This window comes from Rhodanobacter aciditrophus (assembly GCF_050026795.1).
GTDB lineage: Bacteria > Pseudomonadota > Gammaproteobacteria > Xanthomonadales > Rhodanobacteraceae > Rhodanobacter_A.
The window spans coordinates 335,364-419,745 of the sequence record NZ_JALBWP010000009.1; the positions used below are offsets into that span (position 1 = coordinate 335,364).

Annotated in this window: 74 protein-coding genes (1 of these 74 running past the window's edge); 30 read left to right on the forward strand and 44 right to left on the reverse strand. The window is 68.3% G+C overall.

Going from position 1 to position 84,382, the window contains the following annotated elements; genetic code table 11:
• The 4 genes from mobF to ACQGNW_RS04665 all read right to left on the reverse strand — a co-directional run.
• Window positions 1-942, reverse strand: the start of a protein-coding gene (gene mobF / locus ACQGNW_RS04650; protein ID WP_426661947.1) for a MobF family relaxase. Its footprint begins 2,079 nt before the window's first position; 942 of the gene's 3,021 nt are visible here — the first part of the coding sequence; the start codon lies at window positions 940-942; its stop codon lies beyond the left edge, outside the window.
• On the reverse strand, window positions 939-1,346 hold the full coding sequence (locus ACQGNW_RS04655) for a hypothetical protein (RefSeq protein ID WP_426661948.1): 408 nt from the start codon (window positions 1,344-1,346) through the stop codon (window positions 939-941). Before ACQGNW_RS04655 ends, mobF begins: the two co-directional genes overlap by 4 nt.
• Before the next feature lie 381 nt (window positions 1,347-1,727).
• Entirely contained in the window at window positions 1,728-2,051 is a 324-nt protein-coding gene (locus ACQGNW_RS04660; RefSeq protein WP_426661949.1) for a type II toxin-antitoxin system MqsA family antitoxin, read from the reverse strand.
• A 372-nt stretch (window positions 2,052-2,423) separates the two neighbouring features.
• The gene (locus tag ACQGNW_RS04665) at window positions 2,424-2,657 is read right to left on the reverse strand and encodes a hypothetical protein (RefSeq protein ID WP_426661950.1); all 234 of its coding nucleotides are present in this window, start codon (window positions 2,655-2,657) and stop codon (window positions 2,424-2,426) included.
• A gap of 969 nt (window positions 2,658-3,626) precedes the next feature.
• Here ACQGNW_RS04665 and ACQGNW_RS04670 point away from each other — a divergent pair.
• The 5 genes from ACQGNW_RS04670 (at window position 3,627) to ACQGNW_RS04690 (ending at window position 6,921) form a co-directional block, all read left to right on the forward strand.
• A complete protein-coding gene (locus tag ACQGNW_RS04670) occupies window positions 3,627-4,274 on the forward strand; it encodes a hypothetical protein (RefSeq protein ID WP_426661951.1) in 648 nt (215 codons plus the stop codon).
• Window positions 4,271-5,152 (forward strand): hypothetical protein, encoded by an 882-nt coding sequence (locus ACQGNW_RS04675; RefSeq protein ID WP_426661952.1) that lies wholly within the window; start codon window positions 4,271-4,273, stop codon window positions 5,150-5,152. Before ACQGNW_RS04670 ends, ACQGNW_RS04675 begins: the two co-directional genes overlap by 4 nt.
• A gap of 653 nt (window positions 5,153-5,805) precedes the next feature.
• Window positions 5,806-6,048, forward strand: a complete 243-nt coding sequence (locus ACQGNW_RS04680; protein WP_426661953.1) for a hypothetical protein — start codon at window positions 5,806-5,808, stop codon at window positions 6,046-6,048.
• Between the two features lie 151 nt (window positions 6,049-6,199).
• Entirely contained in the window at window positions 6,200-6,733 is a 534-nt protein-coding gene (locus ACQGNW_RS04685; protein WP_426661954.1) for a hypothetical protein, read from the forward strand.
• A gap of 2 nt (window positions 6,734-6,735) precedes the next feature.
• Window positions 6,736-6,921 (forward strand): hypothetical protein, encoded by a 186-nt coding sequence (locus tag ACQGNW_RS04690; protein WP_426661955.1) that lies wholly within the window; start codon window positions 6,736-6,738, stop codon window positions 6,919-6,921.
• Between the two features lie 71 nt (window positions 6,922-6,992).
• On the opposite strand, the gene ACQGNW_RS04695 is transcribed toward ACQGNW_RS04690, so the two are convergent.
• The 4 genes from ACQGNW_RS04695 to ACQGNW_RS04710 all read right to left on the reverse strand — a co-directional run bounded on the left by ACQGNW_RS04695 (window position 6,993) and on the right by ACQGNW_RS04710 (window position 9,006).
• On the reverse strand, window positions 6,993-7,358 hold the full coding sequence (locus ACQGNW_RS04695) for a hypothetical protein (RefSeq protein WP_426661956.1): 366 nt from the start codon (window positions 7,356-7,358) through the stop codon (window positions 6,993-6,995).
• A 79-nt stretch (window positions 7,359-7,437) separates the two neighbouring features.
• A complete protein-coding gene (locus ACQGNW_RS04700; protein WP_426661957.1) occupies window positions 7,438-7,713 on the reverse strand; it encodes a hypothetical protein in 276 nt (91 codons plus the stop codon).
• Window positions 7,714-7,785: 72 nt separating this feature from the next.
• The gene (locus ACQGNW_RS04705; protein ID WP_426661958.1) at window positions 7,786-8,139 is read right to left on the reverse strand and encodes a hypothetical protein; all 354 of its coding nucleotides are present in this window, start codon (window positions 8,137-8,139) and stop codon (window positions 7,786-7,788) included.
• A 552-nt stretch (window positions 8,140-8,691) separates the two neighbouring features.
• Entirely contained in the window at window positions 8,692-9,006 is a 315-nt protein-coding gene (locus ACQGNW_RS04710) for a hypothetical protein (RefSeq protein ID WP_426661959.1), read from the reverse strand.
• 86 nt (window positions 9,007-9,092) lie between these two features.
• Here ACQGNW_RS04710 and ACQGNW_RS04715 point away from each other — a divergent pair, with 86 nt between their 5' ends.
• The 3 genes from ACQGNW_RS04715 (at window position 9,093) to ACQGNW_RS04725 (ending at window position 13,341) form a co-directional block, all read left to right on the forward strand.
• Window positions 9,093-9,392 (forward strand): hypothetical protein, encoded by a 300-nt coding sequence (locus ACQGNW_RS04715; RefSeq protein WP_426661960.1) that lies wholly within the window; start codon window positions 9,093-9,095, stop codon window positions 9,390-9,392.
• A gap of 159 nt (window positions 9,393-9,551) precedes the next feature.
• A complete protein-coding gene (locus ACQGNW_RS04720) occupies window positions 9,552-10,418 on the forward strand; it encodes a site-specific integrase (RefSeq protein ID WP_426661961.1) in 867 nt (288 codons plus the stop codon).
• A gap of 280 nt (window positions 10,419-10,698) precedes the next feature.
• Window positions 10,699-13,341 (forward strand): N-6 DNA methylase, encoded by a 2,643-nt coding sequence (locus ACQGNW_RS04725; RefSeq protein ID WP_426661962.1) that lies wholly within the window; start codon window positions 10,699-10,701, stop codon window positions 13,339-13,341.
• Between the two features lie 323 nt (window positions 13,342-13,664).
• Here the strand turns inward: ACQGNW_RS04725 and rsmB are convergent, their stop codons facing one another.
• From rsmB to def, 3 genes are all read right to left on the reverse strand, one after another.
• Entirely contained in the window at window positions 13,665-14,969 is a 1,305-nt protein-coding gene (gene rsmB / locus ACQGNW_RS04730) for a 16S rRNA (cytosine(967)-C(5))-methyltransferase RsmB (RefSeq protein WP_426661963.1), read from the reverse strand.
• 756 nt (window positions 14,970-15,725) lie between these two features.
• Window positions 15,726-16,682, reverse strand: a complete 957-nt coding sequence (gene fmt / locus ACQGNW_RS04735; protein WP_426661964.1) for a methionyl-tRNA formyltransferase — start codon at window positions 16,680-16,682, stop codon at window positions 15,726-15,728.
• Window positions 16,679-17,188, reverse strand: a complete 510-nt coding sequence (def, locus tag ACQGNW_RS04740) for a peptide deformylase (RefSeq protein WP_426661965.1) — start codon at window positions 17,186-17,188, stop codon at window positions 16,679-16,681. Before def ends, fmt begins: the two co-directional genes overlap by 4 nt.
• A gap of 143 nt (window positions 17,189-17,331) precedes the next feature.
• Between def and ACQGNW_RS04745 the strand changes: the two genes are divergently transcribed.
• The 6 genes from ACQGNW_RS04745 (at window position 17,332) to purD (ending at window position 25,908) form a co-directional block, all read left to right on the forward strand.
• Window positions 17,332-18,456 carry a LysM peptidoglycan-binding domain-containing protein gene (locus ACQGNW_RS04745; RefSeq protein ID WP_426661966.1) on the forward strand — a complete coding sequence of 375 codons (1,125 nt, stop codon included), beginning with the start codon at window positions 17,332-17,334 and terminating at the stop codon, window positions 18,454-18,456.
• A gap of 140 nt (window positions 18,457-18,596) precedes the next feature.
• A complete protein-coding gene (gene dprA, locus ACQGNW_RS04750) occupies window positions 18,597-19,727 on the forward strand; it encodes a DNA-processing protein DprA (RefSeq protein WP_426661967.1) in 1,131 nt (376 codons plus the stop codon).
• A 136-nt stretch (window positions 19,728-19,863) separates the two neighbouring features.
• Entirely contained in the window at window positions 19,864-22,335 is a 2,472-nt protein-coding gene (locus ACQGNW_RS04755; protein ID WP_426661968.1) for a DNA topoisomerase I, read from the forward strand.
• Complete coding sequence (tsaC, locus tag ACQGNW_RS04760) at window positions 22,335-22,907, forward strand: L-threonylcarbamoyladenylate synthase type 1 TsaC (RefSeq protein WP_426661969.1); 573 nt, start codon at window positions 22,335-22,337, stop codon at window positions 22,905-22,907. Before ACQGNW_RS04755 ends, tsaC begins: the two co-directional genes overlap by 1 nt.
• Window positions 22,908-23,048: 141 nt before the next feature.
• Window positions 23,049-24,413, forward strand: coding sequence for an AMP-binding protein (locus ACQGNW_RS04765; protein WP_426661970.1), 1,365 nt, complete (start codon window positions 23,049-23,051; stop codon window positions 24,411-24,413).
• Between the two features lie 214 nt (window positions 24,414-24,627).
• The gene (gene purD, locus ACQGNW_RS04770; RefSeq protein WP_426661971.1) at window positions 24,628-25,908 is read left to right on the forward strand and encodes a phosphoribosylamine--glycine ligase; all 1,281 of its coding nucleotides are present in this window, start codon (window positions 24,628-24,630) and stop codon (window positions 25,906-25,908) included.
• 452 nt (window positions 25,909-26,360) lie between these two features.
• On the opposite strand, the gene pgm is transcribed toward purD, so the two are convergent.
• The 12 genes from pgm to ACQGNW_RS04830 all read right to left on the reverse strand — a co-directional run bounded on the left by pgm (window position 26,361) and on the right by ACQGNW_RS04830 (window position 36,296).
• Complete coding sequence (pgm, locus tag ACQGNW_RS04775; RefSeq protein WP_426661972.1) at window positions 26,361-28,007, reverse strand: phosphoglucomutase (alpha-D-glucose-1,6-bisphosphate-dependent); 1,647 nt, start codon at window positions 28,005-28,007, stop codon at window positions 26,361-26,363.
• Complete coding sequence (gene pgi / locus ACQGNW_RS04780) at window positions 28,004-29,671, reverse strand: glucose-6-phosphate isomerase (protein ID WP_426661973.1); 1,668 nt, start codon at window positions 29,669-29,671, stop codon at window positions 28,004-28,006. Before pgi ends, pgm begins: the two co-directional genes overlap by 4 nt.
• Window positions 29,668-30,771 carry a transaldolase gene (gene tal, locus ACQGNW_RS04785; protein WP_426661974.1) on the reverse strand — a complete coding sequence of 368 codons (1,104 nt, stop codon included), beginning with the start codon at window positions 30,769-30,771 and terminating at the stop codon, window positions 29,668-29,670. Before tal ends, pgi begins: the two co-directional genes overlap by 4 nt.
• Before the next feature lie 35 nt (window positions 30,772-30,806).
• Complete coding sequence (locus tag ACQGNW_RS04790) at window positions 30,807-31,514, reverse strand: HAD family hydrolase (protein WP_426661975.1); 708 nt, start codon at window positions 31,512-31,514, stop codon at window positions 30,807-30,809.
• On the reverse strand, window positions 31,508-32,911 hold the full coding sequence (gene zwf, locus ACQGNW_RS04795; RefSeq protein WP_426661976.1) for a glucose-6-phosphate dehydrogenase: 1,404 nt from the start codon (window positions 32,909-32,911) through the stop codon (window positions 31,508-31,510). The genes ACQGNW_RS04790 and zwf overlap by 7 nt, the downstream gene beginning before the upstream one ends.
• A 157-nt stretch (window positions 32,912-33,068) precedes the next feature.
• A complete protein-coding gene (locus tag ACQGNW_RS04800; RefSeq protein WP_426661977.1) occupies window positions 33,069-33,302 on the reverse strand; it encodes a hypothetical protein in 234 nt (77 codons plus the stop codon).
• A 144-nt stretch (window positions 33,303-33,446) separates the two neighbouring features.
• A complete protein-coding gene (locus ACQGNW_RS04805; protein WP_426661978.1) occupies window positions 33,447-33,791 on the reverse strand; it encodes a TfoX/Sxy family protein in 345 nt (114 codons plus the stop codon).
• 34 nt (window positions 33,792-33,825) lie between these two features.
• Entirely contained in the window at window positions 33,826-34,254 is a 429-nt protein-coding gene (locus tag ACQGNW_RS04810; RefSeq protein WP_426661979.1) for a hypothetical protein, read from the reverse strand.
• A gap of 108 nt (window positions 34,255-34,362) precedes the next feature.
• Entirely contained in the window at window positions 34,363-34,827 is a 465-nt protein-coding gene (locus tag ACQGNW_RS04815; RefSeq protein ID WP_426661980.1) for a cupin domain-containing protein, read from the reverse strand.
• Between the two features lie 40 nt (window positions 34,828-34,867).
• Window positions 34,868-35,278 carry a GFA family protein gene (locus ACQGNW_RS04820; protein WP_426661981.1) on the reverse strand — a complete coding sequence of 137 codons (411 nt, stop codon included), beginning with the start codon at window positions 35,276-35,278 and terminating at the stop codon, window positions 34,868-34,870.
• A gap of 73 nt (window positions 35,279-35,351) precedes the next feature.
• Window positions 35,352-35,579 carry a hypothetical protein gene (locus ACQGNW_RS04825; RefSeq protein ID WP_426661982.1) on the reverse strand — a complete coding sequence of 76 codons (228 nt, stop codon included), beginning with the start codon at window positions 35,577-35,579 and terminating at the stop codon, window positions 35,352-35,354.
• 324 nt (window positions 35,580-35,903) lie between these two features.
• Window positions 35,904-36,296 carry a GFA family protein gene (locus ACQGNW_RS04830; protein WP_426661983.1) on the reverse strand — a complete coding sequence of 131 codons (393 nt, stop codon included), beginning with the start codon at window positions 36,294-36,296 and terminating at the stop codon, window positions 35,904-35,906.
• Between the two features lie 396 nt (window positions 36,297-36,692).
• On the opposite strand from ACQGNW_RS04830, the gene ACQGNW_RS04835 reads away from it, so the two are divergent.
• Window positions 36,693-37,037 carry a 5-carboxymethyl-2-hydroxymuconate Delta-isomerase gene (locus ACQGNW_RS04835; protein WP_426661984.1) on the forward strand — a complete coding sequence of 115 codons (345 nt, stop codon included), beginning with the start codon at window positions 36,693-36,695 and terminating at the stop codon, window positions 37,035-37,037.
• 434 nt (window positions 37,038-37,471) lie between these two features.
• Here the strand turns inward: ACQGNW_RS04835 and ACQGNW_RS04840 are convergent, their stop codons facing one another.
• The 3 genes from ACQGNW_RS04840 to ACQGNW_RS04850 form a co-directional block, all read right to left on the reverse strand.
• Entirely contained in the window at window positions 37,472-37,873 is a 402-nt protein-coding gene (locus ACQGNW_RS04840; RefSeq protein WP_426661985.1) for a DUF2251 domain-containing protein, read from the reverse strand.
• Between the two features lie 68 nt (window positions 37,874-37,941).
• Window positions 37,942-38,589: a hypothetical protein gene (locus ACQGNW_RS04845; RefSeq protein WP_426661986.1), complete on the reverse strand. Its 648-nt coding sequence runs from the start codon at window positions 38,587-38,589 to the stop codon at window positions 37,942-37,944.
• Between the two features lie 960 nt (window positions 38,590-39,549).
• The gene (locus ACQGNW_RS04850) at window positions 39,550-40,041 is read right to left on the reverse strand and encodes a hypothetical protein (protein ID WP_426661987.1); all 492 of its coding nucleotides are present in this window, start codon (window positions 40,039-40,041) and stop codon (window positions 39,550-39,552) included.
• Between the two features lie 938 nt (window positions 40,042-40,979).
• Between ACQGNW_RS04850 and ACQGNW_RS04855 the strand changes: the two genes are divergently transcribed.
• Entirely contained in the window at window positions 40,980-41,993 is a 1,014-nt protein-coding gene (locus tag ACQGNW_RS04855) for an integron integrase (RefSeq protein ID WP_426661988.1), read from the forward strand.
• Window positions 41,994-42,006: 13 nt separating this feature from the next.
• Here the strand turns inward: ACQGNW_RS04855 and ACQGNW_RS04860 are convergent, their stop codons facing one another.
• Window positions 42,007-50,604, reverse strand: coding sequence for a glycoside hydrolase family 94 protein (locus ACQGNW_RS04860; protein ID WP_426661989.1), 8,598 nt, complete (start codon window positions 50,602-50,604; stop codon window positions 42,007-42,009).
• 155 nt (window positions 50,605-50,759) lie between these two features.
• Between ACQGNW_RS04860 and ACQGNW_RS04865 the strand changes: the two genes are divergently transcribed.
• Window positions 50,760-51,209 (forward strand): GNAT family N-acetyltransferase, encoded by a 450-nt coding sequence (locus tag ACQGNW_RS04865; protein ID WP_426661990.1) that lies wholly within the window; start codon window positions 50,760-50,762, stop codon window positions 51,207-51,209.
• Here ACQGNW_RS04865 and ACQGNW_RS04870 read toward each other — a convergent pair whose 3' ends face one another.
• Together ACQGNW_RS04870 and ACQGNW_RS04875 are read right to left on the reverse strand one after the other, a co-directional pair.
• The gene (locus ACQGNW_RS04870; protein ID WP_426661991.1) at window positions 51,210-53,693 is read right to left on the reverse strand and encodes a sensor domain-containing protein; all 2,484 of its coding nucleotides are present in this window, start codon (window positions 53,691-53,693) and stop codon (window positions 51,210-51,212) included. It abuts the gene before it with no gap.
• Window positions 53,694-53,822: 129 nt separating this feature from the next.
• Complete coding sequence (locus ACQGNW_RS04875) at window positions 53,823-54,956, reverse strand: hypothetical protein (protein ID WP_426661992.1); 1,134 nt, start codon at window positions 54,954-54,956, stop codon at window positions 53,823-53,825.
• Window positions 54,957-55,236: 280 nt separating this feature from the next.
• Here ACQGNW_RS04875 and ACQGNW_RS04880 point away from each other — a divergent pair, with 280 nt between their 5' ends.
• Window positions 55,237-56,520, forward strand: a complete 1,284-nt coding sequence (locus ACQGNW_RS04880) for an acetyl-CoA C-acetyltransferase (protein ID WP_426661993.1) — start codon at window positions 55,237-55,239, stop codon at window positions 56,518-56,520.
• A gap of 52 nt (window positions 56,521-56,572) precedes the next feature.
• Entirely contained in the window at window positions 56,573-57,121 is a 549-nt protein-coding gene (locus ACQGNW_RS04885) for an energy transducer TonB family protein (RefSeq protein WP_426661994.1), read from the forward strand.
• 38 nt (window positions 57,122-57,159) lie between these two features.
• On the opposite strand, the gene ACQGNW_RS04890 is transcribed toward ACQGNW_RS04885, so the two are convergent.
• From ACQGNW_RS04890 to ACQGNW_RS04905, 4 genes are all read right to left on the reverse strand, one after another.
• Window positions 57,160-59,049, reverse strand: a complete 1,890-nt coding sequence (locus ACQGNW_RS04890; protein ID WP_426661995.1) for a phospholipase D-like domain-containing protein — start codon at window positions 59,047-59,049, stop codon at window positions 57,160-57,162.
• A gap of 98 nt (window positions 59,050-59,147) precedes the next feature.
• On the reverse strand, window positions 59,148-59,621 hold the full coding sequence (locus ACQGNW_RS04895; RefSeq protein ID WP_426661996.1) for a SixA phosphatase family protein: 474 nt from the start codon (window positions 59,619-59,621) through the stop codon (window positions 59,148-59,150).
• A 31-nt stretch (window positions 59,622-59,652) separates the two neighbouring features.
• The gene (locus tag ACQGNW_RS04900) at window positions 59,653-60,288 is read right to left on the reverse strand and encodes a nucleotide-binding protein (RefSeq protein ID WP_426661997.1); all 636 of its coding nucleotides are present in this window, start codon (window positions 60,286-60,288) and stop codon (window positions 59,653-59,655) included.
• A 50-nt stretch (window positions 60,289-60,338) separates the two neighbouring features.
• Entirely contained in the window at window positions 60,339-61,388 is a 1,050-nt protein-coding gene (locus tag ACQGNW_RS04905; protein ID WP_426661998.1) for a hypothetical protein, read from the reverse strand.
• A 174-nt stretch (window positions 61,389-61,562) separates the two neighbouring features.
• Here ACQGNW_RS04905 and ACQGNW_RS04910 point away from each other — a divergent pair, with 174 nt between their 5' ends.
• Window positions 61,563-61,757: an antitermination protein NusB gene (locus ACQGNW_RS04910; RefSeq protein ID WP_426661999.1), complete on the forward strand. Its 195-nt coding sequence runs from the start codon at window positions 61,563-61,565 to the stop codon at window positions 61,755-61,757.
• A 104-nt stretch (window positions 61,758-61,861) separates the two neighbouring features.
• Here ACQGNW_RS04910 and speE read toward each other — a convergent pair whose 3' ends face one another.
• Complete coding sequence (gene speE, locus ACQGNW_RS04915; protein ID WP_426662000.1) at window positions 61,862-62,716, reverse strand: polyamine aminopropyltransferase; 855 nt, start codon at window positions 62,714-62,716, stop codon at window positions 61,862-61,864.
• A gap of 221 nt (window positions 62,717-62,937) precedes the next feature.
• Here speE and speA point away from each other — a divergent pair, with 221 nt between their 5' ends.
• From speA to ACQGNW_RS04930, 3 genes are all read left to right on the forward strand, one after another.
• A complete protein-coding gene (gene speA, locus ACQGNW_RS04920) occupies window positions 62,938-64,824 on the forward strand; it encodes an arginine decarboxylase (protein WP_426662001.1) in 1,887 nt (628 codons plus the stop codon).
• A 121-nt stretch (window positions 64,825-64,945) separates the two neighbouring features.
• Complete coding sequence (locus ACQGNW_RS04925) at window positions 64,946-65,731, forward strand: 3-hydroxybutyrate dehydrogenase (protein WP_426662002.1); 786 nt, start codon at window positions 64,946-64,948, stop codon at window positions 65,729-65,731.
• Between the two features lie 4 nt (window positions 65,732-65,735).
• Window positions 65,736-66,908, forward strand: a complete 1,173-nt coding sequence (locus ACQGNW_RS04930) for a DUF3734 domain-containing protein (protein ID WP_426662003.1) — start codon at window positions 65,736-65,738, stop codon at window positions 66,906-66,908.
• A gap of 21 nt (window positions 66,909-66,929) precedes the next feature.
• Here ACQGNW_RS04930 and ACQGNW_RS04935 read toward each other — a convergent pair whose 3' ends face one another.
• The 5 genes from ACQGNW_RS04935 to radC all read right to left on the reverse strand — a co-directional run bounded on the left by ACQGNW_RS04935 (window position 66,930) and on the right by radC (window position 71,334).
• Complete coding sequence (locus tag ACQGNW_RS04935) at window positions 66,930-67,682, reverse strand: SDR family NAD(P)-dependent oxidoreductase (protein ID WP_426662004.1); 753 nt, start codon at window positions 67,680-67,682, stop codon at window positions 66,930-66,932.
• Window positions 67,683-67,707: 25 nt separating this feature from the next.
• Window positions 67,708-68,415 (reverse strand): SPOR domain-containing protein, encoded by a 708-nt coding sequence (locus tag ACQGNW_RS04940; RefSeq protein WP_426662005.1) that lies wholly within the window; start codon window positions 68,413-68,415, stop codon window positions 67,708-67,710.
• Window positions 68,415-70,103 (reverse strand): arginine--tRNA ligase, encoded by a 1,689-nt coding sequence (argS, locus tag ACQGNW_RS04945; protein WP_426662006.1) that lies wholly within the window; start codon window positions 70,101-70,103, stop codon window positions 68,415-68,417. Before argS ends, ACQGNW_RS04940 begins: the two co-directional genes overlap by 1 nt.
• Window positions 70,104-70,269: 166 nt before the next feature.
• Window positions 70,270-70,425 (reverse strand): hypothetical protein, encoded by a 156-nt coding sequence (locus ACQGNW_RS04950; RefSeq protein ID WP_426662007.1) that lies wholly within the window; start codon window positions 70,423-70,425, stop codon window positions 70,270-70,272.
• A gap of 237 nt (window positions 70,426-70,662) precedes the next feature.
• Window positions 70,663-71,334 carry a RadC family protein gene (gene radC, locus ACQGNW_RS04955; RefSeq protein ID WP_426662008.1) on the reverse strand — a complete coding sequence of 224 codons (672 nt, stop codon included), beginning with the start codon at window positions 71,332-71,334 and terminating at the stop codon, window positions 70,663-70,665.
• Between the two features lie 96 nt (window positions 71,335-71,430).
• Between radC and coaBC the strand changes: the two genes are divergently transcribed.
• Genes coaBC through ACQGNW_RS04970 form a run of 3 tightly spaced genes read left to right on the forward strand, consistent with a single transcriptional unit; the run spans window position 71,431 to window position 75,507 of the window.
• On the forward strand, window positions 71,431-72,636 hold the full coding sequence (gene coaBC, locus ACQGNW_RS04960; RefSeq protein ID WP_426662009.1) for a bifunctional phosphopantothenoylcysteine decarboxylase/phosphopantothenate--cysteine ligase CoaBC: 1,206 nt from the start codon (window positions 71,431-71,433) through the stop codon (window positions 72,634-72,636).
• An 8-nt stretch (window positions 72,637-72,644) separates the two neighbouring features.
• Window positions 72,645-73,100 (forward strand): dUTP diphosphatase, encoded by a 456-nt coding sequence (gene dut / locus ACQGNW_RS04965; RefSeq protein WP_426662029.1) that lies wholly within the window; start codon window positions 72,645-72,647, stop codon window positions 73,098-73,100.
• Window positions 73,101-73,155: 55 nt separating this feature from the next.
• Window positions 73,156-75,507, forward strand: a complete 2,352-nt coding sequence (locus ACQGNW_RS04970; RefSeq protein ID WP_426662010.1) for a phosphomannomutase/phosphoglucomutase — start codon at window positions 73,156-73,158, stop codon at window positions 75,505-75,507.
• A 171-nt stretch (window positions 75,508-75,678) separates the two neighbouring features.
• Here the strand turns inward: ACQGNW_RS04970 and ACQGNW_RS04975 are convergent, their stop codons facing one another.
• From ACQGNW_RS04975 to ACQGNW_RS04985, 3 genes are all read right to left on the reverse strand, one after another.
• A complete protein-coding gene (locus ACQGNW_RS04975; protein ID WP_426662011.1) occupies window positions 75,679-76,329 on the reverse strand; it encodes a DUF4124 domain-containing protein in 651 nt (216 codons plus the stop codon).
• 87 nt (window positions 76,330-76,416) lie between these two features.
• Window positions 76,417-77,064 (reverse strand): orotate phosphoribosyltransferase, encoded by a 648-nt coding sequence (gene pyrE / locus ACQGNW_RS04980; RefSeq protein ID WP_426662012.1) that lies wholly within the window; start codon window positions 77,062-77,064, stop codon window positions 76,417-76,419.
• An 11-nt stretch (window positions 77,065-77,075) separates the two neighbouring features.
• A complete protein-coding gene (locus ACQGNW_RS04985) occupies window positions 77,076-77,570 on the reverse strand; it encodes a GNAT family N-acetyltransferase (protein WP_426662013.1) in 495 nt (164 codons plus the stop codon).
• A 37-nt stretch (window positions 77,571-77,607) separates the two neighbouring features.
• On the opposite strand from ACQGNW_RS04985, the gene ACQGNW_RS04990 reads away from it, so the two are divergent.
• The 3 genes from ACQGNW_RS04990 (at window position 77,608) to ACQGNW_RS05000 (ending at window position 80,037) form a co-directional block, all read left to right on the forward strand.
• Window positions 77,608-78,375 carry an exodeoxyribonuclease III gene (locus tag ACQGNW_RS04990; protein ID WP_426662014.1) on the forward strand — a complete coding sequence of 256 codons (768 nt, stop codon included), beginning with the start codon at window positions 77,608-77,610 and terminating at the stop codon, window positions 78,373-78,375.
• Window positions 78,365-79,618: an AmpG family muropeptide MFS transporter gene (locus tag ACQGNW_RS04995; RefSeq protein ID WP_426662015.1), complete on the forward strand. Its 1,254-nt coding sequence runs from the start codon at window positions 78,365-78,367 to the stop codon at window positions 79,616-79,618. The genes ACQGNW_RS04990 and ACQGNW_RS04995 overlap by 11 nt, the downstream gene beginning before the upstream one ends.
• Window positions 79,619-79,737: 119 nt before the next feature.
• The gene (locus tag ACQGNW_RS05000) at window positions 79,738-80,037 is read left to right on the forward strand and encodes a hypothetical protein (protein WP_426662016.1); all 300 of its coding nucleotides are present in this window, start codon (window positions 79,738-79,740) and stop codon (window positions 80,035-80,037) included.
• 6 nt (window positions 80,038-80,043) lie between these two features.
• Here ACQGNW_RS05000 and ACQGNW_RS05005 read toward each other — a convergent pair whose 3' ends face one another.
• Together ACQGNW_RS05005 and ACQGNW_RS05010 are read right to left on the reverse strand one after the other, a co-directional pair.
• Window positions 80,044-81,162, reverse strand: a complete 1,119-nt coding sequence (locus ACQGNW_RS05005) for an anhydro-N-acetylmuramic acid kinase (protein WP_426662017.1) — start codon at window positions 81,160-81,162, stop codon at window positions 80,044-80,046.
• 13 nt (window positions 81,163-81,175) lie between these two features.
• Window positions 81,176-82,618 (reverse strand): OapA family protein, encoded by a 1,443-nt coding sequence (locus ACQGNW_RS05010; protein WP_426662018.1) that lies wholly within the window; start codon window positions 82,616-82,618, stop codon window positions 81,176-81,178.
• A 182-nt stretch (window positions 82,619-82,800) separates the two neighbouring features.
• On the opposite strand from ACQGNW_RS05010, the gene tyrS reads away from it, so the two are divergent.
• Window positions 82,801-84,012: a tyrosine--tRNA ligase gene (tyrS, locus tag ACQGNW_RS05015; RefSeq protein ID WP_426662019.1), complete on the forward strand. Its 1,212-nt coding sequence runs from the start codon at window positions 82,801-82,803 to the stop codon at window positions 84,010-84,012.
• Window positions 84,013-84,382 lie beyond the last annotated feature (370 nt).

Genomic DNA, 84,382 nt, shown 5'->3' on the forward strand with positions numbered 1-84,382 from the left:
CACTGCCACGACCGCAGCCGCAGCCTTGGTGGGATCGCGCACGGGCGGCAGGGGAAGTGGTCGCTGGGTGGGTTCGTAGCCGATGGCCCGCGCCTGCTTGAGCCACTGTGCCCGAAGCTCGGTGTGGTCGGCCGGTTCTTTGTCGCGGCGGGTTTGTAACGCGGCCTCTTGCTTCTGCGCCGCCGTTGCGGTTTCGCGCGTCAAGCCGTGGGCGATGAGCCACGCGTCGGTTTGCGCCCGCCGCGAGGAAAACTGGTCACGGATGGCTTGTGGGACACTGCCAAGTTCCATTTCTGGGTGTCCCTTGTCGTTGATTCGCCATTCGACGGCATACCCGAGCTGTCGTGCTTCAGCAGCCAACTCGCCGGCATAGATCGCGCCGGCCTCCGCCTGCGCGCGGTACAGCTCGCGGCTGTCCAGGGCTCGCCATTCGCCAGTGAGTGGGTCGCGGGTGGTGTTAGAGATGACTACGTGTGTATGCAACTGTGGCTCTTGCTCGCGGCTGGTCGAGTGGCGGAAGGTCGCCGCCACCATGCCGGCGCCGTGGCGCCACTCGTACCCCTCGCCGCCTGCACCGCGCTGGCGTGTCACGATGGCATGCTTCTCAATCCACTCTAGTGCCCGCGCGACAGCGCGCTCGTGCGCCGCAATCAAACGCTCATTGCCACCCATCAGAGCGGCCACGCTGACGGATTTAGGCGCACTGAACGTCACGTCCCAGCCAGGGGTGTGCCGGCCCGCCTTGCCCCCGCCGTTGGCCAGAACGTCCGCAAAAACCCGTGCCTGGCGCTGGCTGGTCATCGGGCCAGCCAAGTTGAGTTCGGCTGCGCCGTGCCCATAGAAGGCGGCGGGAGCGCCTCCGCCTTCGAGGTAGTAGTCGTCTTTCTCGCTGTAATAGCTCAGCGCTGCGCCGGCGTTGGCGATCTTTTTCAGCGTAATCATGGCGCCACCGTGGCGCCGTTCGAGGGCACGCCACTCGTGGTCGATTTACCGCGGACGTGCTCAAGGAAGGACGAAAGTTGCGCCTTGGTTGGGCGCTCTTCGAGCGCCGTGGCCAGGTTCGCAATATTGGACGACAGCGCGGCGAGGTCAGTAGCCAGCCGGTCGCCCAGTTGGCCGATAGCTGCACTGATGGCGACCTCGACCACGCTCTGTAGCTGCCGCTCGATCTGGATGGCCAACGCATCGACATCACGCTGCTGGCGTACCAGGTTGAGGAAATATGCTGCTGGGGAGGTGGCACCAGCCGACTTTGTGGCCTGCTGGATCTCGGCCACCTCGCGCGCGGCGAGCCGCAGGTGCAAACGTCCGCGCGGGGACTTGGTTCGGGTCGTGGATGGGCTCATGTCGGCTCCAAATCCGTGCTGGAAAGGGCACGGTTCGGAACCTATGCAGCGGCCTTGCGCAGTTTTCTGGCTGGCGCCTGTTTCGCTCTAGCGAGTGGCGTCACTTGCAATCCGTGCGGAAACGTGGCGCCACGTTCTGTGGACAGGCGTTGTCTAGAAGGCTTGTTGCAACAAGATGTGCTGGCGTCGCTTGTGGCGCCAGATCGTCCGCGTGATGCACCGGAGTCCGGGCAAAGTGCCACCGGTGATGGCGCCACGGTAAACCGCCTCGCGGTGCGGGTTTGCGGGCTTTTGCTTCGGCTTTTGGTGCCGCAGGCGTGCATGGTGTGTGAGCTTCAAGGGGCGGAGCCACTTGGAGCGCATGAGGGCGCTTGCGCCCGGTCAAACTGGGTGCCCACCAAAGGTGGGCGATTGTGCCCAGCCAACGATGGGTCGGTGATCAGAGGTCACGGCGCGGCGGACATTCGTGACGTGGGTAAACGGATCGACTGCGCCCTGTCGGTGATGGGAACCGCGACCGGTGGGAGCCAGGGGGGGAAATCGCTGTTTCGTACGATCCAGTGACAGGCCGACATGTCGATCCATCATCGACATGCTGACGCGCGTTGACTCGGTCGCATCGAGGATCACTTCCCCGCAGCTCGGGCAGAAGTCACCGGTGACGTCAGGGATGTGGGTGGATTCGCCCTTGTAGGTATAGGGCATGTCGCGAGTGTCGCGTACGAGTTCTGCGCCTGCACGATGGACATTTCGTGTTCAAAGCTCCTCAAAGAAATCGATTATTCCGGCGCCAAATTGGCGCCGTCATAATGAGGGCTGCTTATAGTACATAGTATGTAGTACATACCACATACTATATGCCATGCAGTATGTACTACATGGTCTGGCACATAGTGCGGAGTTGACGTGGTGCTCTTTGGTTGCCGCCTCGCGCAATGCGCAGGTCAACTTTCGTTACACATCAACAGGAATTGAATGTGCTCAATCCTTCGATACCGCTCATCTCTTGTTGAATGAGTGTCATCATCGAATTGTCTTGAAAATATCCATATTCGTTGAATGCGTGCTAAAAAAACTTCACGGAAGATTGAAAATATCTGCGAATTTTTGTTGCATTTGAGACGCTGAAAAATATAATGAAGACATGCTTGCGTCGCGCAACGAAATCAGAATGGCCGCACTTGCAGCTTCGGGTGCGGCATCCGTGCGCGTGAGGGTTGGCGGCGGCGTTTGCGTTCCACGGCCCGGGAAATTGGCGCCATCGGCGTCGCGTGCTTGGCGACGGTGATTTGCGCCAAGTTTTTGCCGCACGTCGCCGATCTGGTCGGTGCGGTTGCACTAGCGGTGGTTGGGTTTTGTTGGGTGCCCCCAGTGACTCGACTCCACGCCCTCGCCGCGATGGGCCAATGGCTATGCGCTCTACTGGGCCTAGACGCGCCGTCGATGGCCCGCGCTCGTCGCTCGCAGACACCGAGCGCGCGCGCGCGTAGCGCGCACGAGGCTTGTGCCGCTTTTGCACTCGCCTTGGCCGACGACTTGGCGCGGCGCCTCGCCGCGCAGCGGCTTGCAACTCTCGGGGCCATTGCCGCCACCGCCCAACCTCGCCTCGCCACCTCGCTGGTGGCCGGTTTCGCTGCGACCAGCGCAGCGTAAACCAGTAGATCTCTAGATCCCTATCTCTGGCCGCTGCGCGTTGAGCGCGGCGGCTTTTTTGCGCGCTGGCGTTCCGCGCGGCGGTTTTGCCTAGCGAGGCCAAAACCATGCAATCCACTTCAGCGCCCTCAGAGCGTCGTCTGGTCACCCCGGCGCAAGCTCTGTACTCACCTGAATTCCTTGCACTACCACTGCCCGCCAAGCCCGACCAGGCTGCCGGGCTTTTGATCGCCCGCCATCGCTTTCCGCTGCCCACTGTGCTGGTTATGGGGCGTCGGATGGTGCTGGTTTCCGACATTCATGCCTTCGTGGACGCGCTTCGGCCACAACCGCCCACGGTTCATGTGCAGCCTTGTCGCAGGCGTGGACGTCCAACCAATGCTGAGGCGGCTACTCGTAGAGCTGCTGCGCTTGTAGGGGAGGTAGGCCAGAAGCCACGCCGGCTACCACGCCGGCTAGACAGTGGGTGGCCCGACGGTGTGGTAGGGGAGGACATCCACCGCTTCATTGACTCGCTGAGTTCGGTTGAACCTATGCCGGATCATGAGCCACGCCGACAACGTGGGCGGATGAGCAAGGCAGAAATAGAGGCACGACAGGCTGCTGCACGCGCTGGGGAGGTGGGTCATGACTGACCACAGCTACCCCATTGCCGTCCAGCGTGCGTTGGATGAGCTGCTGCCTGCGGCGCGGGCTGCCGCGCTGGCTCAGTTGCCATTTGCCCGTGGGTTGGATGACCAGCTCACGGTGGTAGCCGACGCTTGGCTGCGTTGCGCGGCGGGCAGCGACGCCACCGGTGCGACGAGATGGATCGCCAGTGGACGCCAGCGCGAGGCGCTGGACAACCGCCGTGCGGGTCGCGCGATGGAATTCACAGATGACAGTCTGCCTTTTGGCCTGGGCGAGCCGACGTTGGCCGAGCAAGATCCGATGGCCGCCCTGCTCGCGATGGAGGCGGCGGAGGTGTACCAAGGCGAATTGCGTGCAGTTGGAATTGCCGTGGATGCTGCACCAGCGACTATCGAGCTGCTGCCGAGCTTACCGGTGGAAGAGACTGCGCGGCGGTGCCGCCGAAGCCTGCGCGCTGTGCAGTCGCACATGCGTTGGTTGCTAGTGTGTGAATTGGCAGGGCAGCTCACATTGCCCCGCGTGCCGCGCGCCATGGAAGTTTTCCGTGCTCGTGGGCTGGGGGTATATGTTGGCAAACTTGAACCGCCTAGCTTGGCGGCCATCTATGAGCCGTTCCACATTCGCATGCTAGGGGACGTGGCATGACGACACTGTATGTCCGCGCCCGTTCCGGCGTACATGTTCTCATGACACCCTCAGCTACGGTTCGCGACGCCCGTTTGAGCTACCGCGCGGCGGGAGTGTTATCACGCATGTTGGACAATGCGGAGGGGTTTGGGATGACTGCGGAGGATCTGGCCGCAGAGCGGCCAGAGAAAGAGGGGCGCGATGCAATCCGCACTGCGCTGCGTGAACTTCGCGCAGCGGGGTACATCCAGCAGCGCGCCAAGATGGGGGCAGGTGGTCGCTTTTCCGGGAAGGTGACGCTGGTCTATGACACCCCCCAACGCCTCGATGACGACGGAAGGCCTGAAAATCCGCCCGCTGGATTTCCGCCCGCTGGAAAGCCGTCATACAAAAGCAGTAAGGGCACAAACGAAGTAAAAACATCAAAAGCAGCAGCATCGCGCGCGCGCGACCCTGCTAGTGCTGCTGCTGGCGAATCGCAGCAGCAGCAAAAGTCGAGTCCGACGAGCAAGGTTCGGCACGTGCGACCCAGCGGCATCGTCTGCTGGGTAGACCTCGCTCGGGGTCTGGACGACCTCCCAGAAGCGGAAATAATCGAAGCCAATGCCACGCCCGCCGAGATACAGGATGCAGTGACCGAAGTGGAGGCAACCGGCAAGAGTCCAGTACCTGGCTTGGTCTGGGCGTCGATATTGCGGCGGCGCGCCGCGCTGGAAATAGCGGCGCGCGTCAAGGCCCGCGAGGCAGTGGGGCCGCTGGCTGAAGCCAAGCGGCGGCAAGCAGAGAGGGAGCGGCGCGAGGCAGACCCAGCGGCGCGTCAGGCTGGCCTTGATGCTGCTCGCAAGGCAGCCGCGGAGCTGGGCTTTAGGGCGCCGGCTGCGGGTCTGGAAGCGTAAGGCGTCCGCAGCCCACAGCCGGTGATCTCCATGTCGCAAGAAGAAGACACAGACGCATGCCCCATGTGCGGTGGTGAAGGGGGCTGGCCCCATCCATTGAGACCAGGCGGCCGGGAAACCTGCAAACCATGCCGTGGAACAGGCAGGTGCCCGCCACCTAGCGACGACACGGCTAAGGGTTCGCCCTCGGGGTCAACCCTTCACTAAAAGGCTGCTCAGTGGCGGCACATGAGTGAGTTTGACCGCGCATGCGAGCTACGGATCAGATCGAAAACCATGGTCGCGATGAGCAGCATGCCAAGCAGGGCAGCTGCCATTGCAGCAGCCCTCGGTAGGCACGATGTGGGAAGAAGGCCGACAGCCCACAAGATCAACAGTCCGGTAGCGACCATCGGCACGATGAATGTGCATAGCTCTTTGGACTTGCTCATAAGTGCCTCACACGATGAAGGTGAGGAGTATTCTAATCCCACTTTGTGAGTGTAATACGTTGAAATGTGTGCATTTTGTTGTGCGTCTTTCTTGGCCGATTTCGGCGCATCCGATTTAGACAGAAAAACTTTGCAGGGATGATAATAAGAGTTATCAACCCTCATGGGTCTCTGGTCTGCCGGGTGTTCCGGATCGGAACACCCGGTAGGAGAAGCCTTCACATGTCAAACACCTACGACGATTCAATCAGGATCACCGCGCGTGCGCGTGAAGCACTGGTCGAGCTAGGGCGCTACTTCGGCGGCTCCGAAGAAAGGGCTTTTGAGGTGGCTATCAACCGTCTGCATGTTCAGCTCATCCCCCGGGAGGAAGGGGAGCTGACGGATGTGGACTTTTGCCAGTCGCTGCCTGATAAGCCAGAAGGCCTTGTGGAGTCGGTGCATAGACTTCCTGGCTGCAACTGACTGGATTTCAGTGAGCGGTGTGAGGTGTTCCGGGCCGGAACACCTCGTTGGCCTATCGATGGATGCTTGAGCTAAACCGGGTGTTCCAGCCCGGAACATCCGGCAAATACCAGCCGGCATGCACCAAAAAGCTTGGAGGGGTTAAATCATCATGATGCGGCGAGCATCCGTTATTTTGTTTTGTTTTACTTTGGTTTTCGGGGTCTTGGTGCCGACTGGAATTTTGATCTGGCAGTCATTCGCACCAACTGTTGCCATTTCGTCTAGTGACATTGGTGAATTTGTTTCAGCAAATTCAACCCCTGGTGGCCTGTTTTCACAGAATTTCTCAAGTGTCCAGTCGACGTCTGGTACCGTCACCATTGAAGGCGCGATATCGGTTGCCAAAGGGCAAAAGTTGGTATTAAGAACGATTAACAAGCAAGGCGTGCAGCTCTGTGTAGGAGACGACCTGGGTTCATGCGTTCAACTTGCCAGCCCATGGTTTGGCCCAATGAAGCCCGCACCTCAGAGTGGAGATGCCTACGATTTTCAGCGTTATGGCTTAACGACGCCGAATGTTCAATCTTGGCTCAAGACAGGGTTTTTAGTTTTGTTCGCTCTCTCTTTGCTCTTAGTGGAATCTATTGTTTTTCCTGCTAGCAAGTTGAGTAAAAAGAAGAGGTCGAAGAGACGGAGGTATTGACGATGAGTAAAAACCTGCAAGCCGCTTTGCAAGGTGCCTTGGCTGGGATCATGGAAACTCCCCGCGGGTTCTTCGCGCCCGGCATTGTCTTTTTCAGATGGGCGATGGGAGTCACGGATTCTGTTCTTGGTGAAGCCGCGGCGCAACCCGAAAGTAAAGAGCCACCGACAGAAGCCGATGGCTTCTAAACTGGAAGGTGTCCCGGCCCGGAACACCCTTGGTGAAGATACGCGCCCCGGTCGTCGGCCTGCGCCTGACTCTATGCGTCGGCTTCTGCCTGACACTCGCCGGATAGGGCCAGACTCGCGGGGCAACGATAAGTTTGCGCGCAAACTGCGCAGACGGTGGAAGCGTGCGACGCGTCTACGTGTAGGTGCTGGACGACGGCAATGCCTGGGTCGCCGAGATGGATCTCACGCCACCCCAGTCGCTCGGCCTGGTACAGGCGGAATTGCATGATCGACTCCACGACGTGCCGCAATTCGGGATGCTTGCGGGCTTCCTCGGCGGTGATGGTCAGAGAGCCATAGTCGGTGTCGATGGTAAAGCCGTTCGCCATCGCAGGGATGTGACGATTCAACGCATAGCTGGCGGCGAAAGCAGCATCTTGTGCAACGGTGTTCATGGTGAACCCCTTCTGTTGTGGTGTGCACATGTATGCAGCGACGTTGCGCAGGTTTTGCATTGGCGGCCTTTGGGATGGGTCAAGGCGCCGATTGACCCGGGATGCATGTCGTATTCGTGCCATCCGTCTTGAGCCAGGCGCACGACTTAGATGCCGGCGCGTAGGTGGCTTCCGATTGCGGGTGACTAAACTCGTGGATCACGGCGCGCTGCTCTTCTTGGTGCTGCATAACCACGTGTAACAGGTGGTTGCCACCGACGAATAACACGGCAACCAACAACGCCAGACACAGCTCGCGTGCGTAGTAGTGGACGAAATCGAAGGCGCCGGAAAAGAAATCGATGATGGTGTTCATGGAAAGCTCCTGTGAGGTGGGCAGCGCTATGCAACGGGCTTGCGCAGTTCGCGCAAGCCACGAGGGAGCTGATCAGCCGTAGGCCGTCCAATGGTCGACGGGCCAGACACGCAGGCCATCGACCACGGCCAGTGGTTCGATCTTGCTGGCACGCTGGAAGCTCGACAGGCGCACGGTGTTGCTCGAACCATCAACCTTGCAGCGCATTGGCTCGCCCGTGAACTTGCCTGGCACCGGCGTGCAGTCGCCCACCATCGAGCCGGTAGCCTGTCGGTGTGCGGCGATGGGGCGCAGCGTGACTTGCGTGCGACCGTGGCACGCGGTGACCTCGTAGTAGTCCACGTTGATGGTGCCGGTGAATTGCGTGCGGCGTGCCTGGTCGCGCTGCTCAGTCGTCATGCTGGCGGGATGCATCGTGGTGGTCATGGCTGTGCCTCTTGGTCGTGAGTGCCGGAGCGTCTGCGGCCGGATGGCCGCGGATGCTTCGGTACGGAGACCGAAGCGGCTGGAGCGGGCGGCGATGTCAAGGAGGGCGAGCGAAGCGAGCAACGGAGGCTGGCGCGGCGCCGTTGGAGGCGAGCGACGCGCAGCGGCGGGAGGCGCCTACGGCGAGGGAGCAGCGTGCAAGCCGTAGGCGCGGCAGGCTGCCCCAGATGGAGGGCGCAATGGCGCGGGAGCGAAGCGACACGGGCGCCCGACTGACACGGGCCGTAGTGGCCCTTGACGGCGACGAACGTGGAAGCCAAGGGGAACCGCCCGGCGTAGCCGGGTGGGGAGTAGGCCGCACTGGCGGCCGAATCCCCGCAGGCCCGCACACGGGCGCCGTTACCGGCGAGCGTCGCGTAGCGGCGGGAGGCGGTGTATCGGCGCAGGAGCACTGCGCGGAGCGCGGTGCCCTGTCTGCGGTATCACGAACCGGTGATTCGGATAGGTGCGCACCTGGTGCGGCACTAGGTGCAGAGGTGAAACAGTGGCCTGTTAGCGACGATGATCGGCTTCGATCAATGCGGATACGCGGCGCTCGATGTCCATCCGGTTGTGCTCTGGAGCGATTGCTGCACCATTGGGCAACACCACTAAGGGGCGCTGGCTGTCGAACATATTTGCAGGGGGGAGCGTCCCGATGGTCGCACCTCGGGTTTGGAGTTCAGTTCCCAACCTCTCAAACTCGGCGAACACCGTATCGTGCAGGTGCTCACGGTTGGGTACGGCGAACGCTTTGACAACATCGCGCAAGAGATAGAACTCCACAGCAAGCCGCCTGATTTCTTGCGTCTCTTCCGAGGTGGTCATGTGCCGTAATCCGTGAACCTTCGAGCAGATTGACATGGTGCTCATCACGGTGGGGTTCAAGAGCTGGAAGGGCGGGATTTGGCGGGGTGGATGTTTTCAACATCTGCAAAGAGGTGGTGCGGTTGTCCGTGCTGCGCACACAGGCGAAACTTGTCCCGTCGAACCTAATCCGGTGGGTGCGTATGAAGAAGTCAGAAACGGAGTTGATCGATAAAGAGGCCGACAAGCTGGCGGCGTCTGGAAAGTACGCCAACGCGCTCGGCGTTGAGCAGGCGCTCACGCGGGCGGGCCGCAAAAATGTCCGGTCGGCGCTGGGGGACTTTCGGCGGCGGGAGTTGGACGAAATCTGTCGGCAGGCACAAGAGCAGAACAAGGGCGAGGCGTAAGGAGTTTCCGCTTCAATCACAAGGCGTCCCGTCCGGTCGGAGGCGGGTCGATGCCGAGGATGTCGTCGCAACTCACCGTTGCGCCGCCGATCTCGCGGCTGTCGTCCTTGTGGTGCCAGCAGTACGCCCGCCCCGAAAGGCGCTGTGCGAGAGAAGTCGGTGATCGGCCTGTGGCGTCAGACACCGTTGTCCAAGCGCGCCATGGCCACTATCCGCAGCGGCGACATCGCGCAGCAGCGCGACACATGGTTGTCCGCTGGGCTGGCGCCCGCGACCGTGCTGCGCCGTTTGGCACGGCTTTCTCACCTGTTCAACACGGCACGCAAGGAATGGGGCATGGAAAGCCTCTCAAACCCGGTCGAGCTGGTGCGCAAGCCCGCACCCAACAATGCGCGTACACGCCGTGTTGTTGCGCTTCCGTCTGCAGCCAAGGGGCGCAGCAAAGGCCGCATGGAGGACGAGCTTGCGCGCATCGTCACGGCAAGCGGTTCGCGAGTGCTGCCGGCGATCATTACGCTGGCCGTTGAGACGGCGATGCGACGCGGCGAAATCGCCGCGCTGCACTGGGAGAACATCGACCTCGGGCGCCGCGTGGTGCACCTCCCAGAGACGAAAAACGGCAATGCGCGCGATGTGGCATTGTCTACGGTGGCGGTGGACGTGCTGGCGGGATTGTTGCCTGCGAGTGCTCGCACTGCCGGCCGGAGCGATTCGCCGACTGTGCCACCCACGCTGCGTGGCCCTGTCTTCGCGATGCATCCCGACGGTATTACGCAGGCCTTTGAGCGGGCGCTGCAGCGCGCCCGCGCCGTGTACCTGGAAGAATGCGCGGAGCACGACCGGACTCCGGATCCGGCGTTCCTGCGAGATCTCCGATTCCATGATCTGAGCCACGAGGCGACCAGCCGCCTTGCCTCGCGGTTCCAGCTCCACGAGCTGGTAAAGATAACGGGGCACAGGGATACACGGATGCTGCTCCGCTACTACCACCCGGATGCAGCCGTCCTTGCCAAACGACTGCGCTGATTCGCGTCGGTGGTCAGGAAAAGATTGCACCGCGGCCGCTCTGGGGCCTCTAATTCCCCGGGGCTGCCGCGGCGCTTGCCCACGATGGTCACCGCAAGAGCTAGTCGAAGTGAGCGAAGGACTGAACTGGTCGGCTCTGATTGATTCGGCCGAATTACGCGTATTACGGGCAGCCGCCGGTGAACCTCTGCTTGTGGGTGCTACACTCATCCCAGAGCCCTTCTGGTAGCTACTGTCTGCGCACGGAAAGGCGACGCATAGCATTACCGGATCCCAAATCGTGAGCGAAGAACTTCTCCAGACCACTCCGCAGTCGATTGGCAAGTACGAGTATTTCAAGCTCGGTGCCACGACGCTTGGGCAGTTGGTCGCCCATGGAAAAATCAAGAAGACGGCTGCCGTCGCTAAACTCTTGGCCAAGAAGCCGGACGGAATCCTGACTCATCTCGGACGAGTCATTGCGGTCATTGAATACAAGCAGCCTTCAACGCTGAGGACTGCTGACCAAATCCGCAAGGCTATTGAGCAAGAAATTGATGTTGCGAAAGCGCTGTGCAACGTGCTTATTGTGACAGATGGTTCGAAGACCATTTGGGTTAACGCGCAGCGTGCCGAACGCATCCAAGACCGGTCAGGCAATGAATTGGCAGCCGTGTTCCATCCGCAGAACATCGGAAACGTCAATCAGCTTGAATTTATTCTTGATCAAATCCGTTCTTCGATCGACAAAAAGAACAGCAAGCTGGCCAGCACGACTGTAATTGACCCTACGCCTCTCGCCAGTCGGCTATGGCAGACCATTTGGGTGGCTACTGGGAAATCGCCTGTAAAGTGTCTTTACAACGTCGTTGAGCTTTTCATCTTCAAGTTCTTGAGTGACCTGAAGGTTCTGGACGCTGACTATGCCTTTGCGAAGGTCTATGAGCGCTCAAAGGTGAGTGAGGAAAAGGCGCTCGAGTTCTACGCTCGTAACACACGGCGCGAGATATTGAAGCTGTTTCCGAAATCAAAGACCGACGAGACCACCATCATCAATGGCACTATCTTTGTCACCGAGACCGGCGCTCCAAATCTGACGCAGGCGAAACTGTTTGCGCGTTCTCTAGAGCATCTAAATCGTTACGGCGACGAGTTCGGGAGCCTTACGAAAATCGATAAGCAGTTCAAGACAAAGCTGTATGAGAGCTTCTTGAACCAAGAAGTTGAAGCGATGGGGCAATACTTCACCCCGCGTGCCATCGTGCAATCTGTGCTTAGAATGGGCGCGTTCGACGACCCTGGCTACTCGTTCGCTGGCAAGCGATTTTGCGACCCATTTTGCGGCGTGGGTGGCTTTCCGCTGGAACTCCTCAACATCAATGAGGGGATGCAAAATGCCCTCAAGCCCAAGGAATCCGGCAAAATAGAGCCAAACTTTACCTTGCATGGATTTGACAAGGGTTTTGAGCGTGACGATGAGCGCACGATCATCCTGGCCAAAGCCAATATGCTCATCTATATCGCAGAGATTCTCTTTGCGCATCCACAATGCACGCAATCATTCGCCGATTTGTTCAATTCAACGTTTCGTCTGTTCAAGGATAACCTCGGGACGTTCGGGCACATCATCAAGGATGAGAGTGAGAAGTATGATGTGATTCTGAGCAATCCGCCTTATGTGACCAGTGGTTCAAGCATCATCAAGGAAGAGTTGCAGAGTAAAGCCGAGACCAAGGAGGCATACAAGATTAACGCCCTTGGCTTGGAAGGCCTTTCAATGGAATGGATTGTTAATTCGCTCAAAGCGGGCGGCAGGGCCTTTGTGGTCATACCGGACGGTATTCTTGGTCGAGCCAAAGGTGACAAGTTGCGCGAGTTCATGCTCGAGCGTTGTTTCCTGGATGGGATTGTTGCGCTTCCGCCACGCACGTTCTTCTCGAACGCTGAGTTAACCTATATCTTGGCTCTGACGCGGAAGCCCGAGCCCGTGGATGGCCATTGGATAAGGCAAACCGCACCCGTGTTCACCTATTTGGTCACGAACATCGGCGAACGACTGACCAGCGTTAGGCGAGAAGCAATTGATGAGAACGACCTCCCCGAAATGGAGAAGTTGTTCAAGGTATTCATGGGCTCCAAGACCTCGTCCAAGGCGATGCTGGAGCGAGAAAGCCCTCGGTGCAAAATCCAGCCTTTCGATAAATTTAAGAAACCCAATCACTGGGTGGTTGACCGCTGGTGGAACAAGGAGGAACGGGTCAAACTTGGCCTTGCCGAGGAAATGAAGGCGGTCTCTGCAGAAGAAATCACCAAGGACATGCTTGACCTTCAAGTAAAATTGCGTGCCGTCAAGGCGCTCTACGACAAAAATACGCAGGTCGGTGCATCCAAAGAGGTTCTTCTCGGCGATGCCGCGCTGTTTGACATGTCGATTGGGGAGCGCGTTCTTCGTAAGGATTTGTCGCAGGATGCTCAGGATGAGAGCCTTGTTCCTGTCTTCAGTTCGAACGTGTCGCAGCCGTTCGGTTACGTCGTGCATAAAAGTTTCGACAGCTACAGCGAGCCGACCATTATCTGGGGAATCGACGGAAACTTTGATTTTGCCTTGAAGCTTGAGGGTTATAAATTTTCTATCACGGACCATTGTGGCGCGTTGCGTCTTAAGAGCAGAAATATATCTGCGGAATTCCTTCTCTATGCGCTGCGGCATCAGGCGGTGATCGAGTCTTTCGACCGCTCTTTCCGCGCTTCGCTAACGAACATGAAGAAATTCGCGGTGAAAATTCCTGTTCGCGAGGATGGGAGTTTTGACCTGACGGCGCAGAAGAAGATGGCAAAGCAGTTTGCGGCGGTCGATAAAGCGCTTCTGGAACTATTGGAAGCAAAGCGGGAGTTCGACCAGAAGTTCAAACGCTTCACCGCACCCATGGCTTTCCTCGCGTAGAAGATAGGTTTGGAAGCGTCATTGCTAAGTGCGTAAGCGTGGTCGTAGCGCGGTCGGTGGCTTGCTGGAGGCGAAATGAATCATTTGGTGCCGCACCATTGCTTCACTATGTGCACGATGCACAGTTGCACCGTCGTCTGCGGGAACACCGCCTCGATCGCGGAGATGGCGGGCCGTGCCAAAACGGGGACGCAGCCGCAGATATATCGCGGATAACTGCCGGACATATTGGAGATATATCCGTGCCAAAACAGGGACGCTTTGCCGCAAAAACCTCTGTTTTTGCGGCTTGGCGAAATTTATAACTTATTGATTTTTAAGCTCTAAGATGTGCCGCCCTTGACGAGCACCGCATAGTACATGCCGTCGAGATCGCCATCGCCGGGCAGGATCTGCCAGCCGACGGCGGCGGGCTGCCCCGCGGGCAGGGTGAACGACACGGCCCGAGCGTCGGCGTGCGCGGCGAGGAACGGCGCCACCACGGCCTCGTTCTCCGCGCGCAGCAGCGAGCAGGTGATGTAGACCAGGCGTCCGCCCGTCGCCAGCAACGGCCACAGCGCGGCGAGGATGCGCCGTTGCTGCGCCGCCAGCGCGGGGATGTCGTCCGCGAGCCGGTGCAGGCGCACGTCGGGGCGGCGGCGCAGCACGCCAGTGGCGGAGCAGGGTGCGTCGACCAGGATACGGTCGAACGGTTGGCCGTCCCACCACGCGGAGGGATTACCGGCATCGCCCACGGTCACCCCGGCGTGGAGGTGCAGGCGGGCGAGGTTTTCGCGGATGCGTTCGGCGCGCTTCGGCTCGAATTCCAGCGCGGTCAGTGCGACGTCGGCGCGTTCCAGCAGGTGGCAGGCCTTGCCGCCGGGTGCGGCGCAGGCATCCAGCACGCGCTGGCCGTCACGCACGTCGGCGAGGTCGGCGGCGGCCTGCGCCGCGCCGTCCTGTACCGCGAACAGGCCGTCGACGAAGCCGGGCAGGCGGGTCACGTCGGTGCTGTGCGGCAGCACGATGGCGTCGGCCAGCCAGTCGTGCGGTTCGGCCGTCTGGCCGTCCAGGCGCAGGCGCCCGATCAAGGCATCGCGGTCGGTGCGGCGGCGGTTCGCGCGCAGCATCAACGGCGGCTCGCGGTTGTCCGCCGCCATCACCGCCTCGGCCTGTGCGGGCCAGTCGTGCGCGATGGCCTCGGCCAGCCAGCGCGGATGGGCGTGACGCGTCTCCGGCTTCGCATCGAGCGCGGCGAGGTGCATGGCGCGCTCGCGTTGCCACCGGCGCAGCACCGCGTTGACGAGGCCCGCGAGCTGCGGCCGCTTCAGCGCGCGCACCGCCTCCACCGTGGCCGCCACCGCCGCGTAGTCGGCCAGCTCCAGCACCTCCAGCTGTACCAGCCCCAGTACCAGCAGTGCGTGTACGGCCGGTTCCTTCCTGCGCAGCGGGCGGTCCAGCAGGCGATCCAGCGCGGCGTCGTAGCGCGGCCACCAGCGCGCGCCGTCGCTGACCAGCGCCATCAGCAGGGCGCGGTCGCGGGCGTCGGGAATCTTCGGCGCATGACGCTCCATCGCCTCGCGCAGCGAGGTGCCGTGCAGGGCGACGTCGGCGAGGGCGCGGGCGGCTGCGGCGCGGGTGTCGGTCATGGGGCGGGTTTAACACTCTCCCCTGCATGCAGGGGAGGGTTGCGTGGGGTTGGCTTTGTGGCTTGTCGCCGGCCACGGAGCGGTTTCGAGCGCCTGTCGGCGCCCGAGTTACTTTTCTCTGGGTGGCCAGAGAAAAGTAACCAAAAGAGAGGCCACCCCGATGGCGTGCCCTCCGGGCGTCCTGCCCTGCGGGTGCGCGGGTGGGCTACGGGGTTTTTCGACGGCACTTCCTGTGCCGGCCATCCTGCGGACTTTCCTTCGCCCACCCGCCGCGCCATAGGGGCCCCGGGTAGAGCAGCGCGCTCCCGGCGCACAGAAGCAACAGCCAGAGCAAAGCGAAGCGCTGCAAGCTCGCCGTGCTTTGGCTTCTGGCGCGCACGATGCGCGCCTGCTCTTGTGGGCCCCCTGGGCGGTGGTAAGGCGGGGACGACAAGGCCGCGCAGCGGGCGAGGCCACGGATGGCCTCGCCTTTTCGCGCGGGCAGGATGCCCGCTCGAAAAGCCCGGCCCCGTCTCACGCACTTGCCAGGCAGGGCGCCCGGCAAGCGCCGCCCCGGGGCGTTTCCTCTTGGTTACTTCTCCTTGACTCCGGGCATCCTGCCCTCCGCCCTTGCGGGCCGGCTTCGCCGTTCGCACGCGCTCCTGCGCGTGCGTGGATAAGCAAAGGAGAAGTAACTCGGGCGCCCAAAGGGCGCTCGAAACTGCTCTGTCGATACGATGAAAGAAAGAACAGGTCGGGTTCACCGCAAGCATGGCCTCAACCCAGCGGGGAGAGCGCAGAGGCCTGCCGCAACTCCGGACGCGCATTGAGGTAATCGACGGCGCTGATGCGCCGCCCGCCCGCGCGCTGCAGCGCGGTGATGCGCAGCGCGCCGTTGCCGCAGGCGACGTCGATGCCTTCGCGGCCGGTGCCGAGCACGCTGCCCGGCGTTGCGGCATGGGCGAGGTCGAGTGCGCGGGCGGCCCAGATGCGCAGCGGTTCGCCGGCGATTTCGGCGTCGCTGCCGGGCCAGGGGTCGAAGGCGCGCACCTGGCGTTCCAGTTCGATGGCGGGACGGCTGAAGTCGAGGCGGGCTTCGGCCTTGTCCAGCTTGTGCGCATAGGTGACGCCCTCGGCGGCCTGCGCCGTGGCGGCCAGCGTTTCGCCGGCCAGCACGCGTGCGAGGCCTTCGGCCAAGGCCTCGGCGCCGAGCGTGGCGAGGCGGTCGTGCAGTGAGCCGCCGGTGTCTTCGCGGCCGATCGGCGTGCGCTTCTCCAAGAGCACCGGGCCGGTGTCGAGGCCGGCCTCCATCTGCATCAGGTCGATGCCGGTCTCGGCGTCGCCGGCAAGGATCGCGCGCTGGATCGGCGCGGCGCCGCGCCAGCGCGGCAGCAGGCTGGCATGCACGTTCCAGCACCCCAGCCGCGGGATCGCCAGCACCTTGCGCGGCAGGATCAGGCCGTAGGCCACCACCACCATCAGGTCGGGGCGGTACGCGGCGAGCGTGGCCTGCGCCTCGGCGGTCCTGAGCGTTTCCGGTTGCTCGACCACGAGGCCGGCGGCCAGTGCGGCCTGCTTCACCGGGCTGGGCGCGAGCTTGCGGCCGCGGCCGGCGGGGCGGTCGGGCTGGGTGTAGACGGCCACCACGTCGGCACCGGTGGCGCGGCAGGCTTCGAGGCAGGGGACGGCGAACTCCGGGGTGCCGGCGAAGACCAGCTTCAGCGGTGCGCTCAAGCGCTGGCCGCCTGCTTGCGCTGCTTCTCCAGGCGCTTGAGCAGCAGCGAACGCTTCAGCGGCGAGAGATGGTCCACGAACACCTTGCCGGCGAGGTGGTCCATCTCGTGCTGCACGGCCACGGCCAGCGGGCCCTCGGCCTCGTAGACGAACTCCTGGCCGTCCACGTCACGGGCCTTCACCTTCACCTTCAGCGCGCGGGTCACGTCGGCGTAGACGCCCGGGAAGGACAGGCAGCCCTCCTGGTATACCTGGGCGCCTTCCTTCTCCACGATCTCCGCATTGATCAGCACCAGCGGCTGGTTGCGCTCATCGCTCATGTCGATCACCAGCACCTGCTGGTGCACGTTGACCTGGGTGGCGGCCAGGCCCACACCGTTGGCGGCGTACATGGTCTCGAACATGTCGGCCACGAACTGCTTCAGCCGGGCGTCGAACACGGTGACCGGCGCGGCCCTGGTGCGCAGCCGGGGATCGGGGAATTCAAGGATGGCGAGTGTGGACATGCGCACATTGTAGTACGCCACCCGCGCCGGGGCCGATCGGGCCGCCTCGCGCGGCGGCCGCGGAATCTGCGAACCGTTCCCGATTGCGCCGCTTAATGCTTCGGTTACACTCGCCTCCACTGCGGGGAGGGGGATTCCCACCAATGCTCAAGAAAGCCTTCACAGTGCTGGCCGGCACCATGGTCGCCGCGGCGGTGTGTGCCGCCGGCGCCGCGCAGCTGCGCAGCAGCCACCCCGATTCCTACACCGTGCGCCGCGGCGACACGCTGTGGGGGATCTCGGCGAAATTCCTGGTCAAGCCCTGGCTGTGGCCGGAGATCTGGCAGGCCAACCCGCAGGTGCGCAACCCGCACCTGATCTACCCGGGCGATGTGCTCAACCTCTCCTTCATCAACGGTCCGGTGCTGAAGCTGGAGCCGGCCGTGCATCGCGAGGGCGAGGCGGTGCCGGCGATCCCGCTGGATGCGCTGAAGACCTTCCTGAAGGACCTGCGCGTGATGGATTCCAGCGTGGTCAGCAAGGCCCCCTACGTGGTGGGCCTGGAAGAGAACCAGTTGCGCGGCACGGTGGGCCAGAACATCTACGTGCGCGGCCTCGACAGCCAGCCCGGCCAGCGCTGGGCGATCGTGCGGCCCGAGCACGTGTTCCGCGGTTTCGACGACGGTTCCGGCGGCACCGCGCTGTTCGGCGACGAGCTCTACGCGAACGCGGCGATGGTGAAGTCGCCGTGGGAAGAGGACTTCAACAACGGCTCCGGCCACTATCGCCGCGGCCACGACATGGGCGTCGAGGTGAAGGTGATCGGCACCGCCGAGGTGCTGCGCACGGGCGACCCGGCCACCCTGCTGCTGCTCGATTCCACCCAGGAAGTGCGCAGCGGCGACCGCCTGATGCCGGTGGACGACAACCCGTACGACCCGTACTTCTACCCGCATGCGCCGAAGAGCCTGCCCAAGGACGGCCGCGTGATCGCGTTCACCGACGCGATGGACGCGGTGGGGCCGCACCAGGTGGTGGCGCTGTCGGTGGGCTCGAAGGACGGCGTGGACAACGGCACCACCTTCGCGATCTGGCAGCCTGGCGAGAACATCCACGACGACGTGGCCAGCAACAGCTGGGACCGCAGCGTGGGCAAGCGGGTGACGCTGCCGGAGGAGTACATCGGCCACGTGATGGTGTTCCGCAGCTTCGACCACGTCAGCTACGGCCTGGTGATGGACGGCCTGCGCCCGGTGAAGAAGGGCGACCGGCTGCGCCTGCCCGAATAAGCCTGGTGCAGGTTTCTCCCGACACGACGGCGCGGCTCACCCCGCGCCGTTTTCGTGGCGGGCACCCTGCCGGCGTGCAAAACGGCCGTCCTGCCGTTTTGTCGCTGCCGGCGACTGCGTACACTGCCGGCATGGATGACATGCACGACACGGACGAACTGCGCGCCTGGCTCATCGCCATGCGCACGCCGGGGCTGGGCCAGGGCGGGCTGCGCGAGGCGCTGGCCGCGGCTGGCGGCCGGATCGACGCCGTGCTGGCACGGCTGTACCGGCAGGCCGCCACGCTGGGCGAGGGCGCCGCCGCGTGGCTGGACGCCCCCGACGAAGCGCGCCTTGCCGCCGACCTCGCGTGGCTGGCCGAGCCAGGCCATCGCCTGCTGCGCTGCACCGAGGCAGACTTCCCGCCGCTGCTGGAGGCGATCCCGCAGCCGCCGGCCGCGCTGTTCGTGGCGGGCGACTCCGGCCTGCTGCTGCATCCGCAGGTGGCGATCGTGGGCGCCCGTGGTGCCAGTCCTGCGGGGCTGGGGCATGCGCGCAGCTTCGCCCGCGCGCTGGCGCTGGCCGGCTACACCGTCACCAGCGGCATGGCCGACGGCATCGACGGCGCCGCCCACGAAGCGGCGCTGGAAGTCGGCGCCGCCACCATCGCGGTGGTCGGCACCGGGCCGGACCGGGTCTATCCGCGCAAGCACCACGCGCTGGCGCAGCGCATCGCCGCACAGGGCGCGCTGGTCAGCGAGTTCCCGCCCGGCACCGCGGCGCGCCCCGACCATTTCCCGCGCCGCAACCGCATCATCTCCGGCCTGGCGCTGGGCACCGTGGTGGTGGAGGCCGATCTCAGATCCGGTTCGCTGATTACGGCACGGCTGGCCGCCGAGCAGGGCCGCGAGGTGTTCGCGCTGCCTGGCTCCATCGCCAATCCGCTGGCGCGCGGTTGCCACCGGCTGATCCGCGACGGCGCGCGGCTGGTGGAGGAACCGGTCGAAGTGGCCGAGGCGCTGGCCCCGGCGGCGCGTGCCCTGGGCGTGGAACTGGCCGAACGGCTGGCCCGGCCCGACGCCCCGGCGCCGACCCGCGGCGGCGGCTGGCGCGACGACCCCGACTACCGACGCCTGCTCGACGCGCTGGGCCACGACCCGGCCACGCTGGACGAGCTGGCGCAACGCAGCGGGCTGGCCACCGCGGCGCTGTCCTCGATGCTGCTGATGCTGGAGCTGGAAGGCGGGGTGGCCGGTCTGCCCGGCAACCGCTACCAGCGTTTGCCGGGGTAGCCCGGCAGGCCGAAACCCGCGCTGCAGCGCGCTTTCACGCCGCCCGGCTTGACAGCCGTCGCGGCGTCTGGCCTCACTAGATATATAGGCATGTCGCAGTGCGGCATGGTGTGCCACACCCACCTGCAAGAGATTCATGGCCAAGAACCTGCTCATCGTCGAGTCGCCCGCCAAGGCCAAGACGATCAACAAATACCTCGGCAAGGACTTCCAGGTCCTCGCTTCCTACGGCCATGTGCGCGACCTCAAGCCCAAGGAGGGCGCGGTCGACCCGGACCACGGCTTCGCGATGAAGTACGAGGTGATCGAGCGCAACGAGAAGCACGTCGACGCGATCGCCAAGGCGGCCAGGGCGGCCGATGACATCTACCTCGCCACCGACTTGGACCGCGAAGGCGAGGCGATCAGCTGGCATATCAGCGAGATCCTCAAGGACCGCGGCCTCACCAAGGGCAAGCAACTGCACCGCGTGGTGTTCTCCGAGATCACGCCGAAGGCGATCAAGGCCGCAGTGGCCGCGCCGCGCCAGCTCTCGCACGACCTGGTGGACGCCCAGCAGGCGCGTCGCGCGCTGGACTACCTGGTGGGCTTCAACCTCTCGCCGGTGCTGTGGCGCAAGGTGCAGCGTGGCCTGTCCGCCGGCCGCGTGCAGAGCCCGGCGCTGCGCATGATCGTGGAGCGCGAGGAGGAGATCGAGGCGTTCAAGGCGCGCGAGTACTGGACGGTGGAGGCGCAGCTGCGCCACGCCGACGGCGAGTTCGGCGCCAAGCTCACCAAGCTCAACGGCAAGAAGTTCGAGCAGTTCGACCTCACCAACGAGCACGACGCGATGGCCGCGCGCGCCGCGCTGAAGGAAGCCGCACACGGCCGCCTCACGGTGAGCGAGGTGGGCAGCAAGGAGCGCAAGCGCCGTCCCGCGCCGCCGTTCACCACCTCCACCCTGCAGCAGGAGGCCGCGCGCAAGCTCGGCTTCACCACCAGTCGCACGATGAAGGTGGCGCAGGGCCTGTACGAGGGCGTCAGCCTCGGCAGCGAAGGCAACGTCGGCCTGATCACCTACATGCGTACCGACTCGGTGGCGCTGGCCGACGACGCGCTGGCCGAGCTGCGCGCGCTGATCGCGCGCGACTACGGCCACAAGGCGCTGCCCGACGGCCCGCAGTTCTACAAGGCCAAGAGCAAGAACGCGCAGGAGGCGCACGAGGCGATCCGTCCCACCTCCGCCATGCGCACCCCACGCGAGGTGGCCGCCTTCCTCAATGACGAGCAGCGCAAGCTGTACGAGCTGATCTGGAAGCGCACCGTGGCCTGCCAGATGATCCACGCCACGCTGAACACCGTGTCGGTGGATTTCGAGCTGCCGCACGCCGCCGGCGGTCCCGCCGCGTTCCGCGCCACCGGCACCACCGTGGTCGATCCCGGCTTCCTCGCCGTGTACGAGGAAGGCCGCGACCAGAAGAACTCGGACGACGACGACGAGGGCCGCCGCCTGCCGCGGCTGGAGAAGGGCGAGCAGGTGCCGCTGCACGACATCGCCGCCGACCAGCACTTCACCGAACCGCCGCCGCGCTATTCGGAAGCCTCGCTGGTGAAGGCGCTGGAGGAGTACGGCATCGGCCGCCCGTCCACCTATGCCAGCATCATCCAGGTGCTGCTCAATCGCGAGTACGTGCTGCTCGACAACCGCCGCTTCAAGCCCACCGACATCGGCCGCGCGGTGGGCAAGTTCCTCACCCAGCACTTCAGCCGCTACGTGGATTACGACTTCACCGCCAGGCTGGAGGACGAACTCGACGCGGTCAGCCGCGGCGAGGAAGCCTGGGTGCCGCTGATGGAGCGCTTCTGGCAGCCGTTCAAGCAGCAGGTGGAGGAGAAGACCGAATCGGTGGACCGCAGCGAGGCCACCGGCGCGCGCGAGCTGGGCACCGACCCCAAGAGCGGCAAGCCGGTGTTCGTGCGGCTGGGGCGCTTCGGGCCGTACGCGGCGATCGGCGACAAGGACTCGGACGAGAAGCTGCAGTTCGCCTCGCTGCGCCCCGGCCAGAGCATGCACACCATCACGCTCGCCGAGGCGCTGGAGCTGTTCAAGCTGCCGCGCAAGCTGGGCCAGGCGCCGAACGGCGACGAGGTCAGCGTGGGCGTCGGCCGCTTCGGCCCGTTCGTGAAGCAGGGCTCGACCTACGCCTCGCTCAAGCCCGAGGACGACCCCTACACCATCGAGCTGCCGCGCGCGCTGCAGCTGGTCGAGGAAAAGCTCACCCTGCTCGCCAACCGCGTGATCGCGGATTTCGGCAACGGCGTGCAGGTGCTCAACGGCCGCTACGGTCCCTACATCACCGACGGCGAGAAGAACGCGCGCATCCCCAAGGACACCGAGCCGAAGGACCTCACCGAGGCGCAGTGCCTGGAGCTGCTGGCGGCCGCGCCGGCGAAGAAGGGCGGTCGCTTCGGCCGCAAGACCGCCACCGCGAAGAAGGCGGCGGAGAAGACCCCGCCCGCGAAGAAGGCTGCCGCGAAGAAGGCGCCGGCCAAGAAGGCCGCGGGCAAGAAGACGGCCGCGAAGAAGACCGCGACGAAAAAGGCCGCGGCGAAGAAGACCCCGGCCTGATGTCGCAGACCTACACCCTCGACCGGCTGGACGCCGCCGCCGCGCTGCTGCGTGCGGGCGGCGTGCTGGCCTATCCCACCGAGGCGGTGTACGGCCTCGGCTGCGATCCGCATGACCGCGCCGCGTTCGAGAGGATCTTCGTGCTGAAGCAGCGCCCGGCCACCCAGGGCGTGCTGCTGATCGGCGCCGATTTCGCCCAGGTCGAGCGCTACATCGACCTCGCCAGGGTGCCCGACGCGGTGCTGGACCAGGTGCGCGCCAGCTGGCCCGGCCCGCACACCTGGATTTTCCCGCGCAGCGCCGCCGTGCCTGCCTGGGTGGCCGGCGCGCACGCAGGCATCGCGCTGCGCGTCACCGCCCACGCGCCGGCCGCCGCGCTGTGCCGCGCGTTCGGCGGCGCGCTGGTCTCCACCAGCGCGAACCCGCACGGCGCGCCGCCGGCGAAGAGCGCGCAGACCGTGCGCGACTACTTCGGCGACGCGCTGGACGGCGTGCTCGACGCCCCGCTGGGCACGCAGGATCGCCCCACCACCATACGCGACGCGCTCTCCGGCGCTATCATCCGGGCCTGACTCGACGGTGAACCGCGGCTGCCACGGCCGTGCGCGGTTCAGCGGCGCGAGCAAGGGAACCCCCTAGCATCCGACGGCGCCCCGCACGGGCGGGGCGCGGCGCGGCCGCTCGCGGCCGCCAACCTGGGAGAGCAGCAACACTTGGCCATCGTCCACGACAGCCTGGAGCGTGAATCGGCGCAAGCCATGCTGCCCCTGCTGGGCGCGCGCGATCCGCAGCGCACGGTGGCCTGGCGGCACGGCACGGCGGTGAGCGCGGCGCAGTTCCTCGCCCATGTCGAACAGGTCGCCGCGCTGCTGCCCGAAGCGCCCGCCGCGGTGAACCTGTGCGAGGACCGCTACGCCTTCCTGGTCGCGTTCTGCGCCATCGCGCGCCGCGGCCAGGCCAACCTGCTGCCGCCCTCGCGCGCGCCGCAGGCGGTGGAAGAGGTGATGGCCGCGCATCCGGGCAGTTACGCGCTGGGCGAGCTGGCGCTGGCGCCCGCGCCGCACGGTTACCGCAAGCTGCCCGCGCTGGAGACCGCCCCCGACGTCGGGTCGCTGGCGGTACCGGCGATCCCCGCCGAACAGGTGGTGGCGATCGGCTACACCTCCGGCTCCACCGGCACGCCGCGCGCCAACGCCAAGAGCTGGCGCAACCTCACCGCCAGCAGCGCCGGCACGCGGGAGATGCTCGCCAGCGTGGCCGGCGAAGGTTTCCACGTGGTCGCCACCGTACCGCCGCAGCACATCTACGGCATCGAGATGAGCGTGCTGCTGCCGCTGCTGGGCGAGGTGGGCGTGCATGCGGGCCGGCCGTTCTTCCCCGCCGACGTGGCCGCCGCACTGGCCGAGGTGCCCGCGCCGCGCGTGCTGGTGACCACGCCGGTGCACCTGCGTGCGCTGGTCGCTGCCGGCGCGCCGCTGCCGCCGCTGGCGGCGATGCTCTCGGCCACCGCGCCGCTGCCGGCCGAGCTGGCGCAGGCCGCCGAGCAGGCCTTCGGCGCGCCGCTGCTGGAAGTGTTCGGTTCCACCGAGACCTGCGCCTTCGCCGGTCGCCGCGTCACCACGGGCGCGGACTGGACGCTGTACGACGGCGTGCGCCTGCACCCGCAGCCCGACGGCACCCTGGTCGAGGCGCCTCAGCTCGACGCCCCGGTGGTGCTGGCCGACATCGTGAGCTTGCACGACGCCGGCCGCCGCTTCTGCCTCTGCGGCCGCAACACCGACCTGCTGGAAATCGCCGGCAAGCGCGCCTCGCTGGGCGACCTCACGCGACGCCTGCTGGCCATCCCGGGCGTGCAGGACGGCATCGTGTTCCAGCTCGACGAAGCCGACGCCGCCGGCGTGCGCCGCATCGCCGCGCTGGCGGTGGCGCCCGCGCTGGACGAGGCGGGCATCCTCGATGCGCTGCGCCGCGCGGTCGATCCGGTATTCCTGCCCCGCCGGCTGCGCCTGGTGGATGCGCTGCCGCGCAACGAGACGGGCAAGCTGCCGCGCGGGGCGCTGCTGACCCTGCTGGGCTGAACCCTCCGCGGCCTTGCGCGTGGCGACAGGGCGGTTTCGTGCGCCCGCCGATGCCCGGGTTCCTTTCTCTTTGCGGGAAAGAATGACCCGCGAGCCGGCAGTCGCCGGACACCGCTCCCGAAGCGACGACATCGTTGCCCGGATGGGCGGGGTGCGGCGCCCGCTACAATAGCCGGCCACCCCCATCCTGCAGCGCCCCCTCGGAGTCATCGGCATGAAAGTCCTGGTCATCGGCAACGGCGGGCGCGAGCACGCGCTGGCGTGGAAGCTCAAGCAGTCGGCGCGGGTGGACGAGGTGATCGTGGCGCCAGGCAACGCCGGCACCGCGCGCGAGCGCGGCGTGCGCAACGCGGACGTGGCGGTGACCGACCTCGACGGCCTGCTGGCGCTGGCGCAGCGCGAGAAGGTGGAGCTCACCGTGGTCGGCCCCGAGGTGCCGCTGGTGGCCGGCGTGGTGGACAAGTTCCGCAACGCAGGGCTGCGCATCTTCGGGCCGCGCGCGATCGCCGCGCAGCTGGAAGGCTCCAAGGCCTTCGCCAAGGATTTCCTCCTGCGCCACAACATCCCCACCGCGCGCTACGCGGTGTTCACCGAGCTCAACCGCGCGCTGGCTTACGTGCGCGAACACGGCGCGCCGATCGTGATCAAGGCCGACGGTCTCGCCGCCGGCAAGGGCGTGGTGGTGGCGCTCACCCTGGCCGACGCCGAGCTGGCGCTGCACGACATGCTGGGCGCGCACGCGTTCGGCGACGCCTCCGCGCGCGTGGTGATCGAGGAGTTCCTCGCCGGCGAGGAAGCCAGCTACATCGTGATGAGCGACGGCCAGCATGCGCTGCCGATGGCGTCGAGCCAGGACCACAAGCGCCGCGACGAGGGCGACCTCGGCCCCAACACCGGTGGCATGGGCGCCTACTCGCCGGCGCCGGTGGTCACGCCCGAGGTGGAGCAGCGCATCCTCAGGGAAGTGATCGAGCCCACCCTGCACGGCATGGCCGCCGAGGGTGCGCCGTTCATCGGCTTCCTGTACGCGGGCCTGATGATCGACAAGTCGGGCGCGCCGAAGGTGATCGAGTTCAACGTGCGCTTCGGCGACCCGGAGACGCAGCCGATCATGCTGCGCCTGAAGTCCGACCTGGTGGAGCTGATCGAGGCCGCGCTGGACGGCGAGCTGCACCACACCCGCGTGCAGTGGGACGCGCGCCCGTCGCTGGGCGTGGTGATGGCCGCGGCCGGCTACCCTGGCAAGGTGCGCAGCGGCGACGTGATCGAAGGGCTGGATGCGGAGTTCGGCAGCGAGGCCAAGGTGTTCCACGCCGGCACCAAGCTGGACGCGCAAGGCCGCGCCGTCACCGCCGGCGGCCGCGTGCTCACCGTCTGCGCGCTGGGCCGCGACATCGCCGCCGCGCGCGCGCATGCCTACGACGCGGTGGCGAAGATCCATTTCGACGGCGCGTTCTGCCGGCGCGACATCGCACACCGGGCGTTGCACCGCTGACTGCTGCTCTGCCTTCCCTGCGTGCAGGGGGCGGCCCCTCCCACAGGTTTCAGAGGGGTTGCGGTCGCTGCTCGCAACGGTAGTTCTCCCTCCCCCCGTTGGAGAAAGGGTTGGGGCGAGGGGCGGGTGCTCGCGATGACCTTCGGTTTCGCGCCTTGGCTCGCCTGCAGCAAGGAACAGAGCGGTTTCGGCCACCTGCCGGTGGCCGAGCCTCCTTTCCTCGCCGGCCCAAGGCAAGGTGGCTCAAGGAAATGGCCGGCTTCAGTCCACCGCCACTGCAAGCCAGCGGTGTCGAGGATCCTGGAACCACTTCCACCTGCGCGATCGGCGGCACGGCCGCGCAGCGCCGCAACTGGAAACCGAGCCGGCAGCTTCTGCGCGCAGGGAGGGATTGCATCCCACGGTGCGGCTGCGCCGCGTCCCTCCCCCGCAAGCGAGGGAAGGGGCGGTTCTTACCCCAGCGCCGCGTCCACCACCGATTGCGCCTCTGCCAGCAGGCTCGTGAGGTGCGCCTCGTCCTTGAAGCTCTCCGCGTAGATCTTGTAGATCGCCTCGGTGCCGGAGGGGCGCGCGGCAAACCAGCCGCTTTCGCTGACCACCTTGATGCCGCCGATCGGGGCGCCGTTGCCCGGGGCCTTGTCGATCACCTGCACGATCTTCTCGCCGGCGAGCGAGTCGGTCTTCAGCTGGTCGGGCGAGAGCTTCGCCAGCTTCGCCTTCTGCGCGGGCGTGGCGGCGGCCTCGACGCGGTTGGCGTAGGGCCGGCCCAGCTCGCGGGCGAGCGCGTCGAACAGCTCGCCCGGGTCCCTGCCCATGCGCGCGGTCATTTCGGCGGCGAGCAGGGCTGGCACCAGGCCATCCTTGTCGGTGACCCATACCGAGCCGTCGTGGCGCAGCAGCGAGGCGCCGGCGCTCTCCTCGCAGCCGAAGCCGAGCTGGCCGTCGAACAGGCCCTCGGCGAACCACTTGAAGCCCACCGGCACCTCGTACAGCGTGCGGCCGAGGCGCCTGACCACGCGATCGATCAGCGCGGTGGTGACCACGGTCTTGCCCACCGCCACCTTGTCGCTCCAGCGCGGGCGGTGGCGGAACAGGTAATCCACCAGCACCGACAGGTAGTGGTTCGGTTCCATCAGACCGGCCGAGCGCGATACCACGCCGTGGCGGTCGTGGTCGGTGTCGCAGGCGAACGCCACGTCGTACTGGTCCTTCAGCCCGATCAGCCGCTGCATCGCGTACTTCGAGGAAGGGTCCATGCGGATCTTGCCGTCCCAGTCCACCGTCATGAAGGCGAACTGCGGATCGACCTCGCGGCTCACCACGCTGAGGTCAAGCTTGTAGCGCTCGGCGATCGGCGCCCAGTAGTGCACGCCCGCGCCGCCCAGCGGGTCCACGCCCATGCGCACGCCCGCGCCGCGGATCGCGTCGAAGTCGACGATGTTGGCGAGGTCGGCGACATAGCCCGAAAGGTAGTCGTGCTCGTGCGTGGTGGTGGCCCGGCGTGCCTGCGCGAACGGCACCCGCTGTACCTCCTTCAGTCCGGCTTCGAGGATCGCGTTGGCGCGGTTCTCCACCCACTTGGTGATGTCGGTGTCGGCGGGGCCGCCGTTGGTCGGGTTGTACTTGAAGCCGCCGTTGTCGGGCGGGTTGTGCGAGGGCGTGATGACGATGCCGTCGGCCAGGCCCGTCCTGCGGCCCCTGTTGTGGACCAGGATCGCGTGCGACACCGCGGGCGTGGGCGTGAACTCGCCGCCGGCGGAGATCATCGTCGCCACGCCGTTCGCGGCCAGCACCTCCAGTGCGCTCTCGAACGCGGGCTGCGACAGCGCGTGGGTGTCGGCGCCGACGAACAGCGGGCCGTCGATGCCTTTCGAACTGCGGTAGTCGCAGATCGCCTGGCTGATCGCGAGGATGTGGTGCTCGTTGAAGCTGCCGTCGAACGAGCAGCCGCGATGGCCCGAGGTGCCGAAGGCCACGCGCTGCGCGGGCACGGACGGATCGGGCTTCACCGCCGCGTAGGCGGCGAGCAGCTTGCCGATATCGACGAGGATGGACTTCGGCGCCGGCTTGCCGGCGAGCGGGCTGATCCGCTGGCTCATGCGCTGGCACCCGTGGGCTTGCCGTCGCGCAGCGTGCGGTAGCGCCGGATCAAGGCGTTGGTCGAGCTGTCGTGCGCGAGCTTCGGCTCGGTGGGCGCGACGAGCTCGGCGATGGCGGTCTTCGCCAGCTGCTTGCCCAGCTCCACGCCCCACTGGTCGAAGGAGTCGATGCCCCAGATCGTGCCCTGCACGAACACGCTGTGCTCGTACAGCGCCACCAGGCTGCCGAGTGCAAAAGGGGTAAGGCGTTCGGCGAGGATGGTGGTGCTGGGCCGGTTGCCCTCGAACGTGCGGTGCGGCACCAGCGCTTCCGGCGTGCCTTCGGCGCGCACTTCCTCGGCGGTCTTGCCGAACGCCAGCGCCTCGCCCTGCGCGATCAGGTTCGCGATCAAGAGGTCGTGCTGGTCGCCCCCGCCCTGGGCCGGTACCGGATTCAGCGTCTGGCCGAAGCCGATGAAGTCGCACGGCACCAGGCGCGTGCCCTGGTGGATCAGCTGGTAGAAGGAATGCTGGCCGTTGGTGCCCGGTTCGCCCCAGTAGATCGGGCCGGTGGCGTAGTCCACGTGGGCGCCGCCCAGCGTGACGTGCTTGCCGTTCGACTCCATCGTGAGCTGCTGCAGGTAGGCCGGGAAGCGCTTGAGGTACTGCTCATAGGGCAGCACCGCCACCGTGGCGGCATCGAGGAAGTTGGCGTTCCACAGGCCGATCAGGCCCATCAGCACCGGCAGGTTCGATTCGAACGGCGCGCTGCGGAAATGCTCGTCCATGGCGTGGAAGCCGGCGAGCATGGCGCGGAAGTGGTCCGGGCCGATCGCGATCATGGTGGACAGGCCGATCGCCGAATCCATCGAATAGCGGCCGCCCACCCAGTCCCAGAAGCCGAACATCTGCTTCGTGTCGATGCCGAACTTCTCGACTTCCGCGGCCGCGGTGGACACCGCCACGAAATGCTTCGCCACCGCCTGCTCGTCGCCCAGCGCCTCGACGCACCAGGCCCGCGCCGCGTGCGCGTTGCTGAGCGTCTCCAGCGTGGTGAAGGTCTTGGAGCAGACGATGAACAGCGTTTCGGCGGCGTCGAGATCCTGCACCGCCTCCGCGAAGTCGCTGCCGTCCACGTTGGAGACGAAGCGGAACGTCATGTCGCGGCGGCTGTAGCCGCGCAGCGCCTCGTACGCCATCACCGGGCCGAGGTCGGAGCCGCCGATGCCGATCGAGACCACGTTGCGCACAGGCTTGCCGCTGTGGCCCTTCCAGGCGCCGCTGCGCACGGCGCCCGCGAACGCGGCCATGCGGTCGAGCACTTCGTGCACCTCGGACACCACGTCCTGGCCGTCCACCTGGATCTTCTCGCCGCGCGGCGCGCGCAGCGCCACGTGCAGCACGGCGCGGTTCTCGGTGGCGTTGATGCGCTCGCCGCGGAACATCGCCGCGATGCGCCCCCCGAGGTCGCGCGCCGCGGCCAGCGCGCGCAGCAGGCGCAGCGTGTCGTCGGTGACGCGCTGCTTGGAGTAGTCGAAGTACAGGCCCGCCGCCTCGGCCACCAGGCGCTCGCCGCGCGTCGGATCGGCGGCGAACAGCTCGCGCAGGTGGCGCGTTTCCAGCTGGTTGCAGTGCTGCTGCAGGGCCTGCCACTCGGGCAGCAGGGTGAGGTCGGCGAGGCTCATCGGGCGATCGGCTCCCCGGCCTTGGCCGCCAGCGCGGCCTGCTTGTCGGCAATGCGCTGCAGCAGCTGCTTCCACGACTTCACGAACGCCTCGGCACCGTCCTGCTGCAGCTTCAGCGCCAGCGCGTCGAGGTCCACGCCGGCCTTGGCGATGGTTGCCAGTACCGTGTCGGCGTCGCCGCCGTCCGCCGGCAGCACCGCGCCGGGCTTGCCGTGGTCGGCGACGGCGTGCAGGGTCTTCTCCGGGACGGTGTCCACGGTGTCGGGCGCGGCCAGCGCATCGACGTAGAGCGTGTCGGGGGCGTTCGGGTCCTTGGTGCCGGTGCTCGCCCACAAGAGGCGCTGCGGGCGTGCGCCGGCGGCGGCCAGCGTCAGCCAGCGTGGCGAGGCCAGCAGCTGGCGGTAGGCGCGGTAGGTCTGCTTGCCCACCGCGATGCCCAGCTTGTTGTGCAGTTCCGTGGGCAGCTGCGCGTTGGCGGCCACATCCCAGCGGCTGATGAACAGCGAGGCCACCGAGGCCACCTGCGGGTCCTTGCCCGCGGCCACGCGGCGCTCGATGCCGCGCAGGTACGCTCCCGCCGCGGCCAGGTACTGCTCGCAGGAGAACAGCAGCGTGACGTTGATCGGGATGCCGCGGAAGATCGCCTCCTCGATCGCGGGAATGCCCTCGGGCGTGCCGGGGATCTTCACGTACAGGTTCGGTCGCTGCGCCTGCGCGTGGATCGCCTCGGCGGCGGCGATGGTGCCGGCGGTGTCGGCGGCCAGCAGCGGCGAGACCTCCATCGACACCCAGCCGTCCACCTGGTGGGTGGCGTCGAACACCGGCTTGAACAGGTCGGCGGCGCGGCGCAGGTCTTCCAGCGCCAGCTCCATGAACAGTTCCTCGCCCTTCAGCCCGGCCAGCGACTTGGCGTGGATGCCGGCGTCGTAGGCGTCGCCGCCGCCGATCGCGGCGTCGAAGATGCTGGGGTTGGAGGTGAGGCCGGTGACCGAGTCCTCGGCGATGTAGCGCGCCAGCGTGCCGTCGTCGAGCAGGGTGCGGGTGATGTTGTCCAGCCACAGGCTTTGGCCGAGTTCGTGCAACTGCTGGGTGGCTTTCATGCGGGCTCCGGGGAAGGTTCGTCGGGGGGATTCGGTCAGGCCGTGGCGGCGTTCGCCGCGTCCGGCAGGAAGTCTTCAAGCTTACGCTGTTGCAGCGCGCGGATGTGCGGGATCGCGAGGTCCGGCGCGGGCTCGATGCGCTGCTCCGCCGCGGTCGCGGCGTAATGGCCCTGGCGCACCCACACGGTGGTGAGGCGCGCGCCCAGCTGGCGCTTCATCGCGGCCAGCAGGTCGGGCTTGTCGTCCACCATCACGTAGTGGGCGGCGGGATAGCGCGCCTGCATGGCGTCCAGCATGTGCTGCTTGTGCAGGTAGACCAGCACGTCGCCCTGCAGCGCCTGCCACAGGCCGGCGCGACGGATCTTGCGCGGCTGGAACACCACGTCGCCGTCGGAGAGGATCACCGGCCGGCCCAGCGTGCGCAGATGGGCGACGGTTTCCAGCGCCTCGGGAAACAGCCGCAGCTCGAACGGGTAGTCCAGCACGAAGCCCGACATCGCGAGCAGCGCGGGGTGGTTGTCCAGTCCGCGGCGGAAGCGCTGCAGCGCGTCGAGGTAGTCGGCGTAGCCCCGCTCGTCGCGCAGCTCGGCGTAGATCGCCCAGTAGCGGTCGCGCTCGGCGGCGCCGAAGTTGCGCTCCAGCTCGGCGCCTAGGTCGGCGGCGAAGCGGTCGTTGTCGAGCAGGGTATCGTCCACGTCCAGCAGGAACACCAGCGGCTCGGGGGCGACGGTGTCGATCAGCATGGCTGCGTGGCCTCCGGCTGCGGGTCGTGCCAGCCTTCGTCACCGGCCAGCGCGGCCGCCTCGGGCGGACCCCAGCTGCCGGGCTCGTACAGGTGCACCGCGTCCTTGTGGTCGAGTACGTGGTCCACCACGCGCCACGCCGCCTCCATGCAGGCGTCGCTGGTGAACAGCGAATTGTCGCCGCGCAGCGCGTCGCCCAGCAGGCGTTCGTAGGGCGACATCTCCACGCCGCTGTGGTGATGGACGATCAGCTCCACCGGCTCGCCCTGCATCGCCTCGCCGGCACGCTTCACCCGCATGCCCTCGGCGAGCACCACCTGCGGGCTGAGCCGGAAGCGGAAGTAGTTCGATTGCGGCGCGCCGATCGCGTCGAACACCGACAGCGGCGGCGCCTTCATGTCCACCATCACCTGGGTGGTGGTGAGCGGCAGCTTCTTGCCGGCACGGATCAGGAACGGCACGCCCGACCAGCGCCAGGTGTCGATGGCCAGGCGCAGCGCCACGAACGTCTCCACGTCGGAATCCGCGGCCACGCCGGATACCTCGCGGTAGCCCCTGAACTGGCCGCGCACCACGTCCGCCGGCGCCAGCGGGCGCATCGCGCGGAACAGCCGCAGCTTCTCGGCGTTGAGCGCGGCGGGGTCGCTGCCGATCGGCGCGTCCATCGCCAGCAGCGAGGTCACCTGCAGCAGGTGGTTCTGCAGCACGTCGCGGATCGCGCCCACGCCCTCGTAGAAGCTGCCGCGGCCATCGACGCCGAACTGCTCGGCCATGGTGATCTGCACGCGGTCGACGTAGCGGTTGTTCCACACCGGCTCCAGCACGCTGTTCGCGAAGCGGAAGTACAGCAGGTTCTGCACCGCCTCCTTGCCGAGGTAGTGGTCGATGCGGAAGACCGACGACTCGGGGAACACCGCATGCAGCGTGCGGTTCAGCGCCTGCGCCGAGGCGAGGTCGCGGCCGAACGGTTTCTCCACCACCACGCGCGCGCCGTCCGCGCAGCCGGCCGCCTTGAGGCCGTTCACCACCGTGCCGAACAGCGAGGGCGGGATCGCGAGGTAGTGCAGCGGCGCCTGCGCGCCGCCCAGCGCCTGTCTCAGCTGCGCGAAGGTGGCGGCGTCGTTGTAGTCGCCGTCCACGTACTGCAGCAGCGCGGACAGCTTCGCGAAGGCTCCCTCGTCCACGCCCTTGCCGGCCTTCTGCGCCGCCTCCGCCACGCTGTCGCGCGCGCGCTGGCGCAGTTGCTCCAGCGACCAGCCGGCATGCGCCACGCCGATCACTGGCATGTCCAGCCCGTCGCGCGCCACCATCGCCAGCAGGGCGGGGAAGATCTGCTTGTAGGCCAGGTCGCCGGTGGCGCCGAAAAACACCAGGGCGTCGGAAGCGGGGGTCGTCATGAGCCGGGGTCTGCTCCGTGTCGGATGGATGCGTCGCAGGCGACGCGCGGTGGAGGCGCTGCGCCCGCACGATGTTGCGGACGCGTGTCGATGCACCGCCCAGCTTGCCGGGCCGGGGGTGAAGCTCGCGCATAATCCATGCTACGGGAACATGCCGCTAGGCACCGAGCAGGAAGGAGCCGGCGAGCACCGCGATCGCCAGCAGCAACAGCACGGACAGCCGGCGCAGCCAGCGCCAGTAGGCGGCCGGCTCGCGCGAGCGCAGGACGCGGCCCTGGTTCGTCGGCATCGCGCCGGAGAGCAGCGCGTAGGCAAGCAGCGTCGCCAGCACGAGCACCGCCGCGGCGAGCGGCCAGTCGTGCCGCAGGTGGAGAAGAAAGCGGGTTGGCACCGGATCACTCCTTGCGTGCATGGGCGCGACGGCGTTGAACGGCGTGCCCGGAACCGGGCCCGGCGGCATCGTGCGAGGTGTCCGCCCACACCGGGCGGAGTGCGCCGGAGCGTCCGTCCGTACGAAGGATCGGCCGCACAACGATCACCGGCCGCGACGGCGCGGCGCGGCCGCCTTGCGGGGCCGGGGAACCGGCATGAGCTCGGCCGTCGCCAGCACGAGCCGGCGGATCGTGTCCGAGTCGTCCAGCAGTTCGTCGGCGACCGGATAATCCCTGGCGCCGGGATAGGGCGGACGCTGCGGCAGCCCGGGCGCGAGGCTGGCCGCCGCGTCGGACGGCTTGACGAACAGGCTGTTGTCGCAGGCGAAGGCGACCACCTTGCCGTCGACGTACAGCGCGTACTCGCCGAACATCTTCTTGTGGGTGAGCCGCTCGCCCAGCGCGACCTGTTCCGCCACGTAATCGATGAAGTCCTGGTCGGTAGCCATGGGTTCGCCCGCCATCCGGTGTCCAGCGGCATTCTCACTGCGCGCGGCGCCACCGCCAAGCGGCCAGCGCGACCGCGCCGGCCATGAGCGGCGGCGCCAGTGCGACCTCCAGCGCGCCGAGCTGCCACGTCCAGTTCGCGAGCCAGCTGTCGTTGGACGCGAACGGATGCGGGCGCTGCAGCGCATACGGCAGCGCGGCAGACAGCGCGGACGCGAGCAGCAGGGGGCGGGCGAGCCTGGCCGCGGCGAACCGCGACGCAAGCGCGGACGGCAGCGCCGCCAGCGCGGCGGCGGCGACGAGCGACAGGTGTTCGATCCCCAATGCGCCATGCTCCGCGGCGAGGCCCCAGCACGGCAGCGGGTTGAACGGGCTGGACGACCACCCGAGGACCGTCAGCAGGAGCGGATAGCCCGCCGCGCAGGCGAGGGCGGCCGTGGTCGACGCCGACTTGCCGCTGCGCATCGCGTCTGGCATCGGCCACCGCGTGCGGGCGTTTCCGCCCGCCGCCTGCACGGCGCTGGCGTGCGCGATGCGCGGGGGCGTGCCGGTGTCCGGCCCGCCGCCACCGCGCTACGCATACGGACTCGTCGCCGGCTCGCCCGCGCCGTTTGTCCAGATGTCGTCCGGCAGCGAACGGTCGCGGTGGCAGATGCGGTCGTGGTCCGGGTAGGTGATCCGGTCGACCGCTGCCCGTGTGCCGACGACCAGGCAGCGCGTCACGCCGCGGCTGCGGTTTTCCAGGCAATGGCCGACCGGCTCGCCGGCGCGAAACGTCGCGGCGTCTCCCGGTCGCAACAGCGTCTGCGTGTCGCCTTCGAGCAGGGTGATCTCGCCTTCCAGGACGTAGACCATCTCGTCCTCGGCGCTGTGCCAGTGCTTGATCGACGAGCGCGAGCCCGGCTGCAGGATCTCGATGAAGGCGCCGAACTGCGTAAGGCCGCCCGCCTCGCTTATCCAGAGCGTGCGGTCCGGCTCGCCCGTGCCGTCGACCGGGCCCTGCTCGGCGAAGAAACGGTCGGGAGTCATTGCGGTCATGGTGCTGCCTCGCGGAATGTCATGGTCATCGCTGCCGGCCTCATGGTGTGTGTTCGACCTCGTCCGGCATGCGGACCCAGGAGTGCATGCGTTCCTCGTACACCGAGACGGTGGGGGCGGGGAACGCCGGGTCCGCGAAGGCGCCGACGGGTATCGCGATGGTGTCGGCGCTGTCGCCGGTGTAGTACACGGTGGCGCCGCATGCCGGACAAAAACCGAACGTGGTCCGGCCGCCCTCGTCGCCGACCCGGACGTACTCCGCGCGGTTGCCGACGATGGCGACCGCCGCGCGCGGAAAGCGCGCCTGCATCCCGAAGACGCTGCCCGTGCGGCGCTGGCACGCCAGACAATGGCAGACGCTTGTGCGCACGGGCTCGCCGGACACGCGCGCCCGCAGCTGGCCGCAGCTGCAGGAAGCCAGGCGTGGAGCGGGGGAATCCGCGGCACTCATGTCGGCGGCACCTGACGCCTGGGCCGGTCGGCGGCGAGGCCGCCCGTGTTGAACGAAGCCTCGTGCGGAACCATCAGCGCGCACCGCCGCTGGTTTTCGATGCCACCCAGTTGAGCACCATGAGCGCCGGCGCCACGAACGGAAAGATGCCGTACAGCGTATCGCTCACCGAGTGCGAATGGCGATCCACGGCAAGGAACACGTTCACGCAAAAGGCGGCGGCGAGGAGAACCAGGCCGTTGCCCTGCCACGAAACGGGACGGTACACCCAGCCCCAGGAAGCAAACCAGCGACGTTGCATGTTTCCTCCGGACACTGCGGGGTGGTGGTCAGCGGCATGGCATCTGGATGCAGCGGCGCGCATCCGGCTCCTTCGGCCCGCGGCGCCGGGCAGGTTCGCGACCGAACCCGTCACCCGAGGGGCTACGTCTTTCCGGCGCAGGTCGACCGAGCCGGGCCGACGACTCTTCCAGCCTGCGAGGCCGCTGCGAACGATGGCCTCGCGATCCGCGGGCGCCACGCGCCCACCCCGAGGCCGACTACGCGACCGCAACCAGTTCACCCGCCCGGCTGCAACCGCCACGACACCTCGGGCCGGTCGTACGAGGTGTCCACACATGAATGGTCAGGCCGCACCCGCAGCCCGCGCCTGCATGAGCTGCTGGGCAGCGGCCTCCCAGTTTTGTCCGTCAAACGGGTGAATCTTGAGACTGGACAGGTCGATGTCCTCGACGCACCGCAGATTCACGACCCATCTGGCCGGTGCGATTCGAGGGTGGCTGAAGGGGCTGACACCGCAACTTCGGCAGAAGTAGTGCTTGGCCGTCATGGTGCCGAACTGGTACAGGCCGAGATCGGCCTCACCGGACAGGATGCGGAAGTGCGCATCGTCGGTTCCGTGCCAGAGCGCGCCTTTCATGCGGCAGATGGAACAATTGCACTCGATGGCAGCGCTCACGTCGCCGTCAAACTCGAAGGTGACACGTCCACAGTGACACGAACCTTTGTGCTTTTGCATGGCAAGCGTCCTCACGTGCGGCTTGACGCTGGAGGCAAGCGACGCGCGTCAGCGCGTCCGCCTGGACGAAGGGTTCTACCACGTTTCCGGTGCACTCATCGGAACGGACGAAGCCACCGGGACGCCGTGCCCTCGGCCACCCGCACGCAGGCCTCGGGGCCCGGCGTGCACGGCGAGGCTTGATCAGCCGAGCCTCTCGCTGCACCGGTAAGCCATTCGAAAGTGTCGCCCTCGAATTACTCGCTTTTTCTCGCACGCCGGGAAGCCTAGGATCGGCAGGCAAGGGGCTTCATTGCCAGGGTCGCCACGGACGGAAGCCTCCCCATGCCGGCCGGGCACGCGTCAATCGTGCCGCGTGAAGCGACCTCCCTCCCCAGCTCAGGATGACGAGAAGCCATGCCGCACTTCGTGGTCGATTGCTCGCAGGGGATACTGCGCCAGCGCAGCGAGGAAGAGATCCTCCTGCGCCTGCACCGCGCCGTGAACGCCACGGGGCTGTTCAAGGAGCCCGACATCAAGGTACGGGTGCACCCGTTCGGGGTCTACGCCGTCGGCGGTGGAAAGGACGACTTCATCCACGTGTTCTCGCACATCATGGGAGGGCGAACCGTCGAACAGCGGGCCGATCTCTCCAGGCGGATCGTCAGCGAGCTGGCGGACATGTTTCCTGGCGTTGGCCGGATCGCCGCGAACGTCGCGGAGTTCGAGAAGGCGACATACTGCAACCGGGACATGTTGTAGGCCCAAATCGCCCTCGCCGATGCCTGCCTGCAGGTGGCCTGCCGTGCTCGTCTGGGCATCGCGGTCCTGCGGCAGCAGGGTCGACTACGGCGATCCAGCCACGAGAAGTCTCAAGGCATGCCGGCGTTCACCCCACGCAGGAAGCCGATGACCCGCTCTCCGGTAAGCCGCTTCTTCACGTCCAATCTCCCTCGGTTGGGAATTGACCTCCAAACCAACGTGCTACTCAAAAGTTGGGGCGTCAGGTCGGCAGCATCGGCCCCACAAGACCGTTTACGGAAATGCAGTCTGGCGTCCGTTGAAACCGCATCGCATTGACAGCTTCACGCGCAATCGGAAGACAACACGATAACCGGCAATGGCCCGAAAGCCCGGGGCAAAAGCATCATGCGCCCGGGGTTGATCGGAAGTCTCTTACGGAGTGGTTAGGACTCTCACGCGAATAGCTTAGATGCGGAATCGTCCCAGTCATGGCCCTGCCAGCCGCTACTCGCAGACGGCGGTGGGAAGCCCGTGCGGCAGTACCCGCGCTTGGCGGAGAAATCAAAGATGGCGTGGGCGTAGTCATTGATGAGCAGCACTGCCTTTTGGTTGTCGGAAGACCAGCCGAGCTCAACAATGGATGGAAGATGCTTGTCGGTGACGTTTGCAACGTTGTAGATATGCATGGCGTCTTGGATGGGGTGGCCAGATTGAGACCGATCAAGCGCATAAAAGTAGCCTGTGTCTCCGTCGTCTTCGAAGACAACTACAAAGGGGCCATCTAGGGCGGCGCCCTCAACAAACTGATCTGTGCCGACGGTGATCTCTTGCTTCGCTACGACGTTAACCGGCATGAGAGTCCTAACGCTTGAGTTGAGCGGCGGCGTAGCCGTCCGCCTCGAACGAGTGGTTAGGGCGCAGGCTACTCAAGGGTGGAGCCAACATCAACGACCACATTGGATACTATCACTTTATTCATGTAAGTCGATCCGTAGATTCGAAATGTCTTGGGGAATGGACCGACTTTGTTCTCTCCGACAACCGCCTCAAAACAGGATGGTAGCTTTAAACTCGACTTTGGACAGTCTATGGCCCTGGTTGAGGCAACTTTATCCAACTTTAGCCATTTGAGATCACCGCGACTTTTTGAACAAAGCCCAGTGCAGCTATAGCCGAAGCTCTGCTTGGCAAATGGTCCGTTGCCTGAGATGGCATCGACATACCAAGCAATTTCTAGTGCCGACTGCGAATCTGGGGCAGGAAAGTACTTCCTCGTCGAGGTTACAGAGGCGCATATTTTTCCTGACTCGTCGTAGCTCCATTTCCCCGGGGGCCGATAGATATCACCCGCCACCCCATATCGCCTTTGAGCCGATACGGTTTCAACGTCGCCTTTCTCGTCAAACCCGATGGTGACCCAATCTGCACCACACATGCCAAATTGCGAGCCAGTCACCGTTGCGTGGCTGTAGAAACGAACTGGCTCCAAAATTCCTTCAAAGCGTGGACGATCAACATCTATCATCGCTGAGCCAGACTCGCCGAGAAGTTTTTGAGCAAGCTGCCGCATGGGCATAGTTCGCGCCTGCTCTGCGGTTGTTCTAGCCGCGGAAATTGACGGCAGGAATACAAAAACAGCGAGGAACAAGAATCTCGAACTAGCCATCACCTTTCACCTGCTCCCTAACGCCGGAGTTAAGCGGCGCGCGTTACGCGCGTCCGCTTGAATGAGTGGTTAGGCGCGCCCACTGCGACGCCTGCCAATACGCACGATGCGATAGAGCTTGAGCAGGCTAGCCTCGAGCACGAGAACCATTGTGAAGGCTGCAAGGAGGCACGCCAACCACAGCGTGCCCATAAGAAGCTGGTACGACCACGTTTGGGCATACAAGTCTCCGTAAGGTGGGCCAGCAAGGAATGCAGCCGTGCGTAGGTAGCACCACGGCAGAAACCAGGCGAGCAAAGCACCTAGCTGCAGCACGCATGCCTTTTTGAACCATCCTTTGCCAGGAAACATACCTTGCGCCTAACGCTCAAGCTAAGAGGCCTGCGCGGCCGAAGTGTGTGATCGCGCGAGCAGCTTACACCGCGCAGGTCCGCTTGAGTGCATAGTTAGGCGCTTGTGGCCGCGAACTTTGAAGCAAGCAAAACGGGAACGTTGTAACCCCAGGTTGGAATTGTGAGCGAATCCGCGCGCAATGGAAGGTTGCCAAATTGCAACGAAGCTTTGCCGAGCACGCTGCCACCTGAACAAGTGATGGCCTTGATATGTGCGAACCCAAGGGAATAGATGCCGAGCCCGGATAGTTGAGGAGCAAGTGGCGGCTTATCGCCATGCCATGCGACTACGCCTGCAATGAAGGACCTTGATTGCACTTTGCCGCGCCGAATGCATTGGCCGACGACGCAACCTGCGCCAAATGTCCCGTCGGGTAACGATATTGACCAAAAATGGCCGCGCTCTAAGAAGCTCGTTGACCTCGGAACGAATGGTGCTTCCGGCTTTGGTGGCATAAGCCTAACGCTTGAGTTAAGCGGCGGCGGAGCCGTCCGCCTTGAACGAATGGTTAGGGCGCCGTGCGACGAGCCAAAAAGCGGTAGCAGAAGCCGCACCGCAAGCACCGAAGAACGCTACCGATTCTAGGTATTGCAGCCATCCCGCAAAAGTAGGTGTGCCGTTGACCAGGGTGGCGATGCCATCAAAGCTTGCGGACGCACCCTTGGGATACTGAAGCGGCCAAGTAAATATGGCAATTGGAGCCGCACCCAAGACGAAACCACTAGCGATAGTGGACCACCAGCGAACTGCGTTGCGCCAACGAAGCAAAAGGTAGGCCGGGATGCCTAGCGCTAGTACGAAGGCAGCCGAGATTAGCGCGCAAAGAATCAAGAAGTGTCCGGTGCGGATCCAAATGTATGGATCGTCCGGTTTGAATATTGCGAATTGCCCCCATAGATACCAACCGGCCATGAGACCGACGGGCACTAAGATCGCAGTGAGGAATGCGACGGTAAGCTTCATGAGCCCTAACGCTGGAGTTAAGCGGCGCGCGTCAGCGTGTCCGCCTTGAACAAGTTGTTAGGCAGCATCGGCGCATCGCGCGAGCTTGCCGGCTTTGTGTGACCAAAAGACTATGGAGAGAATTGCCGCGGTAGAGGCGAGTAACACGGCTAATTTTACCAAGTGAGATGTGCCGAGGGAGTCGCGAAAAAGAAGAGCCGCAATGGCGACACCTAAACCCACAATGGCCGGCCAATATTTGAGGGTGGGCAGCGCGCTTACAGCAGCACAATTCGGACAGCTAACCTCGCCGCGAGGATGTGCAGGAGTCGCGCGCAACTGGTGGTCGGGAATGTGGGAGCGACAACTCGGGCAGATGAGTTTCATGTTTGGTGCCTAACGCTGGAGTTAAGCGGCGGCGAAGCCGTCCGCCTTGAACGAACTGTTAGCTGCATACAAGTTTGATATATGGCAACGTAAGTATGCGTAGAACACCAGTCAGAAGATATAGCGCCAGGAGAAAGAGCGCCGTTGCAAATGCGACAAGAAGAAATGGTGGATGTGGATGATATGGGATAACGAAGTTACATGCGACGCCCAGCATAGATATGGCTACCAGGACAGTGACACATTCCCATGTTCGCGGAGCAAATACCTCATCCCCACAACGAAAGCAACGAGTTGACCACCTTGGAATTTTATACATTCTTGGGAGTACGCATAGACTCAGAAAGGAGATTGGAATCTTTGCCTTGCAGAACGGGCAGGCTTTCAATGTGACGGCCTCTTTCACAGCTAACTACATTTCTGCCCCACATCGGGGGCGGTAACAGGATCGTGGCGGGCTGCCTCGGCACTGTCAATCGGCGAATCCCTACGCTGCATCAATCACTTGCCTGCTGGTTTGGTGCCGCGGCCGGACGCAGCCTCGCGGTGTTATCCGGCATCCCGGGGGCGGTATGCGTTATCAGGGACAAAGTGGTGTGGTAATCGGACAGAAGGGGCCCGCGACGTCAGCGCCGCCGCGTCTGCTGGATCAGGTGCGGGCCTGCTGCCGGGTGCGGCATTACAGCCAGCGTACCGAGCGGGCCTACGTGGGCTGGATCCGGCGTTACATCCTGGCCAACGGCAAGCGGCATCCGCGCGACATGGGCGGTATCGAGGTGACGGCGTTCCTCACCGCGCTGGCCACCGAGGGGGAGGTGGCGGCCAGCACGCAGAATCAGGCGCTGGCGGCGTTGTTGTTCCTGTATCGCGTGGTGCTGGAGGTGGAATTGCCATGGCTGGACGACGTGGTGCGCGCCAAGCGCCCGCGCCGGGTGCCGGTGGTATTGGCACCCGACGAGGTGCGCCAGTTGCTGTGCATGCTGCAAGGCACGCATTGGCTGATGGGCGCCTTGCTGTACGGCACCGGCATGCGGCTGATGGAATGCCTGCGATTGCGCGCGAAGGACGTGGATTTCGTGCGCAACGAGATCGTGGTGCGCGACGGCAAGGGCGGCAAGGATCGCCATGTGCCGCTGCCGCAGACGCTGCGCGAGGCCTTGCAGCGGCAGCTGGAGCATGCCCGCCTGCTGCACGGGCGCGACCTGGCCGCGGGCCATGGCGAGGCGCGCTTGCCGCATGCGCTTGCCTGCAAGTATCCGCAGGCGGGGCGCGAATGGGGCTGGCAGTTCGTGTTTCCTTCGGCCGCGTTGTCGCGCGATCCGCTGGACGGCACCTTGCGCAGGCACCATCTGGACGAGGCCGGCCTGCAGCGCGCGATCAAGCGGGCGCGGCACGCGGCGGGCATCGTGAAACCGGCCACCTGCCACACCTTGCGCCACAGTTTTGCCACGCATCTCCTGGAGGCAGGGCATGACTTGCGGACCATCCAGGAACTGTTGGGCCACAAGGACGTGGCGACCACGCAGATTTACACGCACGTGCTCAACCGCGGCAGGCACGGCGTACTGAGTCCGCTGGATCGTTGAGCGTCCGCAATGGTTACCCCAACCGCGGACGCTCGACCTCGGCCCGATGCTCCACGCCGTCGTCATGCAGCGGAATGCCGCCGTCCGCCTGCGGCACACCGTCCAGCCGCACGCTGCCTTCCATGCCGGCATCGCATTGCCGCACATGGATGCGGTAGAGCGTGCCGCGATGGCGGTAGTCCAGTTCGAAGCCGTCCCATTCCGGCGGCAGCAGCGGCGCGAGGCGCAGCGTGCCCGCTTCGAGGCGCAGGCCGAGCAGCGATTCGACCAGCAGCCGGTACAGCCAGCCGGCGGAGCCGGTGTACCAGCTCCAGCCGCCGCGGCCGGTGTGCGGCGGCACCGCGTAGATATCGGCGCAGACCACGTAGGGTTCCACCTTGTAGGTCTCGATCGCGGCGGCATCCTCGCCGCGGCGGGTGGGCGCGATCATGCGCGCCAGTTCCCAGGCGCGCGCGGCGTCGCCCAGCCTGGCGAAGGCCATCGCCGCCCAGACCGCGGCGTGGGTGTACTGGCCGCCGTTCTCGCGCACGCCGGGCAGGTAGCCCTTGATGTAGCCGGGGTCGAGCGCCGACTTGTCGAACGGTGGGTCGAGCAGTTGCACCAGGCCGGCCTCGCGGCGCACCAGGTGCCGGTCCAGCGCCTCCATCGCCTGGCGCTGGCGTGCGGGTTCGCCGGCGCCGCTCAGCACCGACCAGCTCTGCGCGATGGAGTCGATGCGGCACTCCGCGTTGGCGGCGGAGCCCAGCGGCGTGCCGTCGTCGAACCAGGCGCGGCGGTACCAGGCGCCGTCCCAGGCGTGGCGTTCCAGCGCCGCGCGCAGCGTGGCGATTTCGCTGCTGCAGCGCTCGGCGAAATCGGCGTCGCCGCGCAGCGCGGCGACTTCGGCGAAGTCCGCCAGCACCGCGCATTCGAACCAGCCCAGCCACACGCTTTCGCCGATGCCGCGCTCGCCCACGCGGTTCATGCCGTCGTTCCAGTCGCCGCTGCCGATCAGCGGCAGGCCGCGCGGGCCGCGCTGGGCGAGGCCGTGCTCGATCGCGCGCACGCAGTGCCGGTACAGCGGCTCGGCCAGCGGCGAGTGCTGCGGCAGGTCGTACCAGGACTCCTCGTCGGCGTGCAGCGCGCGGCCCTCGATGTAGCCGACGGTTTCGTCGAGCACCGCGTGGTCGCCGGTGGCCAGCGCGTAGCGCGCGGCGGCCAGCGGCAGCCAGAGGAAATCGTCGGAGCAGCGCGTGCGCACGCCGCGGTCCTGCGGCGGATGCCACCAGTGCTGCACGTCGCCCTCGGGGAACTGGTGCGCGGCGCACAGCAGCAGCTGGGCGCGTGCCAGTTCCGGCGCGGCGTGCAGCAGCGCCATCGAATCCTGCAGCTGGTCGCGGAAGCCGAACGCGCCGCCGCTCTGGTAGTAGCCGCTGCGCGCCCACAGCCGGCAGGCCAGCGCCTGGTAGGGCAGCCAGCCGTTGGCGAGCACGTCGAGCATGGGCTCGGGCGTGCGCACCTGCACCGCGCCGAGGATGCGTTCCCATTGCGCGTGCACCCGTTCCAGCGCCTCCAGCGCCGCCGCGCTGCCGCGGAAGCGTTGCGCCAGCGCGGCGGCGTCCGCGGCGTCGTGACCGGCGCCGAGGCGCACCGCGAGCGTGCGCTCCTCGCCGTCGCCCAGCGCCAGCCTGCCCTGCAGCGCGCCGCAGGGGTCCAGCCCCGCGCCCAGCCGGCCGGAGAGCTGCGCGCGGCCCAGCGCAGCAGGCGCGGCGAGGCTGCCGTTGCGGCCGATGAACTCGCCGCGGTCGCCGCTGCAGCTGCGCTCGGCGGCGTCCATGTCGAGGAACGCCGCCCGGCCGGGGAACTCGGCGTTGTACGCGTTGCGCGCGAGCAGCGCGCCGCTGCGCGGTTCCGGCTCGGTAACCACGTGCATCGCGCACTTCTCGCGCAGGTCGCCGAGCAGCCATTCCACGCAGGCGGTGAGCGACAGCCGGCGCGCGCGGCCGGAGTCGTTGCGCAGCCTGAGCAGGAAGAACTTCACCGGCGCGTCCACCGCCACGTACACGGTGAGCTCCGAGCGGATGCCGTCCTCCGCGTGCTCGAACACGCTGTAGCCGAAGCCGTGGCGCGTGACGTAGCGGCCGCTGCCGCGGCACGGCAGCGGGGTGGGCGACCAGTAGCGGCCGCTGTCCTCGTCGCGCAGGTACAGCGCCTCGCCGCCGCCGTCGCCCACCGGGTCGTTGTGCCAGGGCGTGAGGCGGAACTCGTGCGCGTTCTCGCTCCAGGTGCAGGCGCTGCCGCTCTCGGAGATGACCGTGCCGAAGCGCGGGTTTGCCAGCACGTTCGCCCACGGCGCGGGCGTGGGCTGGCCGGGGTCGAGCACGATGAGGTACTCGCGGCCGTCCGCGGCGAAACGGCCCGGGGGCGCCGGCGGCGCGGCGGCCGCGGGTGGCGTGGCCGGTGCGCCGCGCCGCACCCACTCCGGCACCGGCGGCGGCAGCGTGGGTTCCACCCGGCGGCGCTGCACCTGCTCGGCGAGGTTGCCGCGGTGGTCGGCCAGCACGATGCGCGCGGCGGCCAGCATCACCAGCCGGTCTTCGCCGGACAGCGGCTGCGCGGCGCGCACGACGATGCCGCCGGGGCGGTCGAGCAGGGCCGCCTCGCTGCCCGAGGAGATCAGGCCCAGGATCGCGTCGTGCAGCTCCTGGCGGTAGCCGGCGCGGTCCTCGTTCCAGATCACCAGGTCCACCGCCAGCCCCTTCAGCCGCCAGTACGCGTGCGCCTGCAGCAGCTGGCGCACCAGCTCGATGCGCGCGATGTCGGCGATGCCGAGCAGCACGATCGGCAGGTCGCCGGACACGCCCTGGCCCCACAGCCCGGGCTGGCCGCGGCGGTTCGCCGCCAGCGTGCCGCTGTCCGCGCGCAGCGCGGCGTTGGGGTAGAGCAGCGCGGTGGCCATGTGCTCGTACAGCTGCGCCTCGGCGAGGCTGGCGTTGAGCTGGCGCAGCAGCACCTGGCTGTGCGTCCAGGCCAGGTCGAACACGCGGTCGGCAAGGTGGCGGTCGCGGTACTTGCCGATCAGCCGCAGGCAGGCCTCGCGGCTGTCGGCGAGGCCGGTGACCACGTCCAGCGTGGCCGACTGCTCGGGCTCCAGCGCGATGCGCACGCGGATCGCGACGACCGGGTCGAGCACCGCGCCGGCGCTGCCGGAGAGCGCCTCCTGCTCCATCGCCAGCGGTCGCGCCGGTTCGCGGCCGCGGCCGAGGAAGCGCGCGCGGTCGGTCTCGTAGGAGATCGCCGCCACGTCGGCGCCGTGCACCGCCAGCAGGTGGCACAGCCACGGCACCGCCTCGGCGGTGGCGCGCGGCCGGCGGCTGCACACGATGGCCTGCAGCTCGGGCAGCAGTTCGGTCTGCACGAACAGCTTGCCGAATGCGGGGTGCAGCGCGTCGGCCACGGGCGGCGCCAGCACCACCTCGGCGTAGGTGGTCAGCTCGATCGTGCGGCGCGTGCGGCCACGGTTGGTGAGGCGGGTGCGGCGCAGCTCGATGTCGTCCTCGGGCGACACCACGATCTCGGTGTGCGCGTCGAAGTCGCGCTCGCGCACGCGGAACTCGGCACGGGCGTCGGAGAAGATCGCCTCGTACAGCTCGGTCTTGCGGCACACCGGCTGGTGCGCCACCGACCAGTACGCGCCGCTGGCCACGTCGCGCAGGTAGCCGAACATGCCCCAGTGGTCGCGGACGGCGTCCTCGCGCCAGCGCGTCACCGCCAGCTCGCGGCAGCGGCTGTAGCCGCCGCCCGCGCCGGACACCATCACGTGGTAGCGGCCGTTGGACAGCAGCTGCACCGGCGGACGCGGGCGGTCGGGGTCGATGAACACGCGCAGCCGCGCCTCGGTGGTGCGCTGGCCCTCGGCCAGCTCGGGGAAGCCGGTGGCGTGCAGGTATTCCGCCGCGGTGCGCGGCACGCGCTCCTGCAGCAGCAGGCTGGTGGCGCGGAACTGCGGGTCGGCCAGGAAGCGGCGCTGCATCGGCTGGCCGAGCAGCGCGTGGTCCAGCGCCAGCAGGCCCATGCCTTGGTGGTGCGCCATGAACGAGCGCACCACCACGCTGTCCGCGCCGCGCGGCAACCGCGCCGGCGTGCAGTCCAGCGCCTCGTACAGGCCGTAGCGGCCGGCCAGGCCGCGCGCGGCGAGCTGCTGCAGGTTCCGCGCGGCGGCGGCGGGCGCCACCATCGCCGCCAGCATGCTGGCGTAGGGCGCGATCACCACGTCGTCGCCCAGCCCGCGCTTCAGCCCCAGCCCCGGCACACCGAACGCGCGGTACTGGTAGTTGAGGTGGGCGTCGAACGCGTTGTAGCCGGACTCGGACACGCCCCACGGCAGGTCGAGCCGGCGGCCGTAGTCGATCTGCCGCGCCACCGCGGCGCGGCAGCTCTGGTCGAGCAGGCTGCCCTCGTAGCCGGGCATCACCAGCGCGGGCATCAGGTACTCGAACATCGAGCCGGTCCACGACAGCAGCACCGGCTCGCCGTCGCTGGTGGCGAGCAGGCGGCCCAGCGCGAACCAGTTGTCCTGCGGCAGCTGGCCCTGCGCGATCGCCACGAAGCTGGCCAGTCGCGCCTCGGAAGCGAGCAGGTCGTAGTAGCCGCCGTCGAGCCGGCGTTCGTCCACGTTGTAGCCGATCGCCAGCAGGTCGCGCGCGCCGTCGTACAGGAAGCGCCAGTCCATCTGCGCCAGCGCGGCGGCCTGCTGCGCCAGCTGCTCGATGTACGCGATGCGCTCGCGCGCCTGCTCGCGGCGCTGCTCGGCGCGAGCCGTGCCCGGCCAGCACAGCGGCTCGATGCGGGCGAGCTGGCGCAGGCTGGGGATGCCGCGGAAGCCGCCGTCGTCGTCCGCCGGCGGGTCGAGGTGGAACGCCTGCGTCTCGTCGCGCAGCTCGCGGCACTGCGCCTGCAGCCGGGCGAGCCAGAACGCGGCCTCGTCGTCCCCGGGCGGCGCCAGCGCCAGCGCGTGGCCGAGCTGGCGTTCGAGCACGGCCAGCGCGGCGCCGGTGGTGGCGGGCGGCGCGGCCAGCGCGGCGTCCAGCTCGCGCAGCGGCGCGGCGGCGACGTCGCCCTGCGGCCACGCCGCCTGCAGCACGCGCCAGCCGTCGCGCAGGCCGCGCAGCGCGGCGTCGCGGAACACCGGCTCGTTGACCAGTTCGAGCAGGCCGGGGCGCAGGGTGAGCAGGTGGCCGGCGAGGTTGCCGCTGTCCACCGCCGACACGTACAGCGGCGGCAGCGGCTGCAGGCTGCGCGTGTCGTACCAGTTGTACCAGTGGCCGCGGTGGCGCGGCAGCGACTGCAGCGTGTCCAGCGTGCGCGCACTGCGCTCCAGCAGGCGTCCGGTGCCCAGCCAGCCGAAATCGTGCGCGGCGAGGTTCGCCAGCAGCGCCAGCCCGATGTTGGTGGGTGAGGTGCGATCGGCGACCGCCGCCACCGGCTGCTCCTGCACGTTGTCCGGCGGCAGCCAGTGGTGCCCGGCGTCCGCCTCGGCCTCGAAGAACGCCCAGGTCCTGCGCGCGAGCTGGCGCAGGAACTGCCGCTGCGCGGCGTTCGGCGCGGCGGTGCGCGCGCGTCGCGGCAGGCCGATCCACCAGGCGAGCGAGGGCGCGGCCAGCCACAGCAGCAGCAGCGGCGCGGCGGCCGGCAGGGCGGCGGGCCGTTCCGCGAGCAGCAGCGCGCCCAGCGCCACCGCGAGGTACGGCGCGATCCACAGCAGCCGCCACAGCGCTCCCGGCGTGTGGCGGCTGGCGCGCGCCACTTCCGCGGAGCTGCGCCACTGCAGCAGGTGGCGACGGCTCACCGCCATGCGCCACAGCGTGCGCAGGACCGCGTCCAGGCTGTACAGCGCCTCGTGCGGCAGCCAAGCGAGATGCAGCGCGATGCGGCCGAGGTGCTGGCCGGCGGCGACGGACGCCGCGCGCAGGTGCTGGTCGAGCTGCACGTCGCGCGGCTTCTGCACCAGTTCCAGCAGCGCCGACAGCAGCGGCGGCACCAGCACCATCGCCAGCACCGCCAGCGTCCACGACAGCACCGGCGCCAGCGCCAGCCAGCCCAGCGCGAGCAGCGCCAGCAGCGCGGCGGGCACCAGGCTGCGGCGCAGGTTGTCGAGGATCTTCCAGCGCGACAGGGCGCTGAGCGCGTTGCGCCGCCAGCGTCCGTTCGCGGCAGGCGCCCACGGCAGCAGCCAGGGCAGCAGTTGCCAGTCGCCGCGGATCCAGCGGTGCCGACGCTGCACGTCGTCCTGGTAGCGTGCGGGATGCTCCTCGTACAGCTGCACGTCGCTGAGCAGGGCGGAGCGCGCGTGGCAGCCCTCGATCAGGTCGTGGCTGAGGATGCGGCTGTCGGGGAAGCGCTCGTCCAGCGCGGCCTCGAACGCGTCGATGTCGTAGATGCCCTTGCCGATGAACGAGCCTTCGCCGAACACGTCCTGGTACACGTCCGAGACCATGCGCGTGTACGGGTCGATGCCGGCGTCGCTGCCGAACAGCCGCGCGTAGCGCGAACGCGCGGTGCTGGGCAGGCTGATCCCCACGCGCGGCTGCAGGATGCCGTGGCCGCGGGTGACGCAGCCCTTGCGCGGGTCGTAGTGCGGGCGGTTGAGCGGGTGGTCCAGCGTGCCCACGAACTGCGCGGCGGCGTCGCGCGGCAGCTGGGTGTCGGTGTCCAGCGTGATCACGTAGCGCACCGGCGGCAGCGCGGCGAGGTCGCCGACGACCAGCCGGAAGCGCCCCGCACCCTGGCCGCGCAGGATCGCGTTGAGGTCGGCAAGCTTGCCGCGCTTGCGTTCGCGGCCCATCCAGCGGCGCTCGCCCGCGTTCCAGCGGCGCGGCCGGTGCAGCAGGAAGAAACGGTCGTCGCCGGCCTCGGCGTGGCGCTCATTGAGCGCCTCGATGCGCAGCCGCGCCAGTCGCAGCAGCGCGTCGTCGCCGGGCAGGGTCTCCGTGTCGGCGTCGGCGAAATCGGTGAGCAGGGCGAAGTGCAGGCGCTCGTCGCGGTTGCCGAGGAAGCGCACCTCGAGCGCCTCGACCAGCGCCTCCACGTCGTGCGCGTCGCCGATCAGGCAGGGAATCGCCACCAGCGTGCGCGCCTCGGCGGGAATGCCGTCGGCGTAGTCCATCCGCGGCAGGCGCTTCGGACGCAGGCTCAGCGTGGCCAGCCAGTTGAGCAGGCTCAGCGCCAGCTGGCTGGCCACCAGCACGGCGGGCAGGGCGACCACGAGCAGTGCCCACAGCGGAAAGCCGTCGTGCGCCACCGCGACCAGCAGCGGCTGCACGAACGCTGCCGTGAGTACGGCCAGCAATCCCAGGTAGATCGGCAGCGGCGCGCGGTCGAACTGCCGGCGCAGCCGTTCGCCGAGCGGCGCGCGCACGCCCAGCGCCCGTTCCAGCGCGGGCCGGCCCGCGGCGATCAGCCAGTGGCCGGCATGGCGCTGCAGCGCCGGCGCGTCGTCGTCGACGGCGCGGCGGCACAGCGCGATCGCGGCTGCCGCCACCGCGCGTTCGTCCAGCCGGTGCCGGCGCGCCAGCTGTTCCACCGCGTGGCGGTAGTCGTCGCGGGTGGCGAAGTCCATCGCCGCGTAGACGCCCGCGGGATCCTGCCGCAGCGTGCGCTCGACCAGGCTGGTGTGCTCGACGAAGGCGCGCCAGTCGATCGCCGACAGCGCGCGCAGGCTGCCGATGCTGTTGCCGATCGACACCTGGTTCGCCGCCTGCTGCTGCGCCTCCAGCTGCACCAGGTGCTCCACGCTGAGGCCGGACTGCGCGAGGCGCTGCTCGATCCAGCCCAGCGGCAGCGCCAGCGCCGGGCCCTGGCCCTGCAGCCGGCGCGACAGCTCGGCCACGAATGGCCCGCTCATCGGCGGCCTGGCGCGCGCCATGTCGGCCACCACCAGCACCACGTCGGCGGGGTCGCGCTCGGCGGCGGCGGTGAGGCGGTCGGCCCAGCCCGCGGCCGTGCCGCGGTCGCGCCAGTCGGCGATCACCCTCGCGGCGACGCGGCGCAGGTTCTCGATCAGCGCCAGCCGCAGCATGATCGGGATCGCCCACAGCTCGCCCAGCTGCAGCGGCGCCACCGTCTGGTAGGCGTTGACGAAGCGGCGCAGGCCCGCGATGTCGACGCGGCCGTCGCCGTGCGCGATCACCTCCTGCGCGATGTCGTACACGCGCGGCAGCCCGGCCGACGGCCCGTGCGCGAGGCGCGGCAGTTCGCGGCTGTAGCCCTTGGGCAGGTGGCGGCGGGCGAGGCGCACCTGTTCCTCGACCAGGTAGAAGTTGTCCAGCAGCCATTCGCCCGCGGGCGTGACGCCGCGGCCCTGGCGCGTGGCGGGGGTTAGCCGCTCGCAGGCGTGGATCAGCACCGCCTCGTTGTCGGCCAGCCGCGCCAGCAGCAGGTCGGCGTGGCGGCGCGGGCTGAGCCGGTGCTGCGCGGCCAGCGTGCGGCCGTGGCGCTCCATCTGCTCGGTGCTGAGCAGCTCCGCGCGCAGCGCCGGCTCCGGCTCGCGCCGCGCACGCCGCGCGGCGCGCCAGCGGCGGAACGCGCGCAGGCGGCGCAGCCGCAGCAGGTCGGGAAGTTTGCCGATGTTCAAGGCCGGTTTTCCTGCAGCTCGGTGCGATGGGGCCGTCGCGGCCGGATCGCCGGGATCGCATCGACGCGCGTCGATGCCCGATCGACCTTACCCGGCCGGACGTGAAGGCGGCGCGCGCTACGATGGGCGCCCCACTCCTGCCGGAAGCACCGAACATGACGCTGTCGATCCGTCCCGCCACCGGGGCCGACGTCCCCGCGCTGTGCGCCTGGAACCTGGCGATGGCGCGTGAGACTGAAGGCCTGGAGCTCGACCCGGCGACGCTGGAGCGCGGCGTGCGCGGCGTGTTCGAGCAGCCGCAGCGCGGCCTCTATCTCGTTGCCGAACGCGAGGGCGCGGCGGTGGGCGGGCTGCTGGTCACCTACGAGTGGAGCGACTGGCGCAACGGCGACTACTGGTGGATCCAGAGCGTGTACGTGGTGCCGGAAGCGCGCCGCGGCGGCGTGTTCCGCGCGCTCTACGACGAGGTGGCGCGGCGTGCCCGCGCCGCGCACGCGGCGAGCCTGCGGCTGTACGTGGAGGCGGACAACCGGCGCGCGCAGCAGACCTACGCCGGGCTGGGCATGCGTCCCAGCCACTACGCGATGTACGAGCAGGTGCTCTGATCAGGCCGCCGGCGCGCCCAGCCGCTGTTCGAGTTCCGCCGCGGGCATCGCTGCGCCGTAGTGGAAGCCCTGCAGCAGGGTGCAGCCGGCATCGCGCAGGAAGTCGGCCTGCGCGGCGGTCTCCACGCCCTCGGCGATCACCGTCTTGCCGAGGCTGCGCGCCATCGCGACGATCGCGCGGGTGATCGCCGCGGTGTCGGCGTCGGTGACCACGTCGTGCACGAAGCTGCGGTCGATCTTCAGCGTGTCGACCGGGAAGTGCTTGAGGTAGGACAGGCTGCAGTAGCCGGTGCCGAAGTCGTCCAGCGACAGCCGCACGCCGCGCTGGCGGATGCGCTGCAGCAACCGGGTGGTGGCGTCGCCGCCGGCCATCATCGTGCGTTCGGTGAGCTCCAGCTCAAGCTCGCCGTGGCCGACGCCGTGGGCACCCATCAGCGCATCGAGCCGGGCGAAGAAATGCTCGTGGCGGAACTGCAGTGGCGACACGTTCACCGAGATCGGTATCGCCTGCCGGCGCTGCCGCCACCGCCGCGACTGCATGCAGGCCTGGCGCAGCACCCACTCGCCGAGCTCGGCGATCAGGCCGCTGTCCTCGGCCACCGGGATGAACTGGTCCGGCACGAACACGTCGTGGCCGTCGACCTGCCAGCGCAGCAGCGCCTCGACGCCGACGACGCGGCCGCTGTGCGCGTCCACCATCGGCTGGTAGTGCAGCGCCAGCGCCTCGTGCGCCAGCGCGTCGCGCAGCGACTGCTCGATGTTGCGCAGCGTGGCGGCGCGCTCGCTCATCGCGGCGGTGTAGCGGCGCCAGCCGCCGCGGCCGGCCACCTTCGCCTCGTACATCGCGGTGCCCGCGTGGCGCAGCAGCGCGTCGGCGCCGCTCGCGTCGTCGGGGAACACGCTGATGCCGATGCTGGCGCCCACCTGCAGCGACGGCGCGCCGGGCAGCGCGATGCGCGCGCACCGGCGCAGCAGCCGCTCGGCCAGCACGGTGGCTTCGCAGGGTTCGTCCAGGCGCGGCAGCAGCAGCACGAACTCGTCGCCGTTGTAGCGGTACAGCGTGTCGTCCTCGCGCAGCGTCTCGCGCAGGCCCTGCGCCACTGCCTGCATCACCTGGTCGCCGCCCTCGTAGCCGAGCGCCTCGTTGATGCGGCGGAAATGGTCCATGTCCAGGTACAGCAGCGCGCAGCGGCGGTCGTGCAGGGCGGCCCGGTGCACGGCCTGCTCGATGCGCACCGGCAGCAGGCTGCGGTTGGGCAGGCCGGTCAGCGTGTCGTGCTGGGTGAGGTGGATCATCTTCAGCGCCAGCGTGCGGTTCTCGCTGACGTCGTGGCAGACCAGCACCCCGCCGATCACATTGCCGGCCAGGTCGTGGATCGGCGCGGCGGAGTCCTCGATCGGGGTCTCGAAGCCGTTGCGGTGGGCCAGCACCACCCTGCCGGAGAGGTTCACGATCGCGTTGCGGCGGATCGCCTCGCGCAGCGGGTTCTCCACCTCCGCGCCGCTGTCGGCGTCGCGCAGCCGGAACACCTCGTCCATGCGCCGGCCCTTCGCCTCGCTGGCGCTCCAGCCGGTCATTGCCTCGGCGATCGGGTTGAGCGAGGTCACGTGCAGGCCGGGATCGGTGGTGAGCACGGCGTCGCCGATCGAGCTGAGCGTGGCTTCGGCGAGCTGGCGTTCGCGCAGCAGCGTGTCCTCGAAGTGCCGCCGCTGGCTGATGTCCTGCACCTGGGTGACCACGTAGCGCAGCCGGCCGGCCTCGTTGCGCACCTGCGACACGCTGAGCTGCACGTGCACGGCGTGGCCGTCGCGATGCAGGTAGCGCTTCTCGGTGCGGTAGGCCTCGCGGCTGCCGTCGACCAGCTGGCGCGCCAGCGCCTCGCTGGCGGCGAGGTCGTCCGGGTGGGTGATGTCGCGCCAGTTGCGTGCGAGCAGCTCCGCGTCGGCGTAGCCGAGCATCGCGCACAGCGCGTCGTTGACGCGCATGAACTGGCCGTCCGGGTGGATCAGCGCCATGCCGATCGCGGCGTGCTGGAACGCCTGGAAGAAGCGCTGCTCGCTCTCGCGCAGCTGCAGTTCCAGCGCGTGCCGCTCGGTGATGTCGGTGAACACGGCGATGACGCCGCGCACGCCGCCGGCGGCATCGTGATCCGGCTGGAAATGCCCGTGCACGTAGCGGTGCGACTTGCCGCAGGCCAGCTCGCCCTCGTAATGCGTCGGCTGGCCGCCCAGCGCCTGGAGCAGCGCGGCGCGGGCGCCGAGGTAGCTCTGCACGTCCAGCGCCTCGCCCACGCGCCGGCCGACGAGTTGCGCGGGGTCGACGCCGAACCAGCGGCGATGGGTGTCGTTGACGAAGCGGAAGCACAGCTCGCCGTCGATGTAGGCGATCAGCGCCGGCGCGCCCTGCAGCACGTGGCCGGCCAGCTCCAGCGAAGCTGCGGAAGCGGGTCGATCGCTATCGGTGGACTGCACTGCCGTGGACATCGTTGCCGCCTGCACAGACCGGTTGCCGACCCGTCCAGCGCATCATGCGCCCGCCGGCCACCGGTTTGCACGGGCCGCTGTGTGAACGATTCGTGCAAGCGGCCTTTCGCGCCGAGGGATGCGGGCTGCCTAGTGCAGCGGCACCGCGGGTGCGGCGAGCCGGCCGTGCTCGTCCAGCACGATGCGGCCCGGCGCCTGCAGTTCGGCGGCGCTGCCGTAGCGCGTGGCGAGCGCGGCCAGCAGCGGCCCCAGCCCCTGCGGTTGCAGCGGATAGCCGTGGGCGAGCACGCGCGCACGGCCGCCCTCGCCGCGCTGCGCCACGGTGACCGCCACCACGCCGAGGCCGGGTGCCTCGTGCGCGTAGAGCTGCGGCGTATCGCCGGCCGGGTCGGCCGTGGCCAGCGGCTCCAGCAGCCAGCCGGCCTCGCCCTCGTCGTCCGGCGCCGACTGCAGGCGCAGCGGCAGCGCGTGCGCGTCCAGCAGCGCAGCGTACTGGCGCAGCTCGAACACGATGCCGGCGAAGCCGTGCGCGCGTTCCGTCGCGTCGCTCCCCTGGGCGGCCAGCCACGCGGCGGGCGACTGCGCCAGCACCCGGCCGCCTTCGTAGCGCAGTGCGAGACCGCGGGTGCTGAGCACCTCCTCGCTGCGGTACGGCGTGAGCAGGGCGGTTTCCAGCAGGCTCCACAGCGGTGCGAGGTTGACGTGCTCGTACTGCACGCAGGTGAGCGCCATCATGTCGTTGCGGCTGAGGTAGCGTGCGTGCTCCAGCTGCACGTCCAGCGTGCGCATCAGCCAGTCGGCGGTGCGCGCGCCGGCCTCGCCGCGGCCGACCAGCTGCACCTCGACCTGTTCGGCGAGCTCTTCCGCCAGCGTTTCCGGCGCCAGCAGCGACATCGGCAGCAGGCGCATCGGGCCGCCGGCGAACTGCGGCGCGGGCTCCAGCGGCTGTGCCGGCATGCGGCCCTCGTGGCTGCCGAGCGCCACCACCTGCTCCACGCTGGCGCGCGGCACGCGGCGGCCCAGCTCGTCCAGCGTGGCCCATACCGGGAAGCCGGGGCGCAGCAGCTCGACGGGGTCGAACAGCGCGCCCGCCAGCGCCAGCCGCGCCTGCGCCACCTGCGGCAGTAGCGTGTGCAGGTCGGCGGCGACCAGCGCGGCCAGTTCGTCCGCCTCGTCGCGGCTGAAGGTGGCACGCGGCGCGGCACCGGCCACCGGTTCCAGCGCGAGCACGATGGGCAGGGCGATCAGCGGGGAGGCTTCCACGACGGGCGATCCGGGAGGGGGAACCGCCATTCTAGCAAGCGCCGTCCAAGGCGCCCGGTGAACGAAGCGTCACCTGCGCGTGCCGCTGCGCTTTCGCGCCGTGGCGGGGCGGGTTAGCCTTGCACGCAGTGCAAGCGGCACAGGAATGTGCTGCACGCGACCGGGCAGGCAGGTGCCCGGTCGACGGAAGCGGGTCCGGACATGCGCCGGGTTCGCTGACTCGAAGCACCGCCCGGAGGACGGTGCTTCGAGGTTTCCTCCACATTGGATCGTCGCGGACATGGAACAGATGCAACGGCGCGTGGGCGTGATCGGCGGTGTGCGGATTCCGTTCTGTCGCAACAACACCACCTACGCGGACGTAGGCAATTTCGGCATGTCGGTGAAGGTGCTGGGTGCGCTGGTCGAGCGCTACGGCCTGCACGGCGTGGAGCTGGGCGAGGTGGCGCTGGGCGCGGTGATCAAGCACGCCGCGGACTGGAACCTGGCGCGCGAGGCGCTGCTTTCCTCGGGCCTGGCGCCCACCACGCCGGGCATCACCACCGCGCGCGCCTGCGGCACCTCGCTGGACAACGCGATCCTCGTGGCGAACAAGATCGCCTGCGGCCAGATCGAGGCCGGCATCGCCGCCGGTTCGGACACCACCAGCGACGTGCCGATCGTCTACGGCACCCGCCTGCGCAAGCGCCTGCTGGCGATCAACCGCGCGAAGACCCTGCAGGACAAGCTGAAGATCGCGCTGCACCGCTTCTCGCTGAAGGAGCTCCGGCCCTCCTTTCCCGGCGTGGCCGAGCCGCGCACCGGCAAGTCGATGGGCGACCACTGCGAGTTGATGGCGAAGCAGTGGCACATCGGCCGCGAGGCGCAGGACGAACTGGCGCTGGCCAGCCACCGCAAGCTCGCCGCCGCCTACGAGGCCGGCTTCTTCGAGGACCTGGTGGTGCCGTTCCGCGGCATCAAGCGCGACGGCTTCCTGCGCCCCGACACCAGCATGGAGAAACTCGCCACGCTGAAGCCCGCGTTCGACAAGAGCTCGGGCAAGGGCACGCTCACCGCGGGCAATTCCACCGGGCTCTCCGACGGCGCCGCCGCCGTGCTGCTGGCCAGCGGGGACTGGGCCGCGCGGCATGGCCTCAAGGTGCAGGCCTGGTTCCGCGACGCGGAGGTGGCCGCGGTGGACTTCGTGCACGGCGAGGGCCTGCTGATGGCGCCCACCGTGGCGGTGCCGCGCCTGCTGAAGCGCAACGGCCTCACCCTGCAGGACTTCGACTACTACGAGATCCACGAGGCCTTCGCCGCCCAGGTGCTGTGCACGCTGCGCGCCTGGGAATCGGCCGACTACTGCCGGAACCGGCTGGGCCTGGACGCGCCGCTGGGCGCGATCGACCCGGCGAAACTCAACGTGCACGGCTCCAGCCTCGCCGTCGGCCACCCGTTCGCCGCCACCGGTGCGCGCATCGTCGCCACGCTGGCGAAGCTGCTGGAGCAGAAGGGCTCGGGCCGCGGCCTGATCTCGATCTGCACCGCCGGCGGCATGGGCGTCACCGCGATCCTGGAGCGGTGAGCGGCCCGCCGCTTCAGCCGCGATTCGCCCGTGCGGGTGCATAAAGGACGCCATGTTCCGCCTGCGCACCACCACTACCCTGAGCCTGCTTGCGCTGGCCGTCGGCATTGCCGGCACGCAGTGGCTCAGCGGCTTCAACACCGGCTGGGCCGGCCCCAGCGAGCGCGTGGCGGGTTTCGTGCCGGCCGCGCGCCACGCCGGCGCACGGCCGCACGGACGCGTGGCCGTGCGCCGGCTGCTCTCCGATCCCGTCGTGGTGCATCGCGCGCTGCCGCCCGTGATGGCCAACGCCCGGGCCGACGAAGCCGCCCCGCCGCCCGAGCTGGTGCCGGTGGCCATGCCGGCGGCGCCGGTGTCGTGGTCGCGGATGGAAGGCCACCTGCGCGGCCGCGTGCTGCTGCACCTCGCCATCGACGGCGGCGGCCGCGTCATCGATGCCGCGCTGGCCGAGTCCAGCGGCGACCCGGTGCTCGATGCGCACGCGCTGGCTACCGTGCGCGGCTGGCGCTTCGCGGTGCCGGCCGACCATCCCGACGGCTTCAGCGGGGACCTGCCGATGCGCTTCACCAGCGGCGACGGCCGGGTGGCGCAGGCGCCGTGACGGCGGCTTGAACCCCCGGCGGGAGCCGGGGCGCGCGATCACAGGATGCCCTTCACTCCCGCCCCGAACGCGGTGATCAGCCGCGTGTAGATCAGCTTCGGCGAGATCGCCACGTCGGGGAAGTCGCCCACCGGGACGTAGCACTCGTGGAACTTCGGGTCGTCGGGCGCGAGCGGCGCGCAGCCGGGCCTGATCTCGTAGCTGGTGGCGTAGCGGAACGGCCACAGGTCGAACAGCGGCAGGTGCGAGGAGACGTTGCCGATCGCCTGGCTGATGGCGCCGAGGACGGGAATGGTGGGTTCGCGCCGGGCAATGGTCCACGCGTTCTGCGGCAGCGTGTCCTCGAGGATCGACGCGCGCACCTCGCCGGCGAAGCGCGGGTCGTAGACGATCACGCCGGCCTCGGTGTTGTAGTGGTCGGAGCGCGGGTCGAAGTTGTGCGAGCCGACCATGGCGAAGCGGTCGTCCACCACCATCGACTTGGCGTGCAGGCTGTAGCGGCGGCCGGTGCTGCGCAGCGGCGCGGGGCGGTAGCGGTCGCCGTGGCTGCCGAATACGCCGGGGCGACGTTCGTTGCCGGGAAAGCGTCGCCCTTTCCCGCCCGCCTGCGCGACGGAGCGGCCCGCGGGGCGGTCGTCCTGCGCCTCGTTCGCCTCCTCGAACGCCTCGGCGGCGCTGTCGGCGTGCGGCTTCAGCTCGTGGATCTGGAAACCGTATTCGGTGAGGTAGCGGCGGCGGTGCTTGTAGGACAGCCCGTACACCGCGAACGCGTCGGTGGCGGCGAGCGAGTTGGTGGAGACGACGATGCGCGGCGGCGGAGTCTCCTTGTGCAGGCGCTTGAAGATGTCCTGCGCACGCTTGCTCAGCACCAGGTAGGGCGTCTGCAGCACCACCTCGTGTTTCGCGTCGGCGACCATGCGCATCAGGTGCGCGGTGAGTTCGCGGGCGCTGCGCTTGGTCGGCTCGTCGGTCTTGGCCGGCAGGTCGCTGAAGTAGTTCACCTGGCTCACGCGCAGGGTGTCGTCGCCGATCCACGCGGCGAGCCAGTCGGGGTCCTCCGCCTCGGCCTGGGCGCGCGCCACCCGTGCCGGGTCGGTGTAGTGCGGCGCGGGCCAGCCGGGCGGGGTCTTGTCGCTGCGGATGCGCCGGTTGACGTCGCGCAGGCGGATCAGCGGCACCGAGCGCTTGTGGTTCCAGAACAGCGCGAAGCTGTCGGCCATCTCGCGCCCCACCGGGCCGCCGGCCATCACGTCGCGGTCGAGGTAGTCGAAGTCGGGGTCCCAGTTGAAGTAGCGGTTCTGATAGTTGCGCCCGCCGGTGATGCCGATGGTGTCGTCCACCAGCAGCAGCTTGTTGTGCATGCGCTGGTTGAACTTCATGAAACAGCACAGGATGCCGGCGGCGAATTCCAGCGGCGGCGTCTGCGCGTCGCGGAAGGTGGGGTTGTACAGCTTCACCTGGAGGTTGGGGCTGACCCGCGCGAGGCGGTCGAGCAGGCCGAGGTCGCCGAAGGAGAACAGCTGGTCGGCCAGGATGTGCACCTGCACCCCGCGCCGCGCGGCCTGCACCAGCTCGTTGAGCACCAGCTGGCCGATGTCGTCCTCGTCCCAGATGTAGGTCTGCACGTCGATGCTGTGCTGCGCGGCGCGGATCAGGCTGATGCGTGCCGCCAGCGCGGCCTCGCTGTCGTCGAGCAGGGTCACGGTGTTGATCGGGTGGCCGGGCGTGGAATCGGCCAGCGCCTGCTGCGCGGCGGCCAGCAGGGGCGAGGGTGCGGCGCAGCGGTCGGCCTGCTGGCAGGTGTCCGCACGGCCGGGGCTGGCGGCGACGATGGCGCCGGCTTCGCGGATCTGGGCGCGGCTCAGCGTGCAGCCTTGCAGCAGTGCGGTGAGCAGCAGGACGGGGAGCAATAGCCGGCGGGACGACATGAACGATGCAGTGGGCGAGGCTTCGTGCCCCGGGGCGCGTTGAGACAGGACCCGGGGAGTTTTGTTCGATCGCCGCGGTGCGGCGATCGCGGTGCGGATCAGGGCGACCAGAACGCGTCCAGCCGCGCGCTGGCCGGTTCCAGCGGGCCGCCGAGGTGCAGCACCGCGAGCCCCGCCGGCGGCATGCCGCGGAACTCGTCGGAGCGGCCTTCCACCAGCAGCGCCACCAGCCGTTCGATGCCGGGGTTGTGGCCCACCAGCAGCACGGTGCCGGCGTCGGCGTGCTGGTCGAGCAGTGCGAGCAGTTCGCCGGGCGTCGCGTCGTAGATCTCGCCGGCCTGCTGCAGCGGCGGCGGATCGGCAAGCGCGGCCAGCGCCAGCTGTGCGGTTTCCTCGGCGCGGCGCGCGGGCGAGCACAGCGCGCGCAGCGGCCGCGCGCCGTGCCGGGCCAGCCACGCACCGGCGTCTTGCGCCTCGCGCCGGCCGTGTTCGCTGAGCGGGCGCTGGTGGTCGTCGCCGCTGTCGTCGGCGGGCAGGGCTTCGGCGTGGCGCAGCAGGATCAGTTCGTGCATGGAGGGCTCCGGTGAAGGGTGGGCGGCAGGCTCAGGCGGCCTGCCGCTTGATCCAGCGCAGCAGCGGCTTCCAGTCCTGCTGGTGGCTGCGCACCTGCTCGGACTGGTAGTCGAAGATGCCCTTGCCCAGTGCGGCGAGCAGCACGTAGGCCTGGCTGTCGCGCAGCTGGGCGACGACGGGAAACTGCGAGGTGGCGGCGAGCTGTTCCACCGCATCCTGGCTGGCGCGGGTCCAGGGCTTGAGCCGGTTCGCCACCAGCGCCACCGGCAGCTTGCCGCTCCTGATGCGCCGGATCGCCTGCAGCTCGCCGAGGAAGTGCATCGTGGCGTCGAGGTCGAAGCTGGACGGCAGCACCGGCACCAGCAGCACGTCGGCCTGCTCGATGAAGGGTTCGAGCTCGCGTTCGCCGGAACCGGCCGCGGTATCGATCAGCAGTTGCTGCGTGTCCGGCGGCACCCGCTGCAGCGCCTTGCGGCCGCCTTCCAGCCCCAGCACGCCGGGCACATGCTCGGGGCGGCGGCTGGCCCAGCGATAGCTGGAGCCCTGGTGATCGGCGTCCACGATCGCGGTGTGCTGCCCCGCCTGGGCCCAGTGCGAGGCCAGTTGCGTCGCCAGCGTGCTCTTGCCGCAGCCGCCCTTGCTGCTCGCCACCAGTGTCGTGACCATGGGTGCACCCTTGCCGCGAAAGGTGGCCCAAGCCTAACCGGTGCGGGCGGTCATGGGGAGTGCGCCGGCGCCGGGGCGGATTGGCCGCCGTCCGCCGGCGGCGGCTGCCAGCTGCCGGGCGCGGTGGTCGAGATCCCGCTGGCGCGCAGCACCGCGATCATCTGGCTCATCTCGGTACCGCCCTGCTTCGCGGCCGCCAGCAGCTGCTGCGCCAGCGTGGCGTCGTCCTGCGCGCGCAACGCCAGCTGCGAGTAGTTCTGCACCTGCCAGACCAGGTCGCGGCGTTGCTGGCGCGCGTCCGCCTGTGCGGCGGCGTCGCCGAGGACTTCGCGCAGGTGCAGGCCAAGCGAGCGCGCCAGCGGGCTGGAGCCCCATTCGAGCAGCTTGCCGAGCTTGAGGCAGTCGGCCTTGATCGCGGCGTCGTCGCCCGCGTTCTCGCACAGCCTGGCCACTCCCGGCAGCGCGGGCCGCGGCTGCATCCGGGCGTTGCCCAGCACGATCAGCGCCTGCACGCCGAGCGGGCCGGCCGCGCCCTGCGTGGCCGGCGGCGGGGGCAACGCATCGACCACGCCGGCCAGCGCGGCGAGGCTGCTGCCGGTGTAGTCGTCGTACGATTTGGCGGCGGCGGCCTTGGCCAGGTCCGCGCGCGCTGGGTCGGATTTCATGTCGCGGGTGTCCAGGCCCAGCTGGAGCAGCCATACCGCGGCGTTGTCCGGCGCCTGCTGCTCCAGCTTGCGCAGCGCACCGGCGTTGGGACAGGCGTCGGCCCTGGTGTCGCAGTCGGCGAGGCGCAGCCACTGCACGGCGGGGCCGGCGTCGGCCGCCGCGGCGGCGCGGCTGATCAGCGCGTGGAAACTGCCGGTCTTCGGCTGGCGCGGCAGCGGGCGGGCCAGCAGCGCCGCGCCCAGCAGCGGCTGCGCGGTGGCGCGCAGCGCCAGCACGCTGACCAGGTCGCGCTGGAACGACTGCAGTGCCTGCTCGCGGGTGTTGCTGTCGGCGACGGGCGGCGTAATGGCGGCCGAGTGCTTCGTGACGGCCGCCGCGGGCAGGGCGAGCAGCGACAGGGCGCCGGCGAGGGCGAGACGGTGCCATCCACGCATGAGGTGCTCCAGCGATCACGGAGTCGCCAGCTTAGCGGCCACCCCTTGAGGATGCTCTGAACGATGTCTGAGCCGGATGCCGCCGCAGCGGGTGCGTGTGCGGGCGGGTTGCTAGGATGGCCGGACGCTCGCGCGCCCGGCGCGCTGCACACCACAGGGGCGGGAGGGTATGCCGTGAATCATTTTTCGAGCTTTGCCGACGGCGCGCCGTGGTTCGCCGGCTGGGGCACGCTGGCGCTGATCAACGCGGGCCTGGCCCAGGGCAAGAACCGCAGCGGCTTGCTCTGGTTCCTGCTGTCGCTGCTGTTCGGGCCGCTGGTGACGCTGGCCCTGGTGCTGCTGCCCAAGGTGCGGGCGAAGATGTTCTGAGGGGCGGAACTGCTGGCCCGAGGTGAACCTGGGGCACCACCAGAGCGCGCTTGCTCCAAATCACGCTTTGGCGATCCGTACCATGTCCGTTTGAAGCTTTTGGCTTATTCGCCAAAAGCTTCGCGCATGAATTCCGGCTGGGCCAGTGCGGCCTTGTGGATCTCGGCGTTGTAGTACTTCGTGGGGAAGTTCTTGGCGGACGCGCCGCGCTCGCGGAAGCCCGAGAGGTCGCCACCCTTGCGCGCCATGGTGCAGCTCCACCAGCCGGTGGGGTAGCAGGGCTGCGGGAACGGCAGCGTCTTCACCGCGCTGAAGCCCGCCGTGCGCATGGCCGAACGCATCGACTTGATGAGTTCGAGATGCGCCAGCGGCGATTCGCTCTGCTGCACCAGCAGGCCGCCGTGGCGCAGCGCCTTGTGGCAGCTGGCGTAGAACGCGGCGTTGAACAGGCCTTCGGCGGGGCCGACCGGATCGGTGGAATCCACGATGATCAGGTCCAGCGAGTCCGGCTCGGCCTCGGCCATGTACTTGATGCCGTCGATGAACAGCAGCTCCGCGCGCGGGTCGTGGTTGGACTCGCACAGCTCGGGGAAGTACTGTTCGGCGAGGCGCGTCACGCGCTCGTCGATCTCCACCTGCACCGCGTGCTCGACTTCCTCGTGCTTGAGCACCTCGCGCAGCGTGCCGCAGTCGCCCCCGCCGATGATCACCACGCGCTTGGCGCGCGCGTGGGTGAACAGCGCCGGGTGCGTCATCATCTCGTGGTAGAGGAAGTTGTCGCGGCTGGTCAGCATCACGCAGCCGTCGATCACCATCAGCTTGCCCCAGTCGGTGGTCTGGTGGATCTCGATGGTCTGGAACGGGGTCTTCTCCGCATGCAGCAGCTGCTCGGTGCGGAAGCCGATGGAGGAGCCGGAGGCCTGGTGGGCCTCGGTGAACCAGCTGATCTGCTGCGACATGGGTGTTCCTGGGGGCAAGCGGAATGTTCGGCCGGCCATTGTAGCCGACCGGTGACGGGTGGGGTTTGGGCCGGCGGCCGGGGCCGTTACAATGGCGGTTCCGGCCGCTGGGCCGGCTGGTGCGAACGGCCCCGCGGCGTGCGAGGCTTCCGGCCCTTCGTGCTTTTCCGCGTCAAGGCTCCGCCGCTGCGACGACAGGCTTTCCGCAAGGGAGACGCTTCATGTCGAAGCCCTGGACCGTGGCCGATGCGCGCCACACCTACGCCGTGGCCCACTGGGGCGACGGCTACGTCGACGTCGACGAGAGCGGCGGGATCACGATACGCCCGCATGGCGCGCGCGGCCCGGCGCTGTCGCTGCCGGGCATCGTCGAGCGCGCCCGCGCCGAGGGCCTGCGGCTGCCGCTGCTGGTGCGCTTCCCGGACATCCTCGCCGATCGCCTGGCGCGGCTGCAGGCCGCGTTCGCGAAAGCCATCGGCGAATGGAACTATGCGGCCGGCTATACGGCCATCTACCCGATCAAGGTGAACCAGCAGCGCGGCGTGGCCGGCGAGCTGGTGGCCGCCGGCGCGGAAGGTTTCGGCCTGGAAGCCGGTTCGAAACCGGAACTGATGGCGGTGCTGGCGATGGCGCGGCCCGGCTCGATCGTGATCTGCAACGGCTACAAGGACCGCGAATACATCCGCCTCGCGCTGATCGGGCGCAAGCTCGGCCTGCGCGTGCATATCGTGATCGAGAAGCTGTCCGAGCTGGACCACGTGGTCGCCGAGGCCAAGGCGCTGGGCGTGGAGCCGCTGCTCGGCGTGCGCGTGCGCCTCGCCTCGATCGGCGCCGGCAAGTGGCAGAACACCGGCGGCGACAAGGGCAAGTTCGGGCTGTCGCCGGCGCAGGTGCTCGTCCTGGTCGAGCGGCTGGAGCAGGCCGGCCTCAAGCACACGCTGAAGCTGCAGCACTTCCACATGGGCTCGCAGATCTCCAACGTGCGCGACATCGCCAACGGCATGCGCGAGGCCACGCGCTACTTCGTCGAGCTCAGCCGCATGGGCGTGCCGCTGGAAACCGTGGACGTGGGCGGCGGCCTCGGCGTGGACTACGAGGGCTCGCGCTCGCGCAGCCACAACTCGATCAACTATTCGATCGAGCAGTACGCCGCCACCATCGTGCAGTCGCTGGCCGAGGCGGTGGAGGCGGAGGGCCTGAAGGCGCCGCACATCCTGACCGAGGCCGGCCGTGCGATGACCGCGCACCACGCGGTGCTGGTGGTCAACGTGAGCGAGGTGGAAGAGGTGCCGCAGGGCGCGATTCCCGCGCCGGACGCCGACGAGCCGGCGGTGCTGCGCCGCCTGCGCGAGGTGCACGCGGAACTCGACCAGCGCCCCGCGCTGGAGCTGTTCCACGAGGCCCAGCACCACCTCGCCGAAGGCCAGGCGCTGTACGCGCTGGGCCAGCTGGCGCTGGCCGACCGCGCGCGACTGGACGAGATGTACTACGCGATCGCCAACGCGGTGCGTGCGCGCCTGCTGCCGGGCGAGCGCTCGCATCGCGCCGCGCTGGACGAACTGGACGAGAAGCTGGTGGACAAGTACTTCGTCAACTTCTCGGTGTTCGAGTCGGTGCCGGACATCTGGGCGATCGACCAGATCTTCCCGATCGCGCCGATCGCGCGGCTGCACGAGGAACCCACACGTCGCGGCGTGATCGTCGACCTCACCTGCGATTCCGACGGTCGCATCGACGATTACGTCGACGCCGAGGGCGTCGACGTGAGCCTGCCGCTGCACGCGCTGCGCGAGGGCGAGAGCTACCGGCTCGGCATCTTCATGGTCGGCGCCTACCAGGAAACGCTGGGCGACATCCACAACCTGTTCGGCGACACCGACGCGGTGAACGTGCGCGTGGACGGCGGCGGCTACGTGTTCGCGCACAAGCGCCGTGGCGACACCACCGACCTGATGCTCGACTACGTGGGCTACGACCTCGCCGCGCTGCGCGCCAGCTACCGCGAGCGCATCGCCGCCGCGGGCGTCACCGGCGAGGCGGCGGAGTCCCTGTACCGGGCGCTCGATGGTGGCCTGACCGCCTACACCTACCTCGCCGAAGAGGGCTGACGCCTGCTGCTTCCTCTCTGGGCGGGGAGAGGAAGCGAGCCGCCTTGCACCAAGGCCTGATGGTGCCGTCACACGCGTTGCCTACAATGCGTGCGGTCCTTCCCCCTCACGGAGTACCCGCATGAGCAGTCTCGACGGCAAGGTGGCCCTGATCACCGGCGCGGCCAGCGGCATCGGCAAGGCCATCGCGGAGCTGTACGCGCAGCACGGCGCAAAGGTCGCGATCTGCGACATCAACCAGCAGGCTGCCGACGCGGCGGCGGCCGGGATCAACGCCGCGGGCGGCCGGGCCATCGGCGTCGCGATGGACGTCACCGACGAGGCCGCGGTGGACGCGGGCACCGACAAGGTGGTCGCCGCGTTCGGTGCGCTGGACATCCTGATCTCCAACGCCGGCGTGCAGATCATCAATCCGATCGACCAGTTCAGCTACGCCGACTGGAAGAAGATGCTGGCGATCCATCTCGATGGCGGCTTCCTCACCACCCGCGCCGCGCTGCGCCACATGTACCGGGGCGACCGCGGCGGCATCGTGATCTACATGGGTTCGGTGCACTCGCACGAGGCGTCGAAGCTCAAGGCGCCCTACGTGGCGGCCAAGCACGGTCTGCTCGGCCTGGCCCGTACGCTGGCGAAGGAGGGCGCGCCGCACAATGTGCGCTCGCACGTGATCTGCCCCGGCTTCGTGCGCACGCCCCTGGTGGAGAAGCAGATCCCCGAGCAGGCCAAGGAGCTCGGCATCAGCGAGGCGGACGTGATCAAGAACGTGATGCTGAAGGACACCGTGGACGGCGTGTTCACCACGGTCGAGGACATCGCGCAGACGGCGCTGTACCTCGCCACCTTCCCGTCCGCCGCGCTGACCGGGCAGAGCTTCGTGGTCAGCCACGGCTGGTACATGCAGTAAGCCGATGGCCGAACCTACGCAGGCGCCGTCGCTGGCCGGGCAGGTGGCGCGCGACTACCGCAGCGTGGCCCTGGTGCTGCAGGGCGGCGGCGCGCTGGGTGCGTACCAGGCCGGCGTGGTCGAGGCGCTGGCCGGGGCCGGGCTGTGGCCGAGCTGGGTGGCCGGCATCTCGATCGGCGCGCTCAACGCGGCGATCGTCGCCGGCAACCCGCCGGAGCGGCGGGTGGAACGCCTGCACACGTTCTGGCGCACGATCTGTCAGTCGCCGCTGTGGCCGTCCGTGCCCACGCCGCCGTGGTTCGACGAGACGGCCTGGCCGATGGCGGTGCGCAGCGGCCTCAGCGGGTTGGCGGCGTGGCGCACGCTGGTCGAGGGGCAGTCGGGCTTCTTCCGTCCGCGCGTGCCGGCGCCGGTGCTGCAGGCGCATGCCGGGCCCGCCAGCACCAGCTGGTACGACACGGCACCGCTGCGCGCCACGCTGGAGCGCCTGGCGGACTTCGATCGCATCAACGATCCGCGCGGCATGCGCGTGTCGGTGGGCGCGGTGAACGTGCGCACCGGCAACTTCGTCTACTTCGACAACAGCAGGGAGCGGCTGCGGCCCGAGCACTTCATGGCGTCCGGCGCCTTGCCGCCCGGGTTTCCCGCGGTGGAGGTCGACGGCGAGTTCTACTGGGACGGCGGCATGGTTTCCAACACGCCGCTGTACCAGGTGCTCACCGAACGGCCGCACCGCGACATGCTGGTGCTGCAGGTTGACCTGTGGAGCGCGCGCGGCGAACTGCCGCGCGACATGGCGGGCGTGGCCGAGCGGGTGAAGGACATCCAGTACTCCAGCCGCACCCGGCTGGTGACCGAGTACATGCGCCAGAGCCGCGAGCAGCAGCGCCTGCTGCATGCGCTGATGGCGCTGGTGCCGCCGGAGCGGCGCGACGGGCCGGCCTGGCGCTGCGCCGAGGCGGCGGCCAACGGCTCGCGCACCAACCTGATCCACCTGATCTACCAGGACAAGCCCTACGAGGGGCACTTCAAGGACTACGAGTTCAGCCTGTCCAGCATGAAGAGCCACTGGCGCAGCGGCCTGGACGACATGCGGCACACCCTGGCGCATCCGCAATGGTTCGCCGCGCCGCCGGCCGAGCAGCCGTTCGTCACCCACGACGTGCACCGCGGCTGACGCCCCGGCGGTAGTGCGGGATCAGCCGCGGTGCACCTGCAGCCCGGCCGCCGACTGGCTCACCGGCATGATTTCCAGGCGCGTGACGTCGAGGTGCGGCGGCAGGTTGGCGATCCACCAGATCGTGTCGGCGATGTCGCCGGCGGCGATCGGTTGGGCGCCGGCATAGAGCTGGTCCGACGCGGCCTGGTCGCCGCCGGTGCGCACCAGGGTGAACTCGGTCTCGGCCATGCCCGGCTCGATGGACGTGACGCGCACGCCGGTGCCGTGCAGGTCCACGCGCAGGTTCTGCGAGAACTGGGTGACGAAGGCCTTGGTGCCGCCATAGACGTTGCCGCCGCGGTACGGGTAGCTGCCGGAGATCGAGCTGATGTTGACGATGGCGCCGCGCCGCTCGATCAGCTTCGGCAGGAGCGCGTGGGTCATCGTCGCCAGCGCGGTGACGTTGGTGTCGATCATCTGCTTCCACTGCGCCAGGTCGGCCTGCTGCGCGGGCGCGGTGCCCAGCGCGAGGCCGGCGTTGTTCACCAGCAGGTCGACACCCGCGAAGGCGGGCGGCAGCGCGTCGACGGCGGCGTGCAGCGCGGCCTCGTCGCGGATGTCGAAGGCGGTCGCGTGCACCTTGTCGGCACCGTGCCGGTCCACCAGCTGCTGCAGGCGCTCGGCGCGGCGTCCGCTGGCGACCACCCGCCAGCCGCCGGCCACGAACCGTTCCACGGTGGCGGCGCCGAAGCCGGCGGTGGCGCCGGTGATCCAGGCGGTCTTGGTCGTCATGCGCGTGCGGCCTCGGCGGGATGGGTCACTTGCCTTCCTTCAGCGCGATCGAGTTGATCCCGGCATTGGCGAGGCGCTGCTTGGTCGCCTCCAGCGCGCTGGCGGTGGGGAACGGCCCCAGCCGGACGCGGTGGAAGGTCTGGCCGTTGACGTCGACGGACTGCACGTTCGCCACGAAGCCCTGCATGGCGAGCTTCGCCTTCATGGTTTCCGCGTCGGCAGGGTTGGGGAAGGCGCCGACCTGCAGCAGGTAGCCGCTGCCCGCCGCGGGCTTCGGCACCGCGGCGGCGGGCGCGGCCACCACGTTCTGGGTGGCCACCGGCGCGTTGCCGGGCGCCGCCGGCGGTGCGGCGGGCGCCGGCATCGCATTCGCCGGGGCATTCGCGGCGGCCTGCTGCTTTTGCTGCTCGGCTCTGGCCTGCGCGCTGATCTCGGCATCCGGGATGCGCACTTCCTTCTCCGAGAGCACGGAGTAGAAGTCGAACTGGGGCTTCTTCGGCGCGCTCTCGGCGCTGCCCGGCGCCACCGCGCCGGTTTCGCTCGGGGTTTCGGCGGTGGCCTGCGGGTTGGCCTGCGGCCCGGTCTTCGCCGACATCGGCAGCTGCGAGCGGTGCATCAGGTAGGCCACCGCCACCGCGCCGATCAGCACGCCGACCAGGATCGCGGCCCAGGCCGGAAACCCGCCGTTCCTGTTGCGTACCGCCTGCCGACCCTTGCCTTTGCGTGCTGCCATCACATGCTCTCCGGGGCGCCGAGGCCCAGCAAGTCGAGACCGTTGCGCAACACCTGCCGGGTGGCCACCACGAGGGCGAGGCGGGCGTCGCGCAGGTCCCTGTCCTCGACCAGGAACTGGTGCGAGTTGTAGTAGGTGTGGAACGCGTTGGCCAGTTCGCGCAGCCAGACGGCCAGCAGGTGCGGCTCCAGGTTCGCTGCCGCCGCCTCCACCACCTCGGGGTAGCGCGACAGCTCGGTGAGCAGGGCCTGCTCGTGTTCGTTGTCCAGCCGCGCAAGTTGCCTGAGCCCATTGTCCTGATCGAACGTGAACCCTTTCTCGCCGGCCTGGCGCAGCACCGAGCACACGCGGGCGTGGGCGTACTGGATGTAGTACACCGGGTTGTCGTTGGTTTGCGAGCGCGCGAGGTCGATGTCGAACACCAGCTGCGAATCGCCCTTGCGCGAAATCAGGAAATAGCGCGTGGCGTCGCGGCCCACCTCGTCGATCAGGTCGCGCAGGGTGACGTAGCTGCCGGCGCGCTTGGAGATCTTCACCTCCTCGCCGCCGCGCATCACGGTGACCATCTGGTACAGCAGGTAGTCGGGGTAGCCCTTGGGGATGCCCGCGTCCAGCGCCTGCAGGCCGGCCTTCACGCGGGCCAGCGAGCCGTGGTGGTCGGAACCCAGCACGGTGATCGCCTTGCCGTAGCCGCGCTGCCATTTGCTGAGGTGATAAGCCACGTCCGGCACGAAATACGTGTAGGTGCCGTCCGACTTGCGCATCACGCGGTCCTTGTCGTCGCCGAAGTCGGTGGTCTTCAGCCACAGCGCGCCACCTTCCTCGTAGGTGTGGCCGTGGGCGATCAGCTCGCGCACGGTTTCCTCCACCTTGCCGTCGGTGTACAGCGAGGATTCGAGGAAGTACACGTCGAAGCCCACGCCGAAGGCCTGCAGGTCGAGGTTCTGCTCGCGGCGCAGGTAGGCCACGGCAAAGGCACGGATCGCATCGAGGTTCTCCGCGTCCTTCGCGCCGGTGACGGTGTGGCCTTCCACGGTGACGCTGTCGCCGGCGAGATAGGCCCTGGCCACGTCGGCGATGTAGTCGCCGCGGTAGCCATCCTCGGGCCAGCCGGCATCGCCGGGAGCGATGCCCCTGGCGCGCGCCTGGGTGGAGGTCGCGAGGTTGGCGATCTGCACGCCGGCGTCGTTGTAGTAGAACTCGCGCTTCACGTTCCAGCCGCAAGCTTCCAGCAGGCGTGCCACGCAGTCGCCCAGCGCCGCATTGCGGCCGTGGCCCACGTGCAGCGGGCCGGTGGGATTGGCCGAGACGAACTCCACGCCCACCGTGCGGCCCGCGCCCTGCGCGTTGCGGCCGTAGTCCGCGCCGTGCTCGAGGATGCGGCGCACCTGCGACTGGCTGGCGCCGGCAGTGAGGAAGAAGTTGATGAAGCCGGGCCCGGCGATCTCCACCCCCGCCAGCAGATCGCTGGCCGGCAGTGCGGCCACCAGCTTCTCGGCTAGCTCGCGCGGCTTGGCGCGTGCGGGTTTGGCCAGCAGCATGGCGGCGTTGCAGGCGAAGTCGCCATGTTCGCGGCTGCGCGTGCGCTCGATCACGAAGCCGGGCACCACGAGATCGACGGGTAGGGCAGCCTGGGTTTGCAGGGCGTGGATGGCCTCGAGGACCAGTTCGTGCAGCTGGGCTTTCACGGGCGCGACGATTCCGGGATGGAACCGGCAATCCTAGCAGACCGGCCGGCGCGGGCGGCTCCTTGGCCGGCCGGGCAACAGCATGCTGCGGCGCCGCGCGCCGCCTGTGGATAAGTCTGTGGGGAAAGCCGGGCCCGATATGGCCAGCCAGGTTCCGGCTGCGGGGTCATGCCGCTTTCATCAGGAAAAAATATTTCACATCAGGCACATATAAGTCATGCTTGAAGTCATGGTTGCGTTGGGCGATGCAAGTGCTGGCCACTGGCTTTTGTGCATAAGTAATGGCCGCCTGGCGGTCATCGTCGTCGCACGGGATCGTCATGGCCCTGTCATGCGGCGGCGCCACACTGGCTGCGTGCCGGTGGCGACTCCCCTCCACTTCCGGCGCCCGGAGACGCCGCTCTCTCCGCTCCCCAGAATCGGCAACCACGGCGCGGCTCATCCCGCGCCGCTTTTTTTGTGCGTTCGTCCTTGAACGCGAAGATCAAACGGGCGGCCACCCATGGCCGCACTCTTCACGAAAATCCACAAATCGCTCCGACGTTTTTGTCTCGCGGGCTCAGATCAGGCCGCGTGCGGCCATCGATACCGGCTCGCCGCTGCCGATCACCAGGTGGTCCAGCACGCGCACGCCCACCAGTTGCAGCGCCTCGCGCAGCTCACGGGTGATCGCGCGGTCGGCCGCGCTGGGCTCGGCCACCCCGCTCGGGTGGTTGTGGGCGAAGATCACCGCGCAGGCGTTGTGCCGCAGGCAGGCGCGCACCACTTCGCGCGGATGCACGCTGGCGCCGTCCACGGTGCCGCGGAACAGCTCCTCGAAGGCCAGCACGCGATGCCGGTTGTCCAGGTACAGGCAGCCAAACACCTCGTAGGGCAGGTGGCGCAGGCGGGCGCTGAGGAAGTCGCCGCTGTCGCGCGGGTTGCCCAGTGCGGGCTGCTCGTGCAACTGCTCGGCGAGGCTGCGCCGGGCCAGTTCCAGCGCGGCGGCGATGCGGGCCCGCTTGGCGGGGCCGAGGCCCGCGGCACGCACCGACTGATCGGGCCGACCGAGCAGAGCGCCGAGGCTGCCCGCGCCCACCAGCAGCTCGCGGCCCAGCGCGATGGCATCCTTGCCACGCACGCCGCTGCCCAGCAGCACGGCCAGCAATTCGGCGTCGGACAGCGCACCGCTGCCGCGGGCCAGCAGCTTCTCGCGGGGACGTTCGCCTTCGGGCCAGTCGCGGATGCTCATGCCGCCAGCGTGCCGGCGCGGATGCGATGCGGGCAGCAGTCGCGCGGCACGATTCCGGTAAGCTAAACGTCTGCCCGCACGTCAGGCCCTGCCTACATGAGCCTCGCCCAACGCCGCATCCTGCTGGGAGTGTCCGGCGGCATCGCCGCCTACAAGTCCTGCGAACTGGTCCGCCGCCTGCGCGAGCAGGGTGCGGAGGTGCGTGTGGTGATGACCGCAGGCGCCACGCACTTCGTGGGACCGGCCACCTTCCAGGCCTTGTCCGGCCAGCCGGTGCGCACTTCGCTGTGGGACGAGAGCGCCGAGGCGGCGATGGGCCACATCGAGATGGCGCGCTGGGCCGAGCGCATCGTGATCGCGCCGGCGAGCGCGGACGTCCTCGCGAAACTGGCCCACGGCCACGCCGACGACCTGCTCACCACGCTGTGCCTGGCCAGCGCCGCGCCACTGGCGGTGGCGCCGGCGATGAACCAGCAGATGTGGGCACACCCGGCGGTGCAGGCCAACATCGCCGTGCTGCGCCAGCGCGGCGTGCAGGTGCTGGGTCCGGCCGCGGGCGAACAGGCCTGCGGCGACGTGGGTACGGGCCGCATGCTGGAGCCGCTGGAACTGCGCGACGCGCTGGCCGCCTCGTTCGGCGGCGGTGCGCTGGCCGGGCTGGAGGTGGTGGTCAGCGCCGGCCCCACGTTCGAGGACATCGACCCGGTGCGTTTCATCGGCAACCGCAGCTCCGGCAAGATGGGTTTCGCGGTGGCGCAGGCCGCGGCCGAGGCGGGCGCGCGGGTCACCCTGGTGGCGGGACCGGTGAGCCTCGCCACGCCGCCCGGCGTGGCACGCCGCATCGACGTGCGCAGCGCGGCGCAGATGCAGGCCGCGGTGCTCGATGCCTGCGCGCAGGCGTCGATCTACATCGGCGCGGCCGCGGTGGGCGACTACCGGCCGGCCGAAGTGGCCGAGCGCAAGCTGAAGAAGCAGGCCGGTGCCGACCTGGTGCTGCAGCTGGCGGAGAATCCCGACATCCTCGGCAGCCTGGCCGTACGCCCCGCCCATCCGTTCCTGGTGGGCTTCGCCGCCGAGACGCACGACGTGGCGCGCTACGCGCAGGACAAGCTGCAACGCAAAGGGCTCGACATGATCGCCGCCAACCGTGTCGGCGACGGCCTGGGTTTCGAAACCGCCGACAACGCGCTGGACGTGTACTGGGCCGACGGCATGCTGGCGCTGGCGCGCGCCGGCAAGAGCGAGCTGGCGCGGCAACTGGTGGGCTGCGTGGCCGAACGCTATCGCGCGGTGCGCGGGTGAGCACGACGATGCTGGAAGTGGAACTGAAGATCCTCGATCCGCGGCTGGGCGACACGATTCCGCTGCCCGAAGCGGCTACCGCCGGCAGCGCGGGCATGGACCTGCGTGCCGCGCTGGAGTCGCCGCTCACGCTGGCCCCCGGCGACAGCGCGCTGGTGCCCAGCGGCATCGCCATCCACATCGGTGACCAGGGCTGGTGTGCGCTGATCGTGCCGCGCTCCGGGCTGGGCCACAAACAGGGCCTGGTGATGGGCAACCTGGTCGGGGTGATCGACGCCGACTATCAGGGCCCGCTGATGATCTCCTGCTGGAACCGCGGCCGCGAGCCGGTCACCATCGGCGTGGGCGACCGCATCGCCCAGCTGCTGCTGGTGCCGGTGGCACAGGCGCGGCTGAACGTCGTGGACGAGTTCGCGCCCAGCGTGCGCGGCACGGGCGGCTTCGGTTCGACGGGCATCAAGTGATTCCGGTTCGGCGCGGGGACGAGCCGGTGGTGACGGGCACCTGCAGGTACAGGGGATGGCGATGAGTGACGCAAACGGATCGCGCTGGCGCACACAGCCGGACTGGCGCCGCCTGTGGCCGCTGGCGCTGGGCACGCTGCTGCTGCTGCTGGGCGCGTTCTGTGCCTGGCAGACCTGGCTGATCGCGGACGAAGGCAGCGCGGCGGTACGCGTGCAGCAGGCACGGGACGAAGCGGTGCGGAAGCTGGCGCAGGTGGTCGCCGCGCAGCGCGCCACGGTGGAGCAGGCGGTGGCTTCGCTGGATCCCGCCGCGCTGCAGGGCGACCGTGCCCAGCTGGTGACGGCGCTGCACGCGAAGTTGCCGCAGGCGCGCCAGCTGGACATCTACAGCGGCAGCCTCGAGGAGGTGGTGCACGCGAATTTCCGCGAATTCGGCTACGCCAAGGCGGCGCAGCTGATGGCGGCGCAGACCGCCGACGGCCTGCCGCCGGTCGCGAGCGTGTCGTATGGCGTGGGCGACCGCCGGCTGAGCGTGGTGCTGCCGCTCGGCTCGCCACAGCAGGCGCAGGCCTGGCTGTGGGTGGAGCTGCCGTTCGCGCCAGTGCAGCAGGCCTTCGAGGCGACACCGCCCGCAGGCGGCCGGCTGGACCTGCGCCAGGGCGATGTCAGCACCGACATGCGTATCCTTTCGCACGGCAGTTCCGCCGCCGAGGTGGAGCCGGTCGCCAAGCCGGTGCCGGGCAGCGCGTTCAGCGTCGCCGCGGCACTGCCGATGGCCTTCATCGTGCTGCCACGCACCTGGCCGCTGACGGCGCTGCTGGCGCTGGCCGGCCTCGGCGCGGGGCTGTATCTGTTGTGGTGGAGGCTGCGTCGACGCGAGTTGCCGGTCGCCGAGCAAGACATCGACATCGAGGAGTTCAAGTTGTCCAGGGAAGCCGCCCGCAAGACCGCACCGCCCGTACCGGTACTCGCCAAGCTCGCCGCTACGCCGGCGCCCGCGCCGGTGCCGAAATCCCCAGCGAACATCGCGGTCGACCCGTCGATCTTCCGCGCCTACGACATCCGCGGCGTGGTGGGCCGGACGCTGAACGCCGGCGTGGCGCGCCTGCTCGGCCAATCCATCGGCACCTTGATGCGTGAGCAGGCCCTCACCGAGATCGTGGTGGGCCGCGATGGCCGCCTGTCCGGCCCGGAGCTGGCCGGCGCGCTGGCCGACGGCCTGCGCGAGGCGGGCATCGATGTGATCGACCTCGGCGCGGTGCCCACGCCGGTGGTGTATTTCGCCACCTACCACTACAACACCGGCTGCGGCGTGGCGGTGACCGGCAGCCACAACCCGCCCGACTACAACGGCTTCAAGATCGTGATCGGCGGGCAGACCCTGTCCGAGGGCTCGATCCAGGACCTCTACCGGCGCATCGCCGAGAACACGCTGGAAACGGGCAACGAGGGCAGCCTGCGCCAGGTCGACGTGCTGCCCGACTACCTTGAGCGCATCGTCTCCGACGTGCAGGCCGAACGCCGGCTCAAGGTGGTGGTGGACTGTGGCAACGGGATCCCCGGCGCGCTGGCCCCGCAGGTGCTTTCCGGTATCGGCTGCGAGGTGGTGCCGCTGTACTGCGAGGTGGACGGCACGTTTCCGAACCATCACCCCGATCCCTCCGATCCGCACAACCTCGAGGACCTGATCCTCGCGGTGAAGCAGACCGGCGCCGACCTCGGCGTGGCCTTCGACGGCGACGGCGACCGCCTCGGCGTGGTGACCAGGGCGGGCGAGATCGTCTTCCCCGACCGCCTGCTGATGCTGTTCGCGCGTGACGTGCTGGCGCGCCAGCCGGGCGCCACCATCATCTACGACGTGAAGTGCACCGGGCACCTGAAGGGCCAGATTCTCGAGGCTGGCGGCAGTCCGCTGATGTGGCGCACCGGCCACTCGCTGATCAAGGGCAAGATGCGCGAGACGGGCGCGGAGCTGGCCGGCGAGATGAGCGGGCACTTCTTCTTCAAGGAACGCTGGTACGGCTTCGACGACGGCATCTACGCCGGCGCGCGGCTGATGGAGATCCTCGCCGGCGATCTGGAGGACCGCACGCCGGAGGAGATCTTCGCCACCCTGCCCAAGGGCGTTTCCACGCCGGAGCTGAAGATCGAGCTGGCCGAGGGCGAGCACTACCGCTTCATGGAGAAGTTCCGCGCCAAGGCGGGCTTCGCCGACGCCACGCTCATCACGATCGACGGCGTGCGCGCCGACTGGCCGGACGGCTGGGGCCTGGTGCGGGCATCGAACACCACGCCGGTGCTGGTGCTGCGCTTCGACGCCGACAACCCGGCCGCGCTCAAGCGCATCCAGCAGGTGTTCCGCGCGCAGCTGCTGGCGGTCGATCCGGCGCTGAAGCTGCCGTTCTGATCGAGCGCCGAAGGCCCGGCATGGCCGGGCCTTCGCTTCGCGCCATCCGTGCCGCACGGCGGCATGGGGCCGGTTCGGCATCTCCACGCCGCATGCGTTGCACTCGCGGGGCGCCACCCGGAGGCCATGCGAGGGCAACCCATGCGGGCATGGGGAGATTCCGAACGTCTCTCAGGGCTGTCCTTGCTGTGCGGCCTGCAGGGCGCGGTAGTGCGCGAGCTGCTGCGGCTGTTCCTGGGCGGCCTGCGCGCGCTGCGCCTGCTGGCGCTGCAGCAGCGCCTGCAGGCCGCTGACCACGCCGCGCTGCTTGGCGATGCCGTCCTGCAGGGACTTCGGCAGTGGCTGCTTGTTGTGCTCGAACTCGGCGCCGCGGCCCAGCAGTTCGGTCAGCGCCTGCTCCTGGCTGCGCAGGTTGAGCTTGCTGGTGTGGATCTGCTGGTCCAGGTTCGCCAGCGACTGCTGCAGGGCGGCCTTGTACGCGGCCTCGTCGGGATAGGCGGCCAGCATCTGCTCATCCGCGCGGGCCTGGTCCTGGGCGGCGCGCCGGGCGGCGGCCTGCTGCGCGGCGAGCTTCTGCGCGGCGGCGCGCTCCTCCGGGCTGAGCTGGCGCTGCACGCGCTGCACCACCATGCCCTGGTCGTTGACCACGTCATAGCCGTACTTGAGCGCGTCCTGCGTGAGGCTGTCGCTGAAATGCGGCAAGCCCTTGCCGTCCACCCACTTGTAGCGCACACCGTTGGCGTTCGCGCCCTGCTGCTGGGCGAAGACCGGCACGCTGGCAAGCAGCGCGGCGATGGTCAGGATGGACAGTGACTTGCGCATGAGTACCCCTTCGCGGGAAGTATAGACGCCGTTGTGCTGCTGCACCGCCGCCGCGCCGGCCTGTCGTCGCGAGCCGTGAACGGGCTCTCAGCCGTCCACGCCGTAGCGCGCCCGATAGGCGAGCAGGCGCGCATGCTCGGCCGCCAGTTCGGGTCGCTCACCCGCGTAGGCCAGCACGTCGGCGAGGCTGGTGATCGCGATCACCGGGATGCCGTAGTCGCGCGTCACTTCCTGTGCGGCGGAAAGCTCGCCCTGGCCGCGCTCCTGCCGGTCCAGCGCGATCAGTACGCCGGCGGGCTCGGCGCCGTGGGCGCGGATCAGCGCCAGCGACTCGCGCACCGCGGTGCCGGCGGTCATCACGTCGTCCACGATCAGCACGCGGCCCTTCAGCGGTGCACCCACCAGCACGCCGCCCTCGCCGTGATCCTTGGCCTCCTTGCGGTTGTAGGCCCACGGCAGGTCGCGGCCGTGCTGGTCGGCCAGCGCGATCGCGGTGGCGGCGGCCAGCGCAATGCCCTTGTAGGCGGGGCCGAACAGCATGTCCACGTCGATCCCCGCGTTCGCCACCGCGGCGGCGTAGGCGCGGCCCAGCCGGCTCAGCGCCGCGCCGGAATCGATGCGTCCCATGTTGAAGAAGTACGGGCTCTGCCGCCCGGACTTCAGCGTGAATTCGCCGAAGCGCAGCACCTCGCGCTGCAGGGTGAGTTCGATGAAGTCGCGCTGGTAGTCGTGCATGGAAACTCTCGTCAGGGTAGGGCGCGCCACAGCAGATGCTGCGGCCCGGAACGGCCGCCATGGTACAGCGCGCCGCTGTTCGCGAAGCCCGCACGCCGGTAGAGCTCCAGCGCCGTGGTGTTGTCGCAGCCCACCGTCAGCATGATGCGCCGCGCCTGCGGATGGCGTTGCGCCAGGTCGGCCAGCAGCGCTGCCATCGCGGCCGAGCCGAGGCCGCGCCCCTGCCATGCCGCGTCGAGCTGGAACGAGCGCAGGCCCAGCGCGTCGGCATCGTCGTCGCGGCCGGTGAGGCTGCGCGCGCTGCGCTCGATGCGGTAGTAGCCGATCGGCACGCCGTCGAGCAGGATCGCCATCGGTTCGCTGCCGGAACAGTGTTCGGCGTCGGGCAGGGTGCGCGCGGGCGGGCTCACGAAGCCCTCCTGCTCCGGCTGCACGCGCAGGCGCAGCACGGCGTCGCGCAAGGCGGGCGTGACTGGCCGCACATCGATGGCGGGCGGTACCGGCATGGTTGCTATGATGCCCGCATCGCCCCGGGAGTCACGCATGCGCATCATCAGCCTGAACGCCAACGGTATCCGCTCGGCCGCGACCAAGGGCGTGTTCGAGTGGTTGCGGAAGCAGAAGGCCGACGTGGTCTGCCTGCAGGAAACCAAGGCGCAGGAAGACCAGCTCGCCGATCCGATGTTCCGCCCCGACGGCCACCACTGCTTCTACCGTGACGCCAGCAGCAAGAAAGGCTATTCGGGCGTGGCGATCTACACGAAGCGCGAGCCCGACGAGGTACGCACCGCGCTGGGCTGGAACCCGTTCGACGAGGAAGGCCGCTACGTGGAGGCGCGCTTCGGCAAGCTCAGCGTCGTCTCGCTGTACGTGCCGTCCGGCTCCTCCGGCGAGGAGCGCCAGCAGTTCAAGTTCAAGGCGATGGACTGGCTGGCGCCGATCCTCGACGAGTGGCTGAAGAGCGACCGCGACTACGTGCTGTGCGGCGACTGGAACATCGTGCGCAGCGAGAAGGACATCAGGAACTGGAAGTCCAACCAGAAGAACTCCGGCTGCCTGCCGCAGGAGCGCGCCTGGCTCAACGGCCTGGTCGAGCGCGGCTGGGTGGACAGCTACCGCACGCTGCATCCAGAGGGCGAGGACTACACCTGGTGGTCGAACCGCGGCCGCGCCCGCGAGAACGACGTGGGTTGGCGCATCGACTACCAGTTCGTCACGCCTGCGCTGGCCAGGCGCCTGAAGCGTTGCGCGATCTACCGCGACGAGCGCTTCTCCGACCACGCGCCGTATACCGTCGACTATGCCGACTGAGGGCGCGGCCAGCGTACCGGGGCGCAACTGGCGCGTATTCAGCGTCGGTCTGCTGGGCTTTTCCTCCGGCCTGCCGCTGGCGCTTTCCAACCCGACGCTGCAGGCGTGGTTCACCACCGCCGGCCTGAGCCTGAGGACGATCGGCTGGGTCACCCTGATCGGCCAGGCCTACGTGTTCAAGTTCCTGTGGGCGCCGTTGCTGGACCGCCTGCCGCTGCCGTTCCTCGGCCGCCGCCGCGGCTGGATCATGCTGATGCAGCTGCTCTGCGGCGCGGCGCTGATCAGCATGAGTTTCTACACGCCGCAGGGCGCGGCAAGCACGATCGCGTTCTTCGGCGTGCTGCTGGCGTTTGCCTCCGCCACCCAGGACATCGCGTTCGATGCGCACCGCACGGACCTGTTGCGTCCGGAGGAGCGCGGCTGGGGCACCGCATTGACGCAAGGCGGCTACCGCACCGCGATGCTGGTGTCCGGCGCCCTCGCGCTGATTCTTGCCGATCACGTGGGTTGGGCCTGGACCTACCGCCTGATGGGTGCGCTGATGCTGGTGGCGATCCTGGTCACCATCGCTTCGCCCGACGCGCCGGACGAGCGCCCGGCGCGCAGCTTTGCCGAGGCAGTGGTGCAGCCGTTCGCCGATTTCTTCCAGCGCTACGGCGCGCTGGCGCTGGCGTGGCTGGCGCTGATGGTGCTGTACAAGCTGTGCGACGCGTTCGCGCTGTCGCTGTCGACCACCTTCCTGTTGCGCGTGCCGCAGTTCTCGCTGACCCAGCTCGGCGCGATCAACAAGACCTTCGGCCTCGCCGCCGGCCTGTGCGGCGCGCTCGCGGGCGGCTGGGTAGTGACGCGGATGCGTCTGTTCCCCGCGCTGCTGGTGCTGGGCGTGCTGCAGGCGCTGGTGAATCTGGGCTACATCTGGCTGGTGCACAGCGGCCCCGACTTGCTGGCGCTGGCGATCGTGGTGGGCGCGGAGAACTTTTTCAGCGGCCTGGGCAGCACCGCTTTCGTGGTGCTGGTGACGGCGTTGTGCAACGTGCGCTACTCGGCCACGCAATATGCGCTGCTGTCCTCGCTGTCGGCGGTGGGGCGGGTGTTCCTGGGGCCGCTGGCGGCGTGGCTGGTTCCGCAGGTGGGTTGGTCCAATTTCTTCACGATCACCGCGCTGTCGGCGTTGCCCGGCCTGCTGCTGGTCCTCGCGCTGCGCCGCGCGATCGACCGCGCCGAGCTGGCGCGCCCGCACTGAGTACGGGTTCACGTCGCAGATGCGGCGCAGGCCACGGATCGGCGGCGCGCCGCTTGCCGGCCGCCGCCATGCTGGCATCATCGGCGACGCAGGGGGCGCCGCGTGCAAGGAGCCGACGAATGCCCGATCTCGTGATACGCCATGTCGACCATCTGCTGGCCGAACGCATCCAGGCGTTCGCCAAGAACCGCCAGTGGAGCCTCAACGAGGTGCTGCTGCACGCATTGCGGCGTGGCCTTGGCGTGGCCGAAAGCGGCCAGCAGGCCGAGGCCCTGGTCGACGCCGACGAACTCGCCATGCCTGCCGGCTCGTGGAACGCGACCGAGCAGGCGGTGTTCCGGGAAACCGTGCAGGCGTTGTCGAGTGCGCGCGGCGACCAGCTGGTGCCGGTCGCGCGCGAGACTGCCCTGTTCGAGTGAGCCGGCTCAGCGCGGCGCGGGATGGATGGCGCCGAGCAGGCGCGGCCCCCGCGCACCGGTGACTGCGGGCAGGTTGCCGGGCAGGCCGAGCAGGCGCTGCCGGGCCAGCCAGGCGAACGCGCTGGCCTCGAGGAAATCCGGATCGATGCCGAACGCCGCCGTGCTCGACACGGTGCGTGGCGCCAGCCGTTCGCCGAGCCGGCGCATCAACGCGCGGTTGTGTACGCCGCCACCGCAGGCCAGCACGTCTCCCGCTGCCGGCGCATGGCGTTCGATCGCTTCGGCCACGCTGCGCACGGTGAACTCCAGCAGCGTGGCCTGCACGTCGGCCGGTGCCAGTGCGCCCACGCGCGGATGTGCGGCGAGCCAGTCGAGATGGAAGTATTCGCGACCGGTGCTCTTGGGCGGCGCCAGCGCGAAATAGGGATCGGCCAGCAGCGCCTCGAGCAGCGCGTCGTCGATCTTGCCGCTGGCGGCGAACGCGCCGTCGCGGTCGAACGCCTCGCCGCGGTGGCGCAGGTGCCAGGCGTCGAGCAACCCGTTCGCCGGGCCGGTATCGAAGCCGATCACGCTGCCGTCGGCGCCCAGCACGGTGATGTTCGCGATGCCGCCGAGGTTGAGCACCACACGGGCATGGCCGGGATGCGCCAGCAACATCGCATGCACGGCCGGCAGCAGCGGTGCGCCCTGGCCGCCGGCGGCCAGGTCGGCACGGCGGAAGTCCGCTACCACGTCGATGCCGCAGCGTTCGGCGATCGTCGTCGGGTCGCCCAACTGCAGGGTGAATGGGAATTCGCCGAAGGGGCGATGGCGCACCGTCTGGCCATGCGAGCCGATTGCGCGCACCGCGGCGGCCGGCGTGCCGCTCTCGCGCAGCAGCGCCAGCGCGGCATCGGCGAAACCGTGGCCCAGCGCCACGTCCAGCTGTCCGAAGGCATCGAGATCGAGGGCCGTTTCACCCTGCGCCACCGCTAGGATCCGTGCGCGCAGCGCGTCGGGCCACGGGTGTGTGCGTGCGGCCAGCAGGCGTGGCCGGTCGTGTTCGAACGACACCAGCGCAGCGTCGATGCCGTCGGCGCTGGTGCCGGAGATCAGGCCGAGGTAGAGCGACGCGGCATCACTCACGTGGGCGCGGCGCTCAGTTGTCGGTGTTCGGGGTGTTGTTCCGGGCCAGCTGGATGCGCTGGTCGATCCGTTCCAGTCGCGCCAGCTCGGGCTTGACCACGGTGGCCTTGAACTTCGCCAGCTGGGCCGCGGGCAGCGGCTCGGGCTTGGGCAGCGTCACCGTCTGCGGGTTGCGCTGTACGCCGTCCACGCGGAATTCGTAGTGCAGGTGCGGACCGGTGGCGAGGCCGGTCATGCCCACGTAACCGATGATCTGGCCCTGCTTCACGTGCGAACCGACGTGTTCGCCGGGAGCGAAGCGCGACATGTGGCCGTAGGCGGTGCTGATGTCCTTGTTGTGCTGGATCAGCACGAAGTTGCCGTAGCCGTTTTCCCAGCCGCGGTACTTGATCACGCCGTCGCCGGCAGCGTGGATCGGCGTGCCTGTCGGTGCGGCGTAGTCCACACCCTTGTGCGCGCGCATGCGGCCGAGTATCGGATGCATGCGTGCCGCGCTGAACGGCGAGGAGATGCGGGTGAAATCCACCGGGATGCGCAGGAAGGCCTTCTGGATCGGACGGCCGTCCTCGCTGAACCAGCCGTAGCTGCCGTCGGCCTTCCTGAAGCGGTAGGCGGTGTAGCGCTTGCCCTGGTTCACGAACTCCGCGGCCACGATGTCGCCTTCGCCGTAGCGCACGCCATCGCGGTAGATGTCGTCATAGATCACGGTGAAGCTGTCGCCTTCGCGCAGGTCCTGCACGAAGTCGACGTCGTACTTGAACAGGTCGGCCAGCTTGCCCACCATCGCCGCGCTGAGGCCGGCCTGGTCGCCGGCGGCATACAGGCTGCTGCGGATCACGCCGTGAGCCACTTCCTCTCGCACGTCCATGTCGCGCGGCTGCAGGGTGAGCGCGGGTTGCGGGCCGTCGAGACGCACGATGGCGCGGTTGGCCTGGTCCTTGTCGAAACGGAAGCCGCGCAGGCTGCCGCCGGGGCCGAGCAGGAAGTCGAATTCCTCGCCGGGGCGGATGTTGTGCAATGCGGACTTCGCGTTGCCCGCCGCGTCCATCACTTTCTGCAGGTCGGTGAGGCTCAGGCCGCGACCGCTGAAGATGTCGGACAGCGTCTGGCCCGGTTGCACGCGCACTACCTGCCAGTCGTCCACCGTGGATGCCGTCTGGCGGACGGGGTCCGGCTTCGGCAGGGCCAGTGGCAGCAGGGTGTGCGCCTCGACCGTCGGCGCCGGTTTCATCGCGGTGGCCCAAGCCGGCATGAGGAAGCCGGAGAGCAGGGTCGCCATCAGCGCGGTGCCGGCCAGCACCCAGCGTTCGCGGTGCCAGTGGATCGGCGTGGTGGATTCCGAACGGTCGAACGACCAGTGCGCGCAGCGCTCGTAGAAGCTGACGTGCCGACGCTGCGCCTTGCGGCAGATGGCCTGCTTGCGTGCGTGGCGCGCCCCCCGATTTTCCTCACCCATGCTGCGCGAGCCTCGTCGTACAAAGTAACAAACCCGCGTACCATAGTCGTCGCGTGACAAGTGCGTCAATGCCTTTCCCATCAAGGGTTTGCGCTGGGTTTTCGGTTAACGCACAATTAACGCCGAAACGTGATTGCCATCCCGCGAATGGCTGTCATGGCAACCACAACCCCGAGGGATGCATGAACGAACCCGAGCAGGCGCTGGCCGCGATCGCGCGCGGCGCCGACGAAATCATCAAGCGCGAGGACTTGCTGGAGCGGCTGAAGAGCGGCCGCCCGCTGCGCATCAAGGCCGGCTTCGATCCCACCGCCCCGGACCTGCACCTCGGCCATACCGTGCTGCTCAACAAGATGCGCCAGTTCCAGGATCTGGGGCACCAGGTGATCTTCCTGATCGGCGACTTCACCGGCATGATCGGCGATCCCACCGGCAAGAACGCCACGCGCAAGCCGCTCACCCGCGAGGACGTGCTGAAGAACGCCGAGACCTACGCCGCGCAGGTCTACAAGGTGCTCGACCGCGAGCGCACGGAGGTGCGCTTCAATTCCGAGTGGTTCGGCAAGATGGGCGCGGCCGACATGATCAAGCTCGCCGCCCAGCACACCGTGGCGCGCATGCTGGAGCGCGACGATTTCGCCAAGCGCTATGCCGCGCAGCAATCGATCGCCATCCACGAATTCCTCTATCCGCTGGTGCAGGGGTACGACTCGGTCGCGCTCGAGGCCGATGTCGAGCTCGGCGGCACTGACCAGAAGTTCAACCTGCTGATGGGCCGCGGCCTGCAGGAACACTTCGGGCAGAAGCCGCAGATCGTGCTCACCATGCCGCTGCTCGAGGGCCTTGATGGCGTCAACAAGATGTCCAAGTCGCTGGGCAACTACATCGGCATCGACGAACCCGCGATCGACATCGTCACCAAGACGATGAAGATCGACGACGCACTGATGTGGCGCTGGTTCGAGCTGCTCAGCTTCGACGTGTCGCTGGACGAACTGGCGCGCATGAAGCGGGAAGTGGAAAGCGGCGCGCTGAATCCGCGCGACGCCAAGTTGCGCCTCGCGCGCGAACTGGCCGCACGCTTCCACGACACGGCTGCCGCCGAGCAGGCCATCGCCGGCTGGCATGCGGTGGTGCGCGGCGAGGGCGACACGTCGCTGCTCCCGCTCAGCGAGGTCGCTGCGCCCGCCGAGGGTCTGCGCCTGCCTGCGCTGCTCACGGCGGCGGGGCTCACCGCGAGCAACTCCGAAGCGAACCGCAAGCTCAAGGAGCGTGCGGTGCGCATCGACGCGGAGGTGGTGGAGGACGCGCAGCGCGTGTTCACCGCCGGCTTCGAGGGCGTGCTGCAGGTGGGCAAGCGCAACTTCGCCAGGGTGCGGCTGGTCGGCAGCTGAGCACCCGTGGTTTCGAGAAAAATGTTTTGCGCAAGATCAGAGGCTTGCGCGAAAGAGTGAAAATTTTTCGAAGAATCCGCTTGCCAAGGTTCGGGTGCCTCCCTAGTATTCGCCGCCCTGCTGCTGCATCGGCACGGCATTCACCGGCTCGTTGAAACAAATCTTCATCGAGACTGTTGACGGCCTGAAAGAACGATGTAGAATGGGCGGCTCACCCGGGACGAAAGGTCACGGGGCGAATCTGGAAGGGTTCGTGGCGAGATTGATCTTTGACAGTGTGCACAGGTGAATTGTGTGGACGCCTTGCGCTGGCGGGTTGTTGACCTGTCCAAGCAATGCAAAGCGTCCCACCCAAAGAAAGTCAGTAATG

Bases quoted from the DNA above. Each gene is read 5' to 3' on its own strand.
- ACQGNW_RS04710 (WP_426661959.1), bottom strand. From the start codon at position 9,006: ATGACCACCTCGGAAGAGACGCAAGAAATCAGGCGGCTTGCTGTGGAG.
- ACQGNW_RS04895 (WP_426661996.1), bottom strand. From the start codon at position 59,621: ATGCACGAACTGATCCTGCTGCGCCACGCCGAAGCCCTGCCCGCCGAC.
- ACQGNW_RS04695 (WP_426661956.1), bottom strand. From the start codon at position 7,358: ATGAACACCGTTGCACAAGATGCTGCTTTCGCCGCCAGCTATGCGTTG.
- rsmB (WP_426661963.1), bottom strand. From the start codon at position 14,969: ATGACCGACACCCGCGCCGCAGCCGCCCGCGCCCTCGCCGACGTCGCC.
- ACQGNW_RS04835 (WP_426661984.1), top strand. From the start codon at position 36,693: ATGCCGCACTTCGTGGTCGATTGCTCGCAGGGGATACTGCGCCAGCGC.
- ACQGNW_RS04990 (WP_426662014.1), top strand. From the start codon at position 77,608: ATGCGCATCATCAGCCTGAACGCCAACGGTATCCGCTCGGCCGCGACC.
- tsaC (WP_426661969.1), top strand. From the start codon at position 22,335: ATGTCGCAGACCTACACCCTCGACCGGCTGGACGCCGCCGCCGCGCTG.
- dprA (WP_426661967.1), top strand. From the start codon at position 18,597: ATGCACGACACGGACGAACTGCGCGCCTGGCTCATCGCCATGCGCACG.
- ACQGNW_RS04790 (WP_426661975.1), bottom strand. From the start codon at position 31,514: ATGCTGATCGACACCGTCGCCCCCGAGCCGCTGGTGTTCCTGCTGGAC.
- ACQGNW_RS04855 (WP_426661988.1), top strand. From the start codon at position 40,980: ATGCGTTATCAGGGACAAAGTGGTGTGGTAATCGGACAGAAGGGGCCC.
- ACQGNW_RS04925 (WP_426662002.1), top strand. From the start codon at position 64,946: ATGAGCAGTCTCGACGGCAAGGTGGCCCTGATCACCGGCGCGGCCAGC.
- ACQGNW_RS04885 (WP_426661994.1), top strand. From the start codon at position 56,573: ATGTTCCGCCTGCGCACCACCACTACCCTGAGCCTGCTTGCGCTGGCC.
- ACQGNW_RS04985 (WP_426662013.1), bottom strand. From the start codon at position 77,570: ATGCCGGTACCGCCCGCCATCGATGTGCGGCCAGTCACGCCCGCCTTG.
- ACQGNW_RS05010 (WP_426662018.1), bottom strand. From the start codon at position 82,618: ATGGGTGAGGAAAATCGGGGGGCGCGCCACGCACGCAAGCAGGCCATC.
- ACQGNW_RS04705 (WP_426661958.1), bottom strand. From the start codon at position 8,139: ATGACCACCACGATGCATCCCGCCAGCATGACGACTGAGCAGCGCGAC.
- ACQGNW_RS04825 (WP_426661982.1), bottom strand. From the start codon at position 35,579: ATGCAACGTCGCTGGTTTGCTTCCTGGGGCTGGGTGTACCGTCCCGTT.
- zwf (WP_426661976.1), bottom strand. From the start codon at position 32,911: ATGACGACCCCCGCTTCCGACGCCCTGGTGTTTTTCGGCGCCACCGGC.
- dut (WP_426662029.1), top strand. From the start codon at position 72,645: ATGCTGGAAGTGGAACTGAAGATCCTCGATCCGCGGCTGGGCGACACG.
- coaBC (WP_426662009.1), top strand. From the start codon at position 71,431: ATGAGCCTCGCCCAACGCCGCATCCTGCTGGGAGTGTCCGGCGGCATC.
- ACQGNW_RS04830 (WP_426661983.1), bottom strand. From the start codon at position 36,296: ATGCAAAAGCACAAAGGTTCGTGTCACTGTGGACGTGTCACCTTCGAG.
- speA (WP_426662001.1), top strand. From the start codon at position 62,938: ATGTCGAAGCCCTGGACCGTGGCCGATGCGCGCCACACCTACGCCGTG.
- speE (WP_426662000.1), bottom strand. From the start codon at position 62,716: ATGTCGCAGCAGATCAGCTGGTTCACCGAGGCCCACCAGGCCTCCGGC.
- ACQGNW_RS04745 (WP_426661966.1), top strand. From the start codon at position 17,332: ATGCTCAAGAAAGCCTTCACAGTGCTGGCCGGCACCATGGTCGCCGCG.
- ACQGNW_RS04680 (WP_426661953.1), top strand. From the start codon at position 5,806: ATGTCAAACACCTACGACGATTCAATCAGGATCACCGCGCGTGCGCGT.
- ACQGNW_RS04935 (WP_426662004.1), bottom strand. From the start codon at position 67,682: ATGACGACCAAGACCGCCTGGATCACCGGCGCCACCGCCGGCTTCGGC.
- tyrS (WP_426662019.1), top strand. From the start codon at position 82,801: ATGAACGAACCCGAGCAGGCGCTGGCCGCGATCGCGCGCGGCGCCGAC.
- ACQGNW_RS04805 (WP_426661978.1), bottom strand. From the start codon at position 33,791: ATGGCTACCGACCAGGACTTCATCGATTACGTGGCGGAACAGGTCGCG.
- tal (WP_426661974.1), bottom strand. From the start codon at position 30,771: ATGAAAGCCACCCAGCAGTTGCACGAACTCGGCCAAAGCCTGTGGCTG.
- pgi (WP_426661973.1), bottom strand. From the start codon at position 29,671: ATGAGCCTCGCCGACCTCACCCTGCTGCCCGAGTGGCAGGCCCTGCAG.
- ACQGNW_RS04700 (WP_426661957.1), bottom strand. From the start codon at position 7,713: ATGAACACCATCATCGATTTCTTTTCCGGCGCCTTCGATTTCGTCCAC.
- radC (WP_426662008.1), bottom strand. From the start codon at position 71,334: ATGAGCATCCGCGACTGGCCCGAAGGCGAACGTCCCCGCGAGAAGCTG.
- ACQGNW_RS04870 (WP_426661991.1), bottom strand. From the start codon at position 53,693: ATGTCCACGGCAGTGCAGTCCACCGATAGCGATCGACCCGCTTCCGCA.
- ACQGNW_RS04670 (WP_426661951.1), top strand. From the start codon at position 3,627: ATGACTGACCACAGCTACCCCATTGCCGTCCAGCGTGCGTTGGATGAG.
- ACQGNW_RS04890 (WP_426661995.1), bottom strand. From the start codon at position 59,049: ATGTCGTCCCGCCGGCTATTGCTCCCCGTCCTGCTGCTCACCGCACTG.
- ACQGNW_RS04815 (WP_426661980.1), bottom strand. From the start codon at position 34,827: ATGACCGCAATGACTCCCGACCGTTTCTTCGCCGAGCAGGGCCCGGTC.
- ACQGNW_RS04660 (WP_426661949.1), bottom strand. From the start codon at position 2,051: ATGCCCTATACCTACAAGGGCGAATCCACCCACATCCCTGACGTCACC.
- ACQGNW_RS04970 (WP_426662010.1), top strand. From the start codon at position 73,156: ATGGCGATGAGTGACGCAAACGGATCGCGCTGGCGCACACAGCCGGAC.
- ACQGNW_RS04655 (WP_426661948.1), bottom strand. From the start codon at position 1,346: ATGAGCCCATCCACGACCCGAACCAAGTCCCCGCGCGGACGTTTGCAC.
- ACQGNW_RS04675 (WP_426661952.1), top strand. From the start codon at position 4,271: ATGACGACACTGTATGTCCGCGCCCGTTCCGGCGTACATGTTCTCATG.
- ACQGNW_RS04940 (WP_426662005.1), bottom strand. From the start codon at position 68,415: ATGGCAGCACGCAAAGGCAAGGGTCGGCAGGCGGTACGCAACAGGAAC.
- ACQGNW_RS04810 (WP_426661979.1), bottom strand. From the start codon at position 34,254: ATGCGCAGCGGCAAGTCGGCGTCGACCACGGCCGCCCTCGCCTGCGCG.
- ACQGNW_RS04820 (WP_426661981.1), bottom strand. From the start codon at position 35,278: ATGAGTGCCGCGGATTCCCCCGCTCCACGCCTGGCTTCCTGCAGCTGC.
- ACQGNW_RS04930 (WP_426662003.1), top strand. From the start codon at position 65,736: ATGGCCGAACCTACGCAGGCGCCGTCGCTGGCCGGGCAGGTGGCGCGC.
- ACQGNW_RS04865 (WP_426661990.1), top strand. From the start codon at position 50,760: ATGACGCTGTCGATCCGTCCCGCCACCGGGGCCGACGTCCCCGCGCTG.
- purD (WP_426661971.1), top strand. From the start codon at position 24,628: ATGAAAGTCCTGGTCATCGGCAACGGCGGGCGCGAGCACGCGCTGGCG.
- ACQGNW_RS04900 (WP_426661997.1), bottom strand. From the start codon at position 60,288: ATGGTCACGACACTGGTGGCGAGCAGCAAGGGCGGCTGCGGCAAGAGC.
- ACQGNW_RS04975 (WP_426662011.1), bottom strand. From the start codon at position 76,329: ATGCGCAAGTCACTGTCCATCCTGACCATCGCCGCGCTGCTTGCCAGC.
- def (WP_426661965.1), bottom strand. From the start codon at position 17,188: ATGTCCACACTCGCCATCCTTGAATTCCCCGATCCCCGGCTGCGCACC.
- ACQGNW_RS04840 (WP_426661985.1), bottom strand. From the start codon at position 37,873: ATGCCGGTTAACGTCGTAGCGAAGCAAGAGATCACCGTCGGCACAGAT.
- ACQGNW_RS05000 (WP_426662016.1), top strand. From the start codon at position 79,738: ATGCCCGATCTCGTGATACGCCATGTCGACCATCTGCTGGCCGAACGC.
- pgm (WP_426661972.1), bottom strand. From the start codon at position 28,007: ATGAGCCAGCGGATCAGCCCGCTCGCCGGCAAGCCGGCGCCGAAGTCC.
- ACQGNW_RS04755 (WP_426661968.1), top strand. From the start codon at position 19,864: ATGGCCAAGAACCTGCTCATCGTCGAGTCGCCCGCCAAGGCCAAGACG.
- ACQGNW_RS04880 (WP_426661993.1), top strand. From the start codon at position 55,237: ATGGAACAGATGCAACGGCGCGTGGGCGTGATCGGCGGTGTGCGGATT.
- ACQGNW_RS04845 (WP_426661986.1), bottom strand. From the start codon at position 38,589: ATGCGGCAGCTTGCTCAAAAACTTCTCGGCGAGTCTGGCTCAGCGATG.
- ACQGNW_RS04690 (WP_426661955.1), top strand. From the start codon at position 6,736: ATGAGTAAAAACCTGCAAGCCGCTTTGCAAGGTGCCTTGGCTGGGATC.
- ACQGNW_RS04905 (WP_426661998.1), bottom strand. From the start codon at position 61,388: ATGCGTGGATGGCACCGTCTCGCCCTCGCCGGCGCCCTGTCGCTGCTC.
- pyrE (WP_426662012.1), bottom strand. From the start codon at position 77,064: ATGCACGACTACCAGCGCGACTTCATCGAACTCACCCTGCAGCGCGAG.
- ACQGNW_RS04995 (WP_426662015.1), top strand. From the start codon at position 78,365: ATGCCGACTGAGGGCGCGGCCAGCGTACCGGGGCGCAACTGGCGCGTA.
- ACQGNW_RS04850 (WP_426661987.1), bottom strand. From the start codon at position 40,041: ATGAAGCTTACCGTCGCATTCCTCACTGCGATCTTAGTGCCCGTCGGT.
- ACQGNW_RS04685 (WP_426661954.1), top strand. From the start codon at position 6,200: ATGATGCGGCGAGCATCCGTTATTTTGTTTTGTTTTACTTTGGTTTTC.
- ACQGNW_RS04950 (WP_426662007.1), bottom strand. From the start codon at position 70,425: ATGACGATCCCGTGCGACGACGATGACCGCCAGGCGGCCATTACTTAT.